This is a genomic window from Nisaea sp., from assembly GCF_017640745.1.
GTDB lineage: Bacteria > Pseudomonadota > Alphaproteobacteria > Thalassobaculales > Thalassobaculaceae > Nisaea.
Window position 1 is genome coordinate 1 of sequence record NZ_JAEPQA010000016.1, and the last position, 111,464, is coordinate 111,464.

Genomic DNA, 111,464 nt, shown 5'->3' on the forward strand with positions numbered 1-111,464 from the left:
TCCTCGACCTCGAGCAGCAGCTTGTAGAGATTGCACATGTCCTGGATGTGCAGGTTCGGGCGCAGCTGCTCTCCGCCGAAGACGGTGATCTTGCCGTTGTTGATCGCGTGGTTGGTCAGGATGTTGACCGAGAGGTCCAGGCGCTGGCGCGGGCCGTAGCCGCAGACCGTCGCCGGGCGGATCGTCACGCAGACGAAGTCCGGCGACTGGTGCTTGAACAGCAGAGGCTCGCACATGCCCTTGAACTTGTTGTAGAGCGTCAGCGGCAGGAGCGGGTGATCCTCCTTCACGTCCGGTTGGTCGGAGACGCCGTAGACCGAGGAGGAGGACGCGTAGATGAAGCGCTTCACGCCCGCTTCCTTGGCCGCGATCACCATCGGCTCGAAGGCGTCGAAATTGATCGTCTCGCTCAGCGACTCGTCGAGCTCGAAACTGGCGTCGTTCGAGATGCAGGCGAGGTTGATCACCGCATCGCAGCCTTGCAAGGCCTGCTTCAGCGCCGCCGTATCCCGGATGTCGCCCTTGATCGAGGTCAGCTTCGGATGGTCTTTCGGCAGAAAGTCGTCACCGAAGAACTGGATATCGTAGGACACGATCTCGTAGCCGAGGTCCAGAAGCTGCGGGATCAGAAGGCTGCCAACATACCCCGCCCCACCCGTGATCAGGACCTTGTTGAAACGTCGTGACACGAAACTTTCTCCTTCAGAAACATCCAGCATTTGGATCGGGATCATGCCCGGCTATGGAGAATTTTTCCATCCCGCGCGCATTTCCGCTAACCAGCTGGCGGCGGGAAGACAGCGAGCATGGACTCCGAGAGTTTCTGGACCCGGACCGCCGCCGCCGCACCGAGGCCCCGAGAGATGTTCTGCAGGCTCTGGATCAAGGTCTCACGCGTCAAGTCCATCTTATTCTTGCGGTATTCGTCCAGGGCGACCAGCACTAGCCTGGCATCTTTATTCCGAAACAGATGACCTTCGAACGGCGTCAGCTCCAAACCCTCGATTTCCGCCATGATGGCTTCGGTCGCTCCGCATTCGCCGTTTAGGGAGATATGATCGGCCAAGCTCTCGCCGAAGGCATCGCGAATCGCCGATACGGCCCCCCCACGGTCGTCGATCGCCGATTGGACCGCCCCAAAGAGTCCCTCCAGATCACGATAAACGGGGGTCACGAGGTTCGATAGAAAGATGCTCTCGATCCAGTTCGTGTAAGGCGCATAAGCTGCAACCGGCACACCAAGGACCATGGCCTCTGTACCTGTAGTGCAGGTGTTGTGAATTAGTATGTCGGCTCCGAGCAACCAGGGAACAACCGTCCCCGCAAACATGACATGAACCCGATCTTCGCTGGCCAGGCTTCGTCGCCAGAACGTGTGATCCTCCGACGGATGCGGACGCAAGACGATCTGATGATCCGGAAACCGGTCCCTGAGCGCCCGGACCATCTCCCCGAAATGCACCAGATTAGTTTCTTCGAAGTCGAAAGTTGCCTCGAACCACGCCCGATCATCCGGATTGTCCCATCGCGCGTATCCGACCCGCTCGCAGATCTCGATGAACCGTTCCCGACTGCCGTGGCCGGTATTCCCCGCACCGAAATTCGTATTGACGAGAATGTAGCGACCGAACTCTTCGCGAATCCGCGCGACATCTCCTTCGAAAGCTCTGGTCATAGCGGGCGACAAGAGATCGAAACGGGGATTTCCCGTCACCGCAAACCGCTCCGCATGCCCGGGAAATGCATCCAGAAAGATCCGGTGCTGATTGCGGCCCTGGAGGAAGAATCGATCCAAATTCCCGAGGAATTCAGATGTCACACCCTGCAAAACGAATCTCTTGTCTGACATGGCCGTGACTTCTTCGTCGATCGCCACAACGCGGTGCCCGCAATCCTTCGCGTGCTTCGCCCAATTCGTCTGGATCTGATTGCTGCCCTTGAGGAACACCGCGCCCGGCAGAAGCTTGTCAAGGTTTCGAACCATCGACCACTGGTCGCCGATTACAACCGCATATCCGCTTGCAACGGCACGCAGCACAAGAGAAAGCCGTGCGTTCAGTTCGCGGGCTACCTCCTCGATCGGGAGGTAAAGACGTTTGTAGCGCATAATCGCCGATCGCATGGGTGGAAGACAGTGCGATTAATAGACGGGCAGCCGGTCTGACGGCAAGAAGTCGCAACTTGGCTCCACGTTCGGGACCAAGCAGTCCGCTGTCGTGTCCGACGCGCCGCTTGCAGAACAGTTTCCGCCCCTTCCGCGCTTGCCCGGCCTGGCTGAACCCTCTATCCAGAACGGAGCGGCCCGGGACACTGACGTGACGGGCGCCCCGGAGTGCAACCGGGGGCGGATAGATCCATGAAAAAGGATATCCGCGGCGGCTCGTGGGCGGAGACATCTTCTCCGCGTCCCCGTGCGCGCGGCGGTGGGGATGAGATGAGCATGACCAACGAGACTTCCAGCGGGAAACAGGGCGTGATGATTTGCGGGCACGGCAGCCGCGATCAGGCAGCCGTCGACGAGTTCGCGAAACTTGCGGTCCGGATCAAGGAAAAGCTGCCGGACATGCCGGTCGACTACGGCTATCTCGAATTCGCCACCCCGATCATCCGCAACGGCCTGGACGCGCTGCGCGAGCGCGGGGTCACCGACGTGCTCGCGGTTCCGGGCATGCTGTTCGCCGCGGGGCATGCCAAGAACGACATCCCGTCCGTGCTGAACACCTACGCGGCCGGCGCCGAGGGCGTGACGATCCGCTACGGACGCGAGCTCGGCATCGATCTGAAGATGATCCGCGCCGCCGGCGAGCGCATCGAGGAAGCGCTGAAGGCGGCCGGCGACGGCGTCTCCCGGCACGAGACCATGCTCGTCGTGGTCGGGCGCGGCGCCTCCGATCCGGACGCCAATTCGAACGTCGCCAAGGTCATGCGGATGCTCTGGGAGGGCATGGGCTTCGGCTGGGGCGAGACCGCCTATTCCGGCGTCACTTTTCCGCTGGTCGAACCGGCGCTCGAGCATGCCGCCAAACTCGGCTACAAGCGCATCGTCGTCTTCCCCTATTTCCTCTTCACCGGGATCCTGGTCACGCGGATCTACGACTATGTCGACAAGGTCGCGGCGCGCCATCCGGAGATCGAGTTCGTCAAGGCGCCCTATCTCAACGACCATCCGCTGGTGATCGAGACCTTCCTCGACCGGATCCGCGAGATCGACGAGGGCACCGGCAACATGAACTGCCAGATGTGCAAGTACCGCCAGCAGGTGCTCGGCTTCGAGGACGAGGTCGGTCTGCCGCAGGAAAGCCACCACCATCACGTCGAGGGCATCGGGACCGGTGGCGGACACGGCCATGACCACGATCACCATCATGATCACGGGCATCATCACCATCATCATGGCGACGGACACCACCATCACAGCCATAGTCACGGGCACGGCCATTCCCACGACCACGGGCACGAACATGACAACGGGCACGACCATCACCACCACCCGTACCCGCATGCGGACCATCCGCTCGGCCCGCGCACACTGACCGAAAACTGAGTCCCGCCGCATGTCCGCGCCCGTCTTCTCCTACGAGAAAGATCCGGATGCCATCTACCGGCAGTCCTTCGAGATCGTGCGCGCGGAAACCGATCTCACGCGCTTCGATCCCGCCGAGGCCGAGGTGGCGGTGCGGCTGGTTCATGCCTCGGGCATGCCGGAAATCGCGCCGGACCTGATCTTCAGCGAGGGCGCGGTCGCCGCCGGAGGGGCAGCCTTGGCCCTCGGCGCGCCGGTGATCTGCGATGCCGCCATGGTCGCGCATGGCATCACTCCCCGCCTGTTACCGACGCAGAACGAAGTGGTCTGCCTGATCCGCGATCCCCATCTCCGGGCGCTCGCGAAGGAGGAGGCGACGACCCTCTCTGCCGCCCAGGTCGGGCTCTGGCGGGAAAAACTCGACGGTGCTGTGATCGCCATCGGCAACGCGCCGACGGCGCTCTTCCGGCTGATCGAGCTGATTCTCGACGGCGGCCCGCGCCCGGCGGTGATCCTCGGATTTCCGGTCGGTTTCGTCGGTGCGGCCGAGTCGAAGGCGGCTCTCGCCGGAACGGGGGGCCTTCCGCCCTTTCTGACGCTTCCGGGCCGGCGCGGCGGCAGTGCCATGGCATCGGCAGCTGTGAATGCGCTCGCCATCCTCGCCGGCAAGGACGCAGCGACATGAGCATCGAGGCGCCCTGGCTCCGCATCATCGGGATCGGCGAAGACGGGCTGGAAGGGCTGTCCCGGTCCGCCCGCGAGCTTCTGGACGGCGCCGAGATCCTGATCGGCGGCGCGCGCCATCTCGCCATGCTGCCGGTAGACGGGCGCGAACGGATCGAATGGCCCTCGCCGCTGCCAAGCTTCCTCGACCGACTCCAAGAGCTGCGCGGCCGGAAAGTCGCCGTGCTCGCGACCGGCGATCCGATGCACTACGGCATCGGCGCGACCTTCGCGAAGGTGATAGCGGCCGACGAAATGGTCGTCATCCCGACCCCGTCTGCCTTCTCTCTCGCCGCCGCCCGGCTCGGATGGCCCTTGGCGGAGGTGCGGACCCTCACCGTCCACGGCCGCCCTCTCTCCCTGCTCGCCGCCGCCCTGCAGCCCGGCGCGAAGCTGATCCTGCTGAGCGAGGGACGGGAGACGCCGGGACAGGTTGCTGCCTTCCTCACCGGCGCCGGCTTCGGCAAGAGTGCGATCACCGTGTTCGAGCATATGGGCGGGCCGAAGGAAGCCCGGCTGGACGGACTTGCCGAAAACTGGACGCATGCACCGGGGGCGGATTTCAACACCGTCGCGGTACAGCTTTCCACGCCGGACCGCCCGGTCGCCCTCGGCGCCACGCCGGGCCTCGACGACGCGTTCTTCGAAAATGACGGCCAGCTCACCAAGCGCGAAATCCGCGCTACGACCCTGGCCGCGCTGCGTCCTGGGCCGGGCCAGCTGCTCTGGGACGTCGGCGCCGGGTCCGGCTCGATCGGTATCGAATGGATGCGTTCGGACACTCAGGCCCGCGCCATCGCGATCGAGCCGAAAGCGGAGCGGGTCGCGCGGATCCGCCGCAATGCCGAAACCCTCGGCACGCCGCTCCTCAGGATCGTCGAAGGCCAGGCGCCGGACGCGCTCGACGGGCTGGAAGAACCGGATGCCGTCTTCCTCGGCGGCGGCATCACCGCGCCCGGACTGCTGGAGATCTGCTGGAATGCGCTGCGACCCGGCGGCCGTCTGGTCGCCAACGTGGTCACGCTCGAAGGCGAGGCCGAACTGACGGAAGCCCGCTCCATGCTTGGCGGAGAATTGATCCGGATCGCCGTATCGCGGCTCGAGCCGGTCGGCCCCTATCACGGCTGGCGCCCACTGATGCCGGTCACGCAATGGATCTGCCGCAAGCCGGGTCCGGGAGGAACGGGCTAGATCATGGGCGGATTTCTGACCGGCATCGGCGTCGGGCCGGGCGACCCCGACCTCATCACTCTCAAGGCCGTGAAACGGCTGCAGGCGGCGGACCTCGTCTGCTATCCGGCACCGGAAGTGGGCCAGAGCCTCGCACGGAAAATCGCTGCGCCGCATATCCCGCTCGGGCTGGAGGAATACGCCATCCGCATGCCGATGGTCGCCTCCCGGTTCCCCGCGGCGAAGGTCTATGACGAAGCGGCGCTCCGGATCAGGGCCGCGCTCAAGGCAGGACGGAACGTGGTCGTGCTCTGCGAGGGCGATCCGTTCTTCTACGGCTCCTTCATGTATCTCTACGAGCGGCTGGCGAAAGACCATCCGGTGGAGGTCGTGCCGGGCATCTCCTCGCCGATGGCGTCCGCCGCCGCGCTCGGCGCCCCGCTGGTCTCGCGCAACGACGTGCTGACCGTGCTCCCCGCTCCGCTTGACGATGCTGAGCTGCGCCGCCGGATCGAGCTTGCGGACGGGATCGTGATCATGAAGATCGGCCGCCACTTTAAGCGCATCCACGCGCTACTGACGGAGCTCGGCCACGCCGACGAGGCCCGCTACATCGAGCACGCGACGATGCAGAACCAGCGCTGCCTCGCCCTCGACCAGGTCGATCCCGAAACCGTGCCCTATTTCTCCATGATCCTCCTGCACAAGCGCGGCGAAGCCTTTCTCGAAGGAAGTGAGCTATGAGCGTTGTCGTCCTCTCCCCCTCGGGCCTCGCCACCGGGAGAAAGCTCGCGGAGAGCCTCGGGCAAGAGCTGCACGCCCGCTCGGCGCCGGCGAACCGGGTCTTCAGCGATGTGGCGGAGCATATGCGCGGCCTCTTCGCCGCGGGCGAGCCGATCCTTTTCGTCGGGGCTGCAGGGGCGCTGATCCGCATTCTGGCGCCGCTGATCGCCGACAAGACCTCCGAGCCGCCCGTTCTCGCCATCGCCGAGGACGGATCGGCCGTGATCCCGCTGCTCGGCGGCCATCGCGGCGCCAACGATCTGGCCCGTGAGGCAGCGAAGACGCTTGGCGCCGTCGCGGCGATCACCACGGCAAGCGACCTAGCACTCGGGATTGCCCTCGACGCCCCGCCCGCAGGCTGGCATCTCGCGCCGGGGAGCGACTACAAGAGCGCTGCCGCCGCCTTGCTCCGCGGGGAGGCCGCCGCAATCGACCCGGCGCTCGACTGGCTTGCGGCAAGCGATCTGAAGCGGGACGACACGGCAGAGCTGAAACTCGCCGCGTCGATCCGGCGCGCGGATCTCGCTTCCGGCACCCTGACCTACCATCCCGAGCGCCTCGCCATTGGCGTCGGCTGCGAGCGCGACGCGGCACCGGAAGAGCTGATCCAACTGGTCGACGAAACACTCGCGGAGGCCGGTCTCGCGCCGGACGCCGTCGCCGGCATCTTCTCCATCGACGTGAAGATGGACGAGGCAGCGGTGCACGCCCTCGGCGCACATCTCGGGCGTCCTGTCCGCTTCTACGACGCCGCGCGGCTGGAGGAGGAAACCCCGCGTCTCGCCACGCCGTCCGAAATCGTCTTCAAGGAGGTCGGCTGCCACGGCGTCAGTGAGGGCGCGGCGCTCGCCGCGGCCGGGCCGGGCGCGGCGCTGACCGTGCCGAAGCGGAAATCGAAACGTGCGACCTGCGCCATCGCCGAGGCGCCTGCCATCATTGACGTAACAGCATCCGGTACCGCGCGTGGCCGTCTCGCTCTCGTCGGCATCGGACCGGGGGCCGCCGACTGGCGCACGCCGGAAGCCTCCGCCGCCATCCGCGCGGCCGAGGTGATCGTCGGCTACGGACTCTATATCGACCTGCTCGGCCCGCTTGCGGCAGGCAAGCAGCGGCACGATTTCGCCCTCGGCGAGGAGGAGAAGCGCGCCGCCTACGCGCTCGACCTCGCGGCGGAAGGCAGGTCCGTCGCCCTCGTCTCCTCCGGCGATATCGGCATCTATGCCATGGCGACGCTGGTCTACGAGCTGCTCGACAAGGCCGGGCGCAAGGACTGGGCGCGACTGGAGGTCTTCGTCACCCCAGGCATCTCCGCTTTGCAGGCCTGCGCCGCCCGCATCGGCGCCCCGCTCGGCCACGATTTCTGCACCATCTCGCTTTCCGACCTGCTGACCCCCTGGGACGCCATCCAGACTCGCGTGAAGGCCGCCGCCGAGGGCGATTTCGTAATCTCCTTCTACAACCCGGTCTCGATGCGACGCCGCACCCAGCTGGCCCATGCGCGCGAGGTACTGCTGCAGCACCGCCCGCCGGAGACGCCGGTGATCCTCGGCCGCTCGCTCGGCCGGCCGGACGAGACGGTGACGGTGACCACGCTGCAGGACCTCTCGGTCGACCAGGTCGACATGATGACGCTGGTTATGGTGGGCTCGTCCGAGACCCGCTACGACGGCAAACATGTCTATACCCCGCGCGGCTATGCCGGAAAGGCGGGCACCTCCATCAGGGCGGATCAGAAGAAAGACGAGGCGGCGGAATGACGGTCTATTTCATCGGCGCCGGACCCGGCGATCCGGACCTGCTGACGATCAAGGGCCGCGACCTGATCGCGCGCTGCCCCGCCTGCCTCTATGCCGGCTCGCTGGTGCCGGAGGCGGTCGTCGCCCATGCGCCGGCGGGTGCGAAAGTGATCGACACCGCGCCGATGACGCTGGACGAGATCATGGCGGAGATCGAGGCGGCGCACGGCCGCGGCGAGGATATCGCCCGGGTGCATTCGGGCGATCCCTCGCTCTACGGCGCCATCGCCGAACAGATCCGCCGCCTGCGCGCTGTGGGAATCCCGTTCGAGATCATTCCGGGCGTGCCCGCCTATACCGCCGCGGCGGCGGCCCTGCAGACCGAGCTGACCCTGCCGGAGATCAGCCAGACCATCATCCTCACCCGCACCACGATGCAGTCGAGCGCGATGCCCGAGGGCGAGGAGCTGGAGGAACTCGGTCGCTCGAAGGCGACCCTCGCGATCCATCTCTCGATCCGCAATTTGCGCTATATCGAGCGCGCGCTCACCCCGCATTACGGCGCCGATTGCCCCGTCGCGGTGATCTACCGCGCGAGCTGGCCGGACCAGCAGGTGATCCGCGGCACGCTCTCGGATATCCGGGGCAAGGTGCGGGACGCGAAGATCACCCGGACCGCCCTCATCCTCGTCGGCCGCGTCCTCAGCGAGGAGGATTTCCGCGACAGCGCGCTCTACGACGCCGCCCATACGCATGTGCTGCGGCCGGAAGCGAAGGTCTGAGCCTGCTTCCAATTTTTAATCGTCATCCCGGCGAAAGCCGGGACCTTTTGAACGTAGAGCGCCTGTCCGCCTGAGGTCCCGGCTTTCGCCGGGATGAAGACTATCTTTGGATGACGATTACCGAAGTTGGGCCGCAACCCAATCGACCGCATCCACCACCGTCCCGACCACCTCGCCTGACGGAAGCGCCGAACGTTCCACCATCACCACCGGGATACGGAGCCTGCGGGCGGCGGCAATCTTGCCGTAGGTGGCACTCCCGCCGCTGTTCTTCGAGACCAGGATGTCGACCGCGTTTTCGCTGAGGAACGCCAGTTCGTCCGCCTCGCCGAACGGCCCGCGCGCGAGCACCAGTTTCGCGTCCGGAGGCAGGTCTTCCTCAGGCGGCGGCTCCACGGAGCGCACGACGAAGGCGCAGTTCCAAAGCAAGAAATAGGACGCGAGGTCCTGGCGGCCGATGGAGAGAAACACGGTCAGAGGCGCGTTCGAGGAAAGCTCGTCCAGAATGTCTGCCGCAGCCTCGTTGTCCGCCGCCATATGCCAGTTGTCGCCCGGCTCCCGGTTCCATTCCGGCCGGATCAGATGCAGGCAGGGCACCAACGCAGCCTTAGCCGCTTCGGCCGCGTTGGCGGAGATCCGCGCCGCGTAGGGGTGGGTTGCATCGACCAGTGCGGAGATGCCCTCCGTCTTCAAATACTCCGCCAGCCCCTCGGCGCCACCGAAACCGCCCGTCCGGACCTCGCAGTCCGGAAGCTTCGGGTCGCGCGTGCGTCCGGCGAGCGAAAGGATGATTTCGAGATCCGGATGGGCCTCCCGCACAGCCGCGACAAAACTGTTCGCAAGTTCGGTCCCGCCGAGAACGAGCAGGCGCGCCATACCTCAGACCTCGCCCGCGCTGCCGACGAGGGTGCCCTCGCGGTCGAACACCTCGACGATGACCTCCGTCCCGGCGCCGTCCAGCACCTGCAGTGCCTCCTCCCGTGCCAGCGTCGCGATCCGGTCACCCAGCAGCAGATTCGCTGCCTTCGCGATGTTCAGCACTTCGAGTCCGGTATTCGCCTCCCGTGCCGCCCGCACCTGGCTCTCGGCCCCTCCGACCTCGCCGAGCCGGGCGGCGAGCCAGTCCATGTCGATCTGGCTGCGGCCGGAATGCAGGTCCATGTGACCCTCGGCCAGCTTCGCCAGCTTGGCGAAGCCGCCGCCGATGATCAGTTTCGGCACCGGATGGCGGCGGAGATATTTCAGCATGCCGCCGGCGAAATCGCCCATGTCGATGAAGGCGGTTTCCGGCAACCCGTGCCGCTTGGCCACCGCCGCCTCCGAGGTCGAGCCGGTGCAGGCGGCGATCAGCGGAAAGCCCTCTGCCCGCGCAACGTCGATGCCGCGATGGATGGAATGGATCCAGGCCGAGCAGGAGAACGGCACGACCACGCCCGTCGTGCCGAGGATCGAGAGCCCGCCGACAATGCCGAGGCGGGGGTTCCAGGTCTTGCGTGCCAGCGCCTCCCCGCCGGGAACGGAGATCTCGATTTCGACGTCGCCGGAACCGTCATGCGCCGCCGCGACCTCCGCCACGACGCCGCGCATCAGGTCGCGCGGGACCGGATTGATCGCGGGCTCGCCCGGCGGGATCGGCAGGCCCGCTTTGGTCACCGTACCGACCCCTTCGCCCGCGCGGAAGGTCACGCCGCTCCCCTTCGCGCCGGGTCGAACGGTTACGGAGATGGTGGCGAGGTGGGTGACGTCGGGATCGTCGCCCGCATCCTTCACAATGGCGGCTGTCGCGGCGCCATCCGAAAGCGATTCGCGAGAGAGCGCGAAGGACGGTTGCTCGCCCTTCGGAAGCGTGATGGAGACAGGGTCGGGAAACGCACCCGTCAGCAGCGCCGTATAGGCCGCCTTCGTCGCCGCCGTCGCGCAGGCGCCCGTGGTCCAGCCGCGCCTCAGAGGTCCGTCCGGTTTCCTTGCCATGGGAAATGTCTTAGACCGTCCGGGCGCCGCCATCCATGTCGAATTCGCGCGGCAAGAGGACGCCCGCACGGCAGAGCGGACAAAGTTCCGCGGCAAGGATGGGGACGTTACCGCGCTGGTATTGGGGAAAGTGCGGGGGTAGGTTTGAGAGATGAGCAAGTTGACTGATTTCGCCGCCGATTTCGCGCCCGGAAGCGTCTGGCTGGTGGGCGCCGGCCCCGGCCATGCCGGACTGCTGACGCTGCAGGCGCATGCCGCCCTACAGGCGGCAGATGTGATCGTCTATGACGCGCTGGTCGGCGACGATATCCTCGCGCTCGCGCCGGACGCGACTCCGCGCGAGTACGCGGGAAAACGCGGCGGCAAGCCCTCGCCGAAACAGGCCGACATCACGCTCCGCCTGATCCAGCTCGCCCGCCAGGGCAAGCGGGTGCTGCGGCTGAAGGGTGGCGACCCGTTCGTCTTCGGACGCGGCGGCGAGGAAGCGCTTTCCCTCGTCCAGGCCGGCGTGCCGTTCCGGATCTGCCCCGGCATCACCGCCGGGATCGGCGGCCTCGCCTTCGCCGGAATCCCGCTCACCCACCGGGACACAAACCATGCCGTGACCATGATCACCGGCCACGACGCGACCGGGAATGTGACCGGCGTCGACTGGGAAGCGGTCGCCAAGGGCAGCCCGGCGCTCGTCCTCTACATGGCGATCAAGCATATCGGCGCGATCGCGGAGAAGCTGATCGCCGCCGGCCGTTCGCCGGAGGAACCGGTCGCCGTGGTCACCAACGCCTCGCTGCCGGAAATGAGCGTGCTGGAGACGACACTCGGTAGGGCCGCCGCCGATATCGACGCCCATAAGGTAAAACCGCCGGCCATCGTCGCGATCGGCGAGATCGTCCGCCTGCGCGCCGGGCTCGACTGGCTCGGCGCCGAGGACGGCCGCGAGCTGGACGCGGATCCGCTCGGCCTCGGACGGGGCGACAGCGAACAGACCGGATGAGCACGCCGACCGGCCTGATCGTCGCCGCGCCTGCCTCGGGCAGCGGCAAGACCACGATCACCCTCGGCCTCTTGCGCGCGCTCAGGCGCCGCGGCATCGATGTCGCAAGCGCCAAGATCGGTCCGGACTATATCGATCCTGCCTTCCATGCCGCCGCGACCGGGCGCCCCTGCCCCAATCTCGACAGCTGGGCGATGCGCCCGGAAACGCTTGCCGCCGCCCGTCCGTCAGATGCCAACCTGGTCGTGGCGGAGGGCGTCATGGGCCTCTTCGACGGGGCCAATCTCGGCGAGGAACACGATCCCTTCGGCGACGGCTCGACGGCCAGCATCGCGCGGCGCACCGGCTGGCCGGTCGTCCTCGTCGTGGACGCAGCGCGCCAGGCGCAGTCGATCGCAGCCCTCGTCGCCGGTTTCGCGAACTTCGACCCGGAAATCACGCTCGCCGGCGTCATCCTCAACAGGGTCGGCAGTGCCCGTCACGAGGAAATGCTCCGGCGGGCCCTGCTGAACAACGGCCATCCGGTGCTCGGTGCCGTCCGCGCGGACAAGGCGATCGAACGCCCGAGCCGTCATCTCGGCCTCGTCCAGGCAGGCGAGCATCCCGACCTCGAAGCCTTCCTCGATCAGGCCGCGGACAAGATGGACGCGGAGCTCGACATCAAGGCGATCATCGCCGCGGCCCGCGCGGGCAGCACGGCCACGAACGGAAGCGCGGCGGCGGCGCCGTTGCCGCCCCTCGGTCAGCGCATCGCCGTCGCCCGGGACGCGGCCTTTGCCTTCACCTATCCGCATGTCCTCGACGACTGGCGGAAGGCAGGAGCGGACCTCTCCTTCTTCTCGCCCCTCGCAGACGAAGCGCCGGCGAAGGATGCCGACGCGGTCTACTTGCCCGGCGGCTACCCGGAACTCCATGCCGGGCGCATTGCGTCGGCTGGAACCTTCCTGAAGGCGGTTCGGCAGTTGGCCGGATCAGGCGCCGCGATCTACGGCGAGTGCGGCGGCTATATGGTGCTGGGCGAGAGCCTGACCGACGCCGACGGCAAGGCGCATCCGATGCTCGCCCTTCTGCCACACGCAACCAGCTTCGCCGCGCCGAAACGCCATCTCGGCTACCGTGTCGCCGAAGCGCTCGCCGCCACTCCGCTCGGCCCTGCCGGAAGCGTTTGGCGCGGGCATGAATTCCACTATGCTTGCGATGTCGGTTCCGTTGCCGGAACGCAGCTCTTCCGGATCTCCGATGCCTCTGGCGCGGAGCTCGGGACGATCGGCGGCTGCAGCGGATCCGTCTTCGGATCCTTTCTGCACCTGATCGACCGTTCGGGTACCTGACCCATAGCGGGAACGCACCATGTCCGGGACCAGCGACCAAAGCCTCCATCCGGGCTCGATCGAAACCCGCCAGGGCTGGATCATCGTCGCCGCCTCGCTTGCCTATATCATGGTCGCCTTCGGGCCCTCCTACCTGCTGGTCGTCAGCCTGAAACCGATCGCGGCGGGTTTCGGCTGGCCGCGCTGGGTGCCGTCGCTCGCCTATTCCCTGCTGCTGCTCGGCACCGGCCTCGGCGGCATCGTCATGGGGCTCTGGGCCGACCGGGCGGGACTCGGAAAGCCGGTCCTGCTCGGCGCGGTCGTGGCGGGGAGCGGCGTCATGGCCGCCAGCTTTGCCGCGAACGAGTGGGTGCTGCTCCTGCTCTGCGGGCCGGTGATCGGCTTTCTCGGCACTTCCGCCGCCTTTGCCCCGTTGCTGACGAACACGACACGCTGGTTCGACCGGCGGCGCGGCATCGCGGTCTCCATCGTCGCCAGCGGACAGGCCCTCGCCGGCGCGATCTGGCCGCAGATCTTCAATTACGGCATCGAGCAAGCCGGCTGGCGCCAGACCTGGTTCGCCTATGGCGCGCTTTCGGTCTGCGTCATGCTGCCCCTGGTGCTGATCCTGCGCCGCCCGCCGCCAGAACAGCCGAAGCCGGCGGGCCTCGGCGCCAGTGCGCCGGTCCGGCAATCCACCGCCATGCGGCAGATGCCGCTCGCCTTCCTCTCCCTCGCAATCGTCGGCTGCTGCGTCGCCATGGCGATGCCGATGGTCCATATCGTCGCCTATTGCACCGATCTCGGTTTCGAGGCGGCGCGGGGCGCCGAGATGCTCTCCCTGCTGCTTGCCTGCAGCGCTGTCAGCCGGCTCGGCTTCGGCTTCCTCTCCGACCGGATCGGCGGGTTGCAGACGATCTTCATCGGCGCCGCGTTGCAGGCGCTCGCGCTCTCGCTCTTCGCCGTGGTCGACAGCCTGACCGGCCTCTACCTCGTCTCCGCCCTCTTCGGCTTGGTCTTCGGGGGCATCGTGCCGGCCTATGCCCTCGCGACGCGCGAGATGCACCCGCACGGCGAGGTCGGCTGGCGCATGGGCGTGGTGTTCTTCTTCGGCACCGTCGGCATGGCGACAGGCGGCTTCCTCGGCGGCTGGATCTTCGACCTGACCGGCTACTACCCGCTCGCTTTCGTGGTCGGCGTCAGCTTCAACATCGTGAACCTGCTCTGTCTGACCTGGCTGATCCGCTACCGTTCGGTCGCGCTCCTGTCCGAACCCGCCGCGGCCTGATCAGGCCTCGAGGACCATCGCGCGGATCTCCGACAGGTCGCGCGGGCCGTAGCCCCTGAAGACGCCGTGCTTGAAGACCTGGCGCGCCGTCTGGCAGACCCACATCGGAATGCCCAGCGCCTCGCCCTGCTCGATGGCGAGATCGACATCCTTCATCAAAATATCGACGGCCGCGCCGAAACTGGCGCCCTCGGCCAGGAGGAAATCCGGAAAGACGCTCATGCTCGCAAAGCTGCGGCCGGTTCCGTTGTTCAGGATCCGGAGCATGTCCTCGGGTTTGACGCCGCCCTTCTCGGCCATCGCCATGGCCTCGACCGTGGCGACCAGCGCGGTCGCGAAGACGATGTTGTTCGTGAGTTTCATGACCTGCGCGATGCCCGGCCGGTCGCCGGCTATCACCACGGTCTTGCCCCAGGCCTCGAACACCGGCTTCAGCGCTTCGGTGGTTTCGGGATCGCCGGAGACCATGACGGAGAGCGTTCCCGCCCGCGCACCCGCCGGCCCGCCGCTGATCGGCGCATCGACGAGCGTGACCTCTTTACCAGAGCAGGCCCGCTCCACCTCCTCGACGAACGGGCCGCCGACGGTACAGGTATTGACCAGAGTGCGGATCGCGGAACCGGCCAGCAGACCGTCCTTTCCATTCAGCGCGTTCCGGAAGATGCCGAGCGTCGGCAGCGAGACGACCACGATCTCGCAATTGTCGGCGAGGTCCTTCGGCGAGGCGGCACGCCTTGCCTGACGCTCCAGCAGAGGCTGCATCGCTTCCGCCCGCACGTCGAAGACCCAGAGTTCGTGCCCGGCGTCGAGCAGCTTTCCGGACATCGGCAGCCCCATGGCGCCGACCCCGAGATATCCGATACGCATCAGTCCCCTCCCATTTGCCGGTTCTTTTTCTTCGGCAAATGGTAGCGCGCCCCGCGCAGCGGAGGAAATGGCGGCGAACGGCAGAGTGAAACTTACGGGAACGGACAGAAAAAGATCAGACGGGCGGCTTGCCGCTGATGATCTTGGTCTTGGCCTTCGGCTTGTATTTCGGCGCCGCCTTGGCTTCAGCCTTCTTCAGCGGCACGCCGAACAGTTCGAGATGATGATCGACCAGTTCGAAGCCGAGTTCGCGAGCGATGTAGTCCTTCAGCGCCTCGAGTTCCTCGTTGTAGAACTCGATCACGTCGCCTGTGGTCACGTCGATCATGTGGTGGTGGTGATCTTCCTCACCATTCACCTCTTCATAGCGCGCGCGGCCGTCGCCGAAATCGCGCTTGGTGACGATATTGGCTTCCTCGAACAGCTTCATGGTCCGGTAGACCGTGGCGATCGAGATCGAGCGGTCGATTTCCCGTACCCGCTCATGCAGCGATTCAACGTCGGGATGGTCTTCCGCTTCCGACAGCACGCGCGCAATGACGCGCCGCGGCTCCGTCATTTTCAGCCCTTTTTCGAGGCACAGGGCGGCAACCCTCGATTCCATGCTGGCTTCAGCCATTCCCTGACAACGCTCCGTTCTGTCGGGACCATCTTCGGATTGGGAGAATATAACAGCACCTTTGACAAGACAAACCAGCTTTCCACTCGGACGGCGCATAGCCCGTCGTCCGGGCCGTCCGGACCGCGCCGGAGATCGCGACTGTTTCGGGAGTCAAACGAATCGCATTTCGGTGGTATTGTATGAAAATGCAATTCCAGGTTCGGGAGGCATATCGTGACATCAGAAAGATCACAACTGCTGGTGAACAGGGATCAGATCTGCAGACTCTATGGTGTTTGGTCGGAGATGCCGGAGGACAAGCCGCGCCAGGCACTCGACCCGTTGGCGCTGGGCGCTCCCCTGCTTCCCCACCTCGCTCTGCTGAAGGCGCTTCCGGACGGGTTCCAGTACGACCTCGTGGGGGAAAGGGTGAGTGAACTTTCCAACACCTTCCGCCGCGGAGCCACCGCGATGGCGCAGAAGGAAACGGGAAACCGGCGTGCCGACCTGTTCCGGCGGATGCGCGCGGTCGCGGAGACCCGTCAGCCTGAGGCCCGTTTCGACGCCATCGAGAACCCATCGGGCCACAGGCCGCGCTATTTCAGCATGATCCTGCCGCTCTCGATCGGCGGCGGGACGGCCCGCGACCTCCTGGTCGGGATCTGGCCGATGACGGCATGTGGAGAGGAAATGCCGGGAGAGGAGGTGGCATCCGTCCCGCAATTCATCGACGACTTGCGCCGAGAGCGTACATCCTCACCGAGAGCCTGGTTTTGCCGAATCGCGTTCGGGGCGGAATCTATTGCCTCCTGCTAGGCAGATTCGGACAAGACCCGAAGAATTCGACCAGGCTCAATCGAGATTTCATTTCAACAACAGGCACTAAGTCTTTGGACTCGCGTCGAGTCCTTGTACCGGCACCGATCTTGCTGATTTGGAGGCATGGAAATGTCCCCGCTCCAGGTCGGCGCCGCCGAGTTCGGTCCCGTCGGTCTGACAATCGACACCACCGAAATGGACAGCCTTCACCGGCTGCCCCTCGGTCTGCTGCCCCTGAAGACCCAGGCACTGAAACGGCATTCCCTGATCAAGAATGCCCAGCTGAACAGCGTGGTCGAACTGTTCAACGACGGCGGATCCGGCAGCGGGCAGGTCCGGCCGGACTCCCTGCCCGGCCATTTCAACTCGAGCGATCCCGAATTGCTGAGCGACATCGCCATGCTGAAGCGCCTCGCCGCGATCGGCAGCTATGATGTCTATACCCTGCGCGTCGCGCTTCGGGAGCTCGATATCGGGTTCGAGCACTACGACGCGCTGAAGCTTTCGCCGGAGAAATACCGCGAACTCACCCAGTTCATGAAACAGTACACACGGCCGATCATCCGGCGCCTTTTCGCGAAGGACGGCGGGCAGCTTGAGAGCTACGGCAATCTCGTCGAGTATCTGCGCAATCCGGATCGCGACACCGTCCTGAAGGAGCTGGAGCGGCTCGCGGCCGATCTCGAAACCACGGTCGGGGCCATCCCGCGTTTTCTCGAGAATTACGGCGACACCTTCCTCGGCTTCTCATATTTCCGCAGCTGCCTCACGGAATCCGAAAAGCGGATCCGGCTGTTCCGGCCGTGGACCGAGGAATTCCTCCGCTCCCCGATCGCCCGCGACAACGCTTCTCTGCAGATCCGCGTCGCCCAGGGCCTCCAGTCCCTGCAGGAGATCGTGGAGTCCGTGCGCCAGCGCTTCACCTATTTCGACCAGAGTTCGACCGAGTTCTGGGAGAACCCGACGGCCGAGTCCTTCCGTTGCCTCAGGTCCCAGATCACCGAACAGCACGCGGCGACCGGCAGCGTTCTCTGCGGTCTCGTGGTGAAGTTCAATCTCTGGACCGAGCGTTTCAGCACCCGCGGCGGCGGCCATCAGCGACGGCTGGAATTCCTCGAATCCGAAATTCTTCCCGGCCTGAACACGCTCGCGGAAACGGAGCGCCGGATCGCCATTCGCTTCCATAACTGACGGAGACCGTTTCGCCGGCGCTTCGGGAGAGCGGGGGAAGCGCCGATTTTCTCCTTGCACCGTGCGCCGGGACGTCTTAAGTAGCCGTTCCCGCGCAGGGTATGCCGCAGTAGCTCAGTTGGTAGAGCACGTCATTCGTAATGATGGGGTCGGGGGTTCGAGTCCCTTCTGCGGCACCACTTCCCGAAATTCCTCCAGGATCAAGCCGGTTTCACGAACCGGGGAGCAGCTTCTTCGGCGCTTCCGGGACAATGATTCCGTCATCGTCCGCCGCCGGACCGGCCGCGCGGCCCGGTACCGGCATGATCATCGCGTATTCGCCCTGTTCGCGAATACGGTTCCGGACTTCGGTCAGCCACTCTTTCGACTCTCCGACGCCGACCATAAGGCGAACGAAAAGACCGGCCACCGTCTCCACCTCCACCATCGTCGGCTCCCGGCCGGAGAGCAGATCGGGATATTGCGTACGCATGACTTCCCAGCCGGCCAGAGCGGCATCGTGGGACTTGTAGGACGCAAGATGCAGCCCCCGGGCTCCGCCACCTTCCGGCCAGGCAAGCCGGCTGGTCCTGAGTTCGAGACGCTCGAAGCGCGCGCTGTCCTGGGCCTCGCGGTTCTCCATATCCGCGTTGAGCTTGCTGACGGCGCGCAGCGCGGCGTCGATATCGTCCCGCATCCGGTCCAACTCGGCGACGTCCACTCCGGCCGCCGGAACAGCGGCGCGGCCGTCCGAACCGGCCGACTCCCCGAGGTCGATCCGCTTCTCGATCCGGCGCGTCACGATGCTGAGTTCGGTCTGCAGCTGGCCAAGCTGGGTCTCGACCTCGGTCAGCCGCGCGGCGCCGGTATCCTGGGACTTGATGGTTTCCGCCACCCGGTCGTCGATATATTGCCGGCGGCGCGGCCCGCGCTCGATCTCGGCCCGGTCCAGTTCGTCACGGACCAGGGAGCGGACCTTCATCTCTTCCGTTCCGCTCCCGAAAAGGTCGCTGAGGCCACATCCGCCAAGCGGCAGCAGCAGCAGAAAAGCGAAGCAGATTTGGGAGAATTTCATAAAGAGCCTCGAAGGACCTACAATATCTTGTAGTATCGTAGCAGAGCCGTGGCGTCTTGAGAATCCCGTGTGTAATGCGGGACAGGGTAGCGCGCGGAGCGGCAGCGAGAGACGCGGGAGGTCCGACATGCCGAAATACACGCCCGGCCCCTGGCGCATGAACCAGAGTGGCGAGCTCTGGTCCTACGCGCGCGGTGCGGCGCCGGCTCAGATCGGCACGATCAGCTGGAGCGGCGAAGCAACCGAACGCCAGGGGAATGCGCAGATCATCGCCGCCGCCGCGGATCTGAGCGAATGCCTCGACGAGGTCATGCTGCTGGTCTCGCAGCCCGAGATTGCCGAAGCGATCCTCGGCTCGGAAAGGCTCAAGACGCGCGCCCGGATGATCCTCGACAATGCCCGGCAGGTCATCAAGGAAGCGACCGGACGGGAACTTCCCGAATGGCCGCTGCGCGATCCGTCAGATACGCGCCTGGAAGGCTGAGCGGCCATGGATCTTCGGGAACTCGTCAAACGGATCTCCGACAGCGAGATCGGCGACTGGACCCCGATCCTGCGTCCGACCTATCGCCACCGCCTCGTCACAAGGAGGAACGCGAAGGGCGAGGAAATCGGCCTCGCCGCCGATCAGCACAAGCTGCACCTCACCTTGAAGAAGGATATCCGCATCACGCTCGGTTTCGGCATGGTGGAAACCGCCAATTATCACATTCCCGCGCCGAACCCCTACGCGGGCGAGAATGCGCGCACGCACCTGCTCGACTGCTACTGGGAAGGCCGCCTCGCCTTCCGGGACATCGTGGTGAATGTCGGCCGCAACCGCTGCCTGCTGCCTCTGCCGCCGGAATGGAGCGAGACCGGCATGGAGATTCCGGTAATCCGCTACGGACTGGTCAGGCTGATTCACGACATCGCCGGCCCGCCGACCGATTTCGACGAGCATTTCACGGCCATTGGCATGCAGCGGATCAACAGGCGCTGGCCCTGATCAGAACATCTTCTGGAAGAACCCGCCCGCATTGTGCAGCAGGAAGATCGCGCCGAGCCCGCCTCCAAGAATCAGCACCAGCAACAGCGTAACCTTGATCGCCATTGCGTAATCGCTCTTGGTGTTCGTGCCCTTGTGAGGTCGTTTCTTTGCAGCGGGAGCGGGATTGAGGACGGCCGCGGCGCCCGGAGGCGTCGGTGCCGGAGCTTCGGCAGCCGCCGGGGCCGGCTTGTCGCGGCCCACTTTGGACGTGGTGTCGAACACTACGATCTCCTTGCCCTGACCGGTGGCCGGATCGTAGGTGTCCTTGACGACCTTCACGGCCTGGAACTGCTTTTCGCCGTGCAGGGACTTCGCGACCTCGATCGCGCCGTCGCGGTCCGGATAGGTCGAATCGACCGCCCAGCTACCGCCCTTGAGGGTGTGCACCTCGTAAAGTGTCTGAACCGCCATCGCTTGCGCGCCTTCAACTCAACCTATGCGCTCGCGGCCGGACGTCCAGCCGCAAGAATTTATATATAAATTAGTCTTTAGGAGGGGTTAACGCTTTTTCCGTGAAATGCCGAGGAAAAGAAAAGGCCGCGCCGGTTGCCCGGCGCGGCCTTTTCCGAATGCTGTCTGCCCTCAGGGCTATTCGCGATTGCCGAACAGCTGCAGCATGAACATGAACATGTTGATGAAGTCGAGATAGAGCTGCAGGGCGCCCATGACCGACTTCTTGGTCGCAACCTCGTGGCCGTCTGACTCCAGATACATGTTTTTGATGTTCTGAGTGTCGTAAGCGGTCAGACCCGCGAAGACCAGCACGCCGCCGACCGAGATGATGAACTGCAGCATGGTCGAGGCCATGAAGATGTTCACAACGCTGGCGATCAGGATGCCGATCAGCCCCATGAACAGGAACGAGCCCATGCCGGAGAGGCTCTTCTTCGTGGTGTAGCCGTAAAGGCTGAGGCCCGCGAAGGCGGCGGCGGTGATGAAGAACACGCGCACGATGCTTTCGCCGGTGAAGACGAAGAAGATGCTGGCAAGGCTGAGGCCCATCACGCCGGCATAGATGAAGAAGGTCGTCCGTGCCGCGGAGGCCGACATGGACTGCACACGTGCAGCCAGAAAGAACACCATGCCGAGCGGGGCCAGCATGATCACCCATTTCAGCGGTGAGGCGAAGATCAGCTGCGCGAAGGCCGGGGAGCTCATCGCCAGCATCTTGGTGCCGAGCGCGAAGAAGCCGGTCAGCGCGAGGCCGATCGTCATGTGGTTGTAGACGCCGAGCATGTAGTTGCGCAGGCCGACGTCGATCTGGGCGGCCTCCGCCTCGGCGGCTGTCATGTGTTTGCGTTGCAAGTCCATCTCTCACTCCCAACGAGCCGAAGGTCAAAAAAATGCGTCAGAGCAGAAATAAGGAACGGCCCCTGTGTTTTCAACTGAATCCGGTACGATTTTCGATACCGGGTCCCCGGCCTTGCAGTTGAAGCGATTATCGCCCAAATGATCTGAAAGAAATATGCTCGAACAAAGGGATTTTGCGCCGGATGGCCGATCATGGAGACCTGAAACCGCTCTTCGGCGACAGCCGCGACGCGGAGTACGAGCTGGACCTGCGCGGCCTCGACCTCCCGCATTCCGCGGCCTCTGTCGAGCGCATGCTTGAGCGCAGCCGGTTCCGCACCCCGCGCTCTGTCCGCGTGCTGATCGATGCGCCCGACGGCGAGGGCGGCGGCAGTCATTTCCAGCCGCTCGGACGCCTGCTTCTGGACGCCCGCAAGGAAGGCGTGCTGACCGCGATGACCACGTTGCCGCCCGAGGACGAACTCGGCTTTCGCGTCGTCACGACCGGCAAACCGGAAAACGATGACAACGGCGCCCCCGGCGGAGATGTGGTAAAAGACAATCTTGTGGACTGAACGGTCCTATACGGGCCAGCACGGGCCATCAAAGGAACAGATATACGATGGGCAGCCTCACGGACCGCACTGCGGACTATTTCGACACCCTGGCGCGCCTGACCCGCGAAGCCAGCGTCACGGATCTCGCGGGACGGCCGATGACGATCGGCGCCGGGATCGAGGCCTTCCTTTCCCGGGGACGGGCCGCGCATGAAGCCGGCAACAAGCTCATCTTCATCGGTAACGGGGCCAGCGCCACAATGGCCTCACATTATGCGCTCGACTTCTCCAAGAACGGCGGCATCCGGTCCCTCGCCCTGAATGACGGCGCGATGCTGACCGCTCTGGTGAACGACGTCGGGGGCGAGGCGATCTTCGCCGAGCAAGTCGGCTATTATGGACGGGAGGGCGACATTCTCGTTGCTATCAGCAGCAGCGGCTCCTCGCCGAACATTCTGAAAGCGGTGGAGCGGGCCCGGGACAAGGGATGCGGCGTCATCACCTTCTCCGGCTTCGACAGCGACAATCCGCTGCGCCTTTCCGGAGATCTCAACTTCCATGTCGCCGGCGACGAATACGGCTTCGTCGAAGTGGCGCACAGCGCTCTGATCCACGCCATCCTAGATTTGTCGCTCGGCTGGGGCACGCCGGATGACCGCAATCCGGGCGCAATGAAGCGCCGGCGGCAAAAGTCTCCTTAATCAGCGCTCTTGTCTGCGGCGCGGCTTGCAGCTTTTGACATATCACGGGCATCGACGAGACGCTGGAGTAATGTAACGTAGCGTTCCGGCGTTCCGGGCTTGCCGAGGTCGATGCACTGTTCACGGAACCGCTTCATCTCCTCGGCGCGGTAGAAACCGGCGGCGGTACCTGCCGGGTCGTTCGACAGCTTGGCGATCCACTGAAATATTTGGTCGCGGCACTGAATGTCGGCGTTGCGGAACAGCGTGCCGACCACCGTCCGGTTGGGATGCAGATACTCGATCTCGAACACCGGCTTGCCGCGCAGCACCGCCTCGTAAACCACGCTGGTGCCGAGCGAGAGCACGGCGTCGGCCCAGCGGATCAGCTGCGTTCCCTGGTAGGTGTCAGCAGCGACATAGGTCATGCTCGAGCTGGGATGACGGCTGACATCCTCAGCTCCAGGCGTTGGGATGTCGATCGTCCTGGTCCCATCGAGATACTGGCGCGGATGACCGGCGAGGACGAGATAGACTCCGGGAAACTGCAGCACGAGCGCCAGCAGGCGCCCGAGTTCCTCCCAGAAGATTGGGTATTTCGCGTTGCGCAGGAAGAAGACGAGCTTAAGCTTGCCTTCGCTGCCGGGAAAGACGGCCGGGGGCAGGATCTTCTCGAGTTCGGGCAGCCATTCATCGGCGAACCTTGCTGATCCGGGAACCTCGTGTTTGTCGTGCCAGCCCTCGTCAGCACGGCGGGCCGTGATGCGGCTCGCCGTTACGAACAGGTCGAAGTCCCCGACCCGTCGGGACCTCGTCAGCCCGTCATAAATCAGGTCATTGGTGGTAATCATGTAATTCATGTAGGGATCGTCGCCGTGCGGCAGCGCGACGCACTTGATGCCCAGCTTACGCGCTTCCGCGAGCAGTGGGACGGTCGCCGGCGCGGTACCGTAGTCGAAAGCGAACGCGATACGCGCGCTTCCCCGAGCGAGGAAATCGACGATCTCGCTGACCCTGCGGTTCTCGCGGAGCGGGCGGCCGAGCCATTGATTGGTGGAGCGCGCCAACTGGGCAAGCGTACCGACGCGGACATTTTTCTTTGCTACGAGGAAGGCGAGCCTCGGATCATTCAGATCCACGTCTTCGTCTAGCATGACGACGAAGGCGTCGTTGCCTTCGACCAGGCTCCAGAAATGGATCACCGGCGTGATATGGTCGACATCGTTATGGTGGCGCAGGAAAAAGACGATCCGTCGCCGCATCTGGCCAACCACTTTCGAGGGCTCGCCGCCGTCACGGCGCACACCCTGCCCCATCAGTTCTTCTCAAGCACGTAATTGCCCATCGCCAGCACGTCGGCATCGGTCAGGAAGTAGAAATTGAGGGCGTCCTCGGGCGTACAGCAGATCGGCTCGCCCTTGATGTTCATGCTCGTATTCATGACGATCGGCACGCCGGTCAGACTGTGGAAGGCCGAGATCAGATCGTGGAACAGCGGATTCGCCGACGGCTCCAGAAACTGCGGGCGCGCCGTCTCGTCGACATGCACGATCGCCGGCGCGACATCCTTGGCAAGCGGGGTTGTGCCAAAGGTGTTGATCATGAACGGCGACTGTGTCGGCTTGAAGAAATAGGCATCCTTCGCGCTGTCGAGCAAACTTGGGCAGAATGGCCGCCAGACTTGGCGGAATTTCACCTTGGCATTGACCTTATAGAGACTCGCCATGTCGCGCGGATCAGCAAGGATCGAGCGCGCCCCGAGTGCCCGGGGACCTGCCTCCATCCGGCCCTGGAACCAGGCCACCACCTTGCCCTCGGCCAGGCGCTCGGCGACATAGGTCGCAAGATCCTCGACATGCGAGCAGTGACCGGCGAGATGCTGGCCAGCCAGAGCCTTCAGCTGCGCATGGCCGGCGTCGCCGGCGAGGTCGCGGCGCACCTGGGCCTCGTCGAGCCCAAGCGTGTTTGCCAGCGCCTTGTATTGGGCGTCGTTACGCACCGTGCGGCGCAGCGAGAAGCTGTCGATCGCCCGCTTGATATCCGCGTTCGAGAATTCGGGGCCGAGATAGACGTCCGGAAGGGCATAGTCGGAGCGCTCGGTCGAGAAATTCTCGACGGCATAGGCCATGTTGGCGCCGACGCCAATACCGTCGTCGCTGGCGACCGGTACGATATATATGCCTTCGAGCGAGTCGAGCTCCTTCCAGATCCGGCCGTTCGCCTTGCAGTTCAGGAACACGCCGCCGGACAGCGTGACGTTACGTAGCCCGGTCTGCGCAACAAAACGGTCGACCATGCGTAGCAGGGTCTCCTCGAAGCGCTCCTGCACAGCGTAGGCGAGATCCTTGTAGTATTGCGACGGCGTTTCGGTCCCGGGCGGGCAAGGCTCGCCGAACGTGGCAACAAGCTTCTCGGTGAGCTTGTCGTTTCCCGGCCAGCGCTTGCCGAGGTAGACGTATTCGGCATCGACGTCGAACTCGAACGCTCCTTCGTCGTCCGTGCGCCACGGCAGGATGCGCGCGACCTTTTCCGCCAGAACCGGGTCGGGTTTGCCGTAGGGCGCGAGCCCCATCAGCATGCCCTCGCCCTCATAGGCGTCGAAACCGCAGAACAGCGTGAAGGCGCGGTATAGCCAGCCGAGCGAATGGGGCAGCGGCTTGGCATAGATACGCTCGACCCGTGTGCCACGGCACTCCCAGACACTGAAGGTGTCGATCTCGGAATTGGCGTCGGCGACGATGCCGAGGCTGTCCCGGTAGGGGCTGGCGAGATGGCCGGACAGCGCGTGGCAGTAATGGTGGTTGAACCAGTGGATCGGCGGCATCGACCCGGTCACAAGGCCGGCCGCGGTCAGTTCGGCGGTGATTCGGGCCCTGACGTTGTCAGGATGCTTTTCCTTCAACCGGCCGATCTCGTAGCGTGCCGCCTCGGCCGGTTTGTCCGGATATTTCGCCCACTCTTCGAGATAGTAAACCGGGACGTCGAGGGTGAAGCGATCTAGGTCGAAGCCGATATTGATCGCCGCCAGGCCGTCAAGCCCGCCCTCGACCTGCGCGAGACAATATTTGATCGCCTCGATCGGAAACCGGTTCACGGCCTTCTTGACGCGGCAGAAGCGCTCTTCCTCGACATGGGCGAGGATTCGCGTGCCTTCGAAAAGCGTCGCGGACGGGTCTACCCGGCCAAGATTCAGTCCCAACGTCATTCGTTTCATTTACATGCACCAGCATTACGTCCACGCTCATCGGACCCTCCGATACCGCATGGAAGCAAAACCTCCATGGGTCGCGCCCCGCGACGTCCCGAAATTCAGGTGCCGCTATAGCCCAGTTGCCCGGAATCGGCTAGCTCCTTGAGCATTTCGACGTAGCCGCCGAGCACGTCAGCCCCACCAGGCTCGATGCACTCTCGCCGGAAACGGTCCAGCTCCTCTTTCCGGTAGAACCCGGCAGCCGCGGCGGCACGATCATCGCAGAGCCGCTTGATCCAGTCGTAGATATGGTCGCGACTCTGGACGTCTGAGTTCCGGAACATCGTGCTGACGACGGACCGGTTGGGGTGCAGGTACTCAATCTCGAACACCGGTTTACCGTCCAGTATGGCCTCGTAAACGGCCGTGGTCCCGAGCGAGAAGACGACATCGGACCAACCAATCCATTGCGAGGAATGGTAGGCGTCAGAGGCGACGTAGGCCAGCCTGGAGGTCGAATGCTTGAGCGGCAGAGTCCTTGGATCGGGCAGCGGCACGTCTTCCTCCTGCCCGTCGACCTCGAAGTGTCGCGGGTGCCGGACGACGACAAGGTTGATGTTCGGGAACTGCATGACGAGCGATAGCAGACGCGTGAATTCCTCCCAGAAGACAGCGTACTTGGCATTGCGGATGAAGAAGACGATCTTGAGGTTTCGCTCCATCTCCGCGGTCTCGATGGGCGCGAGCAGGGCCCGGAGTTGCCCTCGCCACTCGGGGCAATAGCGCGGCGAACCGAGCACCCGATTCTTGTGCTTCCATTTCGGTCCAGCCCGCTTGGCATGGACCGTGCTCGGCGAAACCAAGATGTCGAAGATGGGGACATTGTTGAACCACTTCCCGACTTCCGAGAAATCGATCTCGTCCCTGGTGATCAGATAATTGACGTAGGGATCGTCACCATGCGGCAGCGACACCGTCTTGACGCCTCGAAGCTTTGACGCCTTGACGACGGAGGCAACAAGTTCGGCGCCGACCCAGTCGAATGCGAGGACGAGCGGGATTCCGTCGCTCATCAGGTACTGGACGATTTCTCCGGCGGTGCTGCGGCTGGAGTCGCCCCGGCCCAGGGCCTTTGCGGTGCGCTCGACGAGGGTGCCTTTCCATATCACTTCGATTGCCGGCTGCCTTTCGAGGAAACGCAGCCTGAAATCGCCGAGGCTTACCGACAACTCCGTAATGACGACCAGGGCGTCGTGACCCGGTTCCCGGGCCCAGCGCCAGATGATCGGTGTGATGTGGTCGATGTCGTTGTGGTGACGCAGGAAGAAGACGGCGCGGCGGCGTGGGGCCGATGTGGAACTCGGCGTCGTGGTCATGCTGTCCCCGTAAACGGTTTGTGTTCGGTAACTCGATTCGGGGCCGTCCTATATCACACCTTACGCGGAAGAGGATGAAATCTCAGTCAGTCCGGCGCCTTGCAGCAAACACCGCGCCAGAGCCGTCGCGCGCGTGAAGAGGCTTTAAATCCCCCTATCGAGCCTCTATGGTTGGGGTACCTTTTCACAGGCTTGCTCAACGCATTTGCAGGGACAGACATGGCTCGCCCCCTTCGCGTCGCCATCGCGGGGTATGGCGTCGTAGGCAAACGCAGACGTCACTTCATCGACCTCCATCCGCATCTCGAACTGATCGCGATCTGCGACCAGAAATTCGTGTCCGACGGCATCGTTGACGGGGTCAGCGGCTACCGCACCTACAAGCCGCTATTCGAGCATGAACTCGACGCGCTGTTCGTATGCATGACCAACGACATCGCGCCGGAAGTCACGATCGCGGCATTGGAGCGCGGTCTGCACGTGTTCTGCGAAAAGCCGCCGGGACGCGACCTCGATGACATCGCCCGCGTCGCCGAAGCGTCGGCGCGCGCTCCGCACCTCAAGGTCATGTACGGCTTCAACCACCGCTACCACGAGTCGGTGAACGATGCTCTCGAACTGATCCGATCCGGCGAGTTCGGGCGCGTGCTCAACCTTCGCGGCGTCTACGGCAAATCGAAGTTCATCAGCTTCGGCCAAAAATCCTCTTGGCGCACGGAAAGGGCTGTCGCCGGTGGCGGCATCCTGCTCGACCAGGGCATCCATCTCGTCGATCTGATGCGCCTGTTCGCCGGTGAGTTCGTCGACGTCTTCAGCTTCGTCAGCAACAGCCATTGGCAGCATGACGTCGAAGACAACGCCTATGCACTGATGCGCTCCACAAGTGACGCCGTCGCAATGCTGCATTCGAGCGCCACTCAGTGGCGCCACCGCTTCCATCTCGATATCGGTCTGGAAAAGGGCGGCATTGTGCTCAGCGGCATTCTGTCCGGTTCGAAGAGCTACGGCGCCGAGACGATGACGGTGATATATCCGGATGAGGACGATCAGGGAGATCCGCGTGAGCAGACCGTGCGCTATAACAAGGACCCGTCCTGGGAGCGCGAGGTCAACACCTTTGCATCAGCCATCCTCGAGGATCGGCCGGTCGAAAGCGGGAATATCGAAGACGCCTACCGCACAATGGAACTTGTCTATCGTATCTATTGCGCCGACCCGGCCTGGCGGTCCAAATGGGCGCTTGAGAATACCCCGCGGCAGGTACCGCTGCCCGACTTCATGCGGCGGCGCTGAAGTCTTAGGCAACGCCGGCTCCCGCGCCGACGCACCAGAACCGACTCCTTGGGAAGCATGCTCATGTCCTTGAAGAAGAAACTGCAGAACGACGAACTGACGATTGGTTCGTGGCTGAGCTTCGGCTACCCGCCAATTGCCGAGATGATGGCCAAGGTCGGCTACGAGTGGCTTGTCGTCGATATGGAGCATACTGGCATCGCCACCAATGAGATGTTCCAGATGATCCAAGTCATCGAGCTGTCTGGCTGCGCTCCGCTTGTCCGGGTCGGCGCGAATGATGCCCTTCTGATCAAGCGCGCCATGGACTCCGGTGCGCATGGCGTGATCGTGCCGATGGTCTGCACCGCAGACGACGCGAAGATGGCTGTCGACTCAATCTATTATCCGCCTCGCGGCAGCCGCGGCGTCGGCCTTTCCAGGGCGCAGGATTACGGCCTCGGCTTCGAGCGCTACAAGGCCTGGGCGGAAGAAGAGACCGTCCTCATAGCGCAGATCGAACACTATCGGGCTGCCGAGTGCATCGACGAAATTCTCGCCGTCGACGGCATCGACGGCTTCATCATCGGCCCCTACGACCTTTCGGGCTCGCTCGGGCATCCCGGAAATTTCGAACATCCGGACGTCGTCGCCTGCCTCGACCGGGTGACCTCGGCCATGAAACAGTCGCCTAAGGCGGGCGGTGTCCATGTCGTGATGCCTGACGAAGATCTGCTGCGCCGCCGCGTCGGCGAGGGCTATAGTTTTATCGCTTACGGGGACGATATGGTCTTCCTCGCGGAAAAGCTCCGCGATGACTCCGCAATCGTCACCGAACTGCTGAACAACGGGTAACGAACCATGCAATCCGTCTGCATCATTCCCGCTCGCATGGGCTCCAGCCGGTTTCCTGGCAAGCCGATGAGCAAACTGCTCGGCATGCCCATGATCGAGCACATCTTTCACCGCTGCCGTCTGCATGAGGGCTTCGACCGGGTCATCGTCGCGACCTGCGACCAGGTCATCGCCGACTGCATCGAAGCGGCCGGCGGCGAAGCCGTGATGACGGCCGATAGCCATGAGCGCTGCACCGACCGGGTCCAGGAAGGCATCGACAATCTGAAGCTCGATCTCGCCGACGACGATCTCGTTTTGATGGTCCAGGGAGACGAGATTCTCGTCGGACCTGATATGCTGGCAGAGATGCAGCGTGTCTACGAAACAACCGGCGGCCCCGTGGTCAATCTGGTCAGCCGGCTCTACCGGATCGAGGATCACGAGGATCCGAACACGGTGAAGGTCGTGGTCGCGCCGGACGGACGGCTGCTCTATCTCTCGCGCGCGCCGATCCCATCGCGGGCCCGGGCGGCGACCGTGCCGATGTACCAGCAGACCGGCATCATTGCCTTCGCCAAGTCCCATCTCGACCGCTTCAGCGCCCTGCCGCAAACGCCGCTTGAGAAGCTCGAATCCGTCGACATGCTGCGCTTCATCGAGCATGGCGACACGATCATGGCGGTGAAGACCGAGATCGAGACCATCGGTGTCGACACAGAGAAGGATCGCGCTCGGGCCGAGGCCACGCTGGCGGAAAATCCGTCGACGGCGCTCTATATCGACCGGGCCGCCGCTTCATGAGTGGGTCGCTTTCGGGCCGCAAAGCCCTCGTCACCGGCGGCACCCGCGGCATCGGCGCGGCCATTGCCCGCCGTCTGATGGCCGACGGCGCCGCCGTCGCCGTGACCGGCACCTCCCCGGATGGTACCGGACCCGAGGGTTCGACATACAAGGCGATCGATTTCAACGACACTGCGGCGACCGAGGCTTTCGCCAGATCCATCGCAGACGAGGGTTTCGACATTCTTGTGAACAATGCCGGCATCAACAAGATCTCGCCCTTCGGGGAGATCGACACGGCGGATTTCGAGCGCATCCAGCGCGTCAACGTGCTGGCGCCGATGATCCTCTGCCGCGCCGTGCTCGCCGGCATGCGCGCGAAGGGCTGGGGCCGGATCGTCAATATCAGCTCGATCTGGGGCAAGATCAGCAAGGAACAGCGGGCGCCATACTCGACCAGCAAGTTCGGCATCGACGGCATGACCGCCGCGCTCGCCGCCGAGGTCGCCGGCGACGGCATCCTCGCAAACTCGGTCGCTCCCGGATTCATCGACACCGAACTGACCCAGCGGGTCCTCGGCCCGTCTGGCATTGCCGAACTGACCGCCAAGGTCCCGGTCGGACGACTGGGCAAGCCAGAGGAGATCGCCGCCTTCGTCGCCTGGCTCTCAGGGCCCGAGAATAGTTATATAAGCGGTCAGAACATCGCCATCGACGGAGGCTTCACCCGTGTCTGAGACGATGACCATTCAGTCGCACAAGGGGCCCTACACGGTTCATTTCGATCCGAACGCGCTTGAGAGCCTGAACGCGAACGTCCCCGCGGACGCGCATTTTCTCGTCGATGCCCACGTCGCGGAGCTCTATGCCGACCGCATGGCGAAAATCCTCGCGCATCGGTCCGTACTACAGATCGATGCGAAGGAAACCAACAAGTCTCTGGAGCGGATGCCCGATTATGTCGCCCATCTGGTCGACAAGGGATTGCGGCGCGACCAGCGGCTGATCGCGATCGGCGGCGGCATCATCCAGGACATCACCTGCTTTCTCTCCGCGACGATGCTGCGTGGCGTCGACTGGGTGTTCTATCCGACCACCCTTCTCGCCCAGGCGGATTCCTGCATCGGGTCGAAGAGCTCGATCAATTCGGGCAGCGCCAAGAATATCCTCGGCACTTTCACGCCTCCGCGCGAGGTCCATATCAGCACTGATTTCCTCGGGACGCTCGACGAGCGCGACGTGCGTTCCGGCATCGGTGAGATGCTGAAGGTGCATGTCATCGACGGGCCTGACTCGTTCGACCGGATCGCCGGAGACTACGCCCGGATCCTCGCGGAACCGGAGGTGATGATGGGCTATATCCGGCGCTCGCTCAATATCAAGAAGGCCTATATCGAGCGTGACGAGTTCGACCAGGGACCGCGCAACGTGTTCAATTACGGTCACAGCTTCGGGCACGCCATCGAGGCCGCGACCGACTTCGCGATCCCGCATGGCATCGCCGTCACAATCGGCATGAACATGGCGAACTACGTCGCGGCAAAGCTCGAGGTCGGCTCGGAGGAAAATTACCAGCGCATGCAACCGGTCATGCGGAAGAACTATGCCGGCTTCGAGACCCATCCGGTCCCGCTCGACGCCTTCATGACCGCGCTTTCCCGCGACAAGAAGAACCAGGGCGCCGGATCGGTGACGCTGATCCTCGCGGACAGGTCGGGCAAGGTCTCCCGAGACAAGTACCCGATGGACGATACCTTGCGCGGGATCTGCCGGGACTATCTCGAGACCGCAAGGGCTGCGGCATGAAACCGGTCCGTGTCGCCGTCGCCTCTCGGTCATTCTCGAAACATCCGGTGCTGCGAGCCGAACTCTTGGCGCGCTTTCCGAACACCACCTTCAACGACGCAGGCGTCTCGCTCAAGGGGACGGCCCTGATCGACTTCCTGAAAGGGCACGAACGGGCAATCACCGCACTGGAGCGGCTCGACGACGCGCTCTTCGCAGCCGTGCCCGAGCTCAAGGTCATCGGTAAATACGGTGTCGGCACCGACATGATCGATCTCGAGGCGATGCGCCGGCACGGCGTCAGCCTCGGTTGGATCGCCGGCGTCAACAAGCGCTCGGTCGCTGAGCTCGCAGTCTCCTTCGCCATCGCCCTGCTGCGCCATGTCCCGGCGGCGGCGGCCGAGGCCAGGTCCGGACAGTGGCGTCAGCTCCAGGGCCGCCAGCTTTCGGGCCGCACCGTCGGCATCGTCGGCTGCGGCCATGTCGGTAAGGACCTGGTCCGCCTGCTTAAGCCGTTCGGCTGCACAATCCTGGTTCACGACGTGCGCAGTTTCCCCGATTTCTATACCGAGCACGGCATCGAGGCGGTTGGTCTCGACGCCCTTCTCGCCCGGGCCGAAATCGTCACCCTGCACATACCGCTCGACGAGACGACGCGCGGCCTGCTCTCGGCCGAAAGGCTCAAGCTGATGCGGCCCGATGCCGTGTTGCTCAACCTCGCCCGTGGCGGCCTAGTCGACGAGGAGATCCTCAAGGTGATGCTCAAGGACGGCCGGCTCGCTGCCGCCGGCTTCGATGTCTTCACCGCTGAGCCGCCAGAGGATCTGGAGCTGCTGTCGCTGCCGAACTTTCTCGGTACGCCGCATATCGGCGGCGCCTCGGAAGAGGCGGTGCTGGCCATGGGCCGGGCGGCGATTGCCGGGCTTGAAGATTTCGGCGACCCGGTCGAGGTCGTCGCCGGCCAGGGCGGATGAGATCCGGCCGCGTCGAGCGCTTCGCGTCGATCGAGGCCCTCACCGCCGCGCTCGCCGAAATCGTGCGAAGGGAGACCGACGCAGACCTCGCCACCTATGGCCGGGCCACCCTGGTGCTGTCCGGCGGCAGCACGCCGCCGCGCTACCTGCAGGCGGTCGCCGCCGCCCGGCCCGACTGGCGCGGCGTCACCGTCACCCTGTCCGACGAGCGCTTCGTGCCGGTCGATCACGCGGACAGCAACGAGGGCATGGCACGCACGCATTTCGCCGGCACCGGCGCGGACATCGTCAGTCTCCGCGGCAGCGCCGAATCAGTGGAAACGGCAGCGAAGGAGGCTGGTGACCGGCTCGCCGCCTGCCACTGGCCGGCCGCGGTCTCACTCCTCGGATTCGGCCCAGACGGCCATACCGCCTCGCTCTTCAATGCGAACGACACAGCGCGGCAAGACGGTCCCTGTATCGCAACGCGGCGGCCGAAAGATGGTAGCGCCCGAATCTCGATGACATTCGAACAGCTGCTTCAGGCTCGGAGCATCCTCATGATCGCTGGGCCCGACAAGGCCGGGATGCTCGAAGCGCTGGCCGCAGGTGAGCCCGCCGCCGACTCGCCGATCGCGCAGCTGCGCGATCGGGCGGGCGCCCGGCTCCGCTGGGTCGGTTTCACCACCTGAGCGATGCCGTCCGATCAAGCGACGCGCTTGAGGTAACCATAGGGTGCGCAGGAAAGCTGCAGCTTGTCTTCGACCGGCACGCGGACGAAGCGCTTGTCCTTCTCCAGGAAGGCCTGGACCGCGGTATAGGGGCTGTTCCCGGTGCCCCACGGCCGGTCGCTCAGCAGATCTTGCGGCAAGAACTCGCAGTGGGTGTCGAAGACCACGAGATAGCTGCCCACGCCGACCAAGCCGGCATAAAGGTCGAGTTCGGCGGCGACATGTTCATGGGTGTGGTTGGAGTCAAGGATGACCATAACCGGCTTGCGGCCCAACACTGCCTTCTCGACCGAGGCTACTGTGCCAGCATCGACCGAGGAGCCCTCGATCAGGCTGATATGGCTAAACATCGGGTGCTGTTCGATGCGCTCCCGGTTGTGCTGGCGAATGTCGATGTCAACGCCGATGACCTCACGGTCCCCACCAAGCAGTTTGAGCAGCGAGGCGTAGAAAACGATGGAGCCCCCGCGCGCAATGCCGACCTCCACGATGACCTCGGGTTGAACTTCCCAGATCAGCTCCTGCATCGCCACGATATCCTGCGGATATTGTATGATCGGCATGCCCATCCATTTGAAATTGTACGGATAACGATGCCGGAAGCTAAGATCGAACCAAGCCCGGGTAAGTTCGGTCATCTTTGGATCGGCGACCATGCGGTTGACGGCTTCCCGGTTCTCGCGCTCGAATTCAGCTTGGTCATCCACGACCGGTAACTCCCATTCCTGATTGCGGCAACCCAACGGGCAGCCACCTGTGACATAACTCGCGTGTCTCATACGACGGTGTGTTGTGCGATGGAAGCACCCCGGAAACGCGAGGCGCGTCGGATCGGCCTAGGACGCGGCGCGCAACTCGCGCAGCTTCATGCGTTTCTGCTCGGCGTCCTTCATCATGTTGTCTTCCTGCTGTCCGGAATGCACCACGATGCCGTACTTGTCGCTCATATAAGCGACGGACTCGCGCCGGATCCGCACGAGTTCTTCGGGGCTGAAGGCGTCTGCGGCGTATTTCCATGCCGGAAGGTCCGGATGCAGCTCGATCGAATAGAGCGCGACCTCATCGAAATGCTGGCCCGCAAAGTCGAGGGAGGCGAGACGCTCCTCCTCGGTTTCGGTTGGCCAGCCTATGATGACGTCGGTGCGCAGGATCGCGCGCGTGTTGACAGCGCGGACTTCCTTCATGAAGGGACCGACATACTGCGACAACTCTCGCCGGTTCATCATCTTCATGACCCGGGCCGAAACCGACTGTATCGGCACTTGGATATCCGTCACCCGCTTGTTCTTGAACAGCTCAAGCAGATCGTCGTAATAGCGGTAGATACCCTGCGGCTGGAACTGGGCGACATGCACCTGATAGGATTCGTCGTATTCCAGCACGGCGCGCAGCAGTTCCGGGTAGGACGAGCCTACGTCGATGCCATAGAGCGACGTCTCCATACCCATCAGGTTGATGATCTTGACGTCCTCGCGCACACACTGCTCGATCTGCATCATGATGTCATCGAGCGGCCGGCTGCGGCGATTGCCGAGGCCAGGCTTGTGGGTGCAGAAAGTGCAGCTGAAGGCACAGCCTTCGGCGATGTTGATGAAGCGCTTCGAAAGGTTGAAGTCGCGATAGTCTTCCTTGCGCCGGAACACTGACTGGGCCGGAACATCGGCAAGTTTGATCTCGAAATCCGGGAACAACGCCTCGATGTCGGCGAATGAATATGGCTTGTCGCCCTTAGTGCCGACCACTGGACCGTCGAACATCTCCTTGACCTTGCCCGGATGCGCGTCGACGATGCAGCCCATGACGATCATCTCGCCCTTGAAGCTGTCCTTGTACTTGTTAATTCGGTCGTAGGAATTCTGCTCGAGCAGCGACCAGCCGTTGCAGGTCATGCAGAGCAGACGGTCAGCGGCGTCCACGTCGTCGACGACACTCGCCCCGTTCGCCTCAAGCCAGCGCTGAACGCGCGCCAAGTTCAGCTTCTGGGTCGTGCACATGTCGTCGTCGGTAATATAGATCTTCATGTAGCCCTCCAGCTCGCCGCCGCGAACACTGCTCTAACAATTATCCTTTACCGCACGTTTCCGGGCAACGCCGTAAAAATAGTTCGGATTGAGAATTCCGGCATCGACATAAGTACGGTCGATCAGCGCCAGCAGCGAGGCAAGGCGATTGAGCTGTTCCTGATCACCCCGCATCCCGCCCATCAGCCGGTATACAAATGAATAGCTAGGCTGTGTATGAACAATGTCAAAGGCTGCGGATACGCTGCGCACAATTTCCGGCCCGTCGAGTGAGAGGTCGTTCGGAGACTGACCGTCGGCCTCGTTCGGATCACGTTCCAGGATGTATTCCTGCTGAATGTCGTCGGTCAGGGCGAGCAGTCCCGGCCCGTCGAGACCGTCCGGCAGGTTCGGCTCGTACCACAGACCCGATGCCGCCAGCAGCGCCCGGATGGTCGCGACGAATGCCGCGTCAGTCCGGGTCCAGCCCGAATGCACCGGCTCATGCCAGACCAGGATGCCGTCGTCCACAAGGCAGCGGGCGACGACTTCAACAGCTTCGTCGATCTCCGGGATATGATGCAGGAAGCCCGACGCCAGCACTCCATCGAAGCTGCCGAATTCGAGAGCAAGGTCGTAGGATCCCACATGGTATTCGAGGCTACCGAAGCCGTCGCGGAACGGGTTCTCGGCGAGAGCCGCGCGGGCGGTAGCGACGCTCTTCTCGGAAATGTCGATGGCGGTCACCCGGTAGCCAGCCCTGGCGAGTTCGAGCGCGAAATAACCGGGACCACAGCCGAGATCGAGGATGCGGGCCCCAGGCGTGACATGCTCGGCGAAGAACTTAAGGTAGTTGCGGCACATCTCGCCGACATAGAGATCGGCGTAATGGGGATGACGCCAGAAGCTCTTGTAGAAATACTCGCTCGGCTGCATGCGCCGCAGATCGGCGACGAAACCGTGCTGGCGTCGCTCGGTGATGCGCTTGTCGAACGCCTCTGCTTCGCTGGCCAGTGCGTCGGCCGCGGCCTTTTCGTTGTTTGCGCTCATCAGTCTAAACCCGTACCCAGCAGAGGTTCCTGTCGAGGGCGCCGCCCTCGATCAGCTGCCGGATGAAATTGAGCCGCATCAGCGATCCGTCCCTGAACCTGGCGTCCGAGAAGCCGCACCGCCTGAGGTTGCTGGCAAGGTCGCGAACAGAATCCGCGAGCGTAAAGCGTGGCTGGTGTGCCGGGGCGAGCTCGTGGAATTTGGCAAAACTCACCCGGTAAGAGCGCTTGTCCGGCGAGGCGTCGCGATTGATCGAGACCTGGATGCCGCCAAGTTCGGCCGCGACCGCCTCGGCGAGGTCGCGGATCTGGTAGTTTCCGGCATCGGCGCCGGTATTAACCGCGAGGAAGGCCCCGCCGACGTCAGCGTCGCGCCCGATCGCCCACTCGATCGCCCGAGCCATGTCGCGGACGTGGATCAGCGGTCGCCACGGGCTGCCGTCCGAGAGCACCACGATCTCGCCGGTACTCAGCGCCGAGGCGACAAAATCGTTGAGCACGAGATCGAGGCGCAGGCGCGGGCTGAAGCCGCAGGCGGTGGCGAAGCGCAGGCTGGTGACCGATAAGGAAGCGTCCGCAAGTTCAGCCAGCCCCTGCTCTGCGGCGATCTTCGACTTGGCGTACGCGGTCTGCGGCGCGAGATTGGCATTCTCGTCCTTTGCCTCGTTGCCGCCGGCGCCGTAGACCGAGCAGCTTGAGGCGAAGACGAAATGCCGAACACCGGACGCCTTCGCCATCCTGGCGGCCGCGACGGCGCAGTCGGCATTGATCTCCATGGTCGGCTTCTCGAAGGCGTTGCCAATCGGATCGTTCGAGAGTGCGGCCAGATATACGACGGCATCAACCCCTGCGAAGACGTCCGACGGGCATCGCCTGACATCGCCGAAACGCTGGTTGTCCAGCGCCACTTCCGGGAGCAAGCCGCCGCTCATCAGGCAACCGGCAAAAAGCCCGGTGTCGAAGCCGTGTATTGCTCCGTCCGGAAAGGTCCGCCGCAGATGCTCGACGACGACCGGGCCGATGTAGCCCAAGTTTCCAATCACCAATATTCGCACAGCTCGGATCTCGCAATTAGAAAGGGGGGCACGCTTTTGAACGTGCCCGCAGTATATCCAAAGAGATATCTGTCACAAGGCGCGGCGGCGGAAAGGCCGCGCACGGTATCAGACGCCCGGAAAGACGCCCGGGTCCCTGGCCGCGCGAAGATCCGCCAGACGCGGCAGCCTGCTGTCCTTTTCCGAGATCCTGACCGGCGCGAAAGGCCATTCGATGCCGACTTCCTCGTCACACCACAACAGGCCACTCGACGCAGCGGCATCAAAATCCTCGGAGATGAAGTAGTTAACGACGCTGTCGTCCTCAAGCGTCATAAAACCGTGGGCACACCCCTTGGGCACGTAGACCGCTCGGCGATTGGCCTCGGAGAGTTCGAGAGACACGTAGGTCCCGAAGGACGGAGACGACGGACGCAGGTCGACCACCACGTCGAAGATACTGCCGCGCTCGCAGCGCACCAGTTTGACTTCGGACCGGTCGCCTCGCTGGAAATGCGGCCCGCGTAGCGTGCCCCTGACAAAATTGCTCGAGGCACTGATCTGGCGCCAGCCGGTTTCGAGCCCGAGTTTCCTGAAATCACTCAGGCTGAAGATCCGGGCGAAGGCGCCGCGATCGTCCGCGAACGGTTCGGTGTCAACGATCCAGGTGCCGTCGATGCCCGTCGGCGTGAAGCGCAGCGTCACGGGATGATCTCCAGCCTCGGCACCGCAACCACAAACTGCCCGCCCCAGCTCCGAACCTCGGAGAGCTGCGCGACGATCTCCTCCTTCAGGTTCCACGGCAGGATGACGATGTAGTCGGGTTTCTCGGCGAATATCCGATCCGGTCCGGAAATCTCGATCAGCGAGCCCGGTAGCAGCAAGCCCTGCTTGTGCGGACTGCGATCGACGACGAAGGAAATCAGGTCCTTGCGGACGCCGCAGTAGTTCAGAAACGTATTGCCCTTGGCCGCGGCACCGTACCCAGCGACGCGTTTGCCTGCCGCCGCAGCGTCGAGCAGGAAGCGCAGGAAGTCCCGTTTGACCGCCGAAACCTTGTCCTGGAACCTGGCATAAGCCCGCTCCTCTGCCATGCCGAACGCCGCCTCGACAGCGCGCAGATCTCGCAGCGCCTGGGTCTCCTCTCGGTCCGCGTCGGCCTGGCAGACGAAGAGCCGCAGCGATCCGCCATGGGTCGGCAACTGCTCGACGTCGAAGGCGCGTAACCCGTAAGCCACCATCAGGCGTTCGACAGAGAGCAGCGAGAAATAGCTGAAATGCTCGTGGTAGATTGTGTCGAACTGAACGTCTTCGATCAGCCGCAACAGGTGTGGAAACTCGAAGCTGACGACGCCTTCCGGCGCCAGCAGCGCCTTGAAGCCGGACACGAAATCAGCGAGGTCCGGGACATGGGCCAGGACGTTGTTGGCGATCATCAGGTCGGCGGCGCCGTGACGGGCCTTGACCTCCTCCGCGCAGGCCTTGCCGAAGAAGGCGCAATGGGTCGGCACGCCAGCGGAGTTGGCGGCCGCGGCGATATTGGCCGCAGGATCGATACCGAGGCAGGGAATATCGGCAGCGACGAAGTTCTTCAGGAGATAGCCGTCGTTGCTGGCGATCTCGTAGACCATCGATTGCGGGCCGATGCCGAAGCGCCTGGTCAAACCCTCGACGAGCTTCCGGGCATGTTCAAGCCAGCTCGTCGAGAACGAGGAGAAGTATGGGTAGTCCGAGAAGATCTCGGCGCGCGACACGAAGGCGTCGAGCTGGACAAGGCGGCAGTCGTCGCAGACCCAGGCGAACAGCGGATAGTGGACTTCTCCGAATGGGAGCCGGTCAGGGGCGACCAAGGCGTTGGCGAGCGGGGTCGCGCCGAGATCGCAGAATGGGGTCTTAAGCGGGGCGTTGCAGCTACGGCACTTGGGCATAGGTCGGGATCTATCGGGCTGTTCGGGTACAGGAGGTTACCACGTCTTCCAGGGGGCTTTCCCGGACTCCCATAGCGAGCGGAGCCAGTCCGCGTCGCGCTGCGTGTCCATGCATCCCCAGAAAGCGTCGTGCCGGAAGATCATCATCTCTCCATTTTGGGCCAGTTCCTCGAACGCACCCGTTTCGAGATCGCAATGCTCGTCCGGGGTCAGATAATCGAAGAACCGCCGATCGAAGACGAAAAAGCCACCGTTAATATAGTCACGCGGCTTCTCCGGCTTCTCGGCGAACCGCATAATGCGGTCGCCGTCGACCCGCAGTTCGCCAAACCGCGCCGCCGGATTGACGCCTGTCACGGTGGCGATCTTGCCGTGCGACTTGTGGAACGCGATCAGCTTGGTGATGTCTACGTTCGACAGGCCGTCGCCGTAGGTCGCCAGGAAAATGTCGCCTTCGATGTATTTCTCGATACGCTTGATCCGGCCGCCCTTCAGCGTCTCGGCGCCGGTATTAGCCAGTGTGATCCGCCAGTCGGCTTCGCCATGCTGGTCGTGCTTGGTGAGGATGCCGCCCTTGCCCAGCTCGAGCGTGACGTCGCAGTTCTGCAGTTCGTACTCGAGGAAATAGCGTTTGATGACGTCGCCCTTGTAGCCGAGGACGACGATGAAATCGGTGATACCGTGCACACTGTAGTGTTTCATGATGTGCCACAGGACAGGATGCTCGCCGACAGATACCATCGGTTTGGGGCGGAATTCGGTTTCCTCACGCAGCCGCGTCCCGAGCCCACCGCACAAAATTACCGCTTGCATACCCTATCCATCCTTGTTTCAGGAGAACGCATCAGACCCTCGACGGCCCCCGTCGCGCAATGCGCTGCGTCAGCCCTACCGTCCGGCAGCCGAAGCCGCGAGCTCCGGCGTCATCAACAACTGCTGCACACGCCGGACCACGGGAACGCAGTTCTCTTTGTAGTCCCGAAGCAGTTCGTCGTGCGTTGCCATAGAATTGGCGGCATCGACCGCCTTGAAGCGTTGCGTCTTCTCCGGAATTCTGAAGGGTCCGGACCGATCCAAGCGGAGAGCGAAGAACGACGCAAAATATTCGATGTAGATGTCGATGATCTCACGCTCGGCCATTTCGGGATACTCTGCCTTAAGGATGTCGACCACGATCGGCGTGATCCGTCGGAGGTCGTTCGAGACCTCGGTCCAGAATCCGAAATCCTTAAACCCGGTGAGTTCTCCGGGCTTGTCGCGCGGTGGATCGAAGATGTCGCGAACCCGACCGAGCCTGTTGATGCGGGCGACTTTACCGAGCGCAATCATCAGGAAATACATCGTCGTCTCGATGACGGTATGTGAAACGTCGAGTTCGTCGACATGCGCAACGATCTTGGCGAGTGTGCTCCGTCGATGCGAGGCCCAGAAGGTCGAGCTGCCACCAATCGCGTGGAAGGCAACCCGCTTACGCCAGTCCCCATGCCCGATAGCGACCTGGCGGTAGTCGGCGACCTCGCCCTTCATGTATGTCAGGCCGTTGTAAAGGCAGGTCGAAAATTCCGGCTTCTGGATCATGAGATCGACGGCCTGCGCCACCACCGGAATGAAGAGAAAATCATCGGCCGGACACAGGGTAATGATTTCCGCGTCCGTCGCCTCGACCGCTGTACGGATGCGTCTGAAGAAACTGCGGTTGATGCCGTCGGCGCCGCTTGTCGACGGCGGAAGATGGATGTGGCGTGCGTGTTCCGGCAAGCGAAGCCCGGTCTCGGCAATGTTTTCGGGTGACCCGTCGCAAAAAATTATATCGTCCTTGAAGCCCTGGATCTCCAGGGAGGCAATCTGCCGCTTGACGATGCTATGCTTGTGGTTACTCAGAATTAGCAGCGCGTGGTGCTTGTTCTTCATCCCGAGGCGCCCCAACTCCCGACAGACCCATTTTACCTGGCCCGGGCGATCCGCGCTCTGGGCCGTTTTGTTCGCGCCGAGCTGTCAACTTCCCAAGCCGGCAAAGCAGAGCGAATTCTTGCTGGCGACCCACAAATTGACGTCTCAAACAACGCTCGTTTGGCCGGTCGAATACCACGATTACACAGTGGGGAACAGCCTATTCGGGCGCCCTAAAACGGCTGCGGCTTCCGGCGCGAGCGTCGCGAGTCCGCTCAGGTCCTTCTTCCGCATCTTGGAGATTTCATCTCCTGCGCGGTCAAGGAGTCGCTCGGCCCGATCCAGGCCCAGGCGAACAGGCAGGGATCTATGTTCCCTGTGGTGATCCGGCGTTCATGCCCCGGCTTGTTAAGGATCGGCGCGCCCGGCGCTTAGACCGCCATCTCGTTCTCCGACCAGGCACTAGCCACAGAGATGTAGCTTTCCTCGACATCCGTGTTGCTGTGCTGGGGACAGGTCGCGTTAGGCGCGAACACGAGACTGCAAACACCGCCGGCAGATCGATGGGATATTGTCCAAACCGACGAAGACGGCGGATCACGGCAAGGCCCATTGAATGAAAAACGCCGCAACCTATTGTGATTACGGCGTTTTCGAAGAGTAAATCAATCTACCCTGATGTCTGACCGCGCCTACCCCGCGCTCGCAGCGGCGATTGCCGCGATGCGGTCCTTCTTGCGGAGCCGTTCGCTCGCCGACTTGAGCTGGCCGCAGGCCGCCAGGATGTCCCGGCCGCGCGGAGTCCGCACCGGCGAGGCGTAGCCCGCCTTCAGAACCACCTGGGCGAAGGCCTCGATGGTCTCGTCGTCGGAGCATTCGTACTCGACGCCGGGCCAGGGATTGAACGGGATCAGGTTGATCTTGGCCGGGATGTCCTCGATCAGCTTCACCAGCGCCCGCGCGTCCTCGAGGCTGTCGTTCACGCCCTTCAGCATCACGTATTCGAAGGTGATGCGGCGCGCGTTGTTGACGCCGGGATAGGATTTGCAGGCCTCGATCAGCTCCTTGATCGGGTACTTCTTGTTGATCGGCACCAGCTTGTTGCGCAGCTCGTCGTTGCAGGCATGCAGCGAGACCGCAAGGTTCACCCCGATCTCCTCGCCGCAGCGCTCCATCTCGGGAACGATGCCGGAGGTCGAGAGCGTGATCCGGCGCTTGGAGAGGCCGAGGCCCTCGCCGTCCATGGCGATCATCATCGCACGCTTCACATTGTCGAAATTGTAGAGCGGCTCGCCCATGCCCATCAGCACGATGTTGGTCAGGCGCCGGTCTTCCTGCGCTGTTGGAAAGCCGTTCAGCCGGTCGAGCGCGACCAGGATCTGCGCCACCATCTCACCGGCGGTCAGATTGCGCACCAGGCGCTGGGTGCCGGTATGACAGAAGGAGCAGGTGAGCGTGCAGCCGACCTGGCTGGAGATGCAGAGCGTGCCCCGATCGTCGTCCGGGATGAAGACCGCTTCGGCCTCGTTGCCGTCATCGAACTTCAGCAGCCACTTGGCGGTACCGTCCGTGCTCCACTGCTCGCGGGTGATTTCCGGGCGGCCGATCTTGTAATGCGCGGCGAGCTCCGCCCGCAGCGGTTTCGCCAGCGTCGTCATCTCGGCGAAATCGGTGACGCCCTTGTGGTAGATCCAGTGCCAGATCTGTCCGGCGCGGAATTTCGGCAGGCCGAGCGCCTTCAGCTCTTCCGCGAGCTGGTCGCGGTCGAGTCCGACCAGATCTTTAAGCGCGGGCTGAACCGGCGCTTCAGGGGCTGAAACTGCTACTGTCGACATGGGCGCTAAAATGAGTCCAACAGCCGCCGAAGGCAAGCCGAATCGGCAGAGAGCAGCCATGCCGCTCCCGCGTGGCTTCTCACGATTCCGGCGGCGGAGTTACTTCTTGCAGGTCTGGTCGATCAGCTTCTTGGTCGCGGTGAAGCCGGTCAGCGAATAGGTATCCGTCGTCTTGGTCCCGCGCGAGGACTGGCCGCTCACCACCATCTTGGCACCCTTGATCATGGCGTTGACGATCGCGCTGTCGGTCTTCGCGTCCGGCGCCCAGGCACGGTCGTTGTCGGTGAAGAGCTGGAAGGTCTGCCCGCCGATCTCGACCTCGACCTCGCTGTCGGTCTTGTAGGTATAGCCGGTGACGATGCTGAACTCGCCGCGGCTCTGCGAATCCGGATGATGCGTCACCAGCGCATAGATATGCCCGCGCTTGGAATAATTGCCCTCGGCCTTGAGCGGCGTGCTCGCCATATAGCAGACCGTCTTGCCCCCGCTTTGATAGGTGTAGGCGATCCAGTCGCTGTTGCGGCCGATGGTTTGCGGCTCCTGGGCCTGCGCGGCGCCGGCGGTGCCGAGAGCAAGTACGATTCCGAGCAAGAACGAGCGGAAGTGCGTCATGGGTCCTGAGCCAGCCATTCCGGTTATCACGTCTGTTAGTTTGGATGCCATCTGAGCGGACATTATTCAATGCAAAGAATGTGGCGGGACTAAGAAGAATTTCGCCCGAAATTAATTCGGGAGGCGAATGATCCGTCTGCTTCGCGTACCCGTATCACCATCGTCATGTTAGAGCAAATCTGCACACCCATGCTGGAGCGCGATCTTGAGTCGCGGGCTACGGAGACGGTAGAACCGATCCGTATGACCGGCAGGAAAGCCAGACACAGCTTGACCATGACTCATGACGATCTGATCGAGGCCATCGCCGCGCGGCGCGACAAGGAGGCATTCCGCCGCCTGTTCGAGCATTTCGCTCCGCGGCTCAAATCCTACCTCATGCGGCTCGGCGCCGAGCCGACCGTTGCGGAGGATGTCGCGCAGGAAGCGATGGTGATGGTGTGGCGCAAGGCGGAAAGTTTCGACCGCCGGCAGGCAGGCGCCAGCACCTGGATCTTCACCATCGCCCGGAACAAGCGGATCGACCGCCTGCGCCGGGAAAGACGTCCGGAGCTGGATCCGAACGATCCGGCCCTGGTCCCGTCGGAGGAACCCGCTCCCGACCGGACGCTGCAGAATGCCCAAGCGGGCAAACGGGTCGCCGCCGCCATGCGCGCCCTGCCGGAGGAGCAGGCGGAGCTGGTTCGGCGGGCCTTTTACGAGGACCTCTCCCACAGTCAGATCGCCGAGGAAAGCGGTCTGCCTCTGGGAACGGTCAAGTCGCGCATCCGTCTGGCGCTCGCCCGGCTGAGGCACGAGATGAAGGATTTCGAGTGACCATGGCTGAAGCAATCTCATTAAGCAGCGAGCAGGCGGTCGAGGAACTGCTGCTCGGCTATGCCAGCGGCGCCCTGCCCGAGGCGGTCTCGGTGCTGGTGGCGACCCAGCTTGCCCTGCGCCCGGACCTGCGCCGGACCGTGGCGGAGTTCGAGGATATCGGCGGTCTGTTGCTGGACGAGATCGAACCGGTGCCGCTGACGGCGAGTGCCCTGGACGCGGCCCTCGCGGAAATCTCCGCGAACGACGACTCGCCGGCGGAAGATGCGGCCGGCCTGGTCGGTTCGGATCTGGAGGCCGAGGAGATCGTCCCGCAGCCGCTACGGAGCTATCTCGGCGGCCCGCTCGGATCGCTCGCATGGCGCAAGCGCGGCCCGGGCATCGAGGAATGCCGCATTCCGGTCAATGACGACCGTTTCGAGATGTCCCTGATCCGCCTGAAGCCCGGCCGCGCGGTACCGGACCACGGCCATGAGGGCGCCGAGCTGACGCTGGTGCTCGACGGGGCCTTCAGCGATGCGGCCGGCCGCTACGGGCGCGGCGATCTCGCCGTGAACGGCGAGGACGATCATCACGCCCCGACGGCGGACCCGGAGCTTGGTTGCATCTGCGTCGCGATTACCGGCGGGCCACTGAAATTCTCGAACCCGCTGGTGCGTTTCTTCGACCGCATCACGCGCGCCTAGTCGTTCGCCGCGTCCTCCGCGGCCGCGTCCCGCTTTCGCTTCTTGCGGACCCAGAGCGGCGGCCCGAAGCCGGGCACCTTGCCGGGCTGCTGCTCCGTCGGCCCGCCCGGCATGACCGGACGGCGGGCGAAATTGCCTAGCGAGGTCTGGCGGTCGTACATCACCAGCGCGGCGGCGAGACCGACATTGAGCGAGAACTTGGTCGGGATCTTCACGATGTGGTCGCAGCGCGCGATCATCTCGTCGGTCAGGCCGCCGCGCTCGGAGCCGAGCACGTAGGCCGAGTTCTTCGGATGCTGGAAGCTCGGCAGAACCACCGCGTCGTCGGTGATCTCGATGCCGACCAGGGCGCAGCCCCGCGGCAGCAGCATCTCCTCCACCGTGTCGAAATGATAGAAAGGCAGGGAGTCCGTCGTTCCCGACGTGTCCACCTGGTTCAGCTCCTGCAGCGAGATCGCCGCCTGCACGCTGAACGCAAAGCTGGCGCCGAAGGCATGCGCCGTCCTGTAGATCGCACCGGCGTTCCGGGACTTGCTGATCCCCTCGACGCCTACTCCGAAATATCCTCGCATGGCGACGGTGTTGCACAAACCCGTGCTCCAAGGCAAGTTGCCATGAAAGCACGGAGACCGGCCGAAAGCGCCGGACAAAACCATGACATATCAGGAGACGCCCCATGAGCCCCGACAGCCTCGCCGCTGACGACCGTATCGTGCGCACGCACATCTCGGACGTCGATGCCGCCCCCCTGCTGATCGAGGTCACGCGCGGCGACATGGTTGAGTCCGTGCATCGCGGCATCGTTTCCGTGGTCGATGCCAGCGGCAAGGACGTGCTCCGCCTCGGCGACGTGGAGCGCCCGACTTATCCGCGCTCGGCGATCAAGCCGCTGCAGACCCTGCCGGTGATCGAGAGCGGCGCGGCCGACGCCTTCAATCTCTCGGAGGCCGAGATCGCGCTCTGCTGCGCCTCCCATGCGGGTGAGCCGATCCATACCGACAAGGTCGTGCCCTGGCTCTCCCGGATCGGGCTCTCGGTCGAGGATCTCGAATGCGGACCGCAGCTCCCCTATGGCGAGAAGGCCGCGCATGACCTGATCAGGGCAGGCACGGAGCCGACCCGGGCGCATAACAACTGCTCCGGCAAGCATTCCGGCATGCTGACCACGGCGGTGCATCTGGGCGAACCGACCAAAGGCTACACGGCAGCGGACCATCCGGTGCAGACCCGGCTGATCGAGCTGATCGGCGAGATGGGCGGGATGGATCTTTCCCGCACGGCGCGCGGCGTCGACGGCTGCGGCATCCCGGTCTTCGGCGCGCCGCTGCGCGGCATCGCCTACGCCATGGCCCGTTTCGCCGCGCCGGACGGACTCCCCGCCGAACGCGCCGCCGCCTGCCGGCGCGTCGCCAAGGCCTGCGCGGCCAATCCGCTGATGCTTGCCGGCACCGGCCAGTTCAATTCCGTGGTGCTCGCGGAAACCGGCCAGAGCTGCATCCTGAAAGGCGGAGCGGAGGGGTACTACACCGCCGCCATTCCGGAGAAAGGCCTCGGTGTCGCGATCAAGATCGACGACGGTGCGGGCCGGGCATCGCACGCCGCCGTGCTCGCCGTTCTGGTCCGGCTCGGGGTGATCGACGCGGAACAGAAAGGCCGGATCGAGAAGACCTGCTCGCAGGAAGTCCGCAACTGGGCCGGAACCCTGGTGGGCTTCATCCGGCCGACGCCTGCCTTCTGATCGCTCCCGCGCATCATGAAGTGGGATCGGCCACTGGAAGATCGGGCCGTCTGCCGCACATTACCTTAATGAGTTTTGAGGAAATCTGCGGTCAATCTGCGCATAGAGAGGCGTAGGGTCAGCAAATGGCAAGCGACAGCAACACAGGTCTCGGAGGAGCATCCGAAGGGCACAGCGTCGGCCTCGCGGGCCAGTACAGCCACGACCACGGCCTCTCCGAGCCCCGATCGAGCGACCTGCAGCGCGCGAGCGAGGGCGGGCTCAGCGTCCGCTCCTCCGACGTTCTCGGCTTCACCTGGACGACCACGATCAATTACTCGTTCGACGGCTCGTCTCTCGGCTACAGCAGTTTCGACAGCACCTACCAAGCCCGTTTCGAGACCGCGATGGCGACCTGGAGCAATGTCGCCAACATCACCTTCAACGAAACGAGCGCCGCCAACGCGGACTGGGTGATCGCCTGGGAACCGAACTCCGACGGCCGCGGTGGCGTGCTCGGAACAGCATACTATATCGATGTCGGAAATGACGGACGGATGGTCTCCGGCACGGACTCCGTCATCATCTTCATGGACCAGGCGGACACCCAGTACTTCCTCTCGACCGCGATCCACGAGGCCGGTCACGGGCTCGGCCTCGACCACATCAATCACACCCCCTCGATCATGTCGACCTTCCTCGACACCTCGCTCTCGACCATCACCAGCTACGATATCGAGGTCATCCAGTCGCTCTACGGTGCCGCCGGATCGGGCACCACGACACCCGGCACCGCGGGCACGGAAAATGCCGACAGCCTGTTCGGCAGCTCTGCCGACGACGTGCTGAGCGGCGCCGGCGGCAGCGACACGATTTCGGGCGGCGCCGGCAACGACCTGATCTACGGCAACAAGGAGACCGACCTGCTGTTCGGCGGCAGCGGCAGCGACACCATTTTCGGCGGGCAGAACAACGGGCCGGTCAGCGGCAGCCCGCTGGCACAGCGCGAAGGCTCCGACACGATCTACGGCGGCGACGGTAACGACATTCTCTACGGCAACCACGGCAGCGACATCATCAACGGCGATGCCGGCGCGGACACGATCTTCGGCGGCCAGGACGCGGACACGATCTCCGGCGGCGCCGGCTATGACGATCTCTACGGCAATCTCGGCGCCGACAGGTTCAGATACGCCAACAGCAACGAAGGCTGGGACTATATCCACGGCTACCAGGCCGAGGACGCGATCCAGCTCACCGGCGGCGTTACCGCAACCAGCGTCACGGCCGACAGTTTCGGCGATACGGTGATCCGGCTGAGCAGCGGCACGCGGATCGATCTGATCGGCTATTCCGATTCAGCGAGCGTGACTTTCGAGGTCGTGTAGCCGGGTACGCGGGCGTGCCTAGGCGACGAACTCGAGCCCCGCGCGCCGGTCGTCGACCTTGACGACCCGCGCCCTGCGGGAGCCAGTCTCGCCGGAGTCGAGCATTATCTCGGCGCCGGCCTTCAGCGTCCTCACGGCCTCTCCCCGAACCCCCGCGCCGGTTTCCGAAAGGTCTTCGATCGTGACCGCAGTGACCGAGCCTTTGACCGAGAGCCGGCCCTCACTTCCCATCTTCCGGCGCCCCGCGCTGCGTCGGTCGACATCCTCCGTCGAGGTCCGCACCGAGCGGATAATCTCGCTCCGCAGTTCCTTGACCGAGGCATTGACCTCGTCCGCCACCGAGCGGACGCTGGCGGCGCGCTGCTTCGTGTTTTCCGCTTCAGAGGAAACCTGTTCGATATTGACCGAAACCTCACGGGCCGCGGCGGCGGTCTCCTCGACGTTCCGGGCGATCTCGTGGGTTGCCGCCTGCTGCTCTTCCATCGCGGCGGCGATCGCCCCGGCGATTTCGTCGACTTCGGTGATCCGGTCGATGATGCCGGAGACGGCGCCGACGGAGTCCCGCGTCGCCTGCTGGACGTTCGCGATCTGAACCGCGATATCCTCGGTCGCCTTCGCCGTCTGGGTGGCGAGGTTCTTCACTTCCGAGGCAACGACCGCAAAGCCCTTACCGGCCTCGCCCGCCCGTGCGGCCTCGATGGTGGCGTTGAGGGCGAGCAGATTGGTTTGCGACGCGATATTGCTGATCAGCGTAGCGATCTCGCCGATTTTCTCCGCCGCGGTCGAGAGCGAACTGATGGTCTGCTGCGACTGGCTTCCAGCCTCGACCGCGTTGTTGGTCGACCGTGTCGCACTCGCGACCTGCGTCGAGATCTCCCGGATCGAGGCGCTCAGCTGCTCGGTCGCGACGGAAACGGATTCCGCGTTGGCGAGGGCCTGCTGCGCCGCCGCCGCGACACGCTCGGTATTGCCCTGGACCGTGTCGGCGGACTCGGCCATGGTCTCGGCCTCTTCCTCCATCCGGTGGGTCCTGGCGGAGACCGCGTCCACCGCACGCCCGGCATTGGTCTCGATCTCGTTCGCCATGCCCTGCAGTGCACTGATCCGGCGCTCGGCGGACGCCTCGCGTTCCGCCGCCTGCTCCCGTTCCGCCTTCTCCTGGGCGTCGAGCGAATTCCTGAAGGCGACGATGGCCGCGCCGAGCGAGATGAATTCGCGGACCCGCGAGCGCGGGGCCTCGACCGAGCGGTCGCCGCCGGACAGCCGCGTCAGAACAGAGGCCAGCGCGCCGACCGGCTTCACGATCCAGAAATACTGAACGCTGCAGGCGACGGCGACCATGACGAGGATGCCGAGCGCGGCGATCGTGCTGTTGCGGAACGAACTCTCCACGAAGGCGACGATATTGCCGATGCTTCTGAGCACCTTCGCCTCGGCCCCCGATGTCAGGCTGGCCTCGAGCCTGCTGATGCTCTGCTCGATCTGCTCGAAATCCTCGGCGAGTTTCCGCCGCCCTTCGAGGCGCGACGCCTGCAGTTCGAACACCCCCGATCCGTCGGTGACGGCGGAAACGGTATCCGGAATGAATTCATAGTCGCCGGTCGCCGGCAGCTCGTCGAGCTGCTCGACGATCCGCTCCTCGGTCGTGGCGAAACGGGCGGCTAGGGTCTCGATCTGTTCGGGGTCGGACGCCTCGGCAGCGGCGTTGAGGATGCCGCCGATATCCCGAACGTTCGACAACAGAGAGAAACTTGCGACCGTGACCGTCGATTGTTCGCCGACCTCCTCGAGGATCTCCAGCAGGGCTTCGGCGTCGTCGCTGTCGACATCCGAAACCTGTTCCTCGAGTACCGTTGCATTGTCCTCGGAAATAGCCCCAAGCATGCTCTGCAGTTCCGCAACGCCGTCACGTGCCGCCGTCAAGACGTCGCCGACCTCTTTCGAGGTCGCCGCAATTTCCGCCTTGAGTGCGGCCGCATCGCGGGCAAGCGACAGTGCCGTCTCGAGATCCGCGAAACCTTCCTGGTTCAGGAAGGCCCGCGCACCGTCGGCGGTTTCGGACATCTGTGCCAGCAGTGCATCGGAGTCCGAGAGGGGCTGTTCGAGCCGGCGGGCGAGAATGCCAAGCTCGACGATCTTCCGGGCTGCCGTCTGCTCCGCGATGACCGCGGGAATGTCTTCGTTCGCAGATCGCTCCGCGATCGTCCGGATCCCGGTCAGGCTGATTCCGCCGACCGCGAGGATCGAGCCGAAGGACACCACGACCAGGATAAAGGACGCGATGATCAGTCCGACCAGCGGAATCCCCATTTTTCCGACGGCCGGTGACTGTTCGATGGTTTCTGAAGACATTCCCGCTTACCCCAATAAAAGCCCAGTCGCTTACTTCACGCGCAGCGTGATTTCCTTCGAAACGCTGTGCTTTTCGCCGTCGATATCGTTGAAGGCGGCGATGGCCATCATGACGTCGCCAGACGCCGGGATGACCGCATCGTCAGCGTGGCCTGTGTCGAGTTTCCGCGCCATTTCGAGCGTCCACATACCGTTGCTCCAGACGCCTTTCGCCTTGACGTCGGCGATGCTGCCCTTCGCTTCCTTGTTGACCTCGTAGCTCGGCATCACGTCGCCGACCTTCTCCTTGTGCTTCTGCGCCTTGTAGAGCTTGTCGCCCTCGTCGCTCGGACGGCTGAGATAGATCTCGCCACCGGCCTCGGTCTTGAACTTCTTGGCCTTCTTCGTTTCTTCCGTTGAGGTCACATGGCTCTTGTCATGAGCGAGGCCCGCCTCGTTGGAACGAAAGGCCTTCCAGTGCCAGACGTCCGTCGTCATCACATTGCCGCCGACATGGTTCGCGGCGAAATCACCGCTGATCGGAAAGGCGAACGCGAGGCGGTCTTCCAATTGCCGGCTTCGCTTGTACTTTCCGCTGGCCTCATCCCATTCGTAAGGCTTGTGGTTGCTGGACTCGGTCGCATCGGCCCACTGGGCGAGGAAATAGATCATATCGCCGACAACAGCGGCTTTGACGGTGACCTTGTCGACCCCGCCCTCGCCGGTCAGGGCGATTTCGGTGCCCGAGACGCCGGACCAATCGTCGGCCTTGCCGTCCAGAGCAGGGGCAGATGCGAGTTTACCGGTTTCGATGACGGTTTCCGCATCCGCCGCAATCGCGAAGGTGCTGAACAAGAGGCTTGCTCCAAAGGCAGAGAAGACTTTCCTCATAAGCTGGCGTTCCTTTTCGAAGAGAGTTGAGTCTAATTTTCGATAAATTCGCGACGGAAGGTAGGAGTCCCCGATTAACATCGGGTTAATAGCGAATGGCGATTTCCGTTAGCGTCGAGAAAGGCCCGTGCCGGCGCTGCCGGGAAAAACCAAGAATTGCGGGAAACCGGTTTGTCAGAGCCATTTTTCCTTTGCCGGGCGCGGCGCCGCGCGTTAGGAGATGCCGCGCGCGAATTTCCGAAAAGATTGATCTGTCATGCATCGCTATCGCAGCCATACCTGTAACGATCTCCGCCAAGACCATGTCGGCGAAACCGTCCGCCTGTCCGGCTGGATCCACCGCCGCCGCGACCACGGCCAGCTGGTCTTCATCGACCTGCGCGACCATTACGGCCTGACCCAGTGCGTGGTCGATATCGAGGACGAGACCTTCAAGACCGTCGAGAAGCTCCGCGTCGAGAGCGTTGTGACGATCACCGGGCGCGTCGTGAAGCGGACCGACGAGACGGTCAACGAGAAGCTGCCGACCGGTCATATCGAGCTGCGCATCGACGAAATCGAGGTCCAGTCCGAGGCCGAGGTGCTGCCGCTGCAGGTCAACGCCGACGAAGATGCCGGCGAGGAAACCCGCCTGCGCTACCGCTTCCTGGATCTCCGCCGCGAGCGCATCCACAACAACATCATGCTGCGCAGCCAGGTCATTTCCTCGATCCGCCGCCGCATGGTCGAGCAGGGCTTCTTCGAGTTCCAGACGCCGATCCTGACCGCCTCCTCGCCGGAAGGCGCGCGCGACTTCCTGGTGCCGGCGCGCCAGCATCCGGGCAAGTTCTACGCCCTGCCGCAGGCGCCGCAGCAGTTCAAGCAGCTGATCATGGTCTCCGGCTTCGACCGCTATTTCCAGATCGCGCCCTGCTTCCGCGACGAGGACAGCCGCGCCGACCGCTCTCCGGGCGAGTTCTACCAGCTCGATGTCGAGATGAGCTTCGTCGAGCAGGAAGACGTCTTCAAGGCGATCGAGCCGGTCATGGCCGGCGTGTTCGAGGAATTCTCCGACTGGAAGGTGCCGGGCCCGTTCCCGCGCATTCCGTTCAAGGAGTCGATGCTCAAATACGGTAACGACAAGCCGGACCTGCGCATCCCGATCGAGATCTCGGACGTCACCGAGATCTTCCGCGACAGCGATTTCGCCGTCTTCGCGAAGGTCGTCGCCGGCGGCGGCGTGGTCCGTGCGGTGCCGGGTCCGAAATGCGGCAGCCGGGCGATCTGCGACCGGATGAATTCCTGGGCCCAGGGCGAAGGCGCGCCGGGCATGGGCTACATCATCTTCGGCGACGGCGAAGCACGCGGCCCGATCGCGAACCGGCTCACGCCGGAGAAGATCGCCGCCCTGAAGGAACAGACCGGCATGGGAGACGGCGACGCCATCTTCTTCTCCGCCGGCAAGGAAGGCGAAGCCGCCAAGCTCGCCGGTAATGCCCGCGTGAAGCTCGGCAACGATCTCGACATCGTCGAGAAGGACACTTTCCGGCTCTGCTGGATCGTTGACTACCCGATGTACGAGCTGGACGAGGCGACCGGCAAGATCGACTTCTCGCACAACCCGTTCTCCATGCCGCAGGGCGGCCTCGCGGCGCTGGAGAACGAGAACCCGCTCGATATCCTCGCCTATCAGTACGACATCGTCTGCAACGGCATCGAGCTCAGCTCGGGCGCGATCCGGAACCATCTGCCGGAGGTCATGTACAAGGCCTTCGCGATCGCCGGATACTCGGCCGAGGTGCTGGAAGACAAGTTCCGCGGCATGCTGAACGCCTTCAAGTACGGCGCCCCGCCGCACGGCGGCATCGCCCCTGGCATCGATCGTATCGTCATGATGCTGGCGAACGAACCGAACATCCGCGAGGTCATCCTCTTCCCGCTGAACCAGCGGGCCGAGGACCTGATGATGGGCGCGCCGAGCGAGGCGACGCCGGAACATCTGAAGGAGCTCAATATCCGCCTCGCGCTGCCGCCGAAACCGGCCGCCGGATAAGATCCGATGCTCGGTGCCGCCGAAGCCTTCCGACAGGCGCAGGCGGCGCTCGCCGACGGGCGGGCCGAAGATGCGGCCGAGCTGTTCCGGCATGTCGCGCGCACGGCGAGAGACGATGCGTCCGCGCTCATCCATCTCGGCCAGATCGAAGCCCGCAGGGGTCTCCCGGATGCGGCGAGGAAGGCCTGGCGGCGGGCCCTGCTGCGCCAGCCAGCGAACCCGACCGCGCTGGCCTTTTACGCGGATCTGGAAGGCGCCGCAGGCCCATCCCTCAAGGCGGCACGGCACTATGAGCGCCTGCGCATCCTCCTGCCCTACCATCCCGGAACGGCCGAACTGCTCGGCTGGATCTATGCCGAAGCCAAGCAGCCGGGCAAAAGCCTTCGGCGCTATGGCGAGGCCGCGCGTCTCGATGGCCTGAACCCGGCGGCACATGCCCGCTATGCCGCTGCGCTGCACGGTGCCGGCCGGCTCTCCGAATCCATCCACGCCTTCCGCCGCGAGGCGCTGCTGCGGCCGGAAGCGGCGGATGCCTGGTTCAATCTCTCCGTGGTCGAGCCCGCGCTCGGCGCCCGCGAGGAAGGCCTCGCCCATCTCGCCCGCAGCCTCGCCATCCGCCCGCTGAACGGCCCCGCACTGGCCCGTCAGGCGCAACTCCGCCGCCGTCTCGGCAAGCCCGGTGCGGAAATCAGCACGCGGAGGTCGCAGATCGTAGATCCGAAGGCGGCGCGGGCCCTTGTCGTCGCGGCGCGCACCGGCGACGCGGCGGCCGCCACCCGCTGGTGGTGTGTCAGCCGCAAAGGCCTTGAGCCCGCGATGCTCTACATGCGGGCCTTGCTTGCCGCCGGACGGCCGGAGCGGGCACTGCAGGTGCTGGATGAAATAAATGCCGACGCGACACCGCCGGACGAGCTTCTCCTGCTCGCGGCCGAGGCACATCGGCGCTGTGGTTCAGACGGCGCCGCGCTGCCGAAAACACAGTATCAGGAATGGCTGGAGAAATCCGCTGCCCTCGGCAAGGCGCGCGCGCCGGTGAACGCTCTCGCCAGCGGCAACCCGCTCTTTTCAGTGCTCCTGCCGGTCTACAACCCGGCACCGGACCATCTCCGCGAGGCCATCGCTTCCGTTCGGGAGCAGACGTTCGAGGACTGGGAACTCTGCATCGCCGACGACGCCTCGACCGATACGGAAGTCGTCCGGGTCCTCGAAGAGGCGGCCGCGCAGGATCCCCGCGTGAAACTGGTCCTGCGCCCCGAAAACGGACATATCTCCGCCGCGTCCAACTCGGCGCTCGGGATCGCTTGCGGAACTTTCGTCGGGCTGCTCGACCATGACGATCGCCTGGCTCCGGACGCGCTGGCGGAAATGGCCCGGGCACTGACAGAGCATCCCGAGCTCGATCTCGTCTATTCGGACGAGGACAAGATCGACGATCGGGGCACCCGCTTCTCTCCCCATTTCAAACCGGTCTGGGACCCGGATCTCTCGCTGATTTCCAATTACATCTGCCATTTCAGCGTGATCCGCCGGTCGCTGGCGGAGGAGGTCGGCGGCTTCCGTCTCGGCCTCGAAGGCAGCCAGGACCACGATCTGGTGCAACGGGTGGCGGAACTGACCGTGCCGGAGAGGATCGGTCATGTCCCGCGCATTCTCTATCACTGGCGGGCGACAGCGACTTCCACCGCCGCCTCTGTCGAGACCAAGCCCTATGCGATCGCCGCCACCGGCCGGGTCATCCGCGATGCTCTGGAACGGCGGGGTTCCGACGCGCGCGCCGAGCTCAGAGGCGGCCGCTGGCGCCTCGTCCGTCCCCTGCCCGCCGATGGCCGCGTCTCCGTCGTCATCCCGACAAAGAACCGGCTCGCCCTGCTCCGCACCTGCATCGACGGGCTGCTCGATCAGACCGACCACCCGAATCTGGAGATCCGCATCGTCGACAACGGCAGCGACGACGGTGCCACCCTGCGCTATCTCGACGGGCTGGCGCGCCGGACCAATGTCACCGTGCTGAAGGATGCGGGCCCGTTCAACTTCTCCCGGCTCTGCAATCTCGGAGCTGCCGGTGCAACAGGCACCTATCTCTGCTTCCTCAACAACGATATCGAGCCGGCCAATCCGGACTGGCTGAAGGAGATGATCGGGGAGGCGGCGCGTCCCGGGATCGGACTTGTCGGCGCCAAGCTTCTCTATCCCGACCGGAGCGTGCAGCATGCGGGGATCGCCCTCGCCGGCGCCCATGTCGCGCGGCACACCAACCTGAAGATCGCGGAGAATGACGGCGGCTACTGGGGCCGTGCCATGCAGGCGCAGAACCTCTCCGCGGTGACCGGCGCCTGTATTGTCCTGCGCCGCGATGTTTTCGAGGAAATCGGCGGGTTCGACGAGGCGCTGGCAGTCGATTTCGGCGATATCGATCTCTGCCTGCGCATCCGCCGGGCCGGATACCGGGTGCTCTGGACCCCGCATGCGGTGCTGGTGCATCACGAATCCGCCTCTCGGGGAACCGTGATCACGCCGGAGAAGGCCGTGCTCTACGACCGGGAGCGCGCCTTCATGGTGAAGCGCTGGGGTGACCTGCTGGAAGACGACCCGGCCTACAATCCGAACCTCTCGATCACGCCGGAACGGCCCGCCTTCGCGCTGCCGGAAGAACCGCGCGAGATCAAGACAGGAGTCCGTCTCGGGACTATCTGAGGGTAGTCGTGAAGCTTTGCTCGAACTGCCGCTGGCCGGGCCCGTCCGGCCGCGTGACCTTTACCGTACCGACATAGGTTCCCGGCGCCCAACTGCCCCGGACCTTGCGTCCGATCGCCCGGTAGAGCCAGTTGCGGTTCCGGTCGAGAGTCTCGGATTTGTCCGCGATCTTCTCGCCATCTGGGCCGACCAGCTTCACCTCAAGCCGGTCTCCCGCTCGCGTCCCGTAGAGCTCCGTCCAGAACACCAGGGCCGGACTGTCCGCCGAGGGCGCCCAGCCGCCCAGCTTTCCGGATTTGGCCTCTGCGGCGTCTGGCACGCGGTCGGCAAAACCGGCATTGGGGGCGAAAGGCGAATAATAGGCGAGCTGGCGCAGGACCGGTTTGTCCCATAGCGGTGCCTTGCCGAGACCGCAGCTTTCCCCTGCCCCGTCGATCCCGGCGAAGGGGTCGATCACGGCATTGTCCTTGTTCACCGTGATGTGGATATGCGGGAACTGCGTCGCTCCGGAAAGACCGACGCTGCCGAGCCGGTCGCCGGCGACGACGGTATCGCCCGCCTTTACCGCGACGCTGCCTTTCTTCAGGTGGCAATACTGGGTAGCCCAACCGCCACCATGATCGATGCGGACGCCGTTGCCGCAGTCCTTGCCGTTCAGATCGTCCCGGCTTGCGCCGCGGTTGAACACGTCCGCCATTCCGTCGCGCACGCCCACGACGCTGCCGGAGGCAGCCGCCAGAACCGGCACATTCTCTTCGAGCAGTCCAGCATGGGCGATGGCGATATCGGTGCCCTTGTGGCCGTCATATCCCATATCGCCGCAGGCATAGTCGCGGAAGTCCTTGCCCGGGTCCCGGTCGACATAGTTCACGATCCAGCAGTCCTTGCCCGGCTGGCAGGCAATCGGCAGAGACAGGGGCAAGGGCGACGGCTCGAGACCGCCAAGATCGAGAGGGGCCGGCGCCGTGGCTTGAGCGACCGTTAGTGTCTGTGCCGCAGCTTGCGTCGGCGCAGGACCGTCATGTGGTCCGAGCGTATCGACAATCAGCCAGGAAAAGCCCCCGCCGATGAGAAAGACGAAAGCGACATAGAGTACGATCAGGCGGCCCAATGCAGGCTCCGTTCCGGTGCGTTATCCCTTCAGCAACGAGCGCAGATAGAGACCGTAACCGCTCTTCGCCAGCGGATCGGCCAGCTTCAGGAGCTGCGCGTCGTCAATATAGCCCATATGGTGGGCGATTTCCTCGACGCACGCAATTTTCAGGCCCTGCCGCTCCTCGACGGTGCGCACGAACTCGGACGCCTGCAGCAACGAGTCATGCGTGCCGGTGTCGAGCCAGGCATAGCCGCGGCCCATGCGCTCGACATGCAGGTCGCCGCGCTCGAGATAGACCTTGTTGACGTCGGTGATCTCGAGCTCGCCACGCGGCGACGGCTTGATCGACTTGGCGATCTCGACCACGTCCCGGTCGTAGAAATAGAGCCCGGTGACCGCCCAGTTGGACTTCGGATTGGCCGGCTTCTCGACGATCTCTTCCGCCTTGCCGTCCTTGTCGAAGGAGACGACGCCGTAACGCTCCGGATCGCTGACATAATAGCCGTAGACCGAGGCGCCGGTCTCGCGGTCGGCCGAGCGCTGCAGCATCTCGGTCAGGCCATGGCCGTAGAAGATGTTGTCGCCGAGAATCAGCGCCGACCGGTCGTCGCCGATGAAGCTCTCGCCGATGATGAAGGCCTGCGCCAGTCCGTCCGGCGAGGGCTGGACGCGGTATTCGAGGCTGATGCCCCACTGGCTGCCGTCGCCGAGCAGCCGCTTGAAACCTTCCTGGTCCGCCGGGGTGGTGATGATCAGGATGTCCTTGATCCCCGCCAGCATCAGCGTGCTCAGCGGATAGTAGATCATCGGCTTGTCGTAGACCGGCAGGATCTGCTTGCTAACGCTCACGGTCAGCGGATAAAGCCGTGTGCCGGACCCGCCGGCGAGGATGATCCCTTTCATCCCTCTCCCTTTCCTAATCACTCATTCTCCGGCCAGCAGCACGTCGAGCACCTCGTCGAGGCCGTCCTGCCAGGGCCGCCGCGGCACGTTGAAGGCCGCGATGATCTTCGCACAATCCATCACCGAATTTGCCGGCCGTTTCGCCGGCGTCGGATACTCGCTCGACGGGATCGCCGCCACCGACGGGCGCCGTCCCCAGACCTTTTCCGCGCGGGCGAAGATCGCCTCGGCGAAACCGTGCCAGCTGGTCCGGCCCTCCGCCGTGAAATGGTAGGTGCCCCAGCCGTCGCGCTTGCCGTCCCGGATGCGGCTGGCGATGGTCAGGATCGCGTCCGCGATGTCGCCGGCGGACGTCGGCGCGCCGAACTGGTCGGCGACCACGCGCAGTTCGTCGCGGTCCCTGCCGACCCGCAGCATGGTCTTCACGAAATTGCCGCCATGCGCGGCATAGACCCAGGAGGTGCGCAGGATGACATGCTCGGGCAGCGCCGCGCGCACCGCCTGCTCACCGGCCTCCTTCGAGGCGCCGTAGACGCCGAGCGGTGCCACCGGGTCGCTCTCGACCCACGGCCCGTCCTTGGTTCCATCGAAAACGTAGTCGGTCGAGATATGGATCAGCGGGATGCCCGCATCCTTCGCCGCCGCGGCGAGATTGGCCGGGCCGTCGCGGTTGATCGCGTAGGCCGCGTCCCGGTCCTCCTCGGCCTTGTCGACCGCGGTATAGGCCGCCGCGTTGACGATCAGCGACGGTTTCGCCGCCTGCACCGCCGCCCGAACCGCCGACGCGTCGGAGATATCGAGATCGGCGCGAACCAGTCCCTTCGCCTCGTGTCCGTGCTTCGCGGCGCGCGCGAGCAGTTCGGTCCCGACCTGTCCGCCGGCGCCGGTGACGAGGATCATGGCGTTACCCCTTGGAGCCGGTGCCGAGGCGCTGGCCGGAATATTTCCGGTCAAGGATCGGCTGCCACCAGTCCTTGCGGTCGAGATACCACTGGACGGTCTTGCGCAGCCCGCTCTCGAAGCTCTCCGACGGCTCCCAGCCGAGTTCGGCCTTGATCTTGGAGGCGTCGATCGCATACCGGAAATCGTGCCCCGGGCGGTCGGTCACATAGGTGATCTGATCGGAATATTTCTTCCCGCCCTGCTGCGGCACCAGCTCATCGAGCAGCGAGCAGATGCCAGTCACGACATCAATGTTCTTCCGCTCCTCGTTGCCGCCGATATTGTAGCTCTCGCCCGGCACACCCTTCGAGCAGACGGTCCAGAGCGCACGGGCATGATCGTCGACATAGAGCCAGTCGCGCACGTTCTCGCCCTTGCCGTAGACCGGGAGCGGTTCGCCCGCGAGACCCTTGATGATCATCAGCGGGATGAGCTTTTCCGGGAAATGGTAGGGCCCGTAATTGTTCGAGCAGTTGGAGAGTACGGTCGGCAGGCCGTAGGTCTCCATCCAGGCGCGCACCAGATGGTCGGACGAGGCCTTGCTCGCGGAATAGGGCGAGCGCGGGTCGTAGGCAGTCTCCTCGGTGAAGAGCCCCTCGTCGCCGAGCGAGCCGAACACCTCGTCGGTCGAGATGTGGTGGAAGCGGAAGGTCGTCTTCACCGCATCCGGCGCCGCGTTCCAGTATTTCCGCGATGCTTCGAGCATCGTGTAGGTGCCGACGATATTGGTCTGGATGAAGTCCGCCGGACCGTCGATCGAACGGTCGACATGGCTTTCGGCGGCGAGATGCATCACCGCGTCCGGCTTGTGCTTCGCGAAGATCCGGTCGAGCGCCGCGGCATCGCAGATATCGGCCTGCTCGAAGGCGTAGCGGTCCGAAGAGCTGACCTCGTCGAGCGAGGCGAGGTTCGCCGCGTAGGTCAGCTTGTCGAGATTGACCACCTTCACGTCCGTGTCGGCGATCAGGTGACGGATGACCGCGGAGCCGATGAAGCCGGCGCCCCCGGTGACGATGACGGTCTTGATGTCGCTCACGGTCGGTCTTCCTCAGGCTTCGTAAATGAACGGGCTGTCGAATTCGGCGAAGGGCTGATAGGCCTCGTCCTTCGCCGAGAGGATCGGCGCGCCGTCGAGCGGCCAGTCGATGCCGAGCGCCGGATCGTTCCAGGTCAGGCCGCCCTCGCAGTCCGGCGCGTACTTGCCGGTGACCTTGTAGAGCACCTCGGTATTTTCCTCGATGGTGCAGAACCCGTGCGCGAAGCCGACCGGCACCAGGATCTGGTTCCATTCGTCCGCGCTGATCGTCCGCCCGACCCACTTGCCGTAGGTCGGCGAGCCCTTGCGGATATCGACCGCGACATCGAAAATCGCGCCGCGGATCACCCGGACGAGCTTGTCCTGGCCGTGCGGCGGGGTCTGGAAATGCAGCCCGCGCAGGGTGCCTTTCGGTGCCGAGAAGGAGTGATTGTCCTGGATGAAGGTGTAGTCGAGACCGGCAGCCTCGAAGGCGCCCCGGTTATAGGTCTCGGAGAAAAATCCACGATGGTCGCCGAACTTTTTCGGCGTGATGATCTTGACGTCCGAGATCTCTAGCGGCTCGACCTGCAAGGCCCTGTCTCCCCTTGGATTTACGCGGCCTTCAGGGCCTGCGGGGCTATAGCATGCACGCCGCGACGGCGGCAAGCGGCGAGCCCTTGGCGCCTGCCGCGAATCGTGGCACATCAGAGCGATGAGCGACCTCACGCCCCCGACCGACCGCCCCGCCTGCGCCGTCGTCATCGTCAGTTACCATACCGGCCCGTGCCTGATGGACTGCATCCGCTCTGTGCTCGGCGAGGCATCTGCGCGCGAAATCGTCGTCGTCGACAACGGCAATCCGGAAGAGACCGTCGAGGAACTCCGCGCGCTCGCGGAACGCGAAGAGCGCGTGACGCTGCTGACCGGGCACGGCAATGTCGGCTTCGGCCGGGCCTGCAACATGGGCGCGCGCGCGACGTCGAGCCCCTATCTGCTGCTGCTCAATCCCGATTCCGTGCTGAAGCCCGGCGCGCTGGACGGTGCTTTGGCGCGGCTCGCCGAACGGCCCGACATCTCCCTCTATACGGTCCGGGTCGAGAATCCCGACGGCAGCGAGCAGCGTGGCTGCCGGCGCAACCTGATGACGCCGTGGACCTGCCTCGTCGAGGTTTCCGGCCTTTACCGTCTCGGCTTCAAGCGGATCAACCTGCACGGTACGCCGTCACCCGACGGGCTGACGGAGGTGGAGTGCATCTCCGGCTCGTTCCTGCTCTTCCCGCGGCGCGTCTTCGAGAAGATCGGCGGGATGGACGAGGATTACTTCCTCCATATGGAAGACGTCGATGTCTGCTACCGGGTGCGCGCGTCCGGCGGACATATCTGGTTCGACCCGACGCTTGCGGCCACCCACGCCCAGGGCACCAGCGACACGACCGGGATTTTTATCGAAAAACAGAAAACGCTGGGCGGAACACTCTATTTTTCAAAGCATTTCGGCGGCTGGAAAAATCCATTGGTTGCCCTCGTCAATCTTGCGCTTTGGGCACGATATGCTCTTATTTTCATAAGGTTACGCGCCAAGAACATCTGATCCCGTCGATCTGACATGTCCCTCGACCACGGCAATACACACATACTCAAAAAGGATTCTATTGCTGCTTGTTTTATTATTAATTTTATGTAAATTTCTGATCATTGCCATAAAGGCGACGCTATCTCCCGTCGGTTTGCACCCCAGAAAGGACCGGTACAGACCATGCTCGACGCCCAGCTTGTTTCCTCCGAAACCGCTCCCGCTTCCCGTGCCGCGCAGACGGTCTTTTTCGTAGACCATGAAATCCTCGATCCGGAAATCCTGCTCGCAGGGCTGGCTTCCGGAACCGCCGTTCATTACCTGCCGCGCGTTGGCAACGCGCTTGACGCGATGGCAGCCGCGCTGGAGGCGCACGACGAGAGCGCCCGGCATGTCGTCATCCTGGCGCATGGCTCGGCCGGCACGCTGAGGCTCTCCGGCCGGAAGATCGACATTCGTGCCCTCCGGCGCGACGTGCGGCGGCTCGCTCGGATCCGTGAAGCGCTTGCGAAAGACGCCGAGATCACCCTGCTGGCCTGCGCGACGGGGGCAGGTGCCATCGGACGCGCCTTCCTCAGGACTCTCGAGGATGCGCTCGACGCCACCGTACACGGCGCGCATGACGAGGTCGGCGGGGCTGCCGGCTGGAAAGCTCTGCCTGCGGCGCAGAATCATGTCAGCGCAGCGGCGCTCGCGCTCTACCCGCACCGGCTGGGACTTCTGGTCGAGGGCAACCAGATCACCGCCGTCGACGAGACGCTGAGCGGTGGCAGTTCGGATGACCAAATCAACGGCTACGGCGGCAACGACCTTCTGATCGGTCTGGCCGACGGTGACCGGTTGAACGGCGGCGACGGCAACGACACCCTCTCGGGGGGATCGGGTGCGGATACCATGTCCGGCGCGGCCGGAGACGACGTCCTCGTGATCAATGACGGCGACCTCGACCATACAACCTTCATTGAGTTGATCGACGGCGGTACGGGCAACGACGTCGTTCAGCTGGGCACCGGATCCTATCTCCTCACCCGCGCCAACATCTCCAACGTCGAGACAATTTCAGGCAGCTCGGGCGCAGACACGATCACGGCCCACGCCTCGACCGCGCAGAACTATGCGCTCGGCGGCGGCGACGACGTCATCACCGGCAGCAGCGGGGCGGATACGATTTCCGGTGAGGCCGGCAACGATTCCATCTTCGGACTCGCCGGCGACGACGTGATCTCCGGCGGAGACGGTGCCGACAGCCTGGTCGGTGGCGGCGGGACCGATCTCCTGGCGGGCGGCGCCGGCAACGACACCTTTGCCGGGACCGTATCCGAGTTCAACGGCGATACCATCTCCGGACTCGAGGCCGGCGATCAGATCCTCATCACGGGCAACACCAGCCTGGCAACCAGCCTGAACGGGACGACCCTCGGATCCACCATCAACCTTGGCAGCGGCACGCTGAATTTCTCCGGTGCGGCAAGCAACCTGCAGATCACCGGGACGGTGTCAGGCGGCAACTCGGTCCTGACCTTCGCCGTTCCGGCAACCAGCACCCCGAGTTCCGGCAATGGTTCCACCAGTGGCCCGGTCACCGTCTCGGACAGCGCGCAGGACACGGTGACCGGCGGCGCGCGGACCATTGCCAACACCGGCTCCACATCCGGGTCGGCGGCAATCATCGAGAATACCGGCAATAGCGGTAACTTGGTCACCGCGACGCTTCCGCCCTCCGTCACCATCACCTCGGAAGGCCCGGCGACGGCACAATCCGGCAGCGGCGCGGCCACCACGCTGGTCAGCGCCATCACCGGGCGCAACTCGAGCGCCGGAACGGAGCTCGTCAGCGGCGCCCAGACCTATCTGAACAAGCTCGCGACGAGCACCACCCTCGATATCCGGACCATCGTGCCGACGACGACGGGCAGCTCGGTCAGCGAACCGATCGTGATCTCCGCAAGCGGCAGCGGCAACCAGTCCGAGGCCTTCGTCATCGACGTCCGGTCGATGCCCTCCGGTTCGACCCTGCAGCTCGACAATATCGAGTTCGCTTCCATCATCGGCCAGGCCACGGTGACCGGCGGGGCGGGCCAGAACTACGCGGTCGGCGACGACGCCACCCAGTTCATCTCGCTCGGCGCCGAGGACGACACGCTCATGGGCGGCGGCGGCAACGACACGGTCGGCTCCGGCTGGGGCGAGGACATCCTGTACGGCAACAAGGGCGACGATTCCGTCTTCGGTGGCGGCGGGATGGACACGCTCTATGGCGGCCAGGGCGACGACACCGCCTTCGGCGGCAACGACAATGACGTGGTCTACGGCAACAAGGGCGACGACACGCTTTCCGGCGGCGAGAACGACGATCTGCTGTTCGGCGGCCAGGGCAACGATATCGTCTACGGCAACAGCGGCAACGACAGCCTCTCCGGAAATCTCGGGAACGACATGCTTTATGGCGGTCAGGGCAACGACGCCGTCTCCGGCGGCGACGGCAATGACATGATTGCGGGAAACGGGGGCGACGACACGCTCGCGGGCGGCAGCGGCGCCGACACCTTCGTCTTCTCCTTCGGCGGCGGCAATGACCGGGTGAGCGACTTCACGGCGGGCGAGGACAGCCTGCAATTTGAGAGCGGCCTGACCTATACGGCGACGGAAAGTGACGGAAACACGGTGCTCACTCTTTCCGATGGCGGAACCGTGACGCTGATCGGCGTTGCGAAATCCGCGCTCGGCCTCGCCGCGAGCGCCGGGTGGGATCTTGCCTAGGGCGGGACAACCGGTCCCTCGAGCCGGTACAGTACTGCCCTGAGCAACCGGAGCCCGGCACCCCCCGTGCCGGGCTCCTCCTTCGCCGGGGGGCAGCGCGCGTGATTACCGAACTGGGCGTCTATGGCGGGCTGTTTCTGCTCTGCTTCGCCGCCGCCACCTTCTTTCCGGCGCAATCGGAGATCGGCCTCGCCGGCCTGATCCTGACCAGCGACTATTCCCTGCCCCTGCTGCTCGCGGTCGCCTCCGCCGGAAACACGCTCGGCTCGGTGGTGAACTGGATCCTCGGCCGCTTCGTCGACCGCTTCAGCGACCGCAAATGGTTCCCGATCTCGCAGAAGCAGATGGACCGCGCCTGCGGCTGGTACCGGAAATACGGGCAATGGAGCCTGCTGCTCAGCTGGGCGCCTTTCATCGGCGACCCGCTCACCTTCGCGGCGGGCATCCTGCGCGAACCGTTCTGGATGTTTTTTCTGCTGGTCGCGGTTGCGAAGACAGGGCGCTATCTCGTCGTGGCCTGGGCGGCGGGGGCGTTCTAGCCGGCCTTCACACCACTCCGCCCGAGAAGCGCATGCACAACCCCGCGGCCGATCGCGGCAAGTTTCTCCAGCTTATCGTCCTCCAGCAGGATCAGCTTGGCGAGATCGATGCCGATGGAGGCGAACTCGAAGGCAAAGAAGGCCGGCAGGTACAGGCCGTGGGCCCGCCAGACCCGCAGCCGGTTGCGGTAGATGTGGTAGCGGCGGAAGCTGGAATGGCTGTTGAAGCAGAATTTCCGGCCGAAGAGCGTCTTCTGCTCGTACTCGCCGAGCCGGTGCTGCAGCCGCGCATCGCCCACCGCGATCAGCTTCCATCCGGCGCGGCGCATGCGGAAGGCAAATTCGAAATCGATATAGTCGACGAAGAAATCCTCGCGCATCAGACCGACATCGCGGAACACCTCGGCCTTGACCAGGCTGCCCGAGGCCATGGCGAAGGCGACATCATCGAGCACGTCGCCCGGCCCGAAGCGCACCGGACGGAAGTGGAGCGCATGTTTCGACACATAGGCACGAGCCTTCAGAGTGCCTTCCTCGTCCCCGAGCAGCGGGGCCACCAGACCGATCCGCTCGCCTTCCGGGTGGGCGGCATGGGCCGACAGCATGGAAGCGACCATGTTCGGCTCCGGAATGCTGTCGTCATCCATCAACAGGATCCAGTCCGCACCGTCCTCCAGCGCGAAGCGGATGCCCTGGTTCTGCGCCGCCGCAAGACCGGCATTCTCATCGTTCCGGATCAGCGTGATCCCGCCTCCGGAAGCTTCCGCGAGCGCGCCCAGCCGGCCGACCGCTTCTGCGTCCGAGCCGTTATCCACGACGACGGTCCGGCCAACCTGCGGCGCCAGCGCGTCCAGCGCGCGGAAGAGACGCTCGTCCGGCCGGTAAGAAACGACGACCGCGACGACGCTAGTCTGCTGCATGCTCCACCCCAGATGGCGCACTGCCGTCCGCCCTGTTTTCCGACCGGATCTTTCTCCGGTCCCCCTTAGCCCCGCGCAGCTTCACGGGATTCCAGCTCAGCGCGCCGAGGAAATCGGCAAGGCCAGCCTTTCGCCTCCCTTGTATCTCCGACCGCTCCTTCATGACAGTGCGGAAGTTCACGAAAGCGTCACGGATCGCCCGGCGCCGGACCGGACCGTCACCGCGCACCGGGCCGAGCAGGATGATGAGCGCCAGCTGTGCCAGCAGCAGCGGCAGCACGAGCTGGAACACCGGCGCCGGCATACAGCGCAGGAAAGTCCAGATCCGGTTGCGGGTGATGTGATAGCGCGAGAAGTCCGAATTTACCCCCGCGATGGCTGATGCGACATGCCGGACCCGGGCGCGCGCGAGCTGAATGCAGCGCTCGCCATTCAGCCGGAGCCGGAGGCCGAGATCGACATCCTCGTAATAGCAGAAGAAGCGCTCGGCGAAGCCGCCGACGGCAAGGAACGCGTCGCGCCGGTAGATTCCGGCGGCCGCGCAGGGCCCCATCACCTCGCCGTCCTCGGCGATCGTGCCGGCAGGCCGCATCCGGTCGCCGCGCCAGGCGAGGCCGAGCGGACTGTAGTGATCCCCGGCCCCGTCGAGCAGGCCGGGATTCTCGTCGAGCAGCTGGGTCGAACCGAAGACATGGACGCCGCGATAGCGCCGGGTCGCCGCCAGAACCTCCACGAGCCAGTCGGGCTCGGGAAAGGCATCGGGGTTGAGCAAGGCGAGCCACCCCCCCTCCGCCTTGCGCGCCAGAATATTGTTGCCGGCGGCGAAACCGAGATTGTCCGGGCTCCGCTCCAGTCTGGCCGGCACGGAGAGGACGGAGAGGTCGATCGCGATACCGTCCGACGAACCATTGTCGAGCACGATCACCTCGAAGTCGCGGCAGCTCTGCGCCTCGAGGGCGGCAAGGCACCGGGGCAGGTGCGCGCCCGAATTATAGGCGACGACGAGGACGGAGAAAGTCGGTGCGCTGGCGGCCATGCATGCCTGCAAGTGTTTGATTCGGCCGGACCATAGCATGCCCGCTGCCGGGCTTTCGAGACCGCAGACGGAAGCTCAAACAAAAGGGGCTCGCCTGCGACGAGCCCCGAGGGGAGTTCAGGAAGGATCACGCGCCAGGTCAGGGGGATTGCGTCTGGCCGCGACCGGATGCCGTTGGGGGAGAACGGCGCTTCCCTGAGCACCACCCTGGCGCGTGGACGTAAAAAAAGACTTAAGCCCGAAGCGCAATTTTTCTGCGGTTATGACCGCATCAGTTTGCGGATGAAGGCCGGCAGACCGAAGGCACCCGCATGGGCTTCCGGCGTGTAATACCGGCAGTCCAGCCCGGCTTCTGCGAAGCGCGGCGCGATCTCCGGGACCGGTGTCTGGCGCAGCGCGGGATCGTCTGTCGCCCAGCCGAACGCCATGAACCCGCCCTGGTAGGTCGGTACCGCCGCGGTGTAGAACCAGACATCGGCGAAATGCGGGCTGAGCCGGTCGAAGGAATTGGTGACCTCGCTGCCCTGAACGAACGGCACACCGTTCTGCGTGACGAGAATGCCGCCCTCGGTCAGGCAGCGCTTGCAGGCCTTGTAGAAGCTCTCGCGGAACAGCACCTCGCCGGGACCGATCGGATCGGTGGAATCGACGATGATGACGTCCCACCTGCCATCCGTCTCCTCGACGAACCTGGCACCGTCGGCGATCTGCAGGTCGAGCCGCGGATTGTCGAAGGCACCGTTGCTGATCGACGGCAGATGCTTCACGCACATGTCGACCACGCCGCGGTCGATCTCGACCATCGTCACCTGCTCGACGGAGGTATGGCGGAGCGCTTCCCGGGCCATGCCGCCGTCGCCGCCGCCGATGATGAGCACGCGCTTCGCCCGGCCATGGGCCAGGATCGGCACGTGCGTCAGCATCTCATGATAGACGAACTCGTCACCCTCGGTGGTCTGAACGATGCCGTCGAGCGCCATGACGCGCCCGAAGACATTGTTCTCGAAGATCACGAGATCCTGGTGCTCCGTCCGCTCCCGGAAGAGCACCTTGTCCATTGTCAGCCGCTGTCCGTATCCGTTGTGAAGGGTTTCGTTGAACCACTCACTCATACGGTCAGGCCCCGCTTCAGGTCATTGAGCTGCACCGCGTCGGGACGGAACGCCCGGCGCAGAACTGCAATGGCCTTATGCGGCTCGGCATCTCCGCACATGAACACGTCGAGCGCGGCATAGCCCCGCTCCGGCCAGGTGTGGATGCTGATATGCGACTCTGCGAGCACCGCGACACCGGACACGCCGCCATTCGGCGTGAAATGGTGCAGGTGAATGTGCAGCAGCGTGGCGCCAGAGACCTCGACGGCCTCCCGCAGCGTCTCCTCGATATGCTCGAGTTCGTCGAGCCGCGAGGCGCCGACCAGATCGATAATCAGGTGCGTGCCGGCGAAGACCAGTCCGTCCTTCTTCACGAAATGGTCGAGCGACGAATCCGAGTAGCTCGGAGTCAGCGGAATGACCGTGCCATCGTGACCTTTGGCCGTGCCGGTGATGTCGGAATTGGTTCTGCTCGGCTGAGTATCCGAGTCCATCCCCAAATCAGCGAAGGCGATGTTTCGATCCATCAACCCCTCCTATCCAGTAGATGTCCCAGTTACCCCGTCGCATCCCGCTTGCCGCAACACCGTTGGGCGGAATGGTCTGGCGTTCCTTTCGTTTCCGCACGATGCGGATATAGGCGCGGGGTTCTGAGGCTTTTTCCCTTGCTCCGCAAGCGAAATCTCAAAATCCGCGTAAAAAAATTCGACCGGGCTTGCTCCGCGATTTCGCAGCGCCTTCCCGGCCGGATTTCGTGCTCGAAACGTGCGCATTATGTGCGCCTGAGTCAAGGGGTTTATATGGCTATTTTTTTGGGGTCCGGTATGCGATGCAGTCGATCTCGACAAGCGCCTTCCGAGCGATGCCCGTGACCCCGATGCAGGTCCTCGCCGGACGCGTTTCGGCGTTGAAATATTCGGCATAGACAGCGTTCATCGCCTCGTAGTCCCGTTCGAATTCCGTCAGGAACACACGGGCGGAGACGACATGGCTGAAATCGAGCCCGAGCCCGTCCAGCACGATCCGGAGATTCTCCATCGTGCGCCGGGTCTGCGCCTCGATCCCCTCGGGCAAGGGCCTCGCATCATCCTCGGGATCGGTCGCGAGCTGGCCGGTGATCAGACACCAGCCGTCGATCTCGACCGCATGGCTGTAGGGCGCGACCGGTGCCGGCGCGCGGTCCATCAGATGGAATACTGGTGCTGTCATTTCACTCTCCCATGTCGGCATCTGCCCGCCTCATTTCCCCCCGGCGCCGGTTGCGCCGCCGCGGCCTTGGTGCCGCCGTTCCCCGGCGGTCATGCAGCTCGCCGACGATCCGGAGCCGTTCGGCATTCTCGAAACGCGCCCAGCCGGCGATCTCCTGGATCGTGCGCCAGCAGCCGAGACAGTAGCCGCTTTCGCGGTCGATCTGGCAAACGGCAACACAGGGAGAAGGAATGTCGGTCATGCGCGGCTCGCAATTGTCTCAGGTTCCGGCAGTCCCGGAGCATGACAGAAATAAAAACGGCGTGGATCCGAAAATCCACGCCGTCAGCGTCAGGTATTGACCGGAAGGTGCCTTAGGCGGCTTCGGTCACGTCGCTTTCGTAAGCCGAGACCAGCGCGACGAAGCTCTGCACCAGATCGGCAACGCCTTCGGCGCCATTCGCGGTCACGAGGTTGCCTTCGGTGACGGACGCGGTCTCTTCCCAGCTCGCACCGGCGGCTTCGAGCGCTTCGCGGGTGTCGGCGGAGGAAGTGACGGTCCGGCCTTTGGCGTCCTCGATGGTGACCAGCAGGGAAGCCGCGTCACCGATCAGCGCGACCGGCATGCCGGCGCGCAGGAAAGCCTTAAGGATGCGCTGGGCGTGCGGGTCTTCCGCAAGCTTCTCGACGCCGCGGACACCACCCGGAACGACGAGACCGTCGTAATCGACGGCCAGGGTATCGGCCAAGTCCGCGTCAACCGGGAAGAAATGGCCCCAAGAGCCGTCGTACCAGCCATTGACCAGACCGGTAGCGCGGGAAACGGCCTTGACCGTCGCGCCGGAGGCCAGCAGCTGCTTTTGCGGCTCGACGAACTCGATTTCGTCAAACCCGTTGGCGACCATGATTGCAATATTTTTTCCGGTGAGCGGCTTGTCCTGCATTTAGTTCTCCTTTTTGTCAGCGTCTCGTCGGTCGGGCGGCGCGGCCGTAAGCGGTCCAGTGAGGGACTCCCGGAACGAGCCGAAAAGTCGGCACCGGAAGCCAGATCTCGTTTAAACGCCGAATTTGGGCAGGATCCCAACCAGTCAGGTCAAAGCCGATGGAGGGATCGAGTTACATGAAACCGACGAGCCTTAGCTCGCGAGGGGGAAATAGCGAAATTCGCCGTGAAATTCAAGTCGCGAGATGTGCATGGCTGCCCTGCATAGGGAATTCGGGAGCTTTACGGAATTTTCACATCCGCCAAATCGCCCAAGAGGACTGGAGCGGGTGATGGGAATCGAACCCACGTATTCAGCTTGGGAAGCTGATGTTCTACCATTGAACTACACCCGCAACGCTCCAAACATGCGCAAGCACTGCCTTGCTTACAAGTGAAATCATCTGATAGACATTTAACCAACATTAAACTTGTCGAAGCTAAGAAATTAGCCGGGGTGCGCGTGATGTGTGCCAGGCAATATCGGGAAGCCGAAGAAATCGGCTGAAGCGGAGGTAAGAATGGTCTCCTCAACCGTAGACGGGATTTCCGGGCTCGCGACCCTGACGTCCGATACCGGAACTCTGACGATCACATCCGGAACACTTATCGCCTCCAGTCTCGATTCCGCCCGCGGTTATGCCACGATCACCGTGAACAGCAACGCGGCGCACGTCATTACCTTCGCCCAGAATTATCTGTTCAATTCCGCCGGAACGATCACGATCAGTTTCAGCAGCACGCTCGGCGTGACCGTTTCGGGAGTCAATCTGCTCGGAACGCAGACCAAGATATCGGCCAGTCTGACGGCGGCAGCCGACACCTTCACCGGCGGGCCGGATGGCGACACCGTCTCCGGCGGAGACGGCAACGACGTGCTCTATGGCGGCACCGGCCTCGGCGCCGACCTGCTCTATGGCGGGAATGCCAACGATGTGGTGTACGGGAACGTCGGTGCAGACAGCCTCTACGGCGATGCCGGCATGGATACGCTGTTCGGCGGCCAGGGCGATGACTCCATATTTGGCGGCGCCGGAAACGACACGATCATCGCAGGCGCCGGCAACGATCAGGTCTCAGGCGACGCGGATTCCGACACGATCATCGGGGGCACCGGGGACGATTCCCTGTTCGGGAACGACGGACGTGACTTCCTCTACGGGAATTTCGGCAACGACCTCCTGAACGGCGGCGACGGCAACGATCTGCTCTATGGCGGGAAAGACAACGACCTGGCCTATGGCGGTAGCGGAAACGACATCATCTACGGCAATACAAGCGAAGACACGCTCTATGGCGACGCGGGCGAGGACACGATCATGGGCGGCGCCGGGAACGACATCCTGGCCGGCGGCGACAATGCCGACAGATTGGCCGGAAACAAGGGCAGCGATATCATCTACGGCAATGCCGGCACCGATCTGATCTACGGCAATCTCGAGAACGACACGATGTATGGTGGCGACGATGCCGACACGCTCTATGGCGGCGGCGGCGACGATGTGCTCTTCGGCGGCCTCGGCGCGGACATGCTCGCGGGCAACGGCGGCAACGACACGGTGGCCGGCGGAAGCGGCGCGGACACGATCTCGATGATCGGCTCCAACCCCGGCAACGACGTGTTCAACGACTTCGAGATCGGGTCGGACCGTATCCTGGTCAATACCGGGACGACCTACACGGCAGCGGCGTCGGGCGCCAACACGCTGATCACGCTCAGCGGCGGCGGAAGCGTCACCCTCGTCGGCATCTCCCCGGGCTCCGTAAGCGACGGACTGTTCATCTACGGCTGATCCGTTGCGATTTGGCGGGCGTCTGTAGTCACGACATGGTGAGCCTTTGTGCACCCGGCTCCCCTTGCCGCATCGAGAGCGGCGGGGCACGGTAAGGAAGGTCTGGACTCTTCGCTACGGAGCGCCACATTTAGCGTCCGAAGAACAGGGCCGCCGGATTGGAACGGTCCCCGGGCACGCGGGCAGGGAGTTCAACGGTTGTACAGCGAGATTACAGGCGCGATTAGAGTCGTGGTCGAGCCGCGCTATCTTCCCGATCATTCGAACCCGGAAGAACACCGTTTCGTCTGGGCCTATAGCGTCAAGATCGAGAATCTCGGAACAGACGCGGTTCAGCTGCGCGCCCGCCACTGGCGCATCACCGATGCCCTCGGACGCGAACAGACCGTCGACGGTCCGGGCGTCGTCGGCGAACAACCATTGATCCAACCCGGCTCTTCTTTCGAATATACCAGCGGTACGCCGCTCGGAACCTCATCCGGATTCATGAGCGGTCATTACGACATGACGGGTCCGGATGGGCAGATCTTCACGGTTTCGGTACCCAGTTTCGCGCTGGATCTTCCGGAAGCGGCCGGTCGGCCGCACTGAGCGGATGCGGGACATCCATGGGAACACTGAGGGCGTAACCCCATCACAATTCATGCGCCCTTGATTTATGAGGAAATGAAAATGTCGCCATACGACAACGCACTGCGCGCAGAGGCCGCAGCCGGTCAGGACGCCGGGATCAAGGTCGTCCGGCAGCGCCCATCGCGCGAAGAAGCGGAAGCGGCCGTTCGCACACTGATCGAATGGGCGGGCGACGATCCCGACCGTGAAGGTCTGGTGGAGACCCCCGAGCGCGTCGTCAGGTCCTACGAGGAGCTCTTCAAGGGCTACTCGAGCGACCCGCAGGTCTATCTCGAGCGCGTTTTCGAGGAGACCGCAGACTACCACGAGATGGTGCTGCTGAAGAACATCCGCATGGAGTCGCACTGCGAGCATCACATGCTTCCGGTGATCGGCAAGGTTTCTGTCGCCTATATGCCGAATAACCGGGTGGTCGGCGTCAGCAAACTCGCCCGCGTCGTCGAGACCTTCTCCAAGCGCCTGCAAATCCAGGAAACGATGACGGCGCAGATCGCCACCACCATCCAGGAGGTGCTGGAGCCCAAAGGGGTGGCGGTGCTGGTCGAGGCGGTCCATCAGTGCATGACCACGCGCGGCGTCTGCAAACCCGGCGCAAGCATGGTAACCAAGTCCCTGACCGGCTGTTTCAAGGAGGACGCCGAGCTCCGCAAGGAATTCTTCGACCTCGTCACCAAGGGCGACTAGGCCCCAACGGCGGGCATCGGGCCGCGCCCTTCCCGGGCGCGGATACCCGCACCGCCTTTTCCGGACTGGACATCGCGCCGATGGCGGTCCAATGATCCACGCTCTGTGCGCAACGCAAGGGGAGCTTGGACTTGGTCGCCTTTGGTCCGGTCCTTCATATTGTCGGCCTTCTGATGTCGATCATGGCAATCGCCATGCTTCTGCCGGCCGGCGTCGATCTCGCCTTGGGCAATCCCGACTGGGAGGTGTTCACTGGCGCGGCAGCCCTGTCGCTCTTCATCGGCGTGTCGCTGATGCTGACGACGAACAGCCCGTCCGTCTCGACCCTCAGCCTGCGGCAAGCCTTCCTGCTGACCACGCTGAGCTGGCTGACGATCGCCATGGTCGCGGCCCTGCCCTTTGCCTTTTCGCAGCTCGACATGACCGTCGCCGACGCTTTCTTCGAGAGCATGTCCGGCGTCACGACCACCGGCTCGACCGTGATCGTCGGCCTCGATCACGCGCCGCCCGGCATCCTGCTCTGGCGCGCGCTGCTGCAATGGCTCGGTGGCATCGGGATCATCGTCATGGCGCTTGCCGTGCTCCCGATGCTGAGCGTCGGCGGCATGCAGCTCTTCCAGACCGAAGCTTTCGACACGCCGGACAAGGTCGTGCCCCGCGCGGCACAGCTGGCAGGCGGGATCAGCGGTATCTATCTCGCGCTGACCGCGGCCTGGGCGGCAGGTCTTTGGGCGGCGGGCCTTCCCGGCTTCGACGCCATCGCGCATGCGATGACCACGATCGCGACCGGCGGGTACTCGACCAAGGACGCGTCGGTCGGGCATTTCGACAATGTGGTGGTCGACTGGATCGTGGTCGCCGGCATGATCGTCGGCAGCCTGCCCTTCGTCTATTACCTGCGCATGATGCGCGGCTCGATCCGGCCGATCTTCCGCGACAGCCAGGTGAAGTGGTTCTTCGCGATCGTCACCGTCGTGGTCGGCTCGGTGACGATCTGGAACTGGCAGGAGCTCGACTATCCGCTGCATGACGCGGTGCGCTACGCCGCCTTCAACATCATCTCGGTGATGACCGGAACCGGTTATGCCACGACGGATTACGGAATCTGGGGCGGCTTTCCCGTCACCCTCGTCATCTGCCTGATGTTCGTCGGCGGCTGCGCCGGATCGACGACCTGCGGCATCAAGATCTTCCGCATCCAGGTGCTCTACGCGACCGCGCAGGTGCAGATCGAGCGCCTGCTCAGGCCGCACGGCGTCTTCATTCCCTACTATAACCACAAGCCGATCCCGGAGACGGTCTCCGAGTCGGTCATGGGCTTCTTCTTCCTCTACATGCTGTGTTTCGGCATCCTTGCCGCGCTGCTCGCCGCGATCGGCCTGGATTTCATCACCGCAGTCTCGGGCGCAGCCACCGCGATCAGCAATGTCGGGCCCGGTCTCGGGCCGATCATCGGGCCGGCCGGCAATTTCGACTCATTGCCCGACAGCGCCAAATGGCTCTTGTCATTCGGCATGCTGCTGGGCAGGTTGGAGCTCTTCACCGTTCTGGTGATGCTCTCTCCCTCTTTCTGGCGCCGCTGAACGCCGGCCGAAAGGTATACGACCAGATATGAGCGATATGCTCTCCCGCTCCGTTTCCATGCTGGAACGTCTTGTGGCCTTCGACACGACGTCCCGGCTCTCCAACCTCGAACTTATCGACTACGCGCGGGATTATCTCGAAGAGATGGGCATCCCGACCCGGACCACCTTCAACGAGGACGGCACCAAGGCCAATCTCTGGGCCACCATAGGCCCCGAGGACAAGGGCGGCGTCGTGCTCTCCGGACATGTCGACGTGGTTCCTGTGGACGGTCAGGACTGGAGCCATGATCCGTTCAAGATGTGGGAAGCGGACGGAAAATATTTCGGCCGCGGAACGGCGGACATGAAGGGCTTCTGCGCCATTGCGCTGGCCATGGCGCCGGAGATGAAAAAGCGGAACCTGAAGACCCCGATCCATTTCGCCTTCTCCTACGACGAGGAGGTCGGCTGTATCGGCGTGCGCGGCCTGATCAAGGACATGGCGGAAAACCTGCCGCTGCCGACCGCCGTCATCGTCGGCGAGCCGACCGGCATGAAGATCATCGGCGGCAACAAGGGGAGCCGCGGCCTGATGACGACGATCCGCGGCATACCCGGCCATTCGAGCGAGCCGCACCGGGGCGTCAACTCGATCATGTACGGCGCGCGCATCATCAACCTGCTGGAAACGATCCAGAAGGAGCTGCGCGAAAACCCGTACGAGGACAGCCCGTTCGACCCGCCCTACACGACGATCGATCTCGGCATCATAGAAGGCGGCACCGCGCACAACATCATCCCCGAATTCACCAAGTTCCGCTGGGGCATGCGGATCCATCCGGGCGATGACGGCGAAGCGATCGAGCAGCGCGTGCGCGACTATATCGAGAATGAGTTGAACCCGGAGATGAAGGCCTTCTCGCCGGATGCCGGGATTACGATGGAACTGGTGAATGTCGTTCCGCCGCTGATCCCCGATACGGACTCCGCCGCCGAGGAACTGGTCCGCTACCTGACAGGGCTCAACCAGTCGGGTGCGGTCTCGTTCGGCACCGAGGCCGGCTTTTTCCAGGAAGCCGGCGTCCCGGGCGTGATCTTCGGGCCGGGCTATATCCAGCAGGCGCACCAGCCGGACGAGTTCATTGAACGCTCGCAGGTCCAGGAATGCGTCGATTTCATGAGCAAGCTGACGGATTGGGCCGCCGACAACGGCTGAGCCGCCGCTGTCGCTGCCCCGTCTTGACCGCCCGCCAAACCGGTGAGACGGTTAACGAAACGCGATAACGAGGTCTGGCCATGGAGCCGGGCCGACAACAGGGGGAAGCTGGCAGGATGGCCGAAGACAATTCGAACCCGAAGGATCCGAACAAGGGCAAGCGCCGGTCGTCCGAGTGGTACGGCAAGATGGACAAGGACGGCTGGGCGCACCGGTCCTGGATGAAGAACCGGGGCATCCCGGCCGACATGTTCGACGGCCGGCCGGTGATCGGGATCTGCAACACCTGGTCCGAGTTCAATCCCTGCAACGCCCATTTCCGCGACATCGCGGAGCGGGTGAAGCGCGGCGTCTACGAGGCCGGCGGCATGCCGGTCGAGTTCCCGGTCTTCTCGACCTCGGAAAGCCAGCTCCGTCCGACCGCGATGCTCTACCGCAACCTCGCCTCGATGGATGTCGAGGAGGCGATCCGCGGTCTGCCGATGGACGGCGTCGTACTGCTGGTCGGCTGCGACAAGACCACGCCCTCGCTGATGATGGGCGCGGCGAGCTGCGATCTGCCCACGATCACCGTCTCCGGCGGGCCGATGCTCAACGGCCACTATCGCGGCGAGCTGGTCGGCAGCGGCACCCATGTCTGGAAGTTTTCCGAGATGGTCCGCGCCGGCGAGATGACGCTGCAGGAATTCATGGACGCGGAGCAGGACGGGGCCCGTTCCGCCGGTCATTGCATGACGATGGGAACCGCCTCGACCATGGCCTCGATGGTGGAATCCCTCGGTGCCGGCCTGCCGCACAACGCCGCCATTCCGGCGGTCGATTCCCGCCGCAACGTACTGGCCCAGATGGCCGGCCGCCGCATCGTCGAAATGGTGCGCCAGGACATCCGCCTCTCCGATGTGCTGAAGCGGGAGAATTTCGAGAACGCCATCATGGTCAACGGCGCCATCGGCGGCTCCACCAACGCCGTGGTGCACCTGCTCGCGATCGCCGGGCGCATGGGGATCGACATCACGCTGGACGACTGGGACCGGCTCGGCCGCGACGTTCCCTGCCTGCTGAACCTGATGCCGTCGGGCGAATACCTGATGGAGGATTTCTTCTATGCCGGCGGCCTGCCCGCCATCATCCGCGAGCTCGGGGACTTCATCCACAAGGATGCCATGACCGTCAACGGCAAGACGATCTGGGACAACTCCAAGGACGCCGAATGCTGGAACCGGGACGTGATCTTCCCGGTCGACAAGCCCTTCAAGCCGAACGGCGGCATCGCGGTGCTGCGCGGCAACCTGGCTCCGGACGGGGCGATCATCAAGCCGTCCGCCGCCTCGCCCGAACTGATGAAGCATCGCGGCCGCGCCGTGGTGTTCGAGAATATCGAGGATTACAAGGCGAAGATCGACGATCCGGCGCTCGATATCGACGAGACCTGCATCATGGTACTGAAGAACTGCGGTCCGATGGGTTATCCGGGCATGGCCGAGGTCGGCAACATGGGTCTGCCGCCGAAGGTGCTGAAGAAGGGCATCAAGGACATGATCCGGATCTCCGACGCCCGCATGAGCGGCACGGCCTACGGCACCGTGATCCTGCATTCGGCTCCCGAGGCTGCCGCAGGCGGTCCGCTGGCCTTCGTTCAGAACGGCGACATGATCGAAGTCGATGTCGAGGCGCGGCGCATGCATCTCGACGTGTCCGACGCGGAAATGGAAAAGCGCCGGGCCGCCTGGCAGGGATTCGAGTCCCCCTATGACCGGGGATATTCGAAACTCTATGTCGAGCATGTCCTGCAGGCCGACAAAGGCGCCGATCTCGATTTCCTCGTCGGAAAGAGCGGCACGCCGGTGATGCGCGAGTCGCATTAATAAAAAGTTGGCAATTTAGCGCGATAATCTCCACTGCAGGTTTGGCGCAGATTGTGAGATACTTTTTGCGGCCGGCTGGATCCAATTATCCGGCGGGCCGCACCGCGCCATGCATTCCGGACCTCACTGAAGGTTCCTGTCCACGGAAGCGAATACAACAATAGATGGAAGTGATACCCGCATGGGTACACAGAGATCCCATATGACCGACGGTCAAATCCCGTCCGACGACGACACGGAGCTGAACGCTCTCGGCACCAGGACTGACATCGTCAGCGATGTGGCGCACGAGATGCGCAATCCGCTCAACGCGCTTCTTGCCTATACCGAGTTGCTCAAGACCGAGCGGCACGGCCGTCACAGCCATCCGAAATACAAGCAATATTCGGACATCGCCCACGATGCCGCCGAGGCTCTGGTGCGAATCTGCGACCGGCTGCTGTTGGGCGAGGAGGCCGGCAGCGACGATGCTGGCGTCGAGACGGACGCGCGCGCTGTCGCGGAACGCATGATCGCCCGCTACAGCGCCATGGCGGAGCAGAAGAAAATCACGCTCGACATGCGGTTCGACCGGGAGTTCCCGAAGGTTCCGGTTCCGGACGCAATTCTTGAGGACGTGCTCGGGAATCTCGTCGTCAATGCGATCAAGTTCACGCCCGCGGGCGGAACGGTCGCCGTGATCGGCAAGCGCGACCCCGCCACCGGCGCGGTGATCATGGTGATCCGCGATACCGGGATCGGGATGCCGGCAGAAAAGCTGTCCGAGGTCCTGAAATTCCTCCCGGTGAAACCGGTCGAGGGCCTGCAAGGAGAGATGGGCACCGGTCGCGGCCTTTCCATCGTGAAGAAGCAGCTTGCCCCGTTCGGCGTTACCGTCGAAATCAGGAGCAATCCGAATTTCGGCACCTCGGTTTCCCTGGTGTTCCCGCCGCCGAAAGCCTGATCGCCTGTCTTCAGGGCATGGAGGCAAGCGCCTTCGCGAAGAAATCCGGGCCGCCGAAATTGCCGGATTTGAGGGCGAGCGCGAGCGGTTCTCCGCCGAGCGAGACGGTGGCCGGAACTCCGGGATCTATCTGCGGGCCGATCTGCAATCCCTCGATCCCGAGCGCGGAGACCACCGCGCCCGAAGTCTCGCCCCCGGCAACGACAAGCCTGCGGGTACCAGAGGCAACGAGGCCACGCGCAATCGCGGCCATCGCCTCCTCGATCAGGGCGCCGGCCTCGGCGCGGCCGAGTGCCTTCTGGATCTCACGCACCTTCTCGGCCGGCTGGCTCGCATAGATCAGCACGGGACCGTCCGCGATCCGGCCGGCGGCCCAGCCGAGGGCCTCCGCCACGACATCCTCGCCGCGCGCGAGGCGCAGCGCATCCACGGCGAAGGAAGGGTGTCCCGCTTCGAAACGGGCGATCTGCCCGAGCGTCGCCGCCGAACAGCTTCCGGCCAGGACGGCGGCACTCCCCCGAACCTGGGGCAGGGCACCCGCGGCACCCCGTTCCGCAAGCAAACCTGCGCGCCGGTAGTTCCCGGGCAAGCCGATAGCGATCCCCGACCCGCCGGTGATGAGAGGCAGATCCTTTACCCCATAACCAATTGATTCAAGGTGCTTATCAAGTACGGCATCGACAATCGCGATGCCTCCTCCCGCAGCTTTGAGTGCCGCAAGTTCCGCCGCAACCGCTTCTCCACCCGCATCGACGGTAGCGAATTGGATCAATTTAACTGGCTTTTTAGTTTGTCGTTGCAGGACCGATACGAGATTGCTGTCCGTCATGGGCGTCAGCGGGTGATTGCGCATCGGGCTGTCGGACAGGAGCTGCGTGCCGACGAAGAGATGGCCGTTGAAGATCGTACGCCCGTTCTCCGGAAAGGCCGGGCAAGCAATCGTGACGGTCGTTCCGAGGTCCGCCATCAGGGCGTCGGCGACCGGGCCGATATTGCCGTCGTCCGTCGAGTCGAAGGTGGAGCAGTATTTGAAGAAAAACTGCCGGCACCCCGCGGCCTTCAGCCATTGCAGCGACTGGAGCGATTGCGCGACCGCCTCGTCGGCCGGGTTGGTCCGCGATTTGAGGGCGACGACGACCGCGTCCACGTCCGGCACCGGCGTGTCCGTCGCCGGAACGCCGATCAGCTGGACCGTCCGCATGCCACCGCGCACCAGCATGTTCGCCAGGTCCGTGGCTCCGGTGAAATCGTCGGCGATGCAGCCGAGAATGGGCGCCATAGCGGCCTACCTCCCTCAATGAAACGGATTATGGATCGGGCGAGGCAGTCTGCTGTAGGCTGCGCCCTCAAGCAAGCGCACGTCCGTGCGATATACAGCGCCCATCAAGAATGGCGACAGGGGAGGCTTCATGCCAAGGCTGGCAGCAAATCTGTCCATGATGTTCCAGGAACTGCCGTTTCTCGACCGCTTCAAGGCGGCGGCGGATGCCGGTTTCCGGGGTGTCGAGTTTCTGTTTCCGTACGATTTCCCGGCGGAGACGATACGCTCGAAACTCGACGAGTCCGGTCTCGAGCAGGCACTCTTCAACCTGCCTCCCGGAGACTGGGACAAGAGCGAACGCGGGCTCGCGGCGATGCCGGGCCGCGAAGAGGACTTCTCCGACGCCCTTGCGAAAGCGCTGGATTATGCCGAAGCGCTCGACTGCCCGCGCCTGCACGTGATGAGCGGCATTGTTCCCGAAGGCACCTCGCGGGAAGCCTGTACCGAGACCCTGATCGGCAATCTCCGCCGCGCCGCGCCGTTGGCCGCAGAACGCGGCAAGACGCTGATCATCGAGCCGATCAATACGCGCGACATTCCGGGCTATTTCCTGAACTACCAGAAGCAGGCACTGTCGATCCTCGACGCCGTCGGCGCCCCCAATGTCCGGCTGCAGTTCGATCTCTATCACTGCCAGATCATGGAGGGTGACCTCGCGATCCATATGCGGGAGCAGCTGGGCGTCATCGAACACATACAGATCGCCGGCGTGCCCGGCCGGCACGAACCCGACGTGGGCGAGATCAATTACCCCTACCTCTTCGCCCTGATGGATGAACTGGGCTACCAAGGCTGGGTCGGGTGCGAGTACAAGCCGCGCGGCGAGACCGTCGCGGGACTCGGCTGGAGCAAGGAGTGGATGCGATGAAGGTCACGATCACTGGCGCCTCGGGCTTCATCGGCCAGAAACTGGCCCGCCGCCTGCTCGACAGCAACGCGCTCGTCGCCTCCGACGGCAGCCGCAAACCCGTCACCGAACTGACCCTTCTCGACGTGGTCGAAGCGCCGGAAGCGCTCACCTCGGACTCCCGCGTGCGCAGCCTCGCCGGCGACATCACGGACGAGGCGCTGCTGGCCGAAGCCATTCCCGGCGACACCGACAGCGTCTTCCATCTGGCCGCCATCGTCAGCGCCGGCGCGGAAGAGGATTTCGATCTCGGCATGGCCGTCAATCTGGATGCGACCCGCACGATCCTCGAGATCCTCCGGGCTGCGGACGGCGTGCCGAAGATGGTCTTCGCCAGCTCCTGCGCCGCGTTCGGCGGCGATCTGCCGCATATCGTCGAGGACATGACGGCGACCACGCCGCAGACCTCCTACGGCACCCAGAAGGCGATCGGCGAGCTGCTGGTCTCCGACTATAGCCGCAAGGGCTTCGTGGACGGACGCTCTCTGCGGTTCCCGACCGTGGTGGTACGGCCAGGCAAGCCGAACAAGGCAGCCTCGACCTTCGCCAGCTCGATCTTCCGCGAGCCCCTGCAGGGCCAGCGCGCCGTCTGTCCGGTCGCGGGCGACGCCAAGATGTGGCTCGCCTCGCCGCGGAGCATCATCGAGAACTCGGTGCACGCGCATAACCTCGCTGGCGACGCCTGGGGGGCCTCCCGCACCGTTTCGTTGCCCGGCTTCTCGATCTCCGTGGCAGAGATGGCGAAGGCGCTGGAGAATGTCGCCGGACCGGCCGTCGCCGGACGGATCGACTGGGCGCCGGATCCCTTCATCGAGAAGATCGTCCGCGGCTGGCCGCCGGCCTTCAACACGAAGAAGGCGCAGGCGCTCGGATTCGTTCAGGACGAAGGCATGGAAAGCGTGATCCGCGCCTTCATCGAGGACGAGCTCGGCGGCAAGATCGCGGCCTGAGGCCGGAACCTGAAACCGGATCCTGCGCCTATTCGCGGCGCAGGATCTTGTCCACGATCAGGGATTCGAACCAGTCGGCACGGAAGCCGGCCTGGAGCGCGTCGGGGTCGTATTCCGTCTCGGCCCAGTCGCGGAAGGAGATCCCGGTCTCGTCGTGCCGTGCTGCGAACTGCTCGAAGACATGGTCGACGATGCCGGTCCGGCCATGGCGGAGATGCCCGAAACGCAGGGAAAGCTGATCCATCGCCTCGCGCACCGGCACGCCCTTGACCAGGTGCAGGTAGAGCGTGCTCATCAGCCCGGTGCGGTCGGCGCCCGACTTGCAGTGCATCAGGGTCGGCGCTTCCAGCTTGTCCCAGACCTCGATCGCCTGCTTCAGGATTTCCGGTTTCAGCGGATTGCGTGAACGGATAGGTAGGCTCACGAGCTGGAGTCCCAGACGCTCACAGGCCTCGCGCTCCAGGCGGTAGCGGTAATTGTCTTCCTCGGCACCGCGCAGATTGAGAACGCTCCGGAACCCCTGGTCCGCGAGACGCTCCAGATGCCAGGGCGACGGCTGCGCCGAGCGCCAGAGCTCGTCGCTGACGCGGTGCTTGTTGAGATAGATCGAGCGGACGAACCCGTGGTCCGTCATCATCAGGTGCCACCAGGCACGCAGTCTTTCGGCGCCTTCCAGCGGCGGGAGCGCCGGAACGTTCTCTGTCGAACTGTCTGTCATGGAATCCATATAGCGCACCGGGCGCCGGAAGCGGGGCCTATTTCGGCACCTTGCGCTCGCCGATCATCAGCGTGAAGGGAATGCGGCCGCGCTCGAACACCATCTGCCCCATGGCCGTGACGCACTTGTGTTCCTCGTTCTTGAAGGACGCGTTGATCTCGAAATCGACCATTTCCTTCGGAAACACCTTCTCGTCGACATATTCGGCAAAGGCCCGGATGATGTTGAGCGGTGTCTTCTGCCAGATATCGTCGTCCTCGGTCGTGAAGACGTACTCCTCCTGGTTATCCCCGGTGGCGCTCATTATCGTCGCGACCAAAGTTCTCGACATCGCTCTCTCCTCCTCCGGGCCCGGCCTCGCCGGCTGAAGTATGCCTCTATCCGATCGCCCAGGGGAAATCGGCATCCTCCTCGGCGATGAAAAGCGTGCCCCCGAGGGTCTCCGGAAGCGCCATCCGGAGATACGGCCCGACGCGCTCCGGTTCGAAGCCACGCTCGCGGAAGAAGCTCTCCGTCTGCGCCAGATCGGCGGAGAGGAGCCCGTATCCGGCGACGAGCGGACCTTCGTCGGGCAGTTCCGCGCCCGGAACAAGCTGCTCCAGCCCTTCCTCGTCCGCAATCACCACCCCGCCCCGATCGAGCGGAACGCGCCAGATATGCGGGTTCACCGGCTTTGGCCCGCCCCGGTTCAGGAACCAGCAATAGCGCGCGGCCGTCTTGTCGAGCACCTCGGCGCCGATGATCACGTCGCGCAGGGCGATGATCCCGTTGCCGTGCCGCATCCAGCGGTCCTGCCAGACGATGTCCTCGGTCAGATGGGTGACGTACTGCACGCGGCCTTCGGGCATGTCCTGCGGGCGGACGCGGCAGCAGGTGAAAGCCGCCTCGTCCTCCCCGCCGTCCGGCAGCGTGACTGGCCGCTTCAGATGCACCAGCGGCTGCGGATGGAAGCCGGTCAGGGTGAGGCGCCCCTGGACGCTCTCCGGATCGACGCAGGAGAAGGCGATCAGGTGCAGGCCGACATAGCGGTCGAGCTGCCCCTGGGTCCGCTGCCCGAGTTCCGTCGTGGCATCGGAGACGGCGATCACCTCGATATAGCCTTCCGGCAGCATGATGCAGCGGTTGGCCGTCCCGGACGGCACCGGATCCGAGCTCTCGTCGAGCCGGTGCCGATGCTCCGTGTAGGGTGTCTGCACGAAGCCGAGCCGGTTGAGGTCCCGGTGTGCTTCCGCCATGTCCGGGACGAAATGCGCAATGTGATCGAGGAAGATCTCTTCTCCGACCGGCAATTGGCGCGCCTGTTCCATATCGATGTCTTTCCCGACTTGCTTTCCGAATCTGCGGCGTCACTATGCGAAGAATTCAAGGCACTGAAAAGTCACGGGTTCATGCGTATTCTATTCGGGTGGGAATTCGGCGCCGGTCTCGGCCACATCAATCGGATCAAGCCGATCGCGCGGGCGTTCCGCGAACAGGGTGCGGAGATCTTTCTGGCACTCCAGGAAAACGAGCGCGCTGACGCGTTCTGGAACCCGTCGACGGCCCGCCTGCCGGAAGGCTACCATCTGCTGCCGATCCCGAACTGGCGCATGCCGACCGACCCGAAGGCACGGCAGGTGCCGACCCACTCCTTCGCCGACGTGCTGACCCTGATCGGCTACGGCAACGAATTGGGCTTCGCCGCGCGTATCGAGGCCTGGTGCGGACTTCTCGCCGCCGTGCAGCCGGATCTCGTCGTCGGGGATTTCAGCCCGACGCTGAATATCGCCGCCCGGGGACGCGTGCCCTCGCTCACCATCGGCAACGGCTACACCATGCCGCCGGGCGGGCGCGAGATGCCGCCGATCCGGCCCTGGCAGTCCAAGCTCGAGGCCTTCTCGATCGATCACGAGGCCCGCCTGCTGGAGATGGTGAACAAGGTCCTGCGCCTGCGCGGCGAGGCGAAGCTCGATTTCCTGAGCGACGCCTTCCACGGCGACCGCTCCTTCCCGCTCACCCTGCCGATCGTCGATCCCTATGCGGACAGCCGGAGCGAGGAAACCCTGCCGCCTTTCAACATGCCGACGGGGATCCGCCCGCTTCCGCTGGAGCAGCGCGCGGAAGACGGGGTCTTTTTCTATATGCCGCGCAGCCACCCGAGCCTCAAGACGGTGATGGACGCGCTGAAGCAGAGCAAGCTGAACATCCGGGCCTATATCAGCGGTCTGGGCTCCGAGCAGGCGGCACAGCAAAGTACCGGAACCTTCCAGGTCAGCCCCAGCCCCCTGCCGTTCAACGAGATCATGCCGAAGGCGCGGCTGCTGGTGCATCACGGAGGCCTCTCCACGGCCGTCGCCGGTGCCATGGCCGGGACACCTCAGGCGATCATCCCCTGGAATCTCGAACATCTGGTGACCGCACGCCGGATCGAGACTCTCGGCGGCATCCAGGTCGTGCACAATCCGGAGAAGGAGTTTCCAGGCAAGGCGCTGGCGCAGCTCTTCGTCCGGATGGCGCGCGACGGCCAGCTCGCGGCAACGGCGATCACAGCGGCGGATAACATCGATCCCGGCGATGCGGAAACGGCTCTCAGAACCATCGTCGAAGCCGGGCTGGCTCTGGCGAATTCTTCCGGCGGCTGACACAGTGCCCAAGACAATTTAATTGCAACTCATTCTCAAAATCAATATTGTCGCCTGACCACACGCTGGGAGGGACAGGACGTGCTGCAGCTTCTTACCGGGGTAAGCGCCATGAAGGCGCGCACGGGAAACGGATCGGCCTCTGCCGGAGCATCGGAACCGGCAATCGAGGAATTCGACGCTCTGATCCTCTGGGCGATGCGGCAATGGATGCGGGCGCACAAGGAACGCTGCTGCGCCACCGGCTCTCTGCTCGAGGCCTTTGAATTCTCCGGTCTGGTCGCCGCACTCGCTCCGCTCAACCGGATGATGACCCTGCTGACCCTGGCAAGCCGGCGCGAGCTTGCGATCGCCACCACACCGGCCGCGACGATCAGCATCGACGAGCTTGTCCTGTTGAGGATCCTGAACGCGGCGCGGCACCGGCAACAGGATCTCGTCGAATCGCGTCTCGGCATGTGGATGGAGGCCACCGGGGCGGCAGCAACCGCGCAGGCAGCCCTGCATCTTGCCGGAACCATCTACCGGACAAGCACGCGCCCGGCCGACGCGATGCAGGCCTAAACGAAAAAGGCACCCCACTCCTGCGAGCGGGATGCCTTTCGCGATCTGGTCGTGGTCCGGCGTGCCGGATCAATCCATCTCGTTCGCTTCGGACTGCAGCAGCATGTAGTTCTGGATGCCCATCTTCTCGATCATCCCGAGCTGCGTCTCGATGTAATCGACGTGGCCTTCCTCGTCAGTCAGGATCTCGAGGAAGAGGTCGCGGGTGACGTAGTCGCCGACCTTCTCGCAATGGGCCATACCGGCCTTGTAGTTCGCGATCCCATCATGCTCGAGCTTGAGGTCGCCCTCGAAGATCTCCTTGATGTCCTCGCCGATCAGCAGCTTCTCGAGATACTGCAGGTTCGGAATGCCTTCGAGGAAGAGGATGCGGGCAATCAGCTTCTCCGCATGCTTCATCTCGTCGATGGACTCGTCGTACTCGTGTTTCCCAAGCTTCGAGAAACCCCAATCCTGCAGCATCTTGGCGTGCAGGAAGTACTGGTTGATGGCGGTGAGTTCGCCCTTCAGACCAGCGTTCAGAAACTCGAGAACCTTCTTGTCGCCCTTCATCGGCCTTGCTCCAGAATAGGTGTCCTGGAGGCGAACATACCACTCTTTAGAATAATTCCAAGGGACTTCGCAAAATCTATATTGCGAATAACATTCAATATTACAGTGACTTAGGTAAGATCGACTGACCTAGACGGCATCCGTCACGGCGAGCTCGGCTTCGCTGGTGCGGGCGGCGAGCTGCTCGCGGATGGTGTTCCGGCAGGTTCCGCATTGCGGACGGCATCCGACATTCTGATAGACCTGCCCCACGGTCCGCGCGCCCGAATCGATCGCGCGATCCACACATCGATTTGTAAAGCCGTTGCAAAGACACACATACATCGTGCGAATTCCGCAATTGAGAGTCATTCGCATATGATGACTCTTGCGACTGATTGTCAATACGGAAATTAAGACCGGTTTTGTTCTATATCAATGCAGACTCGAAAAAGTGCTAGAATCTGCCAGTTTTCACCAATTTTCGAGGAAGCAAAATAAGCGGGCGGCCCCGAGAGGCCGCCCTGGTCCGAGCCGAGAGGGAGGGAGCGAAGTCGGATGGCTCGAACTTTACTTTGCCAGCGTATTCCTGCTGGCCTGATACCCTTTTTACGCGTCAAACCTGAACATTTCGTAAACAGAACGCACAAAATACGAAAAGCGTGGCGGGTCTCGCCGGGGCGTGCGAAGAGGCCTTTGTCATGACCGCGAAAACGCTGATGTTCCAGGGAACCGGCTCCGATGTCGGGAAATCCGTTCTGGTCGCCGGGCTCTGCCGGCTGGCGGCCCGGAACGGTCTTCGCGTGCGACCGTTCAAGCCTCAGAACATGTCGAACAATGCCGCCGTCACAGTGGACGGCGGGGAGATCGGCCGGGCGCAGGCGCTGCAGGCGCGCGCCGCTGGGATCGAGCCGCATACGGACATGAACCCGGTGCTGCTGAAACCGGAATCCGAGCTCGGCGCGCAGGTCGTGGTCCAGGGCAAGGTCCGCGGACATGCAAAGGCCCGCGCCTACCAGGCGATGAAGCCCGAGCTGCTCGGCGCGGTGCGGGAGAGCTTCGAGCGCCTGCGCGCCGATGCCGATCTCATCCTCGTCGAGGGTGCCGGCAGCCCCGCAGAGGTCAATCTCCGCGCGGGCGACATCGCCAACATGGGCTTCGCAGAAGCGGTCGACTGCCCTGTCGTCCTGATCGGCGACATCGACCGCGGCGGCGTCATTGCCTCGCTGGTCGGCACCCATAAGGTGATCCCGGAGGCCGACCGGGACCGCATCGCCGCCTTCCTGATCAACAAGTTCCGCGGCGACGTCTCGCTGTTCGACGAGGGATTGCGGATCGTCACGGACCATACCGGCTGGCCCTCTCTCGGCGTCGTTCCCTATTTTCCGGAGGCGCGAAGGCTGCCCGCCGAGGACGCCGTCGCGCTCGAACATGCGGCGCGTGAGGAGGCCGGACCGCTGAAGATCGCCGTGCCACGGCTCTCCCGGATCGCCAATTTCGACGATCTCGACCCGCTGCGGCTCGAACCGGAGGTGACGGTCGATATCGTGGAGCCTGGCCGTCCGCTTCCAGCCGATGCGGCGCTGGTCCTGATCCCCGGCTCCAAATCGACCATCGGCGACCTCAAGGACCTGCGCGCCCAGGGCTGGGACGTGGACATCGCGGCACATGTCCGCCGCGGCGGCCGGGTGCTCGGCATCTGTGGCGGTTACCAGATGCTCGGCCGCCGGGTGCACGATCCGGACGGGCTGGAAGGACCGGCAGGATCGGCAGACGGTCTCGGCCTGCTCGATGTCGAGACCGTGCTGACGCCGGAAAAGGCACTGACCCGGATCACCGGGACGACCGGGGACGGAACCGCCATCGCGGGCTACGAGATCCATATCGGCCGCACCGAGGGCCCCGGCCGCGCCCGTCCGTTCGCCGTCATCGACGGCGGTAGCGGCCCGCACGAGGACGGCGCGCGCTCGCCCGACGGACACATCGCCGGTTCCTATGTCCATGGCATGTTCGCGGCCGACGGCTTTCGCCGCGCCTTCCTCGCGGAACTCGGTGCGGCGCGTTTCGCGGAGACCTCCTTCGAGGTCGAGATCGACGGCGTGCTCGACCGGCTCGCCGACCATCTCGAAAGCCATATCGACACGGCCCGGCTCTTCTCGCTTGCCCGCTGAGCGCGGTCGTCTATGGTGCGCCGGAGTGCTCAACCACGGAGGCTTGCATGGCCCGACGTCTCTTCGTCCTGCTGGTGCTGCTTGCCGCGATCGCCTTTGGCGGACCGGCGCGCGCGGCGGACCTCGAAAACACCCTTTACCTCGATCTCGAATATGGCCGGGTGGAAATCACCCTGCGGCCGGACCTCGCGCCGAACCATGTCGCGCGCATCAAGGAACTCGCCCGCAAGAATTTCTATGACGGGATTATCTTCCACCGCGTGATCGACGGCTTCATGGCGCAGACCGGCGACCCGACCGGCACCGGCATGGGCGGCTCCGGCCAGAAGCTGAAGGCCGAGTTCACCAACGCCCCCTTCGTGCGCGGCACCGTGGGCGCCGCCCGGGCGCGCAATCCGGACAGCGCGGACAGCCAGTGGTTCATCTGCTTCAAGGACTGCCAGTTCCTCAACGGCCAGTACACGGTCTGGGGCGTGGTCTCGAAGGGGATGGAATATGTCGACATGATCAAGCGCGGCGAACCGCCGGCGAACCCAGATCACATCGTCGCGCTGCGCGTCGCCGCGGACGTCAAGTAAACCGGCTCAAGTCTCTCAGACCCGAACACGGAAAAGAAAAAGGATCGAAACGTGAGCGATCAGGAAAACCAACTCTATATCGACCTCGACCACGGCCGCGTGGTCGTCGAACTGAAACCGGATCTGGCGCCGAAGCATGTCGCGCGGGTGAAGGAACTCGCCCGCGAAGGCTTCTATGACGGCATCGTCTTCCACCGGGTGATCGACGGCTTCATGGCGCAGACCGGCGATCCGACCGGCTCCGGCATGGGCGGCTCCGGTCAGAAGCTGGACGCGGAATTCTCCGACGCCCCGTTCCGGCGCGGCACCGTTGGTGCGGCCCGGGCGCAGAACCCGAACAGCGCCGACAGCCAGTTTTTCATCTGCTTCAAGGACGCGCGCTTCCTCGATGGTCAGTACACCGTCTGGGGCGAGGTGGTCGAAGGCATGGAATATGTCGACATGATCAAGCGCGGCGAGCCGCCGGTCGACCCGGACAAGATGGTCAAGGTCCAGGTCGCGGCCGACGCCGAATAACTACTTTCAGGAGCCAAGACCGGCCAGATGGCCGGTCTTGGTCCAGATCAGCGCCTTCTCCGGCGCGCTGAACGCGGCGCGCGCACCCTTCGGAAAGCGCAGCCAGCTCCCGGTCTCGTGGCGCATGCCGCCGCTTTCGACTGCACCTTCCAGCACAAGAAACTCTCCGCCGCCCGGCATCTCGAAGGGCGGCTGCTCCGTGCCCGCTTCGTAGCGGGTGAGGTAGACATGCTCGTCCTCCGCATCAAAGAGCGGCAGCACGGCGATCCCGTCGGCCGCCCCCTCTTCCCAGCGCGCGTCCGGCGCGCGCGTGTCGATCCGCACGAACTCCTGATCCTCTTCCCGCATCTGCCAGAGCTTCACGAAGATCGTGCAGCCCGCGCGGGTGAAGGGCGAATGGCTGGAGCCGACCGGATTGCGGACATACATGCCCGGCCCGTAATCGCCATGCTCGTCGGAGAAAGTGCCGTCGAGCACGAGAAACTCCTCGCCGCCGCCGTGGGTGTGGGCGGAGAACTTGCTGTCCGCCGCGTAGCGCACGATCGTCGTCGCCCGCGCCACTTCGTCCCCGATCCGGTCCAGCATCCGCCGGTCCACGCCGGGCATCGGCGACGGAACCCAGGGCAGCTGGTTGCTGTCGGTCGCGACGAAGCGCGAGAAATCGGCGTTGATCTCCATCGGGGCAGACCCTCTCCGCACTGTTTCAGACGGTCCAGAGGTATGGGCCGAAAGCAAAATTACAATATCGGGGGCCGTTCCGGAGCCGAACGGGTTCCGTTCGGCAACCGGGTCTACACCCCCCGGCCCTAGAGGAACAATGCACCTTCGAGCGGATTGCGCCCTTCCCGGTCCTCGATCTCAAGCACCCAGATATCCGGATCGATTCGGCGCTCGCGCTCCAGCACCGCATCGGCCTCCTTTTCCGGGACCGGCGCATCGCCGGTGCGCGAAAGCCAGGCGAGGCTGCCGTCCATCTCACGGGCGAGTGCCAGTATTGTGAAGCCGGGACCGAGGCGGTTGATCTTCAGATAGACGGCGCCGGCATCGTCGTCGCCAGAGCGCACCACCGTCGCCATGATTCCGAGTGCCATGCACTGCCTGAGACCGGCCTGGACCAGCAATTTCGACTTGAGGCGCGGTGCGCTCATCGGGTACTCCGCCGCGGGCACGCGAGAGAGCGGTGCGCGCTTCGACCAATTGGTAAAAGACTCAGGACTCCGTTGTCTTTCTTTCTTAGACTGTCGCCACGGAATGCAGTCCGTGAACGGGTCCGACGGACCTCAATAAACAGGGATGGCAAAAAATGAAACAGTGGGTACTGGCGGCAATCGCCGCGATCGGTCTCGGCACCGCCGCCGAAGCCGCGGAATTCAAGCCGGCCGTCGTCTTCGACATGGGCGGCAAATTCGACAAGAGCTTCAATGAGGGCGTCTACGAAGGGGCCGAACGTTTCAAGAAGGAAACCGGCACCAGCTATCTCGAGTTCGAGGTCACCAACGAGACCCAGCGCGAGCAGGCGATCCGCCGCATGGCGCGGCGCGGCGCCAACCCGATCCTCGGCGTCGGCTTCGCCCAGGGACCGGCGATCGAGAAGGTCGCCAAGGAATTCCCGGATCTCAGCTTTGCCATCATCGACAGCGTGGTGGACGTGCCGAACGTGCAGTCCATCGTCTTCAACGAGCATGAAGGCTCGTTCCTGGTCGGCGTGCTTGCCGCCAAGGCCTCGAAGACCGGCACCATCAGCTTCGTCGGCGGGATGGACATTCCGCTGATCCGCCGCTTCGCCTGCGGTTATGTCGGCGGCGCCCTCTGGGCGAACGAGGACATCAAGGTGATCCAGAACATGACCGGAAGCACGCCGGCCGCCTGGAACGACCCGACCAAAGGCGCCGAACTCGCGCGCAGCCAGTTCGACCGCGGCTCCGACGTGGTCTTCGCTGCCGCCGGTTCCACCGGCCTCGGCGTGCTGCAGGCGGCGGACGATGCCAAGAAGCTCGCCATCGGCGTCGACAGCAACCAGAACTACCTGCATCCGGGCACCATGCTGACCTCGATGCTCAAACGCGTCGACATCGCCGCCTACAACGTCTTCATGGCCGGCAGCAAGGGCGAGCTGAAGCCGGGGCTCAACGTCCTCGGTCTCGGCGAGAACGGCGTCGGCTGGGCGCTGGACGAGCACAACCAGGCGCTCATCACCGACGAGATGAAGGCGCTCGTCGCCCAGGCGGAAGCCGGCATCAAGTCGGGCGAAATCAAGGTCCATGACTACATGGCCGACAATACCTGCCCGTACTGACGGCACGCGCCCAGACACAGCATGACATCCGATAACATTCGGCCCGTGGCGGGCGGCGGCAAGCCGCCCGCCATCGAGTTGAGGGGCATCTCGAAAAGCTTCGGGCCGGTTCAGGCGAACCGCGACGTGACCTTCAGGGTCATGCCGGGAACGATCCACGGCATCGTCGGCGAGAACGGCGCCGGCAAGTCGACCCTGATGTCGATCCTCTACGGCTTCTACCAGGCCGATGCGGGAGAGATCCTGGTCGACGGGAAGAGCGTGACCATCGAGTCCAGTCGGGCCGCGATCGATCTCGGCATCGGCATGGTGCATCAGCATTTCATGCTGGTGGAAACCATGAGCGTGCTCGACAACGTGATGCTCGGCTCCGAGGGCGGCGCGCTCTTGGAAGCGGGGCAGCAGGCGACGCGGAAGGAACTCGCTCGCCTCTCGAACGATTACGGCCTCACCGTCGATCCGGACGAGCTGATCTCGGATCTCTCGGTCGGCCAGCAGCAGCGTGTCGAAATCCTGAAGGCACTGGTCCGCGGCGCCCGCATCCTCGTGCTGGACGAGCCGACCGGCGTGCTGACACCGCAGGAGGCCGACCGGCTGTTCGAAATTCTCGCCGCGCTGAAGGCGCGCGGCGTCACCATCATCCTGATCACCCACAAGCTGCGCGAAATCCTGGCGGCGACCGACAGCGTCTCGGTGATGCGCCGGGGCGAGATGGTCGCGCACCGGACCACATCCAAGACCAGCGCCGAGGAGCTCGCCGAGCTCATGGTCGGCCGCAAGGTCCTGCTGCGCGTCGACAAGAAACCGGCCGAACCGAAGCAAACGGTGCTCGCGGTCGAGGGATTGACCGTCACCGATAGCCGCGGCGTCGAGCGCGTGAAGAGCGCCTCCTTCCAGGTCCGCGCCGGCGAGATCGTCGGCATTGCCGGGGTTGCCGGCAACGGCCAGAGCGAGCTGCTGCAGGCGCTCGCAGGTATCCAGCGGATCTCGGACGGGTCTTTCAATGTCGGCGGCGCCCGGACCGTTGGGCACGACACCCCGCTCGACCCGCACGAGGCGCGCCGGCTCGGCATCGCCCATGTGCCGGAGGACCGGCACCACATGGGCCTTGTCACCGCCTTCTCCGCCCACGAGAACCACATTCTCGGCCATCACGACTGGCCCGCCTTCAATCGCGGCCTGCTGCTCGACCGGGAGGCCGCGATCGCCGACTGCACGGCCGAGATGGAGCGCTACGACGTCCGCCCGCCGAATCCCGAGCTGACCGCCGCCATGTTCTCCGGCGGCAACCAGCAGAAGATCGTGCTGGCGCGCGAGCTGGAGACGCAGCCGAAGCTGCTTCTGGTGGGTCAGCCGACCCGCGGCGTCGATATCGGCGCCATCGAGTTCATTCACAACACATTGGTCCAGATGCGCGACCGGGGCGCAGCGGTCCTGCTCGTCTCCGTCGAGCTCGACGAGATCATGTCGCTCTCCGACCGGATCCTCGTCATGTCCGCCGGCCGCATCGTCGGCGAGATGGACGCTGCCGGGGCGGATCCGCGCCGCATCGGCCTGATGATGGCGGACATTCCCGAAGACGAGGTCGCATGAGCCAACCGGTCAAACTGCCGCGCTGGATCGATATCGGCGTCATCCCGGCGCTGAACATCCTGGCCGCCCTGCTGGTCTCCGCCCTCGTCATCCTCGCCGTCGGCGAGGATCCGGTGAAGGCGCTGGAAGTGATGCTCTACGGTGCCTTCGGCTATGACGAGGCGATCGGCTACACGCTCTACTACACGACCAATTTCATCTTCACAGGACTCGCCGTCGCGATCGCCTTCCATGCCGGCCTGTTCAATATCGGCGGCGAAGGCCAGGCCTATATCGGCGGGCTCGGAGTCGGGCTGCTGATCCTCGCGCTCGACGGCTGGCTTCCCTGGTACGGTCTCCTGCCGCTGGCCATTCTCGCCGCCGCCCTGTTCGGCGGGGCTTGGGCCGCGGTGCCCGGATGGCTGCAGGCCTATCGCGGCAGCCATATCGTGATCACCACCATCATGTTCAACTTCATCGCCTCGGCGCTGATGGTGCATCTGATGGTGAACGTGCTGATCAAGCCCGGCCAGATGTCGCCGGAAAGCCGGGAATTCGCCGAAAGCGCCTGGTTGCCGCAGGGGCACGAGATCTTCGCCGCTCTCGGGATCGACATCTCCCGCTCACCGCTGAATTTCTCCTTCCTGATCGCGCTGGTCGCCGCCCTGCTGGTGACCCTCTTCATCTGGCGCACGCGCTGGGGGTACGCGATCCGCACGGTCGGGCGGAACGAGACGGCGGCGATCTATGCCGGGATCGACCCGAAGAAGACCGTGTTCTGGACCATGGCGCTCTCCGGCGCGCTCGCCGGCATGGTCGGGATCAACGAGATCATGGGCGTGCAGCACAAGCTGCTGCTGAACTTCACCGCAGGCTACGGCTTCACCGGCATCGCCGTCTCCCTGATGGGCCGCAACCACCCCGTCGGGATCGTCCTCGCCAGCCTGCTCTTCGGCGCGCTCTATCAGGGCGGGGCGGAGCTCGATTTCGAATTCGAGCAGATCACCCGCGACATGGTGGTGGTGATCCAGGGCCTGATCATCCTCTTCTCCGGCGCGCTCGCCTACATGTTCAACCCGATGGTGGCGCGGCTGGTCGGCCGTCTCGCCGCGGCGAAGGGTTAGGAGGGCGAAATGGAAGAAGCCTATCTCCTCGTCCTGCTGACCCTCGACGCAACGCTCAGGGTCGCGACGCCGCTGATCCTCGCCGCCATGGCAGGACTCTTCGCCGAACGCTCCGGCGTCATCGATATAGGCCTCGAGGGCAAGATGCTCGCGGCCGCCTTCGCCGCCGCCGCGACGGCAGCGGCAACCGGGTCGGCCTGGGCCGGGCTACTGGTCGCGATCCTTGTCTCGGTCGCGCTCGCGCTGCTGCACGGCTTCGCCTGCATCACCCACCGCGGCAACCAGGTGGTCAGCGGGGTCGCGATCAACGTCATCGCCTCGGGCCTCACCGTCGTGCTCGGCATCGCCTGGTTCCACCAGGGCGGCCGCACGCCGACGCTGGACGCCGAGTTCCGCTTCACCGAGCACGCGCTGCCTCTTGCCGAGGCCGCACGCAGCATTCCGGTCCTCGGCACCTTCTATGCCGAGGTGATCAGCGGCCACAATTTCCTCGTCTATCTCGCGCTCGCGATGGTTCCGCTTACCTGGTGGGTGGTCTATCGCACCCGTTTCGGCCTGCGCCTGCGCGCGGTCGGCGAGAACCCCGCCGCGGTCGATACCGCCGGCATCAGCGTCACGGGCCTCCGCTACAGCGCGATGGCGATTGCCGGCCTGCTCTGCGGTATTGCCGGCGCCTATCTCTCCACCGCCCATTCCGCCGCCTTCGTGCGCGACATGACGGCGGGCAAGGGCTACATGGCGCTGGCGGCAATGATCTTCGGCAAGTGGAAGCCGGTTCCGGCGCTCTTCGCCTGCCTGCTCTTCGGCTTCCTCGACGCCCTCGCCGTGCGCCTGCAGGGTGTCGAGATCCCGGTGATCGGCGTCTTCCCGGTTCAGCTAATCCAGGCGCTCCCCTATATCCTGACCGTGGTTCTGCTCGCCGGCTTCATCGGCAAGGCGGTGGCACCGAAGGCCAGCGGCACCCCCTATGTGAAGGAGCGGACGTGACCCCTTATTACGATGCGGCCGTTGCGATCCGCAAAGCGCTCCCCGGCCGGGACGCGGCGATCGCCCTGGTGCTGGGCAGCGGGCTCGGTTCCGTCGCCGACGCGGTGGAGGACGCGGCCAGCGTCTCCTTCGCCGAAATCCCCGGCTTTCCGAAACCGAGCGTCGACGGCCATCACGGACACCTCGTGCACGGCACGCTCTCCGGCCGCAAGGTCTTCGTCCTGCAGGGCCGGGCACATGCCTACGAGGGGCACCCGCTCTCCGACGTGGTGCTGCCGGTCCGGGCGATGGAAGCGCTCGGGGTCGAGACCCTGGTCCTGACCAACGCCGCGGGCAGCCTCCGCGAGGAGATGGCGCCGGGCAGCCTGATGATGCTGACCGACCATATCAACTGGTCCGGCGCCAATCCGCTGACCGGTCCGAACGACGCCTCTCTCGGTCCGCGCTTCTTCGACATGACGACGGCCTACGACACCTCGCTGCATGCCGCGCTCCGGCGCAGCGCGGAAGCGGAAGGTGTCACCCTGCACGAAGGCGTCTATCTCTGGGCCCTCGGCCCGAACTTCGAGACCCCGGCGGAAATCCGCGCCTTCCGCATTCTCGGCGCCGACGCCGTCGGCATGTCGACGGTGCCGGAAGTCCTGGCCGCCCGCCATGCGGGCCTCAAGGTTGCCGCAATTTCCGGTATAACCAATTTCGGTGCGGGCATGGTCGCGAACGAGGTTCTCGATCACGCGCATACCCTGGCGCAGGGGGCGACGATCGCCGAGGCCATGACCAAGCTGCTGCTGCAATTCCTGAAGGATCCGATACATGACTGATGCCGCGCGCGCCCTCTCCATGCTCGACCTGACGAGCCTCGGGGAGGACGACTGTCCGGACATCGTCGCAGCCCTGCTGAACAAGGCGGAGACGCCACGGGGCAAGGTCGCGGCGGTCTGCATCTGGCCGCGCTTCGTCGCCCAGGCGAAGACGGCGCTGGAGGGCACCGGGATCCGGGTCGCGACCGTCGCGAACTTCCCGCACGGGCGCCCCGACATCGCGGCCGCGGTCGAGACCACGCACCAGTGCGTGCGCGACGGTGCAGACGAGGTCGACGTGGTCTGGCCCTACGAGGCCTGGCTGAACGGCAACCGCAAGGCCGCCGGCGATCTGGTCGCGGCCTGCAAGGCGGAATGCGGCGACAAGGCGCATCTTAAGGTCATCCTCGAGACAGGCCGGCTGCAGACCGCATCCGCCATCGCCGGCTCCTCGCGCGACGCCATTGCGGCCGGCGCGGATTTCATCAAGACCTCGACCGGCAAGACGCGGATCTCCGCGACGCTCGAAGCGGCCCACATCATGCTGGAAGCGATTCGGGAGAGCGGAAAGCCGGTCGGTCTGAAGCCTTCCGGCGGGATCCGCACCACGGCGCAGGCCGCCGCCTATCTTCGTCTCGCCGACAAGATCATGGGTCCCGACTGGGCGACACCGGAGACCTTCCGTTTCGGCGCCAGCAGCCTGCTCGACGCGTTGCTCGCGACCCTCGACGCGGGACGATAGGGCCACGGCATGCTGACGCAGGAAATCATCCGCAAGAAGCGCGACGGCAAGACGCTCTCCAGCGAAGAGATCGCTCTCTTCGTCGAGCGCATGGCGAAGGACGAGGCGAGCCCGGCACAGATCGCCGCTTTCGGGATGGCCGCGTTCCTCAACGGCATGGAGACGGAGGAGACCGTCGCGCTGACGCTGGCGATGCGGGACAGCGGCAACGTGCTGGAATGGGACGCGAGTGATCTCGGCGGTCCGGTGCTGGACAAGCATTCGACCGGCGGCGTCGGCGACAAGGTCAGCATCATGCTGGCGCCGATGGTCGCGGCGGCGGGTGGCTTCGTGCCGATGATCTCCGGCCGTGGGCTCGGCCATACCGGCGGCACTCTGGACAAGCTCGATTCTATCAAGGGCTACGATACCGCGCCGACGGTGAAGCGCTTCCGCCAGGTGGTCGCCCAGGCCGGATGCGCCATCATCGGGCAGACCGAGGACCTTGCACCCGCCGACCGGCGTTTCTACGCCGTCCGGGATGTCACCGCGACAGTGGAATCGATCCCGCTGATCACCGCCTCGATCCTCTCGAAAAAGCTGGCAGCCGGCCTGCAGGGCCTCGCGATGGACGTGAAGACCGGCTCCGGCGCCTTCATGGCCGACCTCGAAGGATCCCGCGCCCTTGCCCGCTCCATCGTCGACGTCGCGAACGGCGCCGGGCTGCCGACGACGGCCCTGATCACCGACATGAACCAGGTGCTCGGCCACAGCGCCGGCAACGCGCTCGAGATCCGGGAGGTCATCGACTATCTGACCGGCGAGCGCCGGGACGAGCGTCTGCATGAGGTGGTTATCGCCCTCGGCGCGGAGATGCTGGTGACCGGCGGCCTCGCCAAGGACCGGGAGAGCGCCCGCACCACCCTGCTCGGCACCCTCGCTTCCGGCGCCGCGGCGGAACGCTTCGAGCGCATGGTCTCCGGCCTTGGCGGGCCGACACATTTGCTGCGCGAGACCTCGGCCCTGAAGACCGCGCCCCATACCGCCGCCGTGCTGCCGGACAGGCCCGGCACCGTGACAAGCATCGATACACGTCAGGTCGGCCTCGCCGTGGTCGAACTCGGCGGCGGCCGGCGCCGGGCCGAAGACAATATCGATCACTCGGTCGGCCTGACCGAGATCGCCGGGCTCGGCGAGGATGTCGGGCCGGAGCATCCGCTTGCCCTCGTCCACGCACGGAGCGCCGCCGACGCGGAACGCGCGGCAGAGACGTTGAGACAGGCCTTCAAGACCGTCGGCAAGGCGAAGGCGCCCGGTCCCGTGATCCTTGAGACGGTGACCGCATGAAACGCGCCTTCCTCATCGTGCTCGATTCCGTCGGCATCGGCGGCGCTCCGGACGCCGCCGCCTTCGGGGACACAGGGTCGGACACGGTAGGCCATATCGCGGAGGCCTGCGCCGCCGGACGCGGCGACAATGCGGAGCGGAGCGGGCCGCTGCATCTGCCCAATCTCTGCCGGCTCGGTCTCGGGAACGCCTCGGAGGCGAGCACGGGACGGCTTCCGCCCGGTCTCACCAAGGCCCCTGACGATGCGGCCTGGGGCTACGCCTCCGAGACCAGCAACGGCAAGGACACGCCGAGCGGGCACTGGGAGCTTTGCGGCGTGCCGGTCAGTTTCGACTGGGGCTATTTCCCGATGACGGAACCCTGTTTTCCGCGCGAGCTGATGGAACAACTGGTCGAGGCCGGCAACCTGCCCGGCTGGCTCGGCGACCGCCATGCGAGCGGCACCGTGATCATCGAGGAACTGGGCGAGGAACATATCCGCACCGGCAAACCCATCGTCTACACCTCGGCCGACAGCGTGCTGCAGATCGCCGCGCACGAGGAGCATTTCGGCCTCGACCGGCTGCTGAAGCTCTGCGAGACGGCGCGCGAACTGGTCGATCCGCTCAATATCGGCCGGGTCATCGCCCGTCCTTTCGTCGGAGAGACGCCGGAGACCTTCAAGCGGACGGCGAACCGGCGCGACTACTCGGTCCTGCCGCCCGAGCCGACGCTGCTGCGCCGCCATGCGGATCGGGGCGGGCAAGTGATCTCCGTCGGCAAGATCGGCGATATCTTCGCCCATGACGGCACCGGCCGCGAGGTGAAGGCGCCGGACAACGATGCGATGTTCGACCTGCTGCTTGCAGAGACTCGGACGGCCGGCAAGAACGCGCTCATCGTGGTGAACTTCGTCGATTTCGACGTTCATTACGGCCACCGCCGCGATCCGGCGGGCTATGCCGCCGCGCTGGAACATTTCGACCGGAGGCTGCCCGAATTCGAGGCCCTGCTCGGTCCGGGCGACCTAGCGATCATCACCGCCGATCACGGCTGCGACCCGACCTGGCCGGGAAGCGACCACACGCGCGAGAACATCCCGGTCCTCATCCTCGGCGGGGCGCGTCCCGGCGGTCCGGTCGGACACCTTTCAAGTTTCTCTGATGTAGGTCAAACTCTGGCCCGGCATCTCGGGATCAGCGACATGCCGCACGGCCGCGCATTCGCGCCGGCAGCCTGAGGAGGACGGCGATGAAGATGTTCCGCGACCTGTTCCTCATCGCGTTCATCGCCTGCGGGGCCGTCGGCGGATCGCAGCTTCCGCAGCTTGTCCAGGAGTACGAGCAACGCCTCGGCGGCGCCCGGGACGAGGCGATGGCGGCGCACCGCCAGGATGTCGCTGAAGCCTCCGCCTTCGGGCTAACCCTTGAAGGCTTTGCCGAGCGCTACCGGGCTTCGGAAGACCAGGCGGTGCAGGCCGGCGCCGACCGGATGCTGCAGCGACGCGACCGGGCGGAAAACCTAGACGCGGCATACCGGGAACTGCAGGCCGCGCCCTATCTGCTGCGGCCCTGGGCGGCCTTCACCCATGTCGATACCGCGATCGCCGAAGCCGCCTGGAACTCCTACAAACCCACTCTGACGCTCGACATACGGTTCGGGATCGCCGGCATCCTGCTCGGCTGGATCCTGCACGCCTTTCTCTCGCTGATCTGGCGCGCCATATTCCGCCGTCCGCCGGAAGAGCGGAACCGGTTCCGCCGTGCCTGAAGATCTCAAGGGCCTGACCGTGCGGATCGCCGCCTGCCGGATCTGCGCGGAACACCTTCCGCTCGGCCCGCGTCCGGTCGTGGTGCCCCGTCCGACCGCACGGGTCCTGATCGTCGGCCAGGCACCCGGCACAAAGGTGCACGAGAGCGGCATTCCCTGGAACGACCGCTCCGGCGACCGGCTACGTGAATGGCTCGGGCTCGACCGCGAGACCTTCTACAACTCGGAACGGATCGCCATCATGCCGATGGGATTCTGCTATCCGGGCGTGCTGCCGAACGGCGGCGATGCGCCGCCGCGTCCAGAATGTGCCGCCGAGTGGCACGACCCGCTGCTCGCCCACATGCCGGAGATCGAACTGGTCGTGCTCGCGGGCATGTATGCCCAGGCGCACTATCTCGGCAAGGCGCGGAAGAAAACGCTGACGGAAACGGTGGAGAGCTGGCGCGAGTACGGGCCGCGCTACCTGCCGCTGCCGCATCCGAGCTGGCGCAGCGGCAATCTCCTGAAGAAGAATCCCTGGATCGAGGCTGAGATCCTGCCGCATCTCCGCGGCGAGGTGGCACGGCTGCTCGGCTGACCTAGAGGCTGGAGCGTTTCAGACGCGGCTTCTTCAGGCCGAGCTTGGTCTCGCGATAAAGGATAAAGAGACCGGCACCGGCGATGATCGCGGCACCCGCGATGACCTGACCGGAGGGCACGCTGTCGAACACCAGATAGCCGAGCGGCACGGCCCAGATCATGGCGGTGTAGTCGAACGGTGCGACCACCGCCGTCGGCGCCTGCCGGAAGGCTTCGGTCATGAAGATCTGCGCCACGCCGCCGATCACGCCGACACCCGCAAGCAGAGCAAGGTCCATCGGCTCAGGCGTCACCCATTCGAACGGCATCAGGACACCGCCGAGAATGACCCCGGCGAGGGTGAAATAGAAGACCGTCGCGGCGCTGCTGTCGATCGTGCCGAGCTTGCGCATCACCACCATGATGCAGCCATAGGCGAAGGCCGCTGCGAGGGCGAGCAGCGCGTAGAAGCTGATCCCGCTGCCGTCCGGAGCGGCGGCCAGGACCACTCCGGAAAACCCGATGAGAACAGCGGAGATACGGCGGATGCCGACCTTCTCGCCGAGGAAGGGGATCGCCAGCAGGGTGCCGAAGAGCGGCGCCGAATAACTGATCGTGACGTAGGAGGCGAAGTCCATGTTGGCGAGCGCATAGAAACCGACGAACATCGAGAGCACGCCGATGGTCGCGCGCAGGAACTGCAGGTCCGGCCGCTTGGTCGCGAGCGCGCGCCAGCCGCCCTGGTTCGGCAGATAGAGCATCAGGGGGATCAGCGCCGGAAGGCTGCGGAAGAAGATGATCTGGGAGGTCGGATAATGGTCGCCCAGCCCCTTCACGAGCACGCCCATGATCGAGAACAGGAAGATGGCGGTGACCTGGCAGGCAATCCCGCGTCCATAGCCGGCCGGTGCGGCAGCTGCTGTAATGGCGGCGGGCATCGCGCGGCCTCCTTCGGGCAACAATTCTTGAAGCCTACGCCCCCATGCGCCGGCTCACTCATGCAAAGATTGCAGGCCAGCCGGTTAACGAAGTTATAACGCTATGAGAAAAAAGGATAATTCGTCGCATTCAGAATGCGAACGTCGCATATGGACCAGTTTTGCGGTCAGCCGAGCCGGAAGAACGGCCTGAATCTCACCCCGATGACATTGCCGACGATCGCAACCGCGATCCAGACCCAGCCATGCAGGCTGGTCGAGGCGACACCGGAGAAGAAGGCACCGATATTGCACCCGTAGGCCAGCCGCGCGCCGTAGCCCAGCATCAGCCCGCCGATGACCGCCGCAATAAAGGGCCGCCATCCCATGGCCAGCGTGGGCGCGACCTTGCCGGCGAGCGAGGCGGCGATCCCGGCGCCGAGGATGATGCCGATATTCATCAGCGAGGTCGGCTCCTCGAGCAGCCCCTGACGGAGTGCTCCCTGGCGCCATTCGACCGCCCAGAAGGTGCTGCTGTTCGGGTCCCAGCCGAACAGCTCCGCCGCCTTCGCGCCCCAGAGCGTGAAGCCCCATGTCACGCCCCAGGGGTAGCCCTTGGCGAGAAGGGTGGCGTAGGCAAGCACGGCGAGCGCCAGCGCGCCGAGCAGCAGAGGCCAGGGCCCCTGCAGCAGAGTGCGCCCGTTCAGCGGATGATTGCGGTCCCAGAGCGGTTTCTTCAGCCGCGCCCCCCAGAGCCAGAGAGCGCCTAGAATCGCCGCGAGCGCGCCGACCTGCATCAGGACAGCAAGCGTATATCCGAACTCGCGGCCGAGAGAGACCGCGCCGAGCGACGGCAGGCTGTGCCAGAACGGAATATCGAGCGAGCCCCAGAAGGACCCGGCGCAGAAGAAGACCAGCACGACCATCATCCGCGCGTTGCCGCCGCCCGCGGTAAAAAGCGTGCCGGAAGCGCAGCCGCCGGCGATCTGCATGCCGAGGCCGAAAATGAAGGCGCCGGTAACCAGCGAGACATTGAGCGGCGCCACCGCGCCGCCGGCCTTGAAGCCGAAGGCCTCGCCGTCGTTCAGAACCGTCGCAAAAAGGATCATCGCGACCGTCAGCATCACCGCCTGCGCGACGATTCCGCTCAGATCCCGGCTCTGGATCAGGTTCCGATAGGCCGCGGTGAAGCCGAAGGCGGCATGATAGAGCGCGACCCCGAGCCCGCCTCCGATGACCAGCAGGGCAAGGCGCCGGGGCTCCCCGTCGAGCAGATGCAGCGCCGCGATCGCGGCGAAGATCCCGCCAAGGACCAGGGCGAGCGGCTTCTGCGGCAGCGGATATGTCGGGACGGCAATGCTCATGGCGCCCCTCTTACCCGCCGCTCCCCTTTTTCGCAATGTCGAGAATGGCACGAACGTCTTCGTCGAGTTCGGCCCCGAGCGTGTCCAGCGCCGGGACCTCGTAGGCCCCGAAGACGTGGGATGGCAGCCGGTAGGTCACGCGCGCGGTACCGTCGTTGCCCTCGGTCACATAGACTCGGATCGGCGCCTCGATACCCGCCGCCTCGGAGGCCGCCAGCATGCGCACCGCATAGGCCGGCTTGAAGAAGAAGAAGACCCGGTTGCCCGGAACGGTCACGCCTTGCGACTGCGCGGCGCAGGTCGCGCAGGCCACGCCGACAATGTTGAAGCCCTGAACCTTGATCGCCTCCGGCAGAGCCTTGACGAAGGCGTCGAACGGCCGGCCGGTCTCGACCGTGACGGTTCCCGAATAGGGATTCCGGATTTCCGCGACGGCAGCGGAACTTCCCGCCACCGACCAGATCAGACACACAAACAGGGCCGCAAAGATCCGTCTCATGGGCCAATCCTCCCGAGAATGTCAGGACCGATTAGCCACGGATCTAAGGGAACGGGAAATAAACAGCGCGTGACGGATGCGAGAGCTATTGCAGCAGGCGCGGCGACGGCACATCCGCGTGGCCCGCGATCTCGTTCGCGAGCGGTCCCGCCTGATGGTGCACCAGCACCCAGTCGGAAGATTCGAGAGCGAAGATGTTGGTCGCAGTCAGCGTCTCGCCGCCAATCCGCTCATAGCAGACCACCAGCGCCAGCTCCTCGCTCAGGAAATGCACCTTCGGCTCGAGGCATTGCAGAGAGGTGCGCACCGGGCCGGACAGGATCTGCGCCCAGCTCTCCATCACCGCATCACGGCCGAAGATCGGGGTCGCGCCGGGATGGATGCAGCTCACGTGCATCTCGCCCGCCCAGAGCGCTTCCATCGCCGCCAGATCGCGGGTCGTGAAGGCGTTGTAGAACGCCTCGTTGCGGATCAGCACGTCAGACTGCCGGGCCCTGCTCATCCGTTGCACGCCGCTCCCCCACTTCCGGTCGCCGGGGTCTAGTAGGTCGCCCGGCCTCCGGAACAATCGAATACGCCACCGGTGCTGAAGCTGCAATCCTCGGAGGAAAGCCAGGCGACCAGATTCGCGATTTCACCGACCTCGCCGAACCGCTTCATCGGAATCTTCGAAAGCATGAAGGCGATAAACTCATCGGTCATCTGATCGAAGATGTCGGTCTTCACCGCGGCCGGCGTGACGCAGTTCACAGTCACGCCGCTCTCCGCCAGCTCCTTGCCGAGGGATTTGGTGAGACCGATCACTCCCGCCTTCGCCGCACTGTAGGCGGGCGCGTTGGGGTTGCCCTCCTTGCCCGCGACGGAGGCGATATTGACGATCCGCCCATACTTGTTGCGCAGCATGTAGGGCACCGCCGCGCGGCAGCAGAGGAAGGTGCCGGTCAGGTCGATATCGATCACCTTGCGCCAGTCCGCGACGCCATATTGCCAGGTCGTCGTGTTCGGCCCGGTGATACCGGCGCTGTTGACCATGATGTCGAGACGGCCGAACTCGCGCTCGACCTCGGCGGCGGCGCGGTCGACCGCGCCGTCGTCGGTGACGTCGACCGTTGCCGTGTGGATCGTGCCGCCGATCTCGGCGGCAGTTTCCTCGAGCTTGGCCGCATCCGCGTCCCAGAGGCTGACCGAGGCGCCCGCGGCGGACAGCCGCGCCGCGACCGCCTTACCGATCCCGCGCGCGCCGCCGGTAACGACGGCGGCACGCCCGGAGAAGTCGTAATCGACCATGGGCCGGCGATCAGCTGTCGGCGACGCAGGTCTGGCGCTGCGCGCCGAGACCGTCGATGCCGAGTTCCACCACGTCGCCCGCCTTCAGGTATTTCGGCTCCGGCTTGAAGCCCATGCCGACGCCCGGCGGGGTACCGGTCGGGATGACATCGCCCGGATGCAGGGTGAAGAACTGGCTGAGATAGTGCACCAGGAAGGCCGGGCCGTAGACCATCGTGTTGGTGTTGCCGTTCTGCCGGAACTCGCCGTTCACCTTGGCCCAGATGCCGAGTTCCTGCGGGTTCGGGATCTCGTCCTTGGTCACCATCCAGGGACCGGTCGGCCCGAAGGTGTCGCAGCTCTTGCCCTTGGTCCACTGGCCTGAACGCTCGGCCTGGAACTCGCGCTCGGAAATGTCGTTCACCACGCAATAGCCGGCGACGTAGTCCAGCGCGTTCGCCTCGGAGACATATTTCGCTTTCTTGCCGATGACGATGCCGAGTTCGACCTCGTAGTCGAGCTTCTTCGAGCCACGCGGCACGATCGTGTCATCGTTGGGGCCGCAGATCGCGGAGGTCGCCTTCATGAAGATGATCGGCTCCGGCGGCACTTCCATGCCGGATTCGGCCGCATGGTCGCTGTAATTGAGACCGACGCAGATCATCTTGCCGACCCCGCCGACGCAGGCGCCGAGACGCGGATTGCCGGAGACGACCGGAAGCGATCCGACATCCGCAGCGGCGATCTTCGCCAGTCCCTCCGGGCTCAGCGCAGCGCCGTCGATGTCGCCGACAATGCCCGACAGATCCCGGATCTTGCCGTCGCCGTCCAGAATTCCCGGCTTTTCGGCACCCGGCGCGCCATACCGCAGCAGCTTCATGGGATAGCTCCTTCCCCCAAACGATTTTTGATTGCAGCCTAAAAGACAGGCGGCGAGGTTTGCAGCCGGATACCGCCAAGTCAAGCAGCGGCAGCGCCGCGTCGGGGAACGTCACCATGGACGAGATGACAGCAGAGGACGCGGCCGTTCTGGCCGTCGATTGGGGAACCACGAGCCTCAGGGCTTTCCGCATGGCAGCGGACGGCACCATCCTTGACCGGCGCCGCGCCGAGGCCGGGATCCGCGCGATCGACGACGGCGATTTCGAGGGCGCGTTTCATCAGATCGTCGGCGACTGGCTGCCGGCCGATCCGGCAAAGGCGCCGCAGATCGTCATGGGCGGAATGATCGGCAGCCGGCAGGGCTGGATCGAGGCGCCCTACCTGCCCTGCCCCGCCGATCCGGCCGGCCTCGCCGCCGCGGCCATTGCAGGCAGGATGGAGTCCGGACATGCCTTCTGGATCGCGCCGGGCCTCTCGACGCAGCAGGACGGTCGGGCCGACGTCATGCGCGGAGAGGAACTGCAGATCCTCGGCGCCCTGGAACAGCTCGGCGGCGGCCGCCACCTGCTTTGCCTGCCCGGCACGCACAGCAAATGGGCGCTGCTGGAAGACGGCATCATCCGCGACTTCCACACCTACATGACCGGCGAGCTGTTTGACCTGCTGCGCCGCCATTCGATCCTCGGCACCACGATCGAGCATGCGGTCTGGTCCGGGGATGGCTTTCGCGAGGGCCTGGCGGCGGCCGGCAAGGAAGGCGGAATGCTGGCCCAGCTCTTCACGGTGCGGGCCGGAACCCTGCTCGGAAGCCTCCCGGTGGAGAAGAGCGGCGCCTTCCTCTCCGGCCTGCTGATCGGCAGCGAAGTTTATGCCGCAGTGCACAATCTTCCTGCCGGATCAGAGGTTTGCATAATCGGCAACCCAGACCTCACCGATCTCTACACCCCGGCGCTGGGCGCCCGTGATATACGCTGTCGCCAACTGGGAGAGTATACAGGCGCCCATGGCTTGTTCCGACTGGCCAAGGATCTTCTGAAAAGAGGATAGCGGCGCCCGCGACGAAGGGATGGGAATGACACCGAATGTCACCTTTCTCGGCATCGGGCGGATGGGCCAGAATATGGCCACCAACATTGCCCGCGCCGGCTTTCCGCTGACGGTCTGGAACCGGACCCAGGGGAAGGCGGAGGCACTCGCTACGCACCACGCCACCATTGCCGACGACCCGGCTGCGGCGGTCGCAGAGGCAGACATCGTCTGCACCTGCGTGACCGACGCCGATGCGGTCAGCGAGATCCTGTTCAAGCGCGGCGTTGCGGAAGCGATGAAGCCGGGCGCGATCTTCTGCGACATGAGCTCGATCGCTCCACGCGCCGAACAGGAATTCGACACGCAACTCACCAAGCTCGGTCTGCGCCATCTGGACGCGCCGGTCTCCGGCGGAACCCAGGGCGCCGAACTCGGCAGCCTCGCCATCATGGTCGGCGGCGAGAAGGATACCTTCGTCGAGGCGACACCCGTGCTCGCCGCCATGGGCCGTCCGTTCCGCGTCGGCCCCTGCGGCGCCGGACAGCTCACCAAGCTCTGCAACCAGGTGATCGTCGCGATCTCCATCGCCGGGCTTTCCGAATCCATGCTGCTGGCCGAGGCCGGCGGCGCCGATCCGGCGGCGGTGCGCGATGCGCTGCGCGGTGGGTTCGCGGAGAGCCGCGTGCTGCAGGAACATGGCGGCCGTATCCTCGAGCGCAACTGGAGCCCCGGTGCTCCGGTCCGCAACATGCTGAAGGACCTCAACACGGTCCTCACCACCGCGGAGCAATGCGGGATCGAGCTTCCGCTCCTCGGCCTCGTCCGGGATTTCTACGACAAGCTGAGCGCCCGCGGCTTCGCCGAGCACGACCAGACCTCGCTGCTGCTTGAGCTCGAACATCGCAATGCCCCGCACCGGGTGGGCGACAAGCCGGACAGCGGGCCGGACGCTTAAGAGCCTTCTAGATTGTCGTCATCCCGGACCCCGATCCGGGACCTTGTGAAGCCGGGCACCGCCCTACGTTCGATGAGGTCCCGGCTCTGCGGCCGGGATGATGTTGATGAGCGGGGCTTAAGGGATCGCTTTCCGCGCGCGGAACTCCTCGAACAGGTCGAGAAACATCTCTTCCGAACGCACATAATCGTGAAACCCGGCCATGCGGATCTTCAGCGTGTCGGTCATCACGTCCCAGTCGGTGCCGAAGACGTAATCCGCGAAGGGCCAGGCGGCGATATCGGCATAAGGCGTCTTCATCAGCCCGTATTTCTCCACCATGCGCTCCCAGAGCGGCGCCTTGTCGGCCATGAACTCGGTCAGCGGAATGGTCTGCACGTCGCCAAGCTCCATGTCGAAATGCGCGGCGAATTTCGGCCAGACATTCTTCCAGCGGAAGAAATCCCCGTTGGTGATGTTGAAGACCTCGTTCCGCGCGCTTTCCGCCGTCGCGCAGAACAGCATGGCGCGCGCGAGCAGGGCCGAGTCCGTGACCTGGTAGACCGCCTCCCAGGCGCCCGGCTTGCCCGGAAAGCGCAGCGGCAGGCCGAGCTCCTTCGAGATCGCCGCATAGACCGCGATGCAGGTGGAGATATTCATCGGATTGCCGACGGCGAAGCCGCAGACCGTGTGCGGACGGAGCGCCGACCAGCTCCACCTCTGCCTTTCCTGCGCCGCACGCAACCAGCTTTCCTGCGCGTGATAGAAGTTCGGCAGCATGTGCGGCGGGTCTTCCTCCCGTGCCGGGGTCCGGAACGGCCCGAGATGGCTGCCGTAGATCTTGTTCCCCTCGATCAGCTGGACATGCTCCAAATCCTTCGAGGCCGCCGCCACCGGCTCGACGGAATTGACCAGCATGGCGAGGTTCGGCGCATCGTGCTCCGCCCAGGTCGGACGGGCCTGGAAGGCTGTGTAGAAGATATGCGTGATGTCGGTCAGGCCGCCGAGCTTGGCCTCGGCATCCGCGCGGTCGAGCAGGTCGACCGAGATATGCGCCGCCCTTGTCGGGAAGTCCGGTGCCCTCCGGCTGACGCCAACGATGTCCCAGCCGCCGACCTCCTCCAGATGTTGCACCAGCCGGCGCCCGATTACGCCGAGCGCCCCGACGACCAGAGCCTTTTTCTTCGCCATCGCCTCCTCCACTTGCTTTTGCGGCGAAGTGTGAGAGGCCGGCCGGATGCCGTCAACGCGGCTCCCGGATCATAGAAAACGGGAGGGGCAAGAAAACCCCTCCCGCTCCCGTCGCACCGACCGGTCCCGGTCAGTTGGTTATTTGGCGACCATCTCCTGCGGCAGCGGCGTTTCCGGCGTGCTAACCGGAAGGATCGGGTACTCGACCCGCGGCTGCTCGCCGGTCAGGGTGTGCAGGAAGGCGGTGATCAGATCGACCTCCTCTTCCGAGAGTTTCTCGCCGAGCTGGCTCTCGCCCATCACCGCCACGGCCTGACGCAAGTTCCAGACGATGCCGGAGTGGAAATAGGGCGCGGTCAGCGCGATGTTGCGCAGCGGCCCGGCCCGGAACACGTAGCTGTCATCCGCGGTCTGCGTGACCTGGAAGCGGCCGAGATCGTTCGGCGGCAGGATTTCCGCACCCGGCTTTTCCATCACGCCGAAGGGAAAATAGCCTTCGCCGCCGATATTCACCCCGGCATGGCAGCCCGCGCAGCCCTTGTCCATGAAGAGCTTCAGGCCTTTCTTCTCGTCCGCAGTCAGAACGTTCGCGTTGCCTTCGAGATACTGGTCGAAGCGGGAGGCCGGGGTGATCAGGGTTGCCTCGAAGGCCTCGATCGCCTTCGCCATGTTGTCGAAGGTGACCGGCTTGTCCTCGCCCGGGAAGGCGCGTGTGAAGCGCTCGACATATTCCGGCATGCTGCGCAGCGTGACCTCCACCGCGTGCGGCTGGTTGTTCATCTCGACGCCGGCCTGGATCGGCCCCTTTGCCTGGGCTTTCAGGTCATCGGCGCGGCCGTCCCAGAACTGGGCGACGTTGAAGACCGCGTTCAGCACCGTCGGCGCATTGCGCGGACCCTTGGCCCAGCCGTGGCCGATCGAGGTCTCCAGGTTGTCGTCACCGCCCATGCCAAGATTGTGGCAGGTGTTGCAGCTGATCAGGTGGCTCGAGGAAAGCCGCGGCTCGAAGAACAACATCTTGCCGAGCTCGACCTTTTCATGGGTGACGGCATTGTCCTTCACCGCCGGCACGACGGAGGGGATCGGCTCGAAATAGCCTTTCGCCTCCTCCATCAGCTCTTCCGCGCGGAGGGCCGAGGGATCCGAAACGAGGGCCAGGGAGAAAAGTCCTGCGATGGAGCAGGCCCTGATAGCTGTACCAAACACGGTATCTGTCCTTTCATTTGTCATGCGCCCGCCAGAACGGCGGAATGGATTACACGACTGAGAAAGCTCACTTTTCTTCTTGTTATCTGAGCCAGGACAGTTCTTAGAACAATTCTAAACTAGCGGCATTGATCTGCCTCAATAGGCGCACAAAAAATAGGAATTTGACGTGGATCAGATCGAGGCCTGGGCGGCGGCGATACGGGCGACCGGCAGGCGGTTCGGCGCGCAGGAGACGTAGTCGAGGCCGATCGAATGGCAGAATCGGACGGTCTTGGCGTCACCGCCATGCTCGCCGCAGATCCCGATCAGCAGCTCACCGTTCTCGGCCCGGCCGCGCTCGGTCGCGATCCGCACCAGTTCGCCGACGCCCTCGATATCGAGGGTGACGAACGGGTCGAGATCGACGACGGAATTGTTCATGTAGGTGGTCAGGAAGGCGTCCGCGTCGTCGCGCGACATGCCGAAGACTGTCCGGGTCAGGTCGTCCGTGCCGAAACTGAAGAAATCCGCGCTCTTGGCGATCTCGCCGGCCCGGAGCGCGGCGCGCGGCAGCTCGATCAGGGTGCCGACGAGGTAGTTGATCGTGCAGCCGGTCTCCTGCTCGACGGCGGCGGCCACCCGGTCGACGATGACGCGCACGAAATCGAACTCGCGCTTGCCGACGACCAGCGGCACGGTGATCTCCAGCGTGACGGTCTCGCCGAATTCCTGCATCACCGCGCTCGCCGCCTCGAACATCGCGCGGACCTGCATCTCGGTAATCTCGGGATAGGAGATCGCGAGGCGGCAGCCTCGGTGGCCGAGCACCGGCACGATCTGGCGCACCGCGGCGACCCTCTTGCGCACAGCCTCCACCGGCAGGCCGAGCGCCTCCGAGGTCTCCTGATAATCCTTGTCGGTTTCCGGCAGCACTTCGTCGAGCGGCGGATCGAGCAGGCGCACCGCCACGGGGAAACCACGCAGCTCCCGGAACAGCCGGGTGAAGTCGGCGCGCTGCAGCGGCAGCAGCCGGTCGAGCGACGGCCGCCGCTCGCGCTCGTTGCGCGCCAGTGTCAGCTCGCGCACGGTCAAGATCCGCTCCGGAGCAAAGAAAGTGTGCTCGGTCGCGACCAGACCAATCCCGTCGGCGCCGAAGCGGCGGGCGGCGCTCGCATCCTCCATGGTCTCGACATTCGCGCGGACGCGGAGATGA

The 111,464-nt window shown here is 64.4% G+C and carries 111 protein-coding genes and 2 tRNA genes; 58 read left to right on the top strand and 55 right to left on the bottom strand.

Annotated elements, in window-relative coordinates; genetic code table 11:
* Together JJ959_RS12345 and JJ959_RS12350 are read right to left on the bottom strand one after the other, a co-directional pair.
* Positions 1–689: NAD(P)-dependent oxidoreductase (locus tag JJ959_RS12345; protein ID WP_292884063.1), on the bottom strand; the 689-nt coding region annotated here is incomplete at its 3' end.
* An 86-nt stretch (positions 690–775) separates the two neighbouring features.
* On the bottom strand, positions 776–2,107 hold the full coding sequence (locus tag JJ959_RS12350) for a surface carbohydrate biosynthesis protein (protein ID WP_292884065.1): 1,332 nt from the start codon (positions 2,105–2,107) through the stop codon (positions 776–778).
* 333 nt (positions 2,108–2,440) lie between these two features.
* Here JJ959_RS12350 and JJ959_RS12355 point away from each other — a divergent pair, with 333 nt between their 5' ends.
* From JJ959_RS12355 to cobM, 6 genes are read left to right on the top strand one after another with little or no spacing between them, the layout of a single operon-like run.
* Complete coding sequence (locus JJ959_RS12355; protein WP_292884067.1) at positions 2,441–3,544, top strand: sirohydrochlorin chelatase; 1,104 nt, start codon at positions 2,441–2,443, stop codon at positions 3,542–3,544.
* A gap of 10 nt (positions 3,545–3,554) precedes the next feature.
* Entirely contained in the window at positions 3,555–4,208 is a 654-nt protein-coding gene (locus tag JJ959_RS12360; RefSeq protein WP_292884068.1) for a precorrin-8X methylmutase, read from the top strand.
* Positions 4,205–5,437 (top strand): precorrin-6y C5,15-methyltransferase (decarboxylating) subunit CbiE, encoded by a 1,233-nt coding sequence (gene cbiE, locus JJ959_RS12365; RefSeq protein ID WP_292884070.1) that lies wholly within the window; start codon positions 4,205–4,207, stop codon positions 5,435–5,437. The genes JJ959_RS12360 and cbiE overlap by 4 nt, the downstream gene beginning before the upstream one ends.
* 3 nt (positions 5,438–5,440) lie before the next feature.
* Entirely contained in the window at positions 5,441–6,160 is a 720-nt protein-coding gene (gene cobI, locus JJ959_RS12370) for a precorrin-2 C(20)-methyltransferase (RefSeq protein WP_292884072.1), read from the top strand.
* Positions 6,157–7,956: a precorrin-3B C(17)-methyltransferase gene (gene cobJ / locus JJ959_RS12375; RefSeq protein ID WP_292884074.1), complete on the top strand. Its 1,800-nt coding sequence runs from the start codon at positions 6,157–6,159 to the stop codon at positions 7,954–7,956. Before cobI ends, cobJ begins: the two co-directional genes overlap by 4 nt.
* Positions 7,953–8,717, top strand: coding sequence for a precorrin-4 C(11)-methyltransferase (gene cobM / locus JJ959_RS12380; RefSeq protein ID WP_292884075.1), 765 nt, complete (start codon positions 7,953–7,955; stop codon positions 8,715–8,717). The genes cobJ and cobM overlap by 4 nt, the downstream gene beginning before the upstream one ends.
* A 117-nt stretch (positions 8,718–8,834) precedes the next feature.
* Here cobM and JJ959_RS12385 read toward each other — a convergent pair whose 3' ends face one another.
* Positions 8,835–9,593: a cobalt-precorrin-6A reductase gene (locus JJ959_RS12385; RefSeq protein WP_292884076.1), complete on the bottom strand. Its 759-nt coding sequence runs from the start codon at positions 9,591–9,593 to the stop codon at positions 8,835–8,837.
* Between the two features lie 3 nt (positions 9,594–9,596).
* Positions 9,597–10,688, bottom strand: coding sequence for a cobalt-precorrin-5B (C(1))-methyltransferase (locus JJ959_RS12390; protein ID WP_292884077.1), 1,092 nt, complete (start codon positions 10,686–10,688; stop codon positions 9,597–9,599).
* A gap of 151 nt (positions 10,689–10,839) precedes the next feature.
* On the opposite strand from JJ959_RS12390, the gene cobA reads away from it, so the two are divergent.
* Genes cobA through JJ959_RS12405 form a run of 3 tightly spaced genes read left to right on the top strand, consistent with a single transcriptional unit; the run spans position 10,840 to position 14,280 of the window.
* On the top strand, positions 10,840–11,682 hold the full coding sequence (cobA, locus tag JJ959_RS12395; protein ID WP_292884079.1) for a uroporphyrinogen-III C-methyltransferase: 843 nt from the start codon (positions 10,840–10,842) through the stop codon (positions 11,680–11,682).
* On the top strand, positions 11,679–13,013 hold the full coding sequence (locus JJ959_RS12400; RefSeq protein WP_292884080.1) for a cobyrinate a,c-diamide synthase: 1,335 nt from the start codon (positions 11,679–11,681) through the stop codon (positions 13,011–13,013). The genes cobA and JJ959_RS12400 overlap by 4 nt, the downstream gene beginning before the upstream one ends.
* Before the next feature lie 19 nt (positions 13,014–13,032).
* Positions 13,033–14,280 (top strand): MFS transporter, encoded by a 1,248-nt coding sequence (locus JJ959_RS12405; protein WP_292884081.1) that lies wholly within the window; start codon positions 13,033–13,035, stop codon positions 14,278–14,280.
* On the opposite strand, the gene JJ959_RS12410 is transcribed toward JJ959_RS12405, so the two are convergent.
* Together JJ959_RS12410 and JJ959_RS12415 are read right to left on the bottom strand one after the other, a co-directional pair.
* On the bottom strand, positions 14,281–15,147 hold the full coding sequence (locus tag JJ959_RS12410; protein ID WP_292884082.1) for an NAD(P)-dependent oxidoreductase: 867 nt from the start codon (positions 15,145–15,147) through the stop codon (positions 14,281–14,283).
* Between the two features lie 115 nt (positions 15,148–15,262).
* Entirely contained in the window at positions 15,263–15,766 is a 504-nt protein-coding gene (locus JJ959_RS12415; RefSeq protein WP_366817041.1) for a Fur family transcriptional regulator, read from the bottom strand.
* Positions 15,767–15,982: 216 nt separating this feature from the next.
* Here JJ959_RS12415 and JJ959_RS12420 point away from each other — a divergent pair, with 216 nt between their 5' ends.
* The 3 genes from JJ959_RS12420 (at position 15,983) to JJ959_RS12430 (ending at position 17,937) form a co-directional block, all read left to right on the top strand.
* Positions 15,983–16,564 carry a hypothetical protein gene (locus JJ959_RS12420; protein ID WP_292884083.1) on the top strand — a complete coding sequence of 194 codons (582 nt, stop codon included), beginning with the start codon at positions 15,983–15,985 and terminating at the stop codon, positions 16,562–16,564.
* A gap of 132 nt (positions 16,565–16,696) precedes the next feature.
* Complete coding sequence (locus JJ959_RS12425; protein WP_292884084.1) at positions 16,697–17,758, top strand: hypothetical protein; 1,062 nt, start codon at positions 16,697–16,699, stop codon at positions 17,756–17,758.
* Positions 17,759–17,861: 103 nt separating this feature from the next.
* Positions 17,862–17,937 (top strand) — tRNA-Thr (locus JJ959_RS12430).
* A 32-nt stretch (positions 17,938–17,969) separates the two neighbouring features.
* On the opposite strand, the gene JJ959_RS12435 is transcribed toward JJ959_RS12430, so the two are convergent.
* Positions 17,970–18,812, bottom strand: coding sequence for a hypothetical protein (locus JJ959_RS12435; protein ID WP_292884085.1), 843 nt, complete (start codon positions 18,810–18,812; stop codon positions 17,970–17,972).
* 127 nt (positions 18,813–18,939) lie between these two features.
* Between JJ959_RS12435 and JJ959_RS12440 the strand changes: the two genes are divergently transcribed.
* Both JJ959_RS12440 and JJ959_RS12445 read left to right on the top strand, forming a co-directional pair.
* Positions 18,940–19,296 (top strand): hypothetical protein, encoded by a 357-nt coding sequence (locus JJ959_RS12440; RefSeq protein ID WP_292884086.1) that lies wholly within the window; start codon positions 18,940–18,942, stop codon positions 19,294–19,296.
* 6 nt (positions 19,297–19,302) lie between these two features.
* Complete coding sequence (locus tag JJ959_RS12445; RefSeq protein WP_292884087.1) at positions 19,303–19,800, top strand: hypothetical protein; 498 nt, start codon at positions 19,303–19,305, stop codon at positions 19,798–19,800.
* Here the strand turns inward: JJ959_RS12445 and JJ959_RS12450 are convergent, their stop codons facing one another.
* Entirely contained in the window at positions 19,801–20,253 is a 453-nt protein-coding gene (locus tag JJ959_RS12450; RefSeq protein ID WP_292884088.1) for a hypothetical protein, read from the bottom strand.
* Positions 20,254–20,430: 177 nt separating this feature from the next.
* The gene (locus tag JJ959_RS12455) at positions 20,431–21,153 is read right to left on the bottom strand and encodes a Bax inhibitor-1/YccA family protein (RefSeq protein ID WP_292884089.1); all 723 of its coding nucleotides are present in this window, start codon (positions 21,151–21,153) and stop codon (positions 20,431–20,433) included.
* A gap of 182 nt (positions 21,154–21,335) precedes the next feature.
* On the opposite strand from JJ959_RS12455, the gene JJ959_RS12460 reads away from it, so the two are divergent.
* On the top strand, positions 21,336–21,707 hold the full coding sequence (locus tag JJ959_RS12460) for a hypothetical protein (RefSeq protein WP_292884090.1): 372 nt from the start codon (positions 21,336–21,338) through the stop codon (positions 21,705–21,707).
* A gap of 47 nt (positions 21,708–21,754) precedes the next feature.
* Positions 21,755–22,390, top strand: a complete 636-nt coding sequence (locus tag JJ959_RS12465; RefSeq protein WP_292884091.1) for an SIS domain-containing protein — start codon at positions 21,755–21,757, stop codon at positions 22,388–22,390.
* On the opposite strand, the gene JJ959_RS12470 is transcribed toward JJ959_RS12465, so the two are convergent.
* From JJ959_RS12470 to JJ959_RS12480, 3 genes are all read right to left on the bottom strand, one after another.
* A complete protein-coding gene (locus JJ959_RS12470; protein ID WP_292884092.1) occupies positions 22,387–23,685 on the bottom strand; it encodes a hypothetical protein in 1,299 nt (432 codons plus the stop codon). The genes JJ959_RS12465 and JJ959_RS12470 overlap by 4 nt on opposite strands.
* Positions 23,685–25,574: a carbamoyltransferase C-terminal domain-containing protein gene (locus tag JJ959_RS12475; RefSeq protein WP_292884093.1), complete on the bottom strand. Its 1,890-nt coding sequence runs from the start codon at positions 25,572–25,574 to the stop codon at positions 23,685–23,687. Before JJ959_RS12475 ends, JJ959_RS12470 begins: the two co-directional genes overlap by 1 nt.
* Positions 25,575–25,678: 104 nt before the next feature.
* Complete coding sequence (locus tag JJ959_RS12480) at positions 25,679–26,935, bottom strand: hypothetical protein (protein ID WP_292884094.1); 1,257 nt, start codon at positions 26,933–26,935, stop codon at positions 25,679–25,681.
* A 219-nt stretch (positions 26,936–27,154) separates the two neighbouring features.
* Here JJ959_RS12480 and JJ959_RS12485 point away from each other — a divergent pair, with 219 nt between their 5' ends.
* From JJ959_RS12485 to pgl, 7 genes are all read left to right on the top strand, one after another.
* Positions 27,155–28,228 (top strand): Gfo/Idh/MocA family oxidoreductase, encoded by a 1,074-nt coding sequence (locus JJ959_RS12485; protein ID WP_292884095.1) that lies wholly within the window; start codon positions 27,155–27,157, stop codon positions 28,226–28,228.
* 63 nt (positions 28,229–28,291) lie between these two features.
* Positions 28,292–29,062, top strand: a complete 771-nt coding sequence (locus JJ959_RS12490; protein ID WP_292884096.1) for an aldolase/citrate lyase family protein — start codon at positions 28,292–28,294, stop codon at positions 29,060–29,062.
* Positions 29,063–29,068: 6 nt separating this feature from the next.
* On the top strand, positions 29,069–29,845 hold the full coding sequence (locus JJ959_RS12495; protein WP_292884097.1) for a 3-deoxy-manno-octulosonate cytidylyltransferase: 777 nt from the start codon (positions 29,069–29,071) through the stop codon (positions 29,843–29,845).
* Positions 29,842–30,561: an SDR family NAD(P)-dependent oxidoreductase gene (locus JJ959_RS12500; RefSeq protein ID WP_292884098.1), complete on the top strand. Its 720-nt coding sequence runs from the start codon at positions 29,842–29,844 to the stop codon at positions 30,559–30,561. Before JJ959_RS12495 ends, JJ959_RS12500 begins: the two co-directional genes overlap by 4 nt.
* A complete protein-coding gene (locus JJ959_RS12505; RefSeq protein ID WP_292884099.1) occupies positions 30,554–31,630 on the top strand; it encodes an AroB-related putative sugar phosphate phospholyase (cyclizing) in 1,077 nt (358 codons plus the stop codon). The genes JJ959_RS12500 and JJ959_RS12505 overlap by 8 nt, the downstream gene beginning before the upstream one ends.
* Positions 31,627–32,583, top strand: a complete 957-nt coding sequence (locus JJ959_RS12510; RefSeq protein ID WP_292884100.1) for a phosphoglycerate dehydrogenase — start codon at positions 31,627–31,629, stop codon at positions 32,581–32,583. Before JJ959_RS12505 ends, JJ959_RS12510 begins: the two co-directional genes overlap by 4 nt.
* Positions 32,580–33,254 carry a 6-phosphogluconolactonase gene (gene pgl / locus JJ959_RS12515; protein WP_292884101.1) on the top strand — a complete coding sequence of 225 codons (675 nt, stop codon included), beginning with the start codon at positions 32,580–32,582 and terminating at the stop codon, positions 33,252–33,254. The genes JJ959_RS12510 and pgl overlap by 4 nt, the downstream gene beginning before the upstream one ends.
* Before the next feature lie 14 nt (positions 33,255–33,268).
* Here the strand turns inward: pgl and JJ959_RS12520 are convergent, their stop codons facing one another.
* The 10 genes from JJ959_RS12520 to JJ959_RS12565 all read right to left on the bottom strand — a co-directional run bounded on the left by JJ959_RS12520 (position 33,269) and on the right by JJ959_RS12565 (position 43,641).
* Positions 33,269–34,000: a CmcI family methyltransferase gene (locus JJ959_RS12520; protein ID WP_292884102.1), complete on the bottom strand. Its 732-nt coding sequence runs from the start codon at positions 33,998–34,000 to the stop codon at positions 33,269–33,271.
* Positions 34,001–34,129: 129 nt separating this feature from the next.
* Positions 34,130–35,314 (bottom strand): radical SAM protein, encoded by a 1,185-nt coding sequence (locus tag JJ959_RS12525; protein WP_292884103.1) that lies wholly within the window; start codon positions 35,312–35,314, stop codon positions 34,130–34,132.
* A gap of 33 nt (positions 35,315–35,347) precedes the next feature.
* Positions 35,348–36,343: a class I SAM-dependent methyltransferase gene (locus tag JJ959_RS12530; protein ID WP_292884104.1), complete on the bottom strand. Its 996-nt coding sequence runs from the start codon at positions 36,341–36,343 to the stop codon at positions 35,348–35,350.
* 4 nt (positions 36,344–36,347) lie between these two features.
* Positions 36,348–37,397, bottom strand: coding sequence for an NAD(P)-dependent oxidoreductase (locus tag JJ959_RS12535; protein WP_292884105.1), 1,050 nt, complete (start codon positions 37,395–37,397; stop codon positions 36,348–36,350).
* A 108-nt stretch (positions 37,398–37,505) separates the two neighbouring features.
* The gene (rfbC, locus tag JJ959_RS12540; protein WP_292884106.1) at positions 37,506–38,081 is read right to left on the bottom strand and encodes a dTDP-4-dehydrorhamnose 3,5-epimerase; all 576 of its coding nucleotides are present in this window, start codon (positions 38,079–38,081) and stop codon (positions 37,506–37,508) included.
* The gene (locus tag JJ959_RS12545; RefSeq protein WP_292884107.1) at positions 38,078–39,304 is read right to left on the bottom strand and encodes a class I SAM-dependent methyltransferase; all 1,227 of its coding nucleotides are present in this window, start codon (positions 39,302–39,304) and stop codon (positions 38,078–38,080) included. The genes rfbC (JJ959_RS12540) and JJ959_RS12545 overlap by 4 nt, the downstream gene beginning before the upstream one ends.
* Positions 39,305–39,340: 36 nt before the next feature.
* On the bottom strand, positions 39,341–40,117 hold the full coding sequence (gene rfbF, locus JJ959_RS12550) for a glucose-1-phosphate cytidylyltransferase (RefSeq protein ID WP_292884108.1): 777 nt from the start codon (positions 40,115–40,117) through the stop codon (positions 39,341–39,343).
* 75 nt (positions 40,118–40,192) lie between these two features.
* The gene (locus tag JJ959_RS12555) at positions 40,193–41,215 is read right to left on the bottom strand and encodes a glycosyltransferase family A protein (protein ID WP_292884109.1); all 1,023 of its coding nucleotides are present in this window, start codon (positions 41,213–41,215) and stop codon (positions 40,193–40,195) included.
* Between the two features lie 671 nt (positions 41,216–41,886).
* A complete protein-coding gene (gene rlmN / locus JJ959_RS12560; RefSeq protein ID WP_292884110.1) occupies positions 41,887–43,029 on the bottom strand; it encodes a 23S rRNA (adenine(2503)-C(2))-methyltransferase RlmN in 1,143 nt (380 codons plus the stop codon).
* Between the two features lie 99 nt (positions 43,030–43,128).
* Positions 43,129–43,641, bottom strand: a complete 513-nt coding sequence (locus JJ959_RS12565; protein WP_292884111.1) for an invasion associated locus B family protein — start codon at positions 43,639–43,641, stop codon at positions 43,129–43,131.
* 276 nt (positions 43,642–43,917) lie between these two features.
* Between JJ959_RS12565 and JJ959_RS12570 the strand changes: the two genes are divergently transcribed.
* Both JJ959_RS12570 and JJ959_RS12575 read left to right on the top strand, forming a co-directional pair.
* Positions 43,918–44,457 (top strand): sigma-70 family RNA polymerase sigma factor, encoded by a 540-nt coding sequence (locus tag JJ959_RS12570; protein ID WP_292884174.1) that lies wholly within the window; start codon positions 43,918–43,920, stop codon positions 44,455–44,457.
* 2 nt (positions 44,458–44,459) lie between these two features.
* A complete protein-coding gene (locus tag JJ959_RS12575) occupies positions 44,460–45,143 on the top strand; it encodes a ChrR family anti-sigma-E factor (RefSeq protein WP_292884112.1) in 684 nt (227 codons plus the stop codon).
* Here JJ959_RS12575 and JJ959_RS12580 read toward each other — a convergent pair.
* A complete protein-coding gene (locus JJ959_RS12580) occupies positions 45,140–45,733 on the bottom strand; it encodes an RNA methyltransferase (protein ID WP_292884113.1) in 594 nt (197 codons plus the stop codon). The genes JJ959_RS12575 and JJ959_RS12580 overlap by 4 nt on opposite strands.
* Positions 45,734–45,819: 86 nt before the next feature.
* Between JJ959_RS12580 and JJ959_RS12585 the strand changes: the two genes are divergently transcribed.
* On the top strand, positions 45,820–46,881 hold the full coding sequence (locus tag JJ959_RS12585; protein ID WP_292884114.1) for an asparaginase: 1,062 nt from the start codon (positions 45,820–45,822) through the stop codon (positions 46,879–46,881).
* Between the two features lie 125 nt (positions 46,882–47,006).
* Complete coding sequence (locus tag JJ959_RS12590; protein WP_292884115.1) at positions 47,007–48,248, top strand: matrixin family metalloprotease; 1,242 nt, start codon at positions 47,007–47,009, stop codon at positions 48,246–48,248.
* An 18-nt stretch (positions 48,249–48,266) separates the two neighbouring features.
* Here JJ959_RS12590 and JJ959_RS12595 read toward each other — a convergent pair whose 3' ends face one another.
* Both JJ959_RS12595 and JJ959_RS12600 read right to left on the bottom strand, forming a co-directional pair.
* Complete coding sequence (locus tag JJ959_RS12595; RefSeq protein WP_292884116.1) at positions 48,267–50,600, bottom strand: methyl-accepting chemotaxis protein; 2,334 nt, start codon at positions 50,598–50,600, stop codon at positions 48,267–48,269.
* A gap of 30 nt (positions 50,601–50,630) precedes the next feature.
* A complete protein-coding gene (locus JJ959_RS12600) occupies positions 50,631–51,434 on the bottom strand; it encodes an ethylbenzene dehydrogenase-related protein (RefSeq protein WP_292884117.1) in 804 nt (267 codons plus the stop codon).
* 292 nt (positions 51,435–51,726) lie between these two features.
* Here JJ959_RS12600 and aspS point away from each other — a divergent pair, with 292 nt between their 5' ends.
* The gene (gene aspS, locus JJ959_RS12605) at positions 51,727–53,502 is read left to right on the top strand and encodes an aspartate--tRNA ligase (protein ID WP_292884118.1); all 1,776 of its coding nucleotides are present in this window, start codon (positions 51,727–51,729) and stop codon (positions 53,500–53,502) included.
* A 6-nt stretch (positions 53,503–53,508) separates the two neighbouring features.
* On the top strand, positions 53,509–56,196 hold the full coding sequence (locus JJ959_RS12610) for a glycosyltransferase (protein ID WP_292884119.1): 2,688 nt from the start codon (positions 53,509–53,511) through the stop codon (positions 56,194–56,196).
* Here the strand turns inward: JJ959_RS12610 and JJ959_RS12615 are convergent.
* Genes JJ959_RS12615 through rfbC (JJ959_RS12635) form a run of 5 tightly spaced genes read right to left on the bottom strand, consistent with a single transcriptional unit; the run spans position 56,189 to position 60,746 of the window.
* Positions 56,189–57,307, bottom strand: a complete 1,119-nt coding sequence (locus tag JJ959_RS12615; protein WP_292884120.1) for a M23 family metallopeptidase — start codon at positions 57,305–57,307, stop codon at positions 56,189–56,191. The genes JJ959_RS12610 and JJ959_RS12615 overlap by 8 nt on opposite strands.
* A 21-nt stretch (positions 57,308–57,328) precedes the next feature.
* Positions 57,329–58,195, bottom strand: coding sequence for a glucose-1-phosphate thymidylyltransferase RfbA (gene rfbA / locus JJ959_RS12620; RefSeq protein WP_292884121.1), 867 nt, complete (start codon positions 58,193–58,195; stop codon positions 57,329–57,331).
* 21 nt (positions 58,196–58,216) lie between these two features.
* Positions 58,217–59,095 (bottom strand): dTDP-4-dehydrorhamnose reductase, encoded by an 879-nt coding sequence (gene rfbD / locus JJ959_RS12625; RefSeq protein WP_292884122.1) that lies wholly within the window; start codon positions 59,093–59,095, stop codon positions 58,217–58,219.
* Between the two features lie 4 nt (positions 59,096–59,099).
* Complete coding sequence (gene rfbB, locus JJ959_RS12630) at positions 59,100–60,164, bottom strand: dTDP-glucose 4,6-dehydratase (protein ID WP_292884176.1); 1,065 nt, start codon at positions 60,162–60,164, stop codon at positions 59,100–59,102.
* Positions 60,165–60,185: 21 nt separating this feature from the next.
* Positions 60,186–60,746 (bottom strand): dTDP-4-dehydrorhamnose 3,5-epimerase, encoded by a 561-nt coding sequence (gene rfbC, locus JJ959_RS12635; protein ID WP_292884123.1) that lies wholly within the window; start codon positions 60,744–60,746, stop codon positions 60,186–60,188.
* A 121-nt stretch (positions 60,747–60,867) separates the two neighbouring features.
* Here rfbC (JJ959_RS12635) and JJ959_RS12640 point away from each other — a divergent pair, with 121 nt between their 5' ends.
* From JJ959_RS12640 to JJ959_RS12650, 3 genes are all read left to right on the top strand, one after another.
* Positions 60,868–61,746, top strand: a complete 879-nt coding sequence (locus JJ959_RS12640; RefSeq protein WP_292884124.1) for a glycosyltransferase family 2 protein — start codon at positions 60,868–60,870, stop codon at positions 61,744–61,746.
* A 165-nt stretch (positions 61,747–61,911) separates the two neighbouring features.
* On the top strand, positions 61,912–64,488 hold the full coding sequence (locus tag JJ959_RS12645) for a DUF4347 domain-containing protein (protein WP_292884125.1): 2,577 nt from the start codon (positions 61,912–61,914) through the stop codon (positions 64,486–64,488).
* A gap of 104 nt (positions 64,489–64,592) precedes the next feature.
* Positions 64,593–65,027 carry a YqaA family protein gene (locus JJ959_RS12650; protein WP_292884178.1) on the top strand — a complete coding sequence of 145 codons (435 nt, stop codon included), beginning with the start codon at positions 64,593–64,595 and terminating at the stop codon, positions 65,025–65,027.
* Here the strand turns inward: JJ959_RS12650 and JJ959_RS12655 are convergent.
* The 8 genes from JJ959_RS12655 to JJ959_RS12690 form a co-directional block, all read right to left on the bottom strand.
* Positions 65,024–65,947: a glycosyltransferase family 2 protein gene (locus JJ959_RS12655; protein ID WP_292884126.1), complete on the bottom strand. Its 924-nt coding sequence runs from the start codon at positions 65,945–65,947 to the stop codon at positions 65,024–65,026. The genes JJ959_RS12650 and JJ959_RS12655 overlap by 4 nt on opposite strands.
* The gene (locus tag JJ959_RS12660) at positions 65,934–66,983 is read right to left on the bottom strand and encodes a glycosyltransferase family 2 protein (protein WP_292884127.1); all 1,050 of its coding nucleotides are present in this window, start codon (positions 66,981–66,983) and stop codon (positions 65,934–65,936) included. The genes JJ959_RS12655 and JJ959_RS12660 overlap by 14 nt, the downstream gene beginning before the upstream one ends.
* Positions 66,984–67,243: 260 nt before the next feature.
* Positions 67,244–68,095, bottom strand: a complete 852-nt coding sequence (gene speE / locus JJ959_RS12665) for a polyamine aminopropyltransferase (RefSeq protein ID WP_292884128.1) — start codon at positions 68,093–68,095, stop codon at positions 67,244–67,246.
* The gene (gene speD, locus JJ959_RS12670; RefSeq protein ID WP_292884129.1) at positions 68,092–68,604 is read right to left on the bottom strand and encodes an adenosylmethionine decarboxylase; all 513 of its coding nucleotides are present in this window, start codon (positions 68,602–68,604) and stop codon (positions 68,092–68,094) included. The genes speE and speD overlap by 4 nt, the downstream gene beginning before the upstream one ends.
* Positions 68,605–68,881: 277 nt before the next feature.
* Positions 68,882–69,286 carry a RidA family protein gene (locus JJ959_RS12675; protein WP_292884130.1) on the bottom strand — a complete coding sequence of 135 codons (405 nt, stop codon included), beginning with the start codon at positions 69,284–69,286 and terminating at the stop codon, positions 68,882–68,884.
* A gap of 1 nt (position 69,287) precedes the next feature.
* Positions 69,288–69,527: a DUF1289 domain-containing protein gene (locus JJ959_RS12680; protein ID WP_292884131.1), complete on the bottom strand. Its 240-nt coding sequence runs from the start codon at positions 69,525–69,527 to the stop codon at positions 69,288–69,290.
* Between the two features lie 112 nt (positions 69,528–69,639).
* Positions 69,640–70,209, bottom strand: coding sequence for a DJ-1/PfpI family protein (locus JJ959_RS12685; protein ID WP_292884132.1), 570 nt, complete (start codon positions 70,207–70,209; stop codon positions 69,640–69,642).
* 320 nt (positions 70,210–70,529) lie between these two features.
* Positions 70,530–70,603, bottom strand: a tRNA-Gly gene (locus JJ959_RS12690).
* Positions 70,604–70,768: 165 nt separating this feature from the next.
* Between JJ959_RS12690 and JJ959_RS12695 the strand changes: the two genes are divergently transcribed.
* From JJ959_RS12695 to JJ959_RS12725, 7 genes are all read left to right on the top strand, one after another.
* On the top strand, positions 70,769–72,040 hold the full coding sequence (locus JJ959_RS12695) for a calcium-binding protein (protein WP_292884133.1): 1,272 nt from the start codon (positions 70,769–70,771) through the stop codon (positions 72,038–72,040).
* A gap of 198 nt (positions 72,041–72,238) precedes the next feature.
* Entirely contained in the window at positions 72,239–72,631 is a 393-nt protein-coding gene (apaG, locus tag JJ959_RS12700) for a Co2+/Mg2+ efflux protein ApaG (RefSeq protein ID WP_292884134.1), read from the top strand.
* A gap of 81 nt (positions 72,632–72,712) precedes the next feature.
* The gene (gene folE, locus JJ959_RS12705) at positions 72,713–73,357 is read left to right on the top strand and encodes a GTP cyclohydrolase I FolE (RefSeq protein WP_292884135.1); all 645 of its coding nucleotides are present in this window, start codon (positions 72,713–72,715) and stop codon (positions 73,355–73,357) included.
* A gap of 131 nt (positions 73,358–73,488) precedes the next feature.
* Positions 73,489–74,940, top strand: coding sequence for a TrkH family potassium uptake protein (locus JJ959_RS12710; protein WP_292884136.1), 1,452 nt, complete (start codon positions 73,489–73,491; stop codon positions 74,938–74,940).
* 28 nt (positions 74,941–74,968) lie between these two features.
* Complete coding sequence (argE, locus tag JJ959_RS12715) at positions 74,969–76,138, top strand: acetylornithine deacetylase (protein WP_292884137.1); 1,170 nt, start codon at positions 74,969–74,971, stop codon at positions 76,136–76,138.
* A gap of 116 nt (positions 76,139–76,254) precedes the next feature.
* Positions 76,255–78,003, top strand: a complete 1,749-nt coding sequence (araD, locus tag JJ959_RS12720) for an L-arabinonate dehydratase (protein ID WP_292884138.1) — start codon at positions 76,255–76,257, stop codon at positions 78,001–78,003.
* Between the two features lie 202 nt (positions 78,004–78,205).
* The gene (locus tag JJ959_RS12725) at positions 78,206–78,946 is read left to right on the top strand and encodes a HAMP domain-containing sensor histidine kinase (protein ID WP_292884139.1); all 741 of its coding nucleotides are present in this window, start codon (positions 78,206–78,208) and stop codon (positions 78,944–78,946) included.
* 10 nt (positions 78,947–78,956) lie between these two features.
* Here JJ959_RS12725 and otnK read toward each other — a convergent pair whose 3' ends face one another.
* Positions 78,957–80,225 carry a 3-oxo-tetronate kinase gene (gene otnK, locus JJ959_RS12730; protein WP_292884140.1) on the bottom strand — a complete coding sequence of 423 codons (1,269 nt, stop codon included), beginning with the start codon at positions 80,223–80,225 and terminating at the stop codon, positions 78,957–78,959.
* A 130-nt stretch (positions 80,226–80,355) separates the two neighbouring features.
* Here otnK and otnI point away from each other — a divergent pair, with 130 nt between their 5' ends.
* The gene (otnI, locus tag JJ959_RS12735; RefSeq protein WP_292884141.1) at positions 80,356–81,135 is read left to right on the top strand and encodes a 2-oxo-tetronate isomerase; all 780 of its coding nucleotides are present in this window, start codon (positions 80,356–80,358) and stop codon (positions 81,133–81,135) included.
* Positions 81,132–82,124 carry a D-erythronate dehydrogenase gene (denD, locus tag JJ959_RS12740; protein ID WP_292884180.1) on the top strand — a complete coding sequence of 331 codons (993 nt, stop codon included), beginning with the start codon at positions 81,132–81,134 and terminating at the stop codon, positions 82,122–82,124. The genes otnI and denD overlap by 4 nt, the downstream gene beginning before the upstream one ends.
* 28 nt (positions 82,125–82,152) lie before the next feature.
* On the opposite strand, the gene JJ959_RS12745 is transcribed toward denD, so the two are convergent.
* Genes JJ959_RS12745 through JJ959_RS12755 form a run of 3 tightly spaced genes read right to left on the bottom strand, consistent with a single transcriptional unit; the run spans position 82,153 to position 84,149 of the window.
* A complete protein-coding gene (locus JJ959_RS12745) occupies positions 82,153–82,851 on the bottom strand; it encodes a sulfur transferase domain-containing protein (protein WP_292884142.1) in 699 nt (232 codons plus the stop codon).
* Positions 82,852–82,879: 28 nt separating this feature from the next.
* Positions 82,880–83,173: a hypothetical protein gene (locus JJ959_RS12750; RefSeq protein WP_292884143.1), complete on the bottom strand. Its 294-nt coding sequence runs from the start codon at positions 83,171–83,173 to the stop codon at positions 82,880–82,882.
* A 46-nt stretch (positions 83,174–83,219) separates the two neighbouring features.
* On the bottom strand, positions 83,220–84,149 hold the full coding sequence (locus tag JJ959_RS12755) for a VOC family protein (RefSeq protein ID WP_292884144.1): 930 nt from the start codon (positions 84,147–84,149) through the stop codon (positions 83,220–83,222).
* 81 nt (positions 84,150–84,230) lie between these two features.
* Here JJ959_RS12755 and JJ959_RS12760 point away from each other — a divergent pair, with 81 nt between their 5' ends.
* The gene (locus tag JJ959_RS12760; RefSeq protein ID WP_292884145.1) at positions 84,231–85,463 is read left to right on the top strand and encodes a nucleotide disphospho-sugar-binding domain-containing protein; all 1,233 of its coding nucleotides are present in this window, start codon (positions 84,231–84,233) and stop codon (positions 85,461–85,463) included.
* An 81-nt stretch (positions 85,464–85,544) separates the two neighbouring features.
* A complete protein-coding gene (locus JJ959_RS12765; RefSeq protein WP_292884146.1) occupies positions 85,545–86,027 on the top strand; it encodes a hypothetical protein in 483 nt (160 codons plus the stop codon).
* A gap of 69 nt (positions 86,028–86,096) precedes the next feature.
* Here JJ959_RS12765 and bfr read toward each other — a convergent pair whose 3' ends face one another.
* Together bfr and JJ959_RS12775 are read right to left on the bottom strand one after the other, a co-directional pair.
* Positions 86,097–86,579: a bacterioferritin gene (bfr, locus tag JJ959_RS12770; protein WP_292884147.1), complete on the bottom strand. Its 483-nt coding sequence runs from the start codon at positions 86,577–86,579 to the stop codon at positions 86,097–86,099.
* 129 nt (positions 86,580–86,708) lie between these two features.
* Positions 86,709–86,936 carry a (2Fe-2S)-binding protein gene (locus tag JJ959_RS12775; RefSeq protein WP_366817045.1) on the bottom strand — a complete coding sequence of 76 codons (228 nt, stop codon included), beginning with the start codon at positions 86,934–86,936 and terminating at the stop codon, positions 86,709–86,711.
* Positions 86,937–87,259: 323 nt separating this feature from the next.
* On the opposite strand from JJ959_RS12775, the gene JJ959_RS12780 reads away from it, so the two are divergent.
* The 3 genes from JJ959_RS12780 to JJ959_RS12790 are packed head-to-tail and all read left to right on the top strand — an operon-like array spanning position 87,260 to position 89,823.
* Entirely contained in the window at positions 87,260–88,729 is a 1,470-nt protein-coding gene (locus JJ959_RS12780) for a cobyric acid synthase (protein ID WP_292884149.1), read from the top strand.
* 47 nt (positions 88,730–88,776) lie between these two features.
* Entirely contained in the window at positions 88,777–89,307 is a 531-nt protein-coding gene (locus JJ959_RS12785) for a peptidylprolyl isomerase (protein ID WP_292884150.1), read from the top strand.
* Positions 89,308–89,358: 51 nt separating this feature from the next.
* Positions 89,359–89,823, top strand: coding sequence for a peptidylprolyl isomerase (locus tag JJ959_RS12790; RefSeq protein ID WP_292884151.1), 465 nt, complete (start codon positions 89,359–89,361; stop codon positions 89,821–89,823).
* A gap of 6 nt (positions 89,824–89,829) precedes the next feature.
* On the opposite strand, the gene JJ959_RS12795 is transcribed toward JJ959_RS12790, so the two are convergent.
* Positions 89,830–90,501: a cupin domain-containing protein gene (locus JJ959_RS12795; RefSeq protein WP_292884152.1), complete on the bottom strand. Its 672-nt coding sequence runs from the start codon at positions 90,499–90,501 to the stop codon at positions 89,830–89,832.
* 128 nt (positions 90,502–90,629) lie between these two features.
* Positions 90,630–90,971: a DUF1491 family protein gene (locus tag JJ959_RS12800; protein ID WP_292884153.1), complete on the bottom strand. Its 342-nt coding sequence runs from the start codon at positions 90,969–90,971 to the stop codon at positions 90,630–90,632.
* A 155-nt stretch (positions 90,972–91,126) separates the two neighbouring features.
* Here JJ959_RS12800 and JJ959_RS12805 point away from each other — a divergent pair, with 155 nt between their 5' ends.
* The 10 genes from JJ959_RS12805 to JJ959_RS12850 are packed head-to-tail and all read left to right on the top strand — an operon-like array spanning position 91,127 to position 101,000.
* Positions 91,127–92,119 (top strand): BMP family ABC transporter substrate-binding protein, encoded by a 993-nt coding sequence (locus JJ959_RS12805; protein WP_292884154.1) that lies wholly within the window; start codon positions 91,127–91,129, stop codon positions 92,117–92,119.
* A 21-nt stretch (positions 92,120–92,140) separates the two neighbouring features.
* The gene (locus tag JJ959_RS12810) at positions 92,141–93,712 is read left to right on the top strand and encodes an ABC transporter ATP-binding protein (protein WP_292884155.1); all 1,572 of its coding nucleotides are present in this window, start codon (positions 92,141–92,143) and stop codon (positions 93,710–93,712) included.
* Positions 93,709–94,815, top strand: a complete 1,107-nt coding sequence (locus JJ959_RS12815) for an ABC transporter permease (protein ID WP_292884156.1) — start codon at positions 93,709–93,711, stop codon at positions 94,813–94,815. Before JJ959_RS12810 ends, JJ959_RS12815 begins: the two co-directional genes overlap by 4 nt.
* Positions 94,816–94,824: 9 nt before the next feature.
* A complete protein-coding gene (locus JJ959_RS12820; protein ID WP_292884157.1) occupies positions 94,825–95,802 on the top strand; it encodes an ABC transporter permease in 978 nt (325 codons plus the stop codon).
* Positions 95,799–96,623 (top strand): purine-nucleoside phosphorylase, encoded by an 825-nt coding sequence (locus tag JJ959_RS12825; protein ID WP_292884158.1) that lies wholly within the window; start codon positions 95,799–95,801, stop codon positions 96,621–96,623. Before JJ959_RS12820 ends, JJ959_RS12825 begins: the two co-directional genes overlap by 4 nt.
* Complete coding sequence (deoC, locus tag JJ959_RS12830) at positions 96,616–97,344, top strand: deoxyribose-phosphate aldolase (protein ID WP_292884159.1); 729 nt, start codon at positions 96,616–96,618, stop codon at positions 97,342–97,344. Before JJ959_RS12825 ends, deoC begins: the two co-directional genes overlap by 8 nt.
* A 9-nt stretch (positions 97,345–97,353) precedes the next feature.
* A complete protein-coding gene (gene deoA / locus JJ959_RS12835) occupies positions 97,354–98,670 on the top strand; it encodes a thymidine phosphorylase (RefSeq protein ID WP_292884160.1) in 1,317 nt (438 codons plus the stop codon).
* Positions 98,667–99,890: a phosphopentomutase gene (locus JJ959_RS12840; protein ID WP_292884161.1), complete on the top strand. Its 1,224-nt coding sequence runs from the start codon at positions 98,667–98,669 to the stop codon at positions 99,888–99,890. The genes deoA and JJ959_RS12840 overlap by 4 nt, the downstream gene beginning before the upstream one ends.
* Positions 99,891–99,901: 11 nt before the next feature.
* Positions 99,902–100,420: a DUF2937 family protein gene (locus JJ959_RS12845; RefSeq protein ID WP_292884162.1), complete on the top strand. Its 519-nt coding sequence runs from the start codon at positions 99,902–99,904 to the stop codon at positions 100,418–100,420.
* Positions 100,413–101,000, top strand: coding sequence for a uracil-DNA glycosylase family protein (locus tag JJ959_RS12850; protein WP_292884163.1), 588 nt, complete (start codon positions 100,413–100,415; stop codon positions 100,998–101,000). Before JJ959_RS12845 ends, JJ959_RS12850 begins: the two co-directional genes overlap by 8 nt.
* Position 101,001: 1 nt before the next feature.
* Here the strand turns inward: JJ959_RS12850 and JJ959_RS12855 are convergent, their stop codons facing one another.
* From JJ959_RS12855 to JJ959_RS12880, 6 genes are all read right to left on the bottom strand, one after another.
* The gene (locus JJ959_RS12855) at positions 101,002–101,919 is read right to left on the bottom strand and encodes a DMT family transporter (RefSeq protein ID WP_292884164.1); all 918 of its coding nucleotides are present in this window, start codon (positions 101,917–101,919) and stop codon (positions 101,002–101,004) included.
* 167 nt (positions 101,920–102,086) lie between these two features.
* A complete protein-coding gene (locus tag JJ959_RS12860) occupies positions 102,087–103,262 on the bottom strand; it encodes a YeeE/YedE family protein (RefSeq protein ID WP_292884165.1) in 1,176 nt (391 codons plus the stop codon).
* A 10-nt stretch (positions 103,263–103,272) separates the two neighbouring features.
* Positions 103,273–103,761: a DUF302 domain-containing protein gene (locus tag JJ959_RS12865; RefSeq protein WP_292884166.1), complete on the bottom strand. Its 489-nt coding sequence runs from the start codon at positions 103,759–103,761 to the stop codon at positions 103,273–103,275.
* 85 nt (positions 103,762–103,846) lie between these two features.
* Positions 103,847–104,263, bottom strand: a complete 417-nt coding sequence (locus tag JJ959_RS12870) for a nuclear transport factor 2 family protein (protein WP_292884167.1) — start codon at positions 104,261–104,263, stop codon at positions 103,847–103,849.
* Between the two features lie 38 nt (positions 104,264–104,301).
* A complete protein-coding gene (locus JJ959_RS12875) occupies positions 104,302–105,048 on the bottom strand; it encodes an SDR family NAD(P)-dependent oxidoreductase (protein WP_292884168.1) in 747 nt (248 codons plus the stop codon).
* 10 nt (positions 105,049–105,058) lie between these two features.
* The gene (locus JJ959_RS12880; protein ID WP_292884169.1) at positions 105,059–105,907 is read right to left on the bottom strand and encodes a fumarylacetoacetate hydrolase family protein; all 849 of its coding nucleotides are present in this window, start codon (positions 105,905–105,907) and stop codon (positions 105,059–105,061) included.
* Positions 105,908–106,023: 116 nt separating this feature from the next.
* Here JJ959_RS12880 and JJ959_RS12885 point away from each other — a divergent pair, with 116 nt between their 5' ends.
* Both JJ959_RS12885 and JJ959_RS12890 read left to right on the top strand, forming a co-directional pair.
* Complete coding sequence (locus JJ959_RS12885) at positions 106,024–106,956, top strand: 2-dehydro-3-deoxygalactonokinase (protein WP_292884170.1); 933 nt, start codon at positions 106,024–106,026, stop codon at positions 106,954–106,956.
* 25 nt (positions 106,957–106,981) lie between these two features.
* Positions 106,982–107,893: an NAD(P)-dependent oxidoreductase gene (locus JJ959_RS12890; protein ID WP_292884171.1), complete on the top strand. Its 912-nt coding sequence runs from the start codon at positions 106,982–106,984 to the stop codon at positions 107,891–107,893.
* A gap of 117 nt (positions 107,894–108,010) precedes the next feature.
* Here JJ959_RS12890 and JJ959_RS12895 read toward each other — a convergent pair whose 3' ends face one another.
* The 3 genes from JJ959_RS12895 to JJ959_RS12905 all read right to left on the bottom strand — a co-directional run.
* Positions 108,011–109,063 carry an SDR family oxidoreductase gene (locus tag JJ959_RS12895; protein WP_292884172.1) on the bottom strand — a complete coding sequence of 351 codons (1,053 nt, stop codon included), beginning with the start codon at positions 109,061–109,063 and terminating at the stop codon, positions 108,011–108,013.
* 138 nt (positions 109,064–109,201) lie between these two features.
* Positions 109,202–110,176 carry a cytochrome-c peroxidase gene (locus tag JJ959_RS12900; RefSeq protein WP_292884182.1) on the bottom strand — a complete coding sequence of 325 codons (975 nt, stop codon included), beginning with the start codon at positions 110,174–110,176 and terminating at the stop codon, positions 109,202–109,204.
* A gap of 267 nt (positions 110,177–110,443) precedes the next feature.
* On the bottom strand, positions 110,444–111,464 hold a 1,021-nt coding region (locus tag JJ959_RS12905), incomplete at its 5' end, for a putative PEP-binding protein (protein ID WP_366817047.1).

Coding starts and splice junctions, on each gene's coding strand:
- JJ959_RS12350 (WP_292884065.1), bottom strand. CDS start 2,107: ATGCGCTACAAACGTCTTTACCTCCCGATCGAGGAGGTAGCCCGCGAA.
- JJ959_RS12355 (WP_292884067.1), top strand. CDS start 2,441: ATGACCAACGAGACTTCCAGCGGGAAACAGGGCGTGATGATTTGCGGG.
- JJ959_RS12360 (WP_292884068.1), top strand. CDS start 3,555: ATGTCCGCGCCCGTCTTCTCCTACGAGAAAGATCCGGATGCCATCTAC.
- cbiE (WP_292884070.1), top strand. CDS start 4,205: ATGAGCATCGAGGCGCCCTGGCTCCGCATCATCGGGATCGGCGAAGAC.
- cobI (WP_292884072.1), top strand. CDS start 5,441: ATGGGCGGATTTCTGACCGGCATCGGCGTCGGGCCGGGCGACCCCGAC.
- cobJ (WP_292884074.1), top strand. CDS start 6,157: ATGAGCGTTGTCGTCCTCTCCCCCTCGGGCCTCGCCACCGGGAGAAAG.
- cobM (WP_292884075.1), top strand. CDS start 7,953: ATGACGGTCTATTTCATCGGCGCCGGACCCGGCGATCCGGACCTGCTG.
- JJ959_RS12385 (WP_292884076.1), bottom strand. CDS start 9,593: ATGGCGCGCCTGCTCGTTCTCGGCGGGACCGAACTTGCGAACAGTTTT.
- JJ959_RS12390 (WP_292884077.1), bottom strand. CDS start 10,688: ATGGCAAGGAAACCGGACGGACCTCTGAGGCGCGGCTGGACCACGGGC.
- cobA (WP_292884079.1), top strand. CDS start 10,840: ATGAGCAAGTTGACTGATTTCGCCGCCGATTTCGCGCCCGGAAGCGTC.
- JJ959_RS12400 (WP_292884080.1), top strand. CDS start 11,679: ATGAGCACGCCGACCGGCCTGATCGTCGCCGCGCCTGCCTCGGGCAGC.
- JJ959_RS12405 (WP_292884081.1), top strand. CDS start 13,033: ATGTCCGGGACCAGCGACCAAAGCCTCCATCCGGGCTCGATCGAAACC.
- JJ959_RS12410 (WP_292884082.1), bottom strand. CDS start 15,147: ATGCGTATCGGATATCTCGGGGTCGGCGCCATGGGGCTGCCGATGTCC.
- JJ959_RS12415 (WP_366817041.1), bottom strand. CDS start 15,766: ATGGCTGAAGCCAGCATGGAATCGAGGGTTGCCGCCCTGTGCCTCGAA.
- JJ959_RS12425 (WP_292884084.1), top strand. CDS start 16,697: ATGTCCCCGCTCCAGGTCGGCGCCGCCGAGTTCGGTCCCGTCGGTCTG.
- JJ959_RS12435 (WP_292884085.1), bottom strand. CDS start 18,812: ATGAAATTCTCCCAAATCTGCTTCGCTTTTCTGCTGCTGCTGCCGCTT.
- JJ959_RS12440 (WP_292884086.1), top strand. CDS start 18,940: ATGCCGAAATACACGCCCGGCCCCTGGCGCATGAACCAGAGTGGCGAG.
- JJ959_RS12445 (WP_292884087.1), top strand. CDS start 19,303: ATGGATCTTCGGGAACTCGTCAAACGGATCTCCGACAGCGAGATCGGC.
- JJ959_RS12450 (WP_292884088.1), bottom strand. CDS start 20,253: ATGGCGGTTCAGACACTTTACGAGGTGCACACCCTCAAGGGCGGTAGC.
- JJ959_RS12455 (WP_292884089.1), bottom strand. CDS start 21,153: ATGGACTTGCAACGCAAACACATGACAGCCGCCGAGGCGGAGGCCGCC.
- JJ959_RS12460 (WP_292884090.1), top strand. CDS start 21,336: ATGGCCGATCATGGAGACCTGAAACCGCTCTTCGGCGACAGCCGCGAC.
- JJ959_RS12465 (WP_292884091.1), top strand. CDS start 21,755: ATGGGCAGCCTCACGGACCGCACTGCGGACTATTTCGACACCCTGGCG.
- JJ959_RS12470 (WP_292884092.1), bottom strand. CDS start 23,685: ATGGGGCAGGGTGTGCGCCGTGACGGCGGCGAGCCCTCGAAAGTGGTT.
- JJ959_RS12475 (WP_292884093.1), bottom strand. CDS start 25,574: ATGACGTTGGGACTGAATCTTGGCCGGGTAGACCCGTCCGCGACGCTT.
- JJ959_RS12480 (WP_292884094.1), bottom strand. CDS start 26,935: ATGACCACGACGCCGAGTTCCACATCGGCCCCACGCCGCCGCGCCGTC.
- JJ959_RS12485 (WP_292884095.1), top strand. CDS start 27,155: ATGGCTCGCCCCCTTCGCGTCGCCATCGCGGGGTATGGCGTCGTAGGC.
- JJ959_RS12490 (WP_292884096.1), top strand. CDS start 28,292: ATGTCCTTGAAGAAGAAACTGCAGAACGACGAACTGACGATTGGTTCG.
- JJ959_RS12495 (WP_292884097.1), top strand. CDS start 29,069: ATGCAATCCGTCTGCATCATTCCCGCTCGCATGGGCTCCAGCCGGTTT.
- JJ959_RS12500 (WP_292884098.1), top strand. CDS start 29,842: ATGAGTGGGTCGCTTTCGGGCCGCAAAGCCCTCGTCACCGGCGGCACC.
- JJ959_RS12510 (WP_292884100.1), top strand. CDS start 31,627: ATGAAACCGGTCCGTGTCGCCGTCGCCTCTCGGTCATTCTCGAAACAT.
- pgl (WP_292884101.1), top strand. CDS start 32,580: ATGAGATCCGGCCGCGTCGAGCGCTTCGCGTCGATCGAGGCCCTCACC.
- JJ959_RS12525 (WP_292884103.1), bottom strand. CDS start 35,314: ATGAAGATCTATATTACCGACGACGACATGTGCACGACCCAGAAGCTG.
- JJ959_RS12530 (WP_292884104.1), bottom strand. CDS start 36,343: ATGAGCGCAAACAACGAAAAGGCCGCGGCCGACGCACTGGCCAGCGAA.
- JJ959_RS12545 (WP_292884107.1), bottom strand. CDS start 39,304: ATGCCCAAGTGCCGTAGCTGCAACGCCCCGCTTAAGACCCCATTCTGC.
- rfbF (WP_292884108.1), bottom strand. CDS start 40,117: ATGCAAGCGGTAATTTTGTGCGGTGGGCTCGGGACGCGGCTGCGTGAG.
- JJ959_RS12555 (WP_292884109.1), bottom strand. CDS start 41,215: ATGAAGAACAAGCACCACGCGCTGCTAATTCTGAGTAACCACAAGCAT.
- rlmN (WP_292884110.1), bottom strand. CDS start 43,029: ATGTCGACAGTAGCAGTTTCAGCCCCTGAAGCGCCGGTTCAGCCCGCG.
- JJ959_RS12565 (WP_292884111.1), bottom strand. CDS start 43,641: ATGACGCACTTCCGCTCGTTCTTGCTCGGAATCGTACTTGCTCTCGGC.
- JJ959_RS12570 (WP_292884174.1), top strand. CDS start 43,918: ATGACTCATGACGATCTGATCGAGGCCATCGCCGCGCGGCGCGACAAG.
- JJ959_RS12575 (WP_292884112.1), top strand. CDS start 44,460: ATGGCTGAAGCAATCTCATTAAGCAGCGAGCAGGCGGTCGAGGAACTG.
- JJ959_RS12585 (WP_292884114.1), top strand. CDS start 45,820: ATGAGCCCCGACAGCCTCGCCGCTGACGACCGTATCGTGCGCACGCAC.
- JJ959_RS12590 (WP_292884115.1), top strand. CDS start 47,007: ATGGCAAGCGACAGCAACACAGGTCTCGGAGGAGCATCCGAAGGGCAC.
- JJ959_RS12595 (WP_292884116.1), bottom strand. CDS start 50,600: ATGTCTTCAGAAACCATCGAACAGTCACCGGCCGTCGGAAAAATGGGG.
- aspS (WP_292884118.1), top strand. CDS start 51,727: ATGCATCGCTATCGCAGCCATACCTGTAACGATCTCCGCCAAGACCAT.
- JJ959_RS12610 (WP_292884119.1), top strand. CDS start 53,509: ATGCTCGGTGCCGCCGAAGCCTTCCGACAGGCGCAGGCGGCGCTCGCC.
- rfbA (WP_292884121.1), bottom strand. CDS start 58,195: ATGAAAGGGATCATCCTCGCCGGCGGGTCCGGCACACGGCTTTATCCG.
- rfbD (WP_292884122.1), bottom strand. CDS start 59,095: ATGATCCTCGTCACCGGCGCCGGCGGACAGGTCGGGACCGAACTGCTC.
- JJ959_RS12640 (WP_292884124.1), top strand. CDS start 60,868: ATGAGCGACCTCACGCCCCCGACCGACCGCCCCGCCTGCGCCGTCGTC.
- JJ959_RS12645 (WP_292884125.1), top strand. CDS start 61,912: ATGCTCGACGCCCAGCTTGTTTCCTCCGAAACCGCTCCCGCTTCCCGT.
- JJ959_RS12655 (WP_292884126.1), bottom strand. CDS start 65,947: ATGCAGCAGACTAGCGTCGTCGCGGTCGTCGTTTCTTACCGGCCGGAC.
- JJ959_RS12660 (WP_292884127.1), bottom strand. CDS start 66,983: ATGGCCGCCAGCGCACCGACTTTCTCCGTCCTCGTCGTCGCCTATAAT.
- speE (WP_292884128.1), bottom strand. CDS start 68,095: ATGAGTGAGTGGTTCAACGAAACCCTTCACAACGGATACGGACAGCGG.
- speD (WP_292884129.1), bottom strand. CDS start 68,604: ATGGATCGAAACATCGCCTTCGCTGATTTGGGGATGGACTCGGATACT.
- JJ959_RS12675 (WP_292884130.1), bottom strand. CDS start 69,286: ATGACAGCACCAGTATTCCATCTGATGGACCGCGCGCCGGCACCGGTC.
- JJ959_RS12680 (WP_292884131.1), bottom strand. CDS start 69,527: ATGACCGACATTCCTTCTCCCTGTGTTGCCGTTTGCCAGATCGACCGC.
- JJ959_RS12685 (WP_292884132.1), bottom strand. CDS start 70,209: ATGCAGGACAAGCCGCTCACCGGAAAAAATATTGCAATCATGGTCGCC.
- JJ959_RS12695 (WP_292884133.1), top strand. CDS start 70,769: ATGGTCTCCTCAACCGTAGACGGGATTTCCGGGCTCGCGACCCTGACG.
- folE (WP_292884135.1), top strand. CDS start 72,713: ATGTCGCCATACGACAACGCACTGCGCGCAGAGGCCGCAGCCGGTCAG.
- argE (WP_292884137.1), top strand. CDS start 74,969: ATGAGCGATATGCTCTCCCGCTCCGTTTCCATGCTGGAACGTCTTGTG.
- araD (WP_292884138.1), top strand. CDS start 76,255: ATGGCCGAAGACAATTCGAACCCGAAGGATCCGAACAAGGGCAAGCGC.
- JJ959_RS12725 (WP_292884139.1), top strand. CDS start 78,206: ATGACCGACGGTCAAATCCCGTCCGACGACGACACGGAGCTGAACGCT.
- otnK (WP_292884140.1), bottom strand. CDS start 80,225: ATGGCGCCCATTCTCGGCTGCATCGCCGACGATTTCACCGGAGCCACG.
- otnI (WP_292884141.1), top strand. CDS start 80,356: ATGCCAAGGCTGGCAGCAAATCTGTCCATGATGTTCCAGGAACTGCCG.
- denD (WP_292884180.1), top strand. CDS start 81,132: ATGAAGGTCACGATCACTGGCGCCTCGGGCTTCATCGGCCAGAAACTG.
- JJ959_RS12745 (WP_292884142.1), bottom strand. CDS start 82,851: ATGGATTCCATGACAGACAGTTCGACAGAGAACGTTCCGGCGCTCCCG.
- JJ959_RS12750 (WP_292884143.1), bottom strand. CDS start 83,173: ATGTCGAGAACTTTGGTCGCGACGATAATGAGCGCCACCGGGGATAAC.
- JJ959_RS12755 (WP_292884144.1), bottom strand. CDS start 84,149: ATGGAACAGGCGCGCCAATTGCCGGTCGGAGAAGAGATCTTCCTCGAT.
- JJ959_RS12760 (WP_292884145.1), top strand. CDS start 84,231: ATGCGTATTCTATTCGGGTGGGAATTCGGCGCCGGTCTCGGCCACATC.
- bfr (WP_292884147.1), bottom strand. CDS start 86,579: ATGAAGGGCGACAAGAAGGTTCTCGAGTTTCTGAACGCTGGTCTGAAG.
- JJ959_RS12775 (WP_366817045.1), bottom strand. CDS start 86,936: ATGCGAATGACTCTCAATTGCGGAATTCGCACGATGTATGTGTGTCTT.
- JJ959_RS12780 (WP_292884149.1), top strand. CDS start 87,260: ATGACCGCGAAAACGCTGATGTTCCAGGGAACCGGCTCCGATGTCGGG.
- JJ959_RS12785 (WP_292884150.1), top strand. CDS start 88,777: ATGGCCCGACGTCTCTTCGTCCTGCTGGTGCTGCTTGCCGCGATCGCC.
- JJ959_RS12795 (WP_292884152.1), bottom strand. CDS start 90,501: ATGGAGATCAACGCCGATTTCTCGCGCTTCGTCGCGACCGACAGCAAC.
- JJ959_RS12800 (WP_292884153.1), bottom strand. CDS start 90,971: ATGAGCGCACCGCGCCTCAAGTCGAAATTGCTGGTCCAGGCCGGTCTC.
- JJ959_RS12805 (WP_292884154.1), top strand. CDS start 91,127: ATGAAACAGTGGGTACTGGCGGCAATCGCCGCGATCGGTCTCGGCACC.
- JJ959_RS12810 (WP_292884155.1), top strand. CDS start 92,141: ATGACATCCGATAACATTCGGCCCGTGGCGGGCGGCGGCAAGCCGCCC.
- JJ959_RS12815 (WP_292884156.1), top strand. CDS start 93,709: ATGAGCCAACCGGTCAAACTGCCGCGCTGGATCGATATCGGCGTCATC.
- JJ959_RS12820 (WP_292884157.1), top strand. CDS start 94,825: ATGGAAGAAGCCTATCTCCTCGTCCTGCTGACCCTCGACGCAACGCTC.
- deoC (WP_292884159.1), top strand. CDS start 96,616: ATGACTGATGCCGCGCGCGCCCTCTCCATGCTCGACCTGACGAGCCTC.
- deoA (WP_292884160.1), top strand. CDS start 97,354: ATGCTGACGCAGGAAATCATCCGCAAGAAGCGCGACGGCAAGACGCTC.
- JJ959_RS12840 (WP_292884161.1), top strand. CDS start 98,667: ATGAAACGCGCCTTCCTCATCGTGCTCGATTCCGTCGGCATCGGCGGC.
- JJ959_RS12845 (WP_292884162.1), top strand. CDS start 99,902: ATGAAGATGTTCCGCGACCTGTTCCTCATCGCGTTCATCGCCTGCGGG.
- JJ959_RS12855 (WP_292884164.1), bottom strand. CDS start 101,919: ATGCCCGCCGCCATTACAGCAGCTGCCGCACCGGCCGGCTATGGACGC.
- JJ959_RS12860 (WP_292884165.1), bottom strand. CDS start 103,262: ATGAGCATTGCCGTCCCGACATATCCGCTGCCGCAGAAGCCGCTCGCC.
- JJ959_RS12865 (WP_292884166.1), bottom strand. CDS start 103,761: ATGAGACGGATCTTTGCGGCCCTGTTTGTGTGTCTGATCTGGTCGGTG.
- JJ959_RS12870 (WP_292884167.1), bottom strand. CDS start 104,263: ATGAGCAGGGCCCGGCAGTCTGACGTGCTGATCCGCAACGAGGCGTTC.
- JJ959_RS12875 (WP_292884168.1), bottom strand. CDS start 105,048: ATGGTCGATTACGACTTCTCCGGGCGTGCCGCCGTCGTTACCGGCGGC.
- JJ959_RS12880 (WP_292884169.1), bottom strand. CDS start 105,907: ATGAAGCTGCTGCGGTATGGCGCGCCGGGTGCCGAAAAGCCGGGAATT.
- JJ959_RS12885 (WP_292884170.1), top strand. CDS start 106,024: ATGGACGAGATGACAGCAGAGGACGCGGCCGTTCTGGCCGTCGATTGG.
- JJ959_RS12890 (WP_292884171.1), top strand. CDS start 106,982: ATGACACCGAATGTCACCTTTCTCGGCATCGGGCGGATGGGCCAGAAT.
- JJ959_RS12895 (WP_292884172.1), bottom strand. CDS start 109,063: ATGGCGAAGAAAAAGGCTCTGGTCGTCGGGGCGCTCGGCGTAATCGGG.
- JJ959_RS12900 (WP_292884182.1), bottom strand. CDS start 110,176: ATGGAGGAGGCGAAAGGCTATTTCGAGCCGATCCCCTCCGTCGTGCCG.